General features: G+C 72.5%; 113 protein-coding genes (1 of these 113 running past the window's edge). 86 read left to right on the forward strand and 27 right to left on the reverse strand.

The features are described from left to right. From ACFVHK_RS05185 to ACFVHK_RS05230, 10 genes are all read left to right on the forward strand, one after another. Positions 1-534, forward strand: a 534-nt coding sequence (locus ACFVHK_RS05185) for an outer membrane protein assembly factor BamB family protein (RefSeq protein ID WP_376927904.1), incomplete at its 5' end; no start/stop codon positions are given. Between the two features lie 68 nt (positions 535-602). Next, complete coding sequence (locus tag ACFVHK_RS05190) at positions 603-1,916, forward strand: GAF domain-containing protein (RefSeq protein WP_376927905.1); 1,314 nt, start codon at positions 603-605, stop codon at positions 1,914-1,916. A 137-nt stretch (positions 1,917-2,053) separates the two neighbouring features. Next, complete coding sequence (gene exaC / locus ACFVHK_RS05195; protein ID WP_376927906.1) at positions 2,054-3,577, forward strand: acetaldehyde dehydrogenase ExaC; 1,524 nt, start codon at positions 2,054-2,056, stop codon at positions 3,575-3,577. Between the two features lie 13 nt (positions 3,578-3,590). Continuing rightward, a complete protein-coding gene (locus ACFVHK_RS05200; protein ID WP_376927907.1) occupies positions 3,591-4,010 on the forward strand; it encodes a DUF779 domain-containing protein in 420 nt (139 codons plus the stop codon). Between the two features lie 245 nt (positions 4,011-4,255). Further along, positions 4,256-4,624 (forward strand): FKBP-type peptidyl-prolyl cis-trans isomerase, encoded by a 369-nt coding sequence (locus ACFVHK_RS05205; protein WP_129235310.1) that lies wholly within the window; start codon positions 4,256-4,258, stop codon positions 4,622-4,624. Positions 4,625-4,807: 183 nt separating this feature from the next. Next, positions 4,808-5,641: a DUF4397 domain-containing protein gene (locus ACFVHK_RS05210; protein ID WP_376927908.1), complete on the forward strand. Its 834-nt coding sequence runs from the start codon at positions 4,808-4,810 to the stop codon at positions 5,639-5,641. 5 nt (positions 5,642-5,646) lie between these two features. Next, the gene (locus ACFVHK_RS05215; protein WP_376927909.1) at positions 5,647-6,348 is read left to right on the forward strand and encodes a class F sortase; all 702 of its coding nucleotides are present in this window, start codon (positions 5,647-5,649) and stop codon (positions 6,346-6,348) included. 37 nt (positions 6,349-6,385) lie between these two features. Then, positions 6,386-7,054 carry an RNA polymerase sigma factor gene (locus tag ACFVHK_RS05220; protein WP_376927910.1) on the forward strand — a complete coding sequence of 223 codons (669 nt, stop codon included), beginning with the start codon at positions 6,386-6,388 and terminating at the stop codon, positions 7,052-7,054. Continuing rightward, entirely contained in the window at positions 7,035-7,832 is a 798-nt protein-coding gene (locus tag ACFVHK_RS05225; protein ID WP_376927911.1) for an anti-sigma factor, read from the forward strand. The genes ACFVHK_RS05220 and ACFVHK_RS05225 overlap by 20 nt, the downstream gene beginning before the upstream one ends. 67 nt (positions 7,833-7,899) lie before the next feature. Then, complete coding sequence (locus tag ACFVHK_RS05230) at positions 7,900-8,631, forward strand: lysoplasmalogenase (protein ID WP_376927912.1); 732 nt, start codon at positions 7,900-7,902, stop codon at positions 8,629-8,631. On the opposite strand, the gene ACFVHK_RS05235 is transcribed toward ACFVHK_RS05230, so the two are convergent. Both ACFVHK_RS05235 and ACFVHK_RS05240 read right to left on the reverse strand, forming a co-directional pair. Next, positions 8,600-8,971 carry a protealysin inhibitor emfourin gene (locus tag ACFVHK_RS05235; RefSeq protein WP_376927913.1) on the reverse strand — a complete coding sequence of 124 codons (372 nt, stop codon included), beginning with the start codon at positions 8,969-8,971 and terminating at the stop codon, positions 8,600-8,602. The two genes, ACFVHK_RS05230 and ACFVHK_RS05235, sit on opposite strands and share 32 nt — an antisense overlap. A gap of 10 nt (positions 8,972-8,981) precedes the next feature. Beyond that, a complete protein-coding gene (locus ACFVHK_RS05240) occupies positions 8,982-10,133 on the reverse strand; it encodes a M4 family metallopeptidase (RefSeq protein ID WP_376927914.1) in 1,152 nt (383 codons plus the stop codon). A 109-nt stretch (positions 10,134-10,242) separates the two neighbouring features. On the opposite strand from ACFVHK_RS05240, the gene ACFVHK_RS05245 reads away from it, so the two are divergent. After that, positions 10,243-11,088, forward strand: a complete 846-nt coding sequence (locus ACFVHK_RS05245) for a CPBP family intramembrane glutamic endopeptidase (protein ID WP_376927915.1) — start codon at positions 10,243-10,245, stop codon at positions 11,086-11,088. A gap of 19 nt (positions 11,089-11,107) precedes the next feature. Here ACFVHK_RS05245 and ACFVHK_RS05250 read toward each other — a convergent pair whose 3' ends face one another. Continuing rightward, positions 11,108-11,569 (reverse strand): hypothetical protein, encoded by a 462-nt coding sequence (locus ACFVHK_RS05250; RefSeq protein WP_376927916.1) that lies wholly within the window; start codon positions 11,567-11,569, stop codon positions 11,108-11,110. 94 nt (positions 11,570-11,663) lie between these two features. Between ACFVHK_RS05250 and ACFVHK_RS05255 the strand changes: the two genes are divergently transcribed. After that, positions 11,664-12,644 carry an NAD(P)-dependent alcohol dehydrogenase gene (locus ACFVHK_RS05255; RefSeq protein WP_376927917.1) on the forward strand — a complete coding sequence of 327 codons (981 nt, stop codon included), beginning with the start codon at positions 11,664-11,666 and terminating at the stop codon, positions 12,642-12,644. Positions 12,645-12,663: 19 nt separating this feature from the next. Here the strand turns inward: ACFVHK_RS05255 and ACFVHK_RS05260 are convergent, their stop codons facing one another. The 3 genes from ACFVHK_RS05260 to ACFVHK_RS05270 form a co-directional block, all read right to left on the reverse strand. Further along, entirely contained in the window at positions 12,664-13,032 is a 369-nt protein-coding gene (locus tag ACFVHK_RS05260; RefSeq protein WP_376927918.1) for a DUF488 domain-containing protein, read from the reverse strand. A 60-nt stretch (positions 13,033-13,092) separates the two neighbouring features. After that, positions 13,093-14,190 carry an NAD(P)-binding domain-containing protein gene (locus ACFVHK_RS05265; protein ID WP_376927919.1) on the reverse strand — a complete coding sequence of 366 codons (1,098 nt, stop codon included), beginning with the start codon at positions 14,188-14,190 and terminating at the stop codon, positions 13,093-13,095. 61 nt (positions 14,191-14,251) lie between these two features. Then, positions 14,252-15,097 (reverse strand): hypothetical protein, encoded by an 846-nt coding sequence (locus tag ACFVHK_RS05270; protein WP_376927920.1) that lies wholly within the window; start codon positions 15,095-15,097, stop codon positions 14,252-14,254. Positions 15,098-15,313: 216 nt separating this feature from the next. Here ACFVHK_RS05270 and rpsO point away from each other — a divergent pair, with 216 nt between their 5' ends. Both rpsO and ACFVHK_RS05280 read left to right on the forward strand, forming a co-directional pair. Further along, positions 15,314-15,583 carry a 30S ribosomal protein S15 gene (gene rpsO, locus ACFVHK_RS05275; RefSeq protein WP_129233514.1) on the forward strand — a complete coding sequence of 90 codons (270 nt, stop codon included), beginning with the start codon at positions 15,314-15,316 and terminating at the stop codon, positions 15,581-15,583. 194 nt (positions 15,584-15,777) lie between these two features. Continuing rightward, the gene (locus ACFVHK_RS05280) at positions 15,778-16,902 is read left to right on the forward strand and encodes a M24 family metallopeptidase (RefSeq protein ID WP_376927921.1); all 1,125 of its coding nucleotides are present in this window, start codon (positions 15,778-15,780) and stop codon (positions 16,900-16,902) included. A gap of 29 nt (positions 16,903-16,931) precedes the next feature. Here ACFVHK_RS05280 and ACFVHK_RS05285 read toward each other — a convergent pair whose 3' ends face one another. Beyond that, on the reverse strand, positions 16,932-17,480 hold the full coding sequence (locus ACFVHK_RS05285; RefSeq protein ID WP_376927922.1) for a CGNR zinc finger domain-containing protein: 549 nt from the start codon (positions 17,478-17,480) through the stop codon (positions 16,932-16,934). Between the two features lie 93 nt (positions 17,481-17,573). Here ACFVHK_RS05285 and ACFVHK_RS05290 point away from each other — a divergent pair, with 93 nt between their 5' ends. The 5 genes from ACFVHK_RS05290 (at position 17,574) to ACFVHK_RS05310 (ending at position 22,969) form a co-directional block, all read left to right on the forward strand. Continuing rightward, positions 17,574-18,536, forward strand: a complete 963-nt coding sequence (locus ACFVHK_RS05290) for an EamA family transporter (RefSeq protein WP_376927923.1) — start codon at positions 17,574-17,576, stop codon at positions 18,534-18,536. Positions 18,537-18,545: 9 nt separating this feature from the next. Further along, on the forward strand, positions 18,546-19,433 hold the full coding sequence (locus ACFVHK_RS05295; protein WP_376927924.1) for an LLM class flavin-dependent oxidoreductase: 888 nt from the start codon (positions 18,546-18,548) through the stop codon (positions 19,431-19,433). Between the two features lie 74 nt (positions 19,434-19,507). Then, positions 19,508-20,143, forward strand: coding sequence for a hypothetical protein (locus tag ACFVHK_RS05300; protein ID WP_376927925.1), 636 nt, complete (start codon positions 19,508-19,510; stop codon positions 20,141-20,143). A 121-nt stretch (positions 20,144-20,264) separates the two neighbouring features. Next, positions 20,265-21,917: a M28 family peptidase gene (locus tag ACFVHK_RS05305; RefSeq protein ID WP_376927926.1), complete on the forward strand. Its 1,653-nt coding sequence runs from the start codon at positions 20,265-20,267 to the stop codon at positions 21,915-21,917. 89 nt (positions 21,918-22,006) lie between these two features. Next, positions 22,007-22,969, forward strand: coding sequence for an alpha/beta fold hydrolase (locus ACFVHK_RS05310; RefSeq protein ID WP_376927927.1), 963 nt, complete (start codon positions 22,007-22,009; stop codon positions 22,967-22,969). Here ACFVHK_RS05310 and ACFVHK_RS05315 read toward each other — a convergent pair. Continuing rightward, positions 22,959-23,711: a glycosyltransferase family 2 protein gene (locus tag ACFVHK_RS05315; protein ID WP_376927928.1), complete on the reverse strand. Its 753-nt coding sequence runs from the start codon at positions 23,709-23,711 to the stop codon at positions 22,959-22,961. The genes ACFVHK_RS05310 and ACFVHK_RS05315 overlap by 11 nt on opposite strands. Positions 23,712-23,823: 112 nt before the next feature. On the opposite strand from ACFVHK_RS05315, the gene ACFVHK_RS05320 reads away from it, so the two are divergent. From ACFVHK_RS05320 to ACFVHK_RS05330, 3 genes are all read left to right on the forward strand, one after another. Next, positions 23,824-25,050: an LLM class flavin-dependent oxidoreductase gene (locus ACFVHK_RS05320; RefSeq protein ID WP_376927929.1), complete on the forward strand. Its 1,227-nt coding sequence runs from the start codon at positions 23,824-23,826 to the stop codon at positions 25,048-25,050. Continuing rightward, on the forward strand, positions 25,047-25,676 hold the full coding sequence (locus ACFVHK_RS05325; protein ID WP_376927930.1) for a CE1759 family FMN reductase: 630 nt from the start codon (positions 25,047-25,049) through the stop codon (positions 25,674-25,676). The genes ACFVHK_RS05320 and ACFVHK_RS05325 overlap by 4 nt, the downstream gene beginning before the upstream one ends. 272 nt (positions 25,677-25,948) lie before the next feature. After that, complete coding sequence (locus ACFVHK_RS05330) at positions 25,949-26,437, forward strand: hypothetical protein (protein WP_129233524.1); 489 nt, start codon at positions 25,949-25,951, stop codon at positions 26,435-26,437. Between the two features lie 75 nt (positions 26,438-26,512). Here ACFVHK_RS05330 and ACFVHK_RS05335 read toward each other — a convergent pair whose 3' ends face one another. Then, complete coding sequence (locus tag ACFVHK_RS05335; RefSeq protein ID WP_129233525.1) at positions 26,513-26,719, reverse strand: dodecin family protein; 207 nt, start codon at positions 26,717-26,719, stop codon at positions 26,513-26,515. Positions 26,720-26,915: 196 nt separating this feature from the next. Between ACFVHK_RS05335 and ACFVHK_RS05340 the strand changes: the two genes are divergently transcribed. Continuing rightward, positions 26,916-28,919 (forward strand): glycosyltransferase, encoded by a 2,004-nt coding sequence (locus tag ACFVHK_RS05340; protein WP_376927931.1) that lies wholly within the window; start codon positions 26,916-26,918, stop codon positions 28,917-28,919. A 321-nt stretch (positions 28,920-29,240) separates the two neighbouring features. Next, positions 29,241-31,523: a polyribonucleotide nucleotidyltransferase gene (locus ACFVHK_RS05345; protein WP_376927932.1), complete on the forward strand. Its 2,283-nt coding sequence runs from the start codon at positions 29,241-29,243 to the stop codon at positions 31,521-31,523. A 113-nt stretch (positions 31,524-31,636) separates the two neighbouring features. Here the strand turns inward: ACFVHK_RS05345 and ACFVHK_RS05350 are convergent, their stop codons facing one another. Together ACFVHK_RS05350 and ACFVHK_RS05355 are read right to left on the reverse strand one after the other, a co-directional pair. Beyond that, positions 31,637-32,485 carry an SDR family NAD(P)-dependent oxidoreductase gene (locus tag ACFVHK_RS05350; RefSeq protein WP_376927933.1) on the reverse strand — a complete coding sequence of 283 codons (849 nt, stop codon included), beginning with the start codon at positions 32,483-32,485 and terminating at the stop codon, positions 31,637-31,639. A gap of 111 nt (positions 32,486-32,596) precedes the next feature. Then, positions 32,597-33,055, reverse strand: a complete 459-nt coding sequence (locus ACFVHK_RS05355; RefSeq protein ID WP_129235357.1) for an Lrp/AsnC family transcriptional regulator — start codon at positions 33,053-33,055, stop codon at positions 32,597-32,599. A gap of 166 nt (positions 33,056-33,221) precedes the next feature. On the opposite strand from ACFVHK_RS05355, the gene pdhA reads away from it, so the two are divergent. From pdhA to ACFVHK_RS05380, 5 genes are all read left to right on the forward strand, one after another. Further along, the gene (gene pdhA / locus ACFVHK_RS05360) at positions 33,222-34,343 is read left to right on the forward strand and encodes a pyruvate dehydrogenase (acetyl-transferring) E1 component subunit alpha (protein WP_376927934.1); all 1,122 of its coding nucleotides are present in this window, start codon (positions 33,222-33,224) and stop codon (positions 34,341-34,343) included. Further along, a complete protein-coding gene (locus ACFVHK_RS05365; protein WP_129235355.1) occupies positions 34,340-35,359 on the forward strand; it encodes an alpha-ketoacid dehydrogenase subunit beta in 1,020 nt (339 codons plus the stop codon). The genes pdhA and ACFVHK_RS05365 overlap by 4 nt, the downstream gene beginning before the upstream one ends. After that, positions 35,356-36,795 carry a dihydrolipoamide acetyltransferase family protein gene (locus ACFVHK_RS05370; RefSeq protein ID WP_376927935.1) on the forward strand — a complete coding sequence of 480 codons (1,440 nt, stop codon included), beginning with the start codon at positions 35,356-35,358 and terminating at the stop codon, positions 36,793-36,795. Before ACFVHK_RS05365 ends, ACFVHK_RS05370 begins: the two co-directional genes overlap by 4 nt. 185 nt (positions 36,796-36,980) lie before the next feature. Then, positions 36,981-37,325 carry a 4a-hydroxytetrahydrobiopterin dehydratase gene (locus tag ACFVHK_RS05375; RefSeq protein WP_376927936.1) on the forward strand — a complete coding sequence of 115 codons (345 nt, stop codon included), beginning with the start codon at positions 36,981-36,983 and terminating at the stop codon, positions 37,323-37,325. A gap of 215 nt (positions 37,326-37,540) precedes the next feature. Further along, positions 37,541-37,864, forward strand: a complete 324-nt coding sequence (locus ACFVHK_RS05380; RefSeq protein WP_376927937.1) for a histone-like nucleoid-structuring protein Lsr2 — start codon at positions 37,541-37,543, stop codon at positions 37,862-37,864. A 50-nt stretch (positions 37,865-37,914) separates the two neighbouring features. Here ACFVHK_RS05380 and ACFVHK_RS05385 read toward each other — a convergent pair whose 3' ends face one another. From ACFVHK_RS05385 to ACFVHK_RS05395, 3 genes are all read right to left on the reverse strand, one after another. After that, a complete protein-coding gene (locus ACFVHK_RS05385) occupies positions 37,915-38,400 on the reverse strand; it encodes a GNAT family N-acetyltransferase (RefSeq protein ID WP_376927938.1) in 486 nt (161 codons plus the stop codon). Then, positions 38,379-38,993, reverse strand: coding sequence for an SACE_7040 family transcriptional regulator (locus ACFVHK_RS05390; protein ID WP_207207163.1), 615 nt, complete (start codon positions 38,991-38,993; stop codon positions 38,379-38,381). Before ACFVHK_RS05390 ends, ACFVHK_RS05385 begins: the two co-directional genes overlap by 22 nt. 96 nt (positions 38,994-39,089) lie before the next feature. Beyond that, entirely contained in the window at positions 39,090-39,821 is a 732-nt protein-coding gene (locus ACFVHK_RS05395; protein WP_376927939.1) for an MBL fold metallo-hydrolase, read from the reverse strand. Between the two features lie 57 nt (positions 39,822-39,878). Here ACFVHK_RS05395 and ACFVHK_RS05400 point away from each other — a divergent pair, with 57 nt between their 5' ends. The 9 genes from ACFVHK_RS05400 (at position 39,879) to ACFVHK_RS05440 (ending at position 50,300) form a co-directional block, all read left to right on the forward strand. Then, positions 39,879-40,445 carry a TetR/AcrR family transcriptional regulator gene (locus tag ACFVHK_RS05400; RefSeq protein ID WP_376927940.1) on the forward strand — a complete coding sequence of 189 codons (567 nt, stop codon included), beginning with the start codon at positions 39,879-39,881 and terminating at the stop codon, positions 40,443-40,445. A 109-nt stretch (positions 40,446-40,554) separates the two neighbouring features. Next, the gene (locus ACFVHK_RS05405) at positions 40,555-42,162 is read left to right on the forward strand and encodes a carboxyl transferase domain-containing protein (protein ID WP_376927941.1); all 1,608 of its coding nucleotides are present in this window, start codon (positions 40,555-40,557) and stop codon (positions 42,160-42,162) included. Beyond that, positions 42,162-44,159, forward strand: coding sequence for an acetyl/propionyl/methylcrotonyl-CoA carboxylase subunit alpha (locus ACFVHK_RS05410; protein ID WP_376927942.1), 1,998 nt, complete (start codon positions 42,162-42,164; stop codon positions 44,157-44,159). The genes ACFVHK_RS05405 and ACFVHK_RS05410 overlap by 1 nt, the downstream gene beginning before the upstream one ends. Before the next feature lie 8 nt (positions 44,160-44,167). Next, positions 44,168-45,331 (forward strand): acyl-CoA dehydrogenase family protein, encoded by a 1,164-nt coding sequence (locus ACFVHK_RS05415; protein ID WP_129235406.1) that lies wholly within the window; start codon positions 44,168-44,170, stop codon positions 45,329-45,331. Positions 45,332-45,363: 32 nt separating this feature from the next. Further along, positions 45,364-45,885 carry a MaoC family dehydratase gene (locus ACFVHK_RS05420; RefSeq protein WP_376927943.1) on the forward strand — a complete coding sequence of 174 codons (522 nt, stop codon included), beginning with the start codon at positions 45,364-45,366 and terminating at the stop codon, positions 45,883-45,885. Then, positions 45,882-46,733 carry an HpcH/HpaI aldolase/citrate lyase family protein gene (locus ACFVHK_RS05425; RefSeq protein WP_376927944.1) on the forward strand — a complete coding sequence of 284 codons (852 nt, stop codon included), beginning with the start codon at positions 45,882-45,884 and terminating at the stop codon, positions 46,731-46,733. Before ACFVHK_RS05420 ends, ACFVHK_RS05425 begins: the two co-directional genes overlap by 4 nt. After that, positions 46,733-47,509: an electron transfer flavoprotein subunit beta/FixA family protein gene (locus ACFVHK_RS05430; protein ID WP_129235404.1), complete on the forward strand. Its 777-nt coding sequence runs from the start codon at positions 46,733-46,735 to the stop codon at positions 47,507-47,509. Before ACFVHK_RS05425 ends, ACFVHK_RS05430 begins: the two co-directional genes overlap by 1 nt. Positions 47,510-47,519: 10 nt before the next feature. Further along, positions 47,520-48,506: an electron transfer flavoprotein subunit alpha/FixB family protein gene (locus ACFVHK_RS05435; RefSeq protein WP_376927945.1), complete on the forward strand. Its 987-nt coding sequence runs from the start codon at positions 47,520-47,522 to the stop codon at positions 48,504-48,506. 789 nt (positions 48,507-49,295) lie between these two features. Continuing rightward, positions 49,296-50,300, forward strand: a complete 1,005-nt coding sequence (locus ACFVHK_RS05440; RefSeq protein WP_376927946.1) for a cytochrome b/b6 domain-containing protein — start codon at positions 49,296-49,298, stop codon at positions 50,298-50,300. 60 nt (positions 50,301-50,360) lie between these two features. Here the strand turns inward: ACFVHK_RS05440 and ACFVHK_RS05445 are convergent, their stop codons facing one another. From ACFVHK_RS05445 to ACFVHK_RS05455, 3 genes are read right to left on the reverse strand one after another with little or no spacing between them, the layout of a single operon-like run. Continuing rightward, a complete protein-coding gene (locus tag ACFVHK_RS05445) occupies positions 50,361-51,158 on the reverse strand; it encodes an ABC transporter permease subunit (RefSeq protein ID WP_376927947.1) in 798 nt (265 codons plus the stop codon). Then, positions 51,155-52,129 carry an ABC transporter ATP-binding protein gene (locus ACFVHK_RS05450; RefSeq protein WP_376927948.1) on the reverse strand — a complete coding sequence of 325 codons (975 nt, stop codon included), beginning with the start codon at positions 52,127-52,129 and terminating at the stop codon, positions 51,155-51,157. The genes ACFVHK_RS05445 and ACFVHK_RS05450 overlap by 4 nt, the downstream gene beginning before the upstream one ends. 43 nt (positions 52,130-52,172) lie before the next feature. Further along, positions 52,173-52,925 (reverse strand): TetR family transcriptional regulator, encoded by a 753-nt coding sequence (locus ACFVHK_RS05455; protein ID WP_165307349.1) that lies wholly within the window; start codon positions 52,923-52,925, stop codon positions 52,173-52,175. Between the two features lie 310 nt (positions 52,926-53,235). Between ACFVHK_RS05455 and ACFVHK_RS05460 the strand changes: the two genes are divergently transcribed. Genes ACFVHK_RS05460 through ACFVHK_RS05470 form a run of 3 tightly spaced genes read left to right on the forward strand, consistent with a single transcriptional unit; the run spans position 53,236 to position 56,285 of the window. Then, positions 53,236-54,210, forward strand: a complete 975-nt coding sequence (locus ACFVHK_RS05460) for an aldo/keto reductase (protein WP_376927949.1) — start codon at positions 53,236-53,238, stop codon at positions 54,208-54,210. 59 nt (positions 54,211-54,269) lie between these two features. Then, on the forward strand, positions 54,270-55,655 hold the full coding sequence (locus ACFVHK_RS05465) for a M16 family metallopeptidase (protein WP_376927950.1): 1,386 nt from the start codon (positions 54,270-54,272) through the stop codon (positions 55,653-55,655). Between the two features lie 24 nt (positions 55,656-55,679). After that, entirely contained in the window at positions 55,680-56,285 is a 606-nt protein-coding gene (locus tag ACFVHK_RS05470; protein WP_129233847.1) for a histidine phosphatase family protein, read from the forward strand. A gap of 39 nt (positions 56,286-56,324) precedes the next feature. Here the strand turns inward: ACFVHK_RS05470 and ACFVHK_RS05475 are convergent, their stop codons facing one another. Further along, a complete protein-coding gene (locus tag ACFVHK_RS05475) occupies positions 56,325-56,816 on the reverse strand; it encodes a GNAT family N-acetyltransferase (RefSeq protein WP_376927951.1) in 492 nt (163 codons plus the stop codon). A 62-nt stretch (positions 56,817-56,878) separates the two neighbouring features. Here ACFVHK_RS05475 and dapB point away from each other — a divergent pair, with 62 nt between their 5' ends. Together dapB and ACFVHK_RS05485 are read left to right on the forward strand one after the other, a co-directional pair. Next, entirely contained in the window at positions 56,879-57,628 is a 750-nt protein-coding gene (gene dapB, locus ACFVHK_RS05480; protein WP_376927952.1) for a 4-hydroxy-tetrahydrodipicolinate reductase, read from the forward strand. Further along, on the forward strand, positions 57,625-58,068 hold the full coding sequence (locus ACFVHK_RS05485; RefSeq protein ID WP_129233841.1) for a tetratricopeptide repeat protein: 444 nt from the start codon (positions 57,625-57,627) through the stop codon (positions 58,066-58,068). Before dapB ends, ACFVHK_RS05485 begins: the two co-directional genes overlap by 4 nt. On the opposite strand, the gene ACFVHK_RS05490 is transcribed toward ACFVHK_RS05485, so the two are convergent. From ACFVHK_RS05490 to ACFVHK_RS05505, 4 genes are all read right to left on the reverse strand, one after another. Further along, the gene (locus ACFVHK_RS05490) at positions 58,040-58,945 is read right to left on the reverse strand and encodes a TIGR01777 family oxidoreductase (RefSeq protein WP_129233839.1); all 906 of its coding nucleotides are present in this window, start codon (positions 58,943-58,945) and stop codon (positions 58,040-58,042) included. The two genes, ACFVHK_RS05485 and ACFVHK_RS05490, sit on opposite strands and share 29 nt — an antisense overlap. A 2-nt stretch (positions 58,946-58,947) precedes the next feature. Continuing rightward, the gene (locus tag ACFVHK_RS05495) at positions 58,948-59,373 is read right to left on the reverse strand and encodes an OsmC family peroxiredoxin (protein ID WP_129233836.1); all 426 of its coding nucleotides are present in this window, start codon (positions 59,371-59,373) and stop codon (positions 58,948-58,950) included. 91 nt (positions 59,374-59,464) lie between these two features. Next, positions 59,465-59,950: a DUF4395 domain-containing protein gene (locus ACFVHK_RS05500; RefSeq protein ID WP_376927953.1), complete on the reverse strand. Its 486-nt coding sequence runs from the start codon at positions 59,948-59,950 to the stop codon at positions 59,465-59,467. After that, positions 59,931-60,434, reverse strand: coding sequence for a thioredoxin family protein (locus ACFVHK_RS05505; protein WP_376927954.1), 504 nt, complete (start codon positions 60,432-60,434; stop codon positions 59,931-59,933). Before ACFVHK_RS05505 ends, ACFVHK_RS05500 begins: the two co-directional genes overlap by 20 nt. A 91-nt stretch (positions 60,435-60,525) precedes the next feature. Here ACFVHK_RS05505 and ACFVHK_RS05510 point away from each other — a divergent pair, with 91 nt between their 5' ends. The 9 genes from ACFVHK_RS05510 to ACFVHK_RS05550 all read left to right on the forward strand — a co-directional run bounded on the left by ACFVHK_RS05510 (position 60,526) and on the right by ACFVHK_RS05550 (position 70,666). Continuing rightward, the gene (locus tag ACFVHK_RS05510; RefSeq protein WP_376927955.1) at positions 60,526-61,374 is read left to right on the forward strand and encodes a thymidylate synthase; all 849 of its coding nucleotides are present in this window, start codon (positions 60,526-60,528) and stop codon (positions 61,372-61,374) included. Continuing rightward, a complete protein-coding gene (locus ACFVHK_RS05515; protein ID WP_376927956.1) occupies positions 61,371-61,898 on the forward strand; it encodes a dihydrofolate reductase in 528 nt (175 codons plus the stop codon). The genes ACFVHK_RS05510 and ACFVHK_RS05515 overlap by 4 nt, the downstream gene beginning before the upstream one ends. A gap of 199 nt (positions 61,899-62,097) precedes the next feature. Next, positions 62,098-63,000: a DUF559 domain-containing protein gene (locus ACFVHK_RS05520; protein ID WP_376927957.1), complete on the forward strand. Its 903-nt coding sequence runs from the start codon at positions 62,098-62,100 to the stop codon at positions 62,998-63,000. Between the two features lie 137 nt (positions 63,001-63,137). Then, entirely contained in the window at positions 63,138-64,112 is a 975-nt protein-coding gene (dapA, locus tag ACFVHK_RS05525) for a 4-hydroxy-tetrahydrodipicolinate synthase (RefSeq protein WP_129234711.1), read from the forward strand. A 130-nt stretch (positions 64,113-64,242) separates the two neighbouring features. After that, positions 64,243-65,919: a ribonuclease J gene (locus tag ACFVHK_RS05530; RefSeq protein ID WP_129234712.1), complete on the forward strand. Its 1,677-nt coding sequence runs from the start codon at positions 64,243-64,245 to the stop codon at positions 65,917-65,919. Positions 65,920-65,988: 69 nt separating this feature from the next. Then, entirely contained in the window at positions 65,989-66,480 is a 492-nt protein-coding gene (locus tag ACFVHK_RS05535; RefSeq protein WP_376927958.1) for a GNAT family N-acetyltransferase, read from the forward strand. 89 nt (positions 66,481-66,569) lie between these two features. Further along, positions 66,570-69,458: an FtsK/SpoIIIE family DNA translocase gene (locus ACFVHK_RS05540; protein WP_376927959.1), complete on the forward strand. Its 2,889-nt coding sequence runs from the start codon at positions 66,570-66,572 to the stop codon at positions 69,456-69,458. Between the two features lie 78 nt (positions 69,459-69,536). Further along, positions 69,537-70,139, forward strand: coding sequence for a CDP-diacylglycerol--glycerol-3-phosphate 3-phosphatidyltransferase (pgsA, locus tag ACFVHK_RS05545; protein ID WP_376927960.1), 603 nt, complete (start codon positions 69,537-69,539; stop codon positions 70,137-70,139). After that, the gene (locus ACFVHK_RS05550; protein WP_376927961.1) at positions 70,136-70,666 is read left to right on the forward strand and encodes a CinA family protein; all 531 of its coding nucleotides are present in this window, start codon (positions 70,136-70,138) and stop codon (positions 70,664-70,666) included. The genes pgsA and ACFVHK_RS05550 overlap by 4 nt, the downstream gene beginning before the upstream one ends. On the opposite strand, the gene ACFVHK_RS05555 is transcribed toward ACFVHK_RS05550, so the two are convergent. Both ACFVHK_RS05555 and ACFVHK_RS05560 read right to left on the reverse strand, forming a co-directional pair. Next, the gene (locus tag ACFVHK_RS05555; RefSeq protein ID WP_376927962.1) at positions 70,645-71,325 is read right to left on the reverse strand and encodes a response regulator; all 681 of its coding nucleotides are present in this window, start codon (positions 71,323-71,325) and stop codon (positions 70,645-70,647) included. The genes ACFVHK_RS05550 and ACFVHK_RS05555 overlap by 22 nt on opposite strands. Further along, a complete protein-coding gene (locus tag ACFVHK_RS05560) occupies positions 71,322-72,962 on the reverse strand; it encodes an ATP-binding protein (protein WP_376927963.1) in 1,641 nt (546 codons plus the stop codon). The genes ACFVHK_RS05555 and ACFVHK_RS05560 overlap by 4 nt, the downstream gene beginning before the upstream one ends. A 184-nt stretch (positions 72,963-73,146) precedes the next feature. On the opposite strand from ACFVHK_RS05560, the gene ACFVHK_RS05565 reads away from it, so the two are divergent. The 10 genes from ACFVHK_RS05565 (at position 73,147) to dapF (ending at position 82,565) form a co-directional block, all read left to right on the forward strand. Continuing rightward, on the forward strand, positions 73,147-74,211 hold the full coding sequence (locus tag ACFVHK_RS05565) for a Bug family tripartite tricarboxylate transporter substrate binding protein (protein WP_376927964.1): 1,065 nt from the start codon (positions 73,147-73,149) through the stop codon (positions 74,209-74,211). Further along, complete coding sequence (locus tag ACFVHK_RS05570; RefSeq protein WP_376927965.1) at positions 74,208-74,777, forward strand: tripartite tricarboxylate transporter TctB family protein; 570 nt, start codon at positions 74,208-74,210, stop codon at positions 74,775-74,777. Before ACFVHK_RS05565 ends, ACFVHK_RS05570 begins: the two co-directional genes overlap by 4 nt. Beyond that, positions 74,770-76,371 (forward strand): tripartite tricarboxylate transporter permease, encoded by a 1,602-nt coding sequence (locus ACFVHK_RS05575; protein WP_376927966.1) that lies wholly within the window; start codon positions 74,770-74,772, stop codon positions 76,369-76,371. Before ACFVHK_RS05570 ends, ACFVHK_RS05575 begins: the two co-directional genes overlap by 8 nt. A gap of 146 nt (positions 76,372-76,517) precedes the next feature. Then, a complete protein-coding gene (locus ACFVHK_RS05580; protein WP_129235233.1) occupies positions 76,518-76,832 on the forward strand; it encodes a helix-turn-helix domain-containing protein in 315 nt (104 codons plus the stop codon). 64 nt (positions 76,833-76,896) lie between these two features. Further along, on the forward strand, positions 76,897-77,133 hold the full coding sequence (locus ACFVHK_RS05585; RefSeq protein WP_376927967.1) for a DUF3046 domain-containing protein: 237 nt from the start codon (positions 76,897-76,899) through the stop codon (positions 77,131-77,133). A 268-nt stretch (positions 77,134-77,401) separates the two neighbouring features. Next, positions 77,402-78,469: a recombinase RecA gene (gene recA, locus ACFVHK_RS05590; RefSeq protein WP_129235231.1), complete on the forward strand. Its 1,068-nt coding sequence runs from the start codon at positions 77,402-77,404 to the stop codon at positions 78,467-78,469. Between the two features lie 13 nt (positions 78,470-78,482). Then, positions 78,483-79,103: a regulatory protein RecX gene (locus ACFVHK_RS05595; protein WP_376927968.1), complete on the forward strand. Its 621-nt coding sequence runs from the start codon at positions 78,483-78,485 to the stop codon at positions 79,101-79,103. Positions 79,104-79,146: 43 nt separating this feature from the next. Beyond that, a complete protein-coding gene (gene miaB, locus ACFVHK_RS05600) occupies positions 79,147-80,733 on the forward strand; it encodes a tRNA (N6-isopentenyl adenosine(37)-C2)-methylthiotransferase MiaB (protein ID WP_376927999.1) in 1,587 nt (528 codons plus the stop codon). Between the two features lies 1 nt (position 80,734). Beyond that, positions 80,735-81,655, forward strand: coding sequence for a tRNA (adenosine(37)-N6)-dimethylallyltransferase MiaA (miaA, locus tag ACFVHK_RS05605; RefSeq protein ID WP_376927969.1), 921 nt, complete (start codon positions 80,735-80,737; stop codon positions 81,653-81,655). Positions 81,656-81,683: 28 nt separating this feature from the next. Further along, positions 81,684-82,565 (forward strand): diaminopimelate epimerase, encoded by an 882-nt coding sequence (gene dapF / locus ACFVHK_RS05610; RefSeq protein WP_129234662.1) that lies wholly within the window; start codon positions 81,684-81,686, stop codon positions 82,563-82,565. A 52-nt stretch (positions 82,566-82,617) separates the two neighbouring features. Here the strand turns inward: dapF and ACFVHK_RS05615 are convergent, their stop codons facing one another. Beyond that, positions 82,618-83,229, reverse strand: a complete 612-nt coding sequence (locus ACFVHK_RS05615) for a class I SAM-dependent methyltransferase (RefSeq protein WP_129234663.1) — start codon at positions 83,227-83,229, stop codon at positions 82,618-82,620. Between the two features lie 43 nt (positions 83,230-83,272). On the opposite strand from ACFVHK_RS05615, the gene hflX reads away from it, so the two are divergent. The 3 genes from hflX to metE all read left to right on the forward strand — a co-directional run bounded on the left by hflX (position 83,273) and on the right by metE (position 88,378). After that, positions 83,273-84,799: a GTPase HflX gene (gene hflX / locus ACFVHK_RS05620; protein ID WP_376927970.1), complete on the forward strand. Its 1,527-nt coding sequence runs from the start codon at positions 83,273-83,275 to the stop codon at positions 84,797-84,799. 250 nt (positions 84,800-85,049) lie between these two features. Continuing rightward, positions 85,050-86,042, forward strand: coding sequence for a methylenetetrahydrofolate reductase (locus ACFVHK_RS05625; RefSeq protein ID WP_129234665.1), 993 nt, complete (start codon positions 85,050-85,052; stop codon positions 86,040-86,042). Then, positions 86,039-88,378, forward strand: a complete 2,340-nt coding sequence (gene metE, locus ACFVHK_RS05630) for a 5-methyltetrahydropteroyltriglutamate--homocysteine S-methyltransferase (RefSeq protein WP_376927971.1) — start codon at positions 86,039-86,041, stop codon at positions 88,376-88,378. Before ACFVHK_RS05625 ends, metE begins: the two co-directional genes overlap by 4 nt. Before the next feature lie 102 nt (positions 88,379-88,480). Here the strand turns inward: metE and lexA are convergent, their stop codons facing one another. Further along, positions 88,481-89,158 (reverse strand): transcriptional repressor LexA, encoded by a 678-nt coding sequence (gene lexA, locus ACFVHK_RS05635; RefSeq protein ID WP_376928000.1) that lies wholly within the window; start codon positions 89,156-89,158, stop codon positions 88,481-88,483. A 271-nt stretch (positions 89,159-89,429) separates the two neighbouring features. Between lexA and ACFVHK_RS05640 the strand changes: the two genes are divergently transcribed. From ACFVHK_RS05640 to ACFVHK_RS05680, 9 genes are all read left to right on the forward strand, one after another. Further along, entirely contained in the window at positions 89,430-89,810 is a 381-nt protein-coding gene (locus ACFVHK_RS05640) for a LysM peptidoglycan-binding domain-containing protein (RefSeq protein ID WP_242492275.1), read from the forward strand. Between the two features lie 61 nt (positions 89,811-89,871). Next, complete coding sequence (locus ACFVHK_RS05645) at positions 89,872-90,966, forward strand: histidinol-phosphate transaminase (RefSeq protein ID WP_376927972.1); 1,095 nt, start codon at positions 89,872-89,874, stop codon at positions 90,964-90,966. 44 nt (positions 90,967-91,010) lie between these two features. Next, a complete protein-coding gene (gene hisB / locus ACFVHK_RS05650) occupies positions 91,011-91,625 on the forward strand; it encodes an imidazoleglycerol-phosphate dehydratase HisB (protein ID WP_376927973.1) in 615 nt (204 codons plus the stop codon). Beyond that, on the forward strand, positions 91,622-92,260 hold the full coding sequence (gene hisH / locus ACFVHK_RS05655) for an imidazole glycerol phosphate synthase subunit HisH (protein WP_376927974.1): 639 nt from the start codon (positions 91,622-91,624) through the stop codon (positions 92,258-92,260). Before hisB ends, hisH begins: the two co-directional genes overlap by 4 nt. Before the next feature lie 113 nt (positions 92,261-92,373). Continuing rightward, positions 92,374-93,120: a bifunctional 1-(5-phosphoribosyl)-5-((5-phosphoribosylamino)methylideneamino)imidazole-4-carboxamide isomerase/phosphoribosylanthranilate isomerase PriA gene (priA, locus tag ACFVHK_RS05660; RefSeq protein WP_353816713.1), complete on the forward strand. Its 747-nt coding sequence runs from the start codon at positions 92,374-92,376 to the stop codon at positions 93,118-93,120. Continuing rightward, positions 93,104-93,904, forward strand: coding sequence for an SseB family protein (locus ACFVHK_RS05665; protein ID WP_376927975.1), 801 nt, complete (start codon positions 93,104-93,106; stop codon positions 93,902-93,904). Before priA ends, ACFVHK_RS05665 begins: the two co-directional genes overlap by 17 nt. 115 nt (positions 93,905-94,019) lie before the next feature. After that, positions 94,020-95,444 (forward strand): pyridoxal phosphate-dependent decarboxylase family protein, encoded by a 1,425-nt coding sequence (locus ACFVHK_RS05670; protein WP_376927976.1) that lies wholly within the window; start codon positions 94,020-94,022, stop codon positions 95,442-95,444. Positions 95,445-95,493: 49 nt separating this feature from the next. Next, entirely contained in the window at positions 95,494-100,167 is a 4,674-nt protein-coding gene (locus ACFVHK_RS05675; protein ID WP_376927977.1) for an Lhr family ATP-dependent helicase, read from the forward strand. Beyond that, positions 100,167-100,943: a DNA-formamidopyrimidine glycosylase family protein gene (locus ACFVHK_RS05680; protein WP_376927978.1), complete on the forward strand. Its 777-nt coding sequence runs from the start codon at positions 100,167-100,169 to the stop codon at positions 100,941-100,943. The genes ACFVHK_RS05675 and ACFVHK_RS05680 overlap by 1 nt, the downstream gene beginning before the upstream one ends. A 31-nt stretch (positions 100,944-100,974) precedes the next feature. Here the strand turns inward: ACFVHK_RS05680 and ACFVHK_RS05685 are convergent, their stop codons facing one another. Then, on the reverse strand, positions 100,975-101,403 hold the full coding sequence (locus ACFVHK_RS05685) for a DUF1844 domain-containing protein (protein ID WP_376927979.1): 429 nt from the start codon (positions 101,401-101,403) through the stop codon (positions 100,975-100,977). 267 nt (positions 101,404-101,670) lie between these two features. On the opposite strand from ACFVHK_RS05685, the gene infC reads away from it, so the two are divergent. The 12 genes from infC to argC form a co-directional block, all read left to right on the forward strand. Then, complete coding sequence (infC, locus tag ACFVHK_RS05690; RefSeq protein ID WP_376928001.1) at positions 101,671-102,288, forward strand: translation initiation factor IF-3; 618 nt, start codon at positions 101,671-101,673, stop codon at positions 102,286-102,288. A gap of 56 nt (positions 102,289-102,344) precedes the next feature. Beyond that, positions 102,345-102,539 (forward strand): 50S ribosomal protein L35, encoded by a 195-nt coding sequence (rpmI, locus tag ACFVHK_RS05695; RefSeq protein ID WP_067949205.1) that lies wholly within the window; start codon positions 102,345-102,347, stop codon positions 102,537-102,539. A gap of 32 nt (positions 102,540-102,571) precedes the next feature. Further along, a complete protein-coding gene (gene rplT, locus ACFVHK_RS05700) occupies positions 102,572-102,958 on the forward strand; it encodes a 50S ribosomal protein L20 (protein ID WP_129234085.1) in 387 nt (128 codons plus the stop codon). Positions 102,959-103,125: 167 nt separating this feature from the next. Further along, positions 103,126-103,926: a TrmH family RNA methyltransferase gene (locus tag ACFVHK_RS05705; RefSeq protein WP_376927980.1), complete on the forward strand. Its 801-nt coding sequence runs from the start codon at positions 103,126-103,128 to the stop codon at positions 103,924-103,926. Positions 103,927-103,996: 70 nt separating this feature from the next. Next, complete coding sequence (locus tag ACFVHK_RS05710) at positions 103,997-104,782, forward strand: amino acid ABC transporter ATP-binding protein (RefSeq protein ID WP_129234083.1); 786 nt, start codon at positions 103,997-103,999, stop codon at positions 104,780-104,782. A 59-nt stretch (positions 104,783-104,841) separates the two neighbouring features. Further along, positions 104,842-105,708, forward strand: a complete 867-nt coding sequence (locus ACFVHK_RS05715) for a glutamate ABC transporter substrate-binding protein (protein WP_129234082.1) — start codon at positions 104,842-104,844, stop codon at positions 105,706-105,708. An 81-nt stretch (positions 105,709-105,789) separates the two neighbouring features. Further along, a complete protein-coding gene (locus ACFVHK_RS05720; protein ID WP_129234081.1) occupies positions 105,790-106,437 on the forward strand; it encodes an amino acid ABC transporter permease in 648 nt (215 codons plus the stop codon). Continuing rightward, positions 106,434-107,348 (forward strand): amino acid ABC transporter permease, encoded by a 915-nt coding sequence (locus tag ACFVHK_RS05725; protein ID WP_376927981.1) that lies wholly within the window; start codon positions 106,434-106,436, stop codon positions 107,346-107,348. The genes ACFVHK_RS05720 and ACFVHK_RS05725 overlap by 4 nt, the downstream gene beginning before the upstream one ends. 41 nt (positions 107,349-107,389) lie before the next feature. Next, positions 107,390-108,430: a phenylalanine--tRNA ligase subunit alpha gene (pheS, locus tag ACFVHK_RS05730; protein WP_376927982.1), complete on the forward strand. Its 1,041-nt coding sequence runs from the start codon at positions 107,390-107,392 to the stop codon at positions 108,428-108,430. Between the two features lie 3 nt (positions 108,431-108,433). Continuing rightward, entirely contained in the window at positions 108,434-110,959 is a 2,526-nt protein-coding gene (gene pheT, locus ACFVHK_RS05735; protein WP_376927983.1) for a phenylalanine--tRNA ligase subunit beta, read from the forward strand. A gap of 150 nt (positions 110,960-111,109) precedes the next feature. After that, positions 111,110-111,523, forward strand: a complete 414-nt coding sequence (locus ACFVHK_RS05740; protein ID WP_376927984.1) for a DUF1801 domain-containing protein — start codon at positions 111,110-111,112, stop codon at positions 111,521-111,523. Positions 111,524-111,790: 267 nt separating this feature from the next. Continuing rightward, positions 111,791-112,015, forward strand: the beginning of a protein-coding gene (argC, locus tag ACFVHK_RS05745; protein WP_376927985.1) for an N-acetyl-gamma-glutamyl-phosphate reductase. It continues 819 nt past the right edge of the window; 225 of the gene's 1,044 nt are visible here — the first part of the coding sequence; its start codon is at positions 111,791-111,793; its stop codon lies beyond the right edge, outside the window.

The raw sequence follows: 112,015 nt of genomic DNA on the forward strand, positions 1-112,015 counted from the left end.
GACGCTGCCACGGGCCTGCTGCTCTGGACGACCGATCTCACGGGGGGAGCGGGCTCGCCGGTGGAGGTCTCGGGCGTGGCGTTCGGCAAGGACGTCGTCGTCGCGGGCACCTCGACGGGTGGGGCGACGGCGATGGATGCCGCGACGGGGCTGGTGCGATGGGCGACCGATGTCGCCGGCGTGCTGGGGACCGACCTCGCGGTGACCTCGGTCGCGGCCGACAAGTCGACGGTCGCGGTGGGGACCTCGACGGGCGTGGTCGTCGCGTTCGACGCTGCCACGGGCCTGCTGCTCTGGACGACCGACCTCACGGGGGGAGCGGGCTCGCCGGTGGAGGTCTCGGGCGTGGCGTTCGGCAAGGACGTGGTCGTCGCGGGCACCTCGACGGGTGAGGCGACGGCCATGGACGCCGCGACCGGAGCCCTGTGGTGGGTCACCGACGTCGGGTCGGGATCGGCGGTCCTCGGCGTCGCCGCCGAGAAGTCGCGGGCGTACGCCGCGATCGCCGGCGGCGCGCTCGTGGCGCTCGACTGACCCTCACCGTCCACGGCGCCGCGGTCCGCGTCGCCCGGAGCGGACGACTATGATGGCCCCGTTCCGCATTGACGGCGATCGGAGACGGCATGCCCGTGCCGCAGCACGATCCGCGAGGGAGCGGTGACGGCTCCCTGCGCGATCGACTGGTGCGCGCCCAGGAGGACGCGCTCGCGACCGGAATCGTGCCGCTCAGCCTGAGACCGGTCGTCCGAGCGTCGTGGGAGCGCGCCATCCGCGGTTCGATCGACCCCGACCGCGCGCTGCCCGGCATGGGCCTCGACGAGGACGCCTTCAGGCAGTACCGCGCGTCCCACGCGCTCGCCCCGGTCATGCCCGTGATCCGCCGCCTGCTCGTCGACGGCGCGGACGAGAGCGGGCTCGTCGTCGCGGTCGGCGACGCCGACGGCCGACTGCTCTGGGTCGAGGGCGATCCGTACCTGCGTCGACGGGCCGAGGACATGCTCTTCGTCGCCGGTGCCGACTGGTCGGAGGGCACCATCGGCACCAGCGCGCCGGGCACGGCGCTCACGCTCGACCGCGCGGTGCAGATCCGCGGCGCCGAGCACTTCAACCGCATCGTGCACCCCTGGAGCTGCACGGCGGCGCCGGTGCACGACCCCGAGACGGGAGCGCTCCTCGGCGTCATCGACATCACGGGGACGGACCTCGCCGTCGCGCCGCACGCCCTGTCGCTCGTGTCGGCGACCGTGGCGGCGGTCGAGGCCGAGCTGCGCATCGCCAGCCTCGAGACGACGGTGCGCAGCACCATCCGCCGCTCGCGCATGCGCGCGGTGCCCGTCGAGCGCACGTCGCTCGCGGTGCTCGGCGAGCAGCGTCCCCGCCTCGGCGCCCACGAGCTCAGCCCACGGCACGCCGAGATCCTGACCCTGCTCGCGTGGCACCGGAACGGCATCGGCGCGGAGCGCCTCGCCGCGCTCGTGTACGAGGGCGACCCGTCGCCGGTCACGCTGCGTGCCGAGATGACGCGCCTGCGCCGTGTGCTCGAGGCGGCGGGCGAACCGCCGCCCGAGTCGCGCCCGTACCGCCTCGGGCGCGAGCTCGACGTCGATGCCGCGCGCGTCGCTCGACTCGTCGGGCAGGGGTCACTGCGCCGGGCGCTCGAACAGTACCCCGGGCCGCTCCTCCCCGCCTCGGTCGCCCCGGGCATCGTCGAGCTCCGCGACGAGCTCGCGAGCCGGCTGCGCGAGTCGATGATCGCCGACGCATCGCCCGAGCTGCTCGCGGAGTTCGCCGAGCGCGACGAGCACCGCTACGACGCCGGGATCTGGCGCGCGCTCCTCGAGGTGCTGCCGCCGCGTTCACCGCGGCGAGCTTCGGTGGTCGCGCACCTCGAGCGCATCGACGCGGCGCTCCGCTGACGCGCGAGCGCGAGGCATCCGTCGCCCGCACTGCAACGCTCCTGCAACCCCTGGGCAACTGGGACGCAACGCGCGCACTCGTACCGTGACGATCGCCCCACTCCGAGGGCATGACGACGACGTCACGAGGAGACACGATGACCGTGTACGCCGCGCCCGGCACCGCCGGCGCACTGATCCAGTTCAAGCCGCGCTACGAGCACTTCATCGGCGGCGAGTGGGTGAAGCCCGTCGAGGGCGCCTACTTCGACGACATCTCACCGGTGAACGGCAAGCCCTTCGCCGAGGTCGCCCGCGGCACCGCCGCCGACATCGAGGCCGCGCTCGATGCGGCGCACCGGGCCGCACCGGCGTGGGGCCGCACCAGCACGGCGCACCGCGCCGCCATCCTGAACGCCATCGCCGACCGCATCGATGCGAACCTCGAGCTCCTCGCGGTGGCCGAGACGTGGGACAACGGCAAGTCGATCCGCGAGCCGCTGAACGCCGACCTGCCGCTCGCGAGCGACCACTTCCGCTACTTCGCGAGCCTCATCCGCGCGCAGGAGGGCAGCTTCACGCAGCTCGACGAGGACAACGTCGCCTACCACTTCGACGAGCCGCTCGGCGTGGTCGGACAGATCATCCCGTGGAACTTCCCGCTGCTCATGGCCGTGTGGAAGCTCGCCCCGGCCCTGGCCGCGGGCAACGCGGTCGTGCTGAAGCCCGCCGAGCAGACGCCCGTCTCGATCCTGGTGCTCGTCGAGCTCATCGCCGACCTGCTTCCGGCGGGCGTGCTCAACGTCGTCAACGGCTTCGGCGTCGAGGCGGGCAAGCCGCTCGCGTCGTCGAACCGCATCCGGAAGATCGCGTTCACGGGCGAGACCACGACGGGCCGGCTCATCCTGCAGTACGCCTCGGCGAACATCATCCCCTCGACCGTGGAACTCGGCGGCAAGAGCCCGAACATCGTCTTCGAGTCGGTCGCGGACCGCCGCGACGCGTTCTACGAGAAGGCCCTCGAGGGCTTCAGCCTGTTCGCGTTCAACCAGGGCGAGGTGTGCACGTGCCCGAGCCGGTCGCTCATCCAGAAGTCGATCTACGACACCTTCCTCGACGACGCGATCGAACGGACGAAGCTGGCCCGCCAGGGCAACCCGCTCGACACCGAGACGCAGGTCGGCGCGCAGGCGTCGAACGACCAGCTCGAGAAGATCCTGAGCTACATCGACATCGGCAAGAAGGAGGGCGCGAAGCTGCTCCTCGGCGGTGAGCGCGTCGACCTCGGCGGCGACCTCAGCGAGGGCTACTACGTCGCGCCGACGATCTTCGAGGGCGAGAACCGGATGCGCCTGTTCCAGGAGGAGATCTTCGGACCCGTCGTCGCGGTCACGAGCTTCCAGGACTACGACGACGCGATCCGGATCGCGAACGACACGCTCTACGGCCTCGGCGCCGGCGTCTGGAGCCGCAACGGCAACGAGGCGTACCGCGCCGGTCGCGACATCCAGGCGGGCCGCGTGTGGGTGAACAACTACCACGCGTACCCCGCGGGTGCGGCGTTCGGCGGCTACAAGTCCTCGGGCATCGGCCGCGAGAACAACAAGGAGGCGCTCGCGCACTACCAGCAGACGAAGAACCTCCTCGTCAGCTACAGCGAGAACCCGCTCGGGTACTTCTGATCGGCAGCTGGCCATGACGATCGAGACGACGGATGTCGCGGCGCTCGCCGCACGCGTGGTCGCGTCGGTCACGGTCGAGGGCGACGTCTCGCCGCGGGTGGAGCTCACGCCCGCGGCGGGCGTCCTGCTCGCGACGCTGTGGGCGAAGCACGGGCCGCTGATGTTCCACCAGTCGGGCGGATGCTGCGACGGGAGTTCGCCGATGTGCTACCCGGCCGGGGATCTCGTCACGAGTGCCGCCGACGTGCTGCTCGGGGAGCTCGACCTCGGTTCCGGGCGGGTCGTGCCGTTCTGGATGTCGGCGGAGCAGTTCCGGTACTGGCGGCACACGCACCTCACGGTCGACGTCGTACCGGGCCGGGGGAGCGGGTTCTCGCTCGAGGCGCCCGAGGGCGTGCGATTCCTCATCCGCTCGCGGCTCATGGAGGAGTGAGCCGCAACACAGCTCCACGCCGCGGGGCGGCGATTCCGCAGCCTGCCCCTTCCTCGTCGCGGTGGTCCCGATGGCCTCCGCACACGAAGAAACTCGTCGCCCCGTGGTGTGGCCTCAGCCGACAGCACTCCGGGGCGACGAGCTCTTTAGGGCTACAGACTGCATCGTGTTCGCCATCCGCGCAAGAGTGCGGTGGACGGGTGTCCGCGATTGAACCGGGACGCGGCATCCGTTTGGATGGACCCATGACTGATACGAACAGCAAGCCCGAGGTCGAGGCTCCCGAGGGCCCGGCGCCCGTGGAACTCGTCATCGAGGACCTCGTCGTCGGCGACGGAGCGGAGGCCGCGCCCGGCTCGACGGTCGACGTGCACTACCTCGGCGTCGAGTACGACTCGGGCGAGGAGTTCGACTCGTCGTGGAGCCGCGGCCAGTCGATCAACTTCCCGCTGCAGGCGCTCATCGCCGGCTGGCAGGAGGGCATCCCCGGCATGAAGGTCGGCGGGCGACGCAAGCTCACCGTGCCCCCGGCGAAGGCCTACGGCACCGCCGGCGGCCACCCGCTGTCGGGCAAGACCCTGATCTTCGTGATCGACCTGCTCGGCGTCAGCTGACCCGAGCCCCCTGAACGGCCGGAGGCCGGCGCACCGAACCCGGGCGCCGGCCTTCGTCGTGCCCGGGCGGGCCGATCTCGGGATCTTTCCATGCATGTGCATCCGATCGGGCCGTTCGGCCGGAAGGAAGTGGTGTCAGGCAAGATCCGACCCGCGAACCGCGGGTACGACCGGGAGGACACCATGAAGAAGATCATCGCCGCCGGAATCGGCGCCGGAGCGCTCGTCGCGCTCGGCGGACTCGCTCCGGCCAACGCCGCCGAGGACGCGGCCATGCTCTCCGTGCTGCACGGGGTTCCCGGCCTCACCGTCGACGTGTACGTGAACGACGAACTGACGCTCGACGACTTCGAGCCGGGCGACCTGGCGGGCCCGCTCGAGCTGGCCGCGGGAACGTACTCCGTCGCGATCACCGCCGCCGACGCCGCAGACTCCTCCGAGCCCGTGATCGGGCCCGTCGACCTGCCGCTCGAGGCGGGCGGGAACTACACGGCCGTCGCGAACCTCGACGCCGAGGGCAACCCGACCGCGAACCTGTTCACGAACGACGTCTCGGAGATCGCCGCCGGGGAGGGCCGCCTGACGGTGCGCCACGTCGCCGCGGCACCCGCCGTCGACGTCCTCGCCGGTGGCGAGGCCGTGATCACGGACCTCGCGAACCCCGACGAGGCATCGCTCGACCTGCCCGCGGGCACCGTCGAGGCCTCGGTCGCCGCCGCGGGCACGACCGACCCGGTGCTCGGGCCGGCACCCGTCGACGTCGCCGAGGGCACGCTGACGATCGCCTACGCCTGGGGGAGCCTCGAGGACGACACGCTCGCACTCGCGGTGCAGACGGTGACGGGCATGCACTCGAGCCCCGACGGGGTCCCGGCCGGGGCTGCCGGACTCGTCGCGACGAACGCACCTGAGCGCGTGTTCGGGCTCTGGGCGGCCGCGGGCATCGCGGCGCTCTCGGTGATCGCGATCGCCGCCGGTGCGGTCCGCAAGACCGCGTCGGCGAAGGCCGAGCGCTGATCACCATGCGGGGGAAGACGGTCGCGGCCGGGGTGTTCGGGTCCCCGGTCGCGGCCGTCGCCGTGCTCGCCCTCCTCGTCGGGTGCGCGATGGCGCCCGGCGAGCGTGACGAGCCCGACCCCGCCGCGTCGCCGACGGCGACTCCCGAACCGACCACCTCCGAGGCGATGGGCGCCCGGCCCGCCGCGGCGGCTCCGGCATCCGCCGTTCCGGAGATCCCGCGGCGCTCCGCGGCGCTCGAGGCCAATCGGGCGCCCGCGCCCCCGGCCCCGGTCCGGATCGAGGTCCCCGACCTCGGCATCGACATGTCGATCGAGCCGGTCGGCCTCGGGGCCGACGGGTCGATGGGACTGTTCGACGATCCGGCGCTCGCCGCCTGGTACCGGTGGGGGCCGGCTCCCGGCTCGGACGCCGGATCGACCGTCATAGCGGCCCACGTCGACTCCCTCGAGTACGACGTCCTGCCCTTCGCGAGGCTGAAGGATGCGGCGCCGGGCACCGCGGTGTTCGTGACGGATGCCGCGGGCACGCGTCATGCGTACGCCGTCGATTCGCTCGAGGTCACCGAGAAGACCGCCGTGGACTGGGATGCCGCGTTCGATCGCTCCGGGCCGCCGAGGCTGACGCTCGTCACGTGCGGCGGCGCGTTCGACTACGAGGCGCGGCGGTACCTCAGCAACCTCGTCGTGACCGCAGTTCCGACATGACCGCTGGATGCCGAGGAGATGGGAGGAGGTGCTCGCTATGCTGATGGCCACGCCGCAGTCGACGATCGCGGCGCCGCCGCTCGTCATGGTCGACGTGCGGTCCCGCCAGAGCCCACGAAGGGATGAGCGCCGCACGGTGAGCCCGATCGCCTTCGACACCCTCGACGACCGAGCCCTCGCGGAGCAGTTCTCCGCAGGCGACGAGCGCGCGCTCCGCGAGGCGTACACGCGTTGGTCGCCGCTGGTCTTCCGGCTGGCGCTCCGGTCGCTCGGCGATCGGACCGACGCCGAGGACGTGACCCAGCAGGTCTACCTCGCCGCGTGGCGCGGGCGGGCCACCTTCGACATCTCGCGGTCGACGCTGAGCGCGTGGATCGTGGGCATCACGAAGCACCGCATCGCCGACGCGCACGAGGCGCGCTCCCGCGCCCGACGCCTCGAGGAGACCCTCGTCGCCGAGGCATCCGTCGCCGCGACCGAGGTCGACGACGACTTCGCCGAACGGGCCATGGTCGCCGAGGAGCTGGACCGCCTGGAGCCCGTACCGCGACGGGTCATGCGGTTGGCGTTCTACGACCAGCTCAGCCATTCGCAGATCGCCGAGGCCCTGGACCTGCCGATCGGCACCGTGAAGAGCCATGTACGACGCAGCCTGACCCGGTTGAGATCACGATGGGAGGTGGAGGATGGACCACGTCGAGCCTGACGAGCTGGCCGTGCTGGCCCTCGACGGCCGCGAGCCCGATGCCGCGGTCCGCACCCACCTCGACGCCTGCGACACGTGCGCGGCCGAGTACGCGGCGCTCGCGCGAACCGTCCACCTCGGGCGCGAGGGTTCGCCCGAGGACCTCGAGGCTCCGCCTGCTGCGGTATGGACGCGTATCCACGACGAGCTGGGACTCGCGCCCGAGCTCGCCGGCGACCCGTTCGCGGAGGCGGACGCCGGCGGTCCCGTGCCGCAGGGCACGACTCCGGCGCGCCACGTCCCGCCGAGTCGGCCTCGCACCCCGTCGGTCGCTGCACCGGCTGCGCGCGGTCGCCGGCGCCGGTGGTGGCCGGTCGCTGCAGCGGCCGCGGTCGCCGGCCTGCTGGCGGGGATCGGCATCGGCGTCGCCATCGACGGCGGCCCCGCGGGGCCGGAGGCGACGACGGTGCTCGCGAGCGCCGAGCTCGACGCGTTCCCCGGCTGGGACGCGGTCGGCTCCGCGACGGTCGAGCAGGATGCGGCCGGGGAGCGCACCATCCGCGTCGACCTCGCGGCCGACGTGCCGGAGGGGGAGGTCCGTGAGGTGTGGCTCATCCGCGGCGACGCGTCGGGCCTCGTCAGCCTCGGCCTGATGGACGGGGACACGGCGCGACTCGTCGTCCCGGCCGGCATCGACCTCGACGAGTACCCCCTGGTGGACGTCTCGGCCGAGCCGGTCGACGGTGATCCCGCGCACTCCGGCGACTCGATCGTGCGGGGCGAGCTCCGTGCGGCGTGAACCGCCGTCGGCAGCGAACCGGTAGATCGCCTGCGACCCGACCCCCATTCCCGAGAGGCACGATGACGTGACCCCCAGCATCCCCGTCGCCGCGGCCCGTCGCGGGACGGACGCCCCGCCGCCCCGGCCGCTCGCACGTGCGGACCGCCGACGGCTCATCGTGGCGTTCGCGCCCTATGCTGCGCTGAGCCTCGTGCACCTCGTCGTGCTCGTCGTCGGCGGCGACGGCACGGCGGTGACGGCGACGAAGCTCCTGCTGATGCCCGCACTCGTCGTCGCGGTGGTGCTCGCCCGACCCCGAGCATCCGCGGCCGCCCGGCTGCTCGTCGCGGCGCTCGTCCTGTCCTGGGCCGGCGATGCGCTGCTGACGGGCTCGGGCGACGGATGGTTCGTGGCCGGCCTGCTGTCGTTCCTCGCCGCGCACGTCGTCTACGTCGTGCTGTTCGTCCGGCTGAGCGCGGGCGGTCGCCGGCTTCCGTGGTGGACGCTCGCCTACGCGGCCTGGTTCGCCGGCTTCCTGGCGCTCCTCGCTCCGGGCCTCGACGGGATGCTCGTCCCGGTCGCGGTCTACGGTGCGGTGCTCGGCATGATGGCCGCGCTCGCGGGCGGCCTCGGGGGGCTGGTGGCCCTGGGCGGCGCGCTGTTCGTGGTCTCCGACTCGGTGCTCGCGCTCGGTCGGTTCCTGCCGGGCTACGAGTTCGCCGCGCACGACCTCGTCGTGATGTCGACCTACCTGGCCGCGCAGGGACTCATCGCGCTGGGCGTGCTCACTCGGCGGGCGACGCGTCCGGCTCGATGACGGGCGTCGTCGGTTCCGCGGACCCGGGCCCCGGCCCCGGCGCGACGCGACCGTCGGCGCTCGGGCGTGCTCGCGACGGCTCGGCGACATCCCGGACGCGATCGACGAGATCGCGCCAGGGACCCGTGACCTGGCGTTCGGCGAGCGTCGCCTCGTGCGGCTCGCACCGGATGCGGTAGGTGTACCGATCGGGTTCCGGCGGCGCGGGCGGGGTCTCGCTCCACGGCAGGCGCTCGACGAGGAGCACCCACTCCTCGGGGTCGGGCTGGTCCTCGACCTCGACGGTCCACGTGAGCCGCAGCCCGGCGAGCCCGCCGCTGCGGGAGACCTCGACCTCCATGCTCCGGATGCTACTCCGGTTCGACTCCGACGGCGCTCCAGCCGCGGGCGACCGCCTGGGCCTCGCGCGAGCCGTCGCCGTAGCGCTCGCGTGCGGCGGTGAGCGTCGCCGCCGCGAACACGGAGAACCCGTCGTTCGGCTTCAGTGCGCCGCCGGTCAGCGCGTCATACCAGATGCGACCGGCGTGCTCCCACGCGAAGCCGCCGAGCTCGACCGCCGCGAGCGCGAAGGCGCGGTTCGGGATGCCGGAATTGAGATGAACGCCGCCGTTGTCGGCGTCGGTCACGATGTAGTCGCGGAAGTGCGCCGGCTGCGGGTCACGACCGAGCACGTCGTCGTCGTAGGCGGTGCCGGGTTCGAGCATCGAGCGGAGCGCACGGCCCTGCACGAGCTCGGTGAAGATGCCCTCGCCGATGAGCCAGGTGGCCGCCCCGGCGTCCTGTCCCATCGCGTACTGCTCGGTCAGTGCGCCGAACACGTCGGAGACGTGCTCGTTCAGGGCGCCGGACTGGTCGCGGTAGCGCAGGCGCGCCGTCATCTCGGTGACGCCGTGCGCGAGCTCGTGCCCGATGACCGAGATCGACTGCGTGAACCCGCGGAACACCTCGCCGTCGCCGTCGCCGAAGACCATCCGCTCGCCGTCCCAGAACGCGTTGTCGTAGTGGTCGCCGAAGTGCACCGTCGCCTCGAGCGGCGCCCCCTCCCCGTCGATCGCGTCGCGACCGTACACGCGCTCGAAGAGCGCCCAGACCTCGCCGAGCCCGTCGTAGGCCTGGTCGACCGCGAGGTCGCCCGTCGCCGGCTGCCCCTCGATGCGCACGAGGTGGCCGGGAAGCGACTCGGCGCCCTGGGCGTCGGAGATCCGGCGATCGGGCGCGGGTTCGGGTGCGGCGCCCTCCGCCGGTGCGCGCTCGTCGTCGGCGCCGCCTTCGCGCTCGATCGTCGCCGACCGGGTGTGCTCGTGCGGCAGCAGGCCGGGGTGCGCACCCTCGATGCGCAGCTCGCGCATCGGCTCGTCGCGCAGCAGCGACCGGCGGGCGGCGTCGGCCGCGACGTCGTAGTGCTCCTCGGCGGCCGCGATCCGAAGCAGCAGGTACGGCGGGACGATGCCCGCGCGGGCGCGGGACTCGCGCGGAGCGGGCGGCTGCGGCATCCGGGTCATGCGTCGATGCTGGCACGCGCCGCCGACAGGGCGGCGCGCCCCGCCGGGGGAGCCCCGGACGCGGCATCCGCCTGAGGGCCGGATCAGGCGCGCATGCGAAGCTTGGGGGGTGACCGCCGTCGTCGCCACCCCCTCCGAGGTGCGCACCCACCCCATCGCCCTCATCCCGGCTGCGCTCGTGTGCTCGGCCGCGGTACTGCTGTTCGGGTTCCAGCTGCGCATTCCCGGGTACGCGATGCTCGTCGTCGGCCTGTTCGTGGCGTGGCTCGTCGACCGGTCGGGCCGGACGGAGCGACTGCTGCCCGACCTGGCGCTCATCGCGATCGGGCAGGCGATCATCTCGACCATGTCGCTCGAGGCGCAGCTCTCGGACGAGGCGATGGTGCGCTTCACTGTCGTGTTGGGGCTCGCCGTCCTGGTCCCGTTCCTGATCTCGCGGTTCCTCTACCGCGAGCGGACCATCCGCTTCCCGTGGCGCACCGGTCGGCGGTGGACGCGGACGCAGTGGCTCTACCTGGTCTTCGTGACGCTCGCCGGATGGCTCATCCTGCCCTTCTACTTCATCACCTCGGGCGTGTACCAGAACTGGCCGACCGTGACCGAGCCGAACGAGATCGCGCGCCTCTTCGTCGGCGTGAACGCGGTCGGCACGTGGGACGAGCTGTTCTTCATCTGCACGGTGTTCGCGCTGCTGCGACGGCACTTCCCGACGTGGCAGGCGAACCTGCTGCAGGCGATCGTCTTCGTCTCGTTCCTCTGGGAGCTGGGCTACCAGTCGTGGGGTCCGCTGCTGACGATCCCGTTCGCCCTGATCCAGGGCTACACGTTCAAGCTCACCAAGTCCCTGACGTACGTGCTCGTCGTGCACCTGCTGTTCGACGCGATCGTGTTCTGCGTGATCGTGTACGCGCACAACGGCTGGCCGGCGATCTTCCCGCTGGTTCCGGCCGGGTAGGCGGGAACGTCCCCCCGGTTCAGGACTGCTTCGCCGGCACCATCGAGCGCACCGCGCCCGCTCCGAGCGCGAGCGTGCCGGCGACGGCGGATGCGCACACCGCCCACTCGAGCGGCCCCGGCGCCTGGGGCGGCGTCTCGAACACGTCGCCGGTGCTGCTGCGATAGACCGCGGCATCCGCCCCGACGGCGAGGTCGTCGCTGCGCACGTCGGCGGTGGTCCCGTCGGGCAGTTCGACGATCACGAACCGGAACGGCGCGTACCGGCTGCCGCGTCGGTGGGCGACGAGGCGTTCCTCCGTGCGTTCGCCGACGACGACCACCGCGACCGGCGAGGTCGACGTGATCGCCCGGGACGTGGTCTCGCCGATGGCGGAGACGGCGAATGCACCGAGCGCGATCGCGCCGATCGCGAGCACCACGGCGGTGAGCCGGCGCGGCGGGTAGCCCGCGCGCACGGGGGTTCGTCGGACGTCGGCCATGGGGATCGCGATCCTTCGGGTCACTCGCCTCCATCGTCCCACGCCGGGCGTGGTCGTGGCCCCCTTCCGTGGTGCCGGTGGATAGGCTCGCGCCATGCGTGCGGTGCGGTACGAGCGGTACGGCGGTCCGGATCGGCTGCGGCCGGTCGACGCGGCGGTCCCGGTTCCCGGTCCGGGCCAGGTGCTCGTGAAGGTCTCCGCGTCATCGGTCAACTCATGGGACTGGGACCTGCTCCGCGGCTCGGCGCTCGCGCGCATCGGCGCGGCGCGCCGGCCGGCGCATCCGGTCCTGGGGGCGGATGTCTCGGGCGAGGTCGTCGCGGTCGGCGCCGGGGGCGACGGTGCGGCCGGGTTCGCCGTCGGCGATGCCGTCTGGGGTGATCTCTCCGCGGCCGGATGGGCCGGGTTCGCCGAGTTCGTCGCGACGGATGCCGGCGCGCTCCGCCGACGGCCGGCGGGCGTGGATCCGATCGAGGCGGCGGCGATCCCGCAGGCAGGAGGGTTGGCCTGGCAGTCGCTCGTCGACGTGGCGGCGCTGCGCGCGGGCGAGCGGGTGCTCGTCGTCGGGGCCGCCGGCGGGGCGGGGACGATCGCGGTCCAGCTCGCGAGGCACCTGGGTGCGGGCGAGGTGGTCGCCGTCGATCGCGCCGCGAAGCTCGACCTGCTGCGCGGGATCGGCGCGACCGAGACGGTCGAGGCGGATGCCGCCGCCGAGCTGTTCGCCGAGGGCGTCGGATCCGGCCGGTTCGACGTGATCGTGGACCTCGTCGCGGGTCGTGCGCTCGCCGACTACCGACGAGCGCTCCGGCCGGGCGGGCGATTCGTCGTCGTCGGCGGGCGCCTGCGCACCATCGGGCGTGTGGCGGCCACGGCCGGACGCCCCGACGCCGAGGGCCGGACGTTCCGCCTGCTCGCGGCGGAGCCGAACGGGGGCCTCGGCGAACTCGGCGAGCTCGTGGCATCCGGCGTGCTCGCACCCGTGATCGAGGAGGTGCTCCCGCTCGAGCGGGTGCCCGAGGCGCTCGCGCGGATCGGCGCGGGCACGGTGCTCGGCAAGCTCGTGATCGCGCCGTAGGTCTCGTCGGACGGCGCCCTCAGCGCTCGACGTCCGCGCCGTGCTCGCCGAGCCAGTCGCGCAGCACCGCGGCGTGGTTGTGCACCGCGTCGCGCGCGCCGTAGACCAGCGTGACCCGATCGTGCTCGCGCGCGACCGCGAGCAGGGCCTGCGCCGCCGCGTTCGCGTCGAGCTCCGCGCGGTACCGCGCCGCGAACTCGTCGAACCGATCGGCGTCGGCTCGGTGCCACTCGGTGCGCAACCCGGGGGAGGGCGCGGCATCCTTCGCCCAGTCGTCGAGTTCGGCGCGCTCCTTCGAGACGCCGCGGGGCCAGAGCCGGTCGACGAGGATCCGGACTCCGTCGGATGCCTCGGGCGCCTCGCGGACGCGCTTGATCACGATGGCCATGCGGCCAGTGTGCTCCCGGCGCGACCCGATCGGCAACGGCGGAGCCGGACCGCACGCCGCCTACGCGGCGACGGCCGCGCGCCGTTCCCGCACGATCTGCTGCACGGCGGCCCGGCCGGCGCGGTTCGCGCCGACGGTCGACTGCGACGGGCCGTAGCCGATGAGGAAGATCCGGGGATCGTCGAGCGAGCGGGTGTCGGCGACCCGGAAGCCGCCCTGCCTGGTGCGCAGGCCGAGCGGGGCGAGGTGGTCCAGCGCGGGCCGGAATCCCGTCGCCCAGAGGATCACGTCGGCCGGCCGGAACGAGCCGTCGGGCATGCGCACGCCGTCCTCCTCGATCGACGCGAACATCGGATGCCGCACCAGCACGCCGCGCGCCTGCGCGGCTCGGGCCCACGGCGTCCAGTGCATGCCGGTCACCGCGATCACGCTGCCGGGCGGGAGGCCCTCGCGGACCCGGGCCTCGACGCCCGCGATCGCCGCGGTGCGCGCGGGCAGGTCGAAGTCCTCTTCGATCCACTGCGGCTCGCGCCTGGTCATCCACGTCGTCTCGGCGACGTGCGAGATCTCCTCGAGCAGCTGCACCGCCGAGACGCCCGCGCCCACGATGATCACGCGCTTCCCGGCGAACTCCTCGGCCGAGACGTAGTCGGCGACGTGGAGCTGCCGGCCCCGGAACCGCTCGATGCCGGGGTAGTACGGACGGAACGGGCGGGTCCAGGTGCCCGTGGCGTTGATGACGTGGCGTGCGGCCCAGGTGCCGCGATCCGACTCGACCTGGAGCCGCCCGTGCGGATCCTCGTCCGCGCGCCGGATCGCGCGGACGCGCACGGGGCGCTGCACGTCGAGGTCGAACCGGCGCTCGTACTCGGCGAAGTACGGCGGGAGCGCCTCGCGGCTCGGGGCCGCCGGGTCGGCCGGCGGGACGGGGTGGCCGGGCAGCTCGTGGATGCCGTTGACGGTGCCCATGCGCAGCGACGCCCAGCGGTGCTGCCAGGCGCCGCCGGGGGCGGGGTTGGCGTCGAGCACGACGAACGTGTCGGCCGCCGACGGGTCCTGCCCCACGGGCACGAACCCGCGCCGACGGAGGTGGTGGGCGGCCGAGAGCCCGGCCTGCCCCGCGCCGATCACGGCGACGTCGACTGGCAGTGCGTCCACGGCATCCGGAACGATCGGAGGGGTCGGCGTATTCCGGCGACGCGCGCCCGGGCCGACCCGCTCACTCGGGATCGCGCGCGATGCGGAAGCTGCCGTCGGCCAGCCATTCGGCGTCGAGCACGTCGACGGCCGAGTCGACCGTGAGGATGCCGTCCCCGCGGTCCTCGCCGTCGCCGGTGGCGAGTTCGGCGGGGATCCGGGTGCGCAGCGAGAGTCCGTCGGCGGCGAGCGCCCACAGCCCCGTGCAGTTCACCGCCATGCCGCGCGGGCCGATCCGCGCGACGAGGCAGCCCGAGTGGCCGGTCGTCGCGACGGCGTACACGGCGACGGCGTCGATGGGACCGTCGGGTCCGAGGACCAGCGCGGCACGGGCGCCGGGGAATGCGAGCTCGAGCCAGGACGGGAGCGGGTCGACGCCGAGCGCCGGGTCCAGGAAGGCGCCCATCGGCCCGGGTTTCCGCGCGAGGTCCGACCGTCCGGCGATCGCGCCGGCGGCGGGCGGGGCCACCGGGACCACCGTCACCGTGACCGAGGGTCCGTGCGTCGGGGCCGTGGACGCCGCGTCGCCGGAACCCGCGGCGCCGGCCCCGCTCGCCGCGACGAGCGCCGCGAGGGCGACGGCGACGAACGCGGCGACCCGCGGGGCGATCCGGCGGGGTCGACCGTCCTCGATTCGCGGTCGGGTCGAGCCCGCTCGTTCGGGTGCCGGGATGCGCTCGGCGGCGCGGGTCGGCGTCGGGCCCGGGGCCGCGGCGCGGCGGTCGAGCTCGAGCAGGCGCCACTCGCTGTCCGTGAGCAGGACCGTGCGTCCCGTCTCGGGGTCGAGGCGCTCGAAGCGCGGGTCGTCGGCCCCGGCGCGGGAGTAGACCCGCTCCCGGAGCTGCGCGCGTTCCTCGTCGATCGACATGCCGCCCCGTCCGTGTTCCAGCCTAATCCCGGCGCGAAGGCGACCGCCGCGAGTGCCGCGGCACCCGCGGCACGGCGTCCAGCCGGTCGCCCCGGGCGGCGGGCGTGCGGCATTCGCTCTGCTAGAATCTTGAGGTTGCCGTGAATCGGCCGCGCATCAAGAGAGCCCAGGCATCAGGCCCCGGGCAGCGCGCAACGAGAAGAAGGGATCCCATCTATGGCACTGGATGCAGACATCAAGAAGGCGATCATCGACGAGTACGCGACCCACCCCGGTGACACCGGATCCCCCGAGGTCCAGGTCGCGATCCTCACCAAGCGGATCAAGGACCTCACCGAGCACCTCAAGGAGCACAAGCACGACCACCACTCGCGTCGTGGCCTGCTGCTCCTCGTCGGTCAGCGTCGTCGTCTGCTCGGCTACCTCGCCGACGTCGACATCAACCGCTACCGCTCGCTCATCGAGCGTCTCGGGCTGCGCCGCTAAGCGCGTTCACCCGCGCGGCTCTCGACGACACCGCGAACTTCTTGCGAAGGCCCCCGCCCCGCTCACCACGAGCCGGCCGGGGGCCTTCGTCATGCTCGGCGCAGGGCCGGACGGCCTGACGGTCGGGGCCTGCGCCCGCTATCCTCCGACCGACCGGCGGGCCCGTCGCGGCCATGCCCCAGAGGAGGACGACGATGACCGACACGATGCCCGCACCCTTCACCGTCGACGACTTCGCCGCGCGCATGCGGCGGGCCGCCCGGGCGGCCGACGACGCGGGCCTCGCCGGTCTCGTCGTCACGCCGGGGCCCGACCTCGCCTACCTCACGGGGTACGTGCCCGCCGCGATCACCGAGCGCCTCACCATGCTCGTGGTCCCGGCCGACGGCGACCCGTCGCTCGTCGTGCCGCGGCTCGAGCGGCCCGATGCCGAACGCGCCGCCGGCGCGCCGATCGTCCGGCTCATCGACTGGATGGACGGCGACGACCCCTACGGGGTGGCTGCGCCCCTGCTCGGGTCGGGGCGGTACGCGATGTCGGACTCCGCGTGGGCGATGCACCTGCTCGGTCTCCAGGGCCGGCTCGAGACGACCTCGTACGTGTCGATGACGGCGGCCCTGCCCATGCTCCGCGCCGTGAAGGACGACGACGAGCTCGAACGGCTCGCCGCGGCGGGCGCGGCCGCCGACGCCGCGTACGGCGACATCCTCGGCGTGCGGTTCGCCGGCCGCACGGAGGCCGAGGTCGCCGCCGACCTCGCTGCGTTCCTGATCGCGCACGGCCACTCCCAGGTCGACTTCACCCTGGTCGGCTCCGGGCCGAACGGCGCGAACCCGCACCACGAGCACGGCGACCGCGTCATCGAGGACGGCGACACGGTGGTGCTCGACTTCGGCGGGCTGAAGCTCGGCTACGGCTCCGACACGACCCGCACCGTGCACGTCGGCGAGCCCACCGACGAGGAGCGCACGGTGCACGAGCTCGTCGTCCGCGCGCAGCAGGCGGGGTTCGATGCGGTGCGACCGGGCGTCGCGTGCCAGGAGATCGACCGCGTCGCTCGCGGGGTCATCGCCGACGCCGGGTACGGCGAGTACTTCATCCACCGGGTCGGGCACGGGATCGGCCTCACGACGCACGAGCCTCCGTACATGGTCGAGGGCGAGGAGACGCCGCTCGAGCCAGGCATGTGCTTCTCGATCGAACCCGGGATCTACCTGCCCGGCAGGTTCGGCGTGCGCATCGAGGACATCGTCACGGTCACGGCCGACGGCGGTCGCCGCCTGAACACGACGCCCCGCGAGATGGCGATCGTGCGCTGACCCGGGCGGCGCGCCGAGTCATCGGCTCGTCAGTCGGCGCTGCGCGCCCGGTAGGCCCGGGTGGCCATGCGGTTGCCGCAGCGCGTGCTGCAGTACCGCTTCGAGGCGTTCTTCGAGAGGTCGACGAAGACGCCGGTGCAGTCGTCGGCCTGGCACCGAGCGAGCCGGTCGATCCCGTCGGCGCGGATGACGTCGACGAGCGCCATGGCCGCCTCGACGAGCATCCGCTCGGCCAGCGGACGGTCCTGCGAGACGGCGTGGATGTGCCAGTCGAGCTCGTCGTGCCGCACGAGGCGGGGGATCGCGTGCGCCTCCTCGAGGATGGCGTTGACGGCGCCCGCCATGGGATCGCGCTCGAGCGTCCAGATCTCGCGGAGGCGGCCGCGCACGGCGCGGACCTCGTCGAGTTCGCGCTCGTCGCCGTCGCGGCGACCCGAGAAGCCCCAGACGTCGAGCAGGCCGGCCAGCTGGCCCGTCGTGGCGAGTTCGTCGTCGCCGGACTCCGACGCGCCGGGCACTGTGTCGGCGACCGCGGCCATGAACCCGAGGGCCGCGACAGTGTCATCGGTGAAAATCATTTGACTCCTGACATCCGCATCGCTAGCGTAACGAGCATAACGTCGTTCGGTCCTTACGGTTCCGACGGCGTGCGGACTGTGGAGGAGGCGACCGTGCGTGCATCACGGGGGATCGTCGGCATCGCGCTCGGGCTCGCCGCCGGGCTGGCGTTCGGCGTGGGCGGCGTGTTCGTCAAGCCCCTGCTCGAGGCGGGCTGGTCTCCCGGCGCCGCGGTGCTCGCGCGGATCTCGATCGCGGCCGTGCTGCTCGTCGTGCCGGGCCTCATCGCCCTGCGGTTCGACCTGCGGCCGCTGTGGCGCGCCCGCTGGACCGTGCTGCTCTTCGGCGTCGTGGCCGTCGCGGGCGTGCAGTTCGCGTTCTACGCCTCCCTCGAGCGCATCCCGGTGTCGATGACGCTCCTCATCGAGTACCTCGCGCCGATCGCGCTCGTCCTGTTCGCCTGGGTGAGCACGAGGCGGATGCCGCAGCTCATCGTGCTCGGCGGCTCCGCGCTCGCGCTCGCCGGCCTCTGGCTCGTGATCGGCCCCGGCGGCGGCGACCTCGACCCGCTCGGCCTGGCATTCGCCGCCATCGCCATGATCGGCGTCTGCGTCTACTACGCGATCGGGGAGAAGGCGTCGGAGCGGGTGCCGCCCGTCGCGCTCATCGCGGCCGGGTTCGTCGTCGGCGCGATCTCGCTCGGCGTCGCGGGCCTGGCGGGCCTCATGCCCATGGAGGCGGCACTCGTCGACGTCGCGTTCCTCGGTGGCACGGCCCCGTGGTGGGTCCCGCTCCTCACCGTCGGCGCGTTCTCCACGGCGTTCGCGTACGCGGCGGGCATCGCCGCGATCCGCCTGCTCGGGTCGCGTCTCTCCTCGTTCCTCGGCCTCTCCGAGGTGATCTTCGCGGGCATCGTCGGCTGGGTGCTCCTCGGCGAGGCGCTCGGACCGCTGCAGATCCTCGGCGGTGCCCTGATCCTCGGCGGGATCGTGCTCGTCAAGCTCGAGCGGAGGCCGCGGGACGCGGCATCCGACGAGGCGGTCCCGGAGCCGATGCCCGTCTCCACCGCCGCGTAGGCTCTGGGCATGCGATTCGGCCTCGTCATCCTCCCGCAGTACGAGTGGCCCGAGGCCGGTCGGCTCTGGCGGCAGGCCGAGGAGCTCGGGTTCGACCACGCCTGGACCTACGACCACCTCTCCTGGCGCGGCCTCGCGGGGGAGCGGTGGCACGCGACCGTTCCGACGCTCACGGCGGCGGCGACGGTCACCCAGCGGATCCGCCTCGGGACGTTCGTCGCGAGCCCCAACTACCGTCATCCGGTGCCGTTCGCGAAGGACGTCGCGACGCTCGACCAGGTCTCGGGCGGCCGCCTGATCCTGGGCCTCGGCTCGGGCGGCACCGGCTTCGACGCGTACGTGCTCGGGCAGTCCGAGCTCTCCGCGCGCGAGCGGTACGAGCGATTCCGCGAGTTCACCGAGGCGCTCGACCGGCTGCTGCGCTTCGAGCGCGGCGCGGGCGAGGGCATCTCCTACTGGGGCGACCGCTTCTCGGCCGTCGCGGCGCGCATGGTCGGCGAACCGGCCCAGGAGCCGCGGATGCCGTTCCTCATGGCCGCGAACGGTCCCCGCGCGATGCGGCTCGCCGCGCGCTACGGATCGGGCTGGGTCACCACCGGCGGCGACGTCGACACGGATGGCGCATGGTGGGCGCGCCTGGCCGAGCTCGCGTCACGCCTCGACGACGCCCTCGCAGCGGAGGATCGGACGCCCGACGAGTTCGACCGGGTGCTCTCGCTCGACGGCGACGCCCGGTACTCGATGGCGAGCGCGGACGCATTCGAGGACGCCGTCGGGCGGGCCCGCGAACTCGGATTCACGGACGTCGTCTCGCACCGGCCGCGCGAGCACGGCCTCTACGCGGGCAGCGAGGCGGTCCTCGAGGAGGTCGGCTCGCGCCTGGCCTCGCTCCGCTGATCCGATCGGGAGGTCGCGCGGGTCGCGTGACCGGCCGGCCGCCTCGTCGCCCGCAGGGCCGGTAGCCTGACGTGGTGTCCGCGCCCCGCTTCGTCCCGCCGCTCCGGTGGGAGCCGCTCCCGTACCTCGTCCTGGTGGCGCTCCTCCTCCTCACCGGGCTGATCCGCCCGGAGAGCGGCGGATGGCTCGTCGCGCTGCTCGTCGCGATCACGCTGACCGCGGCGTGGGGCGTCGTCGGCTTCGTCAGGGAGCGGCGCATGCGCAATCCCGACCCCATGGGCGACCTCACGACGCTCGACGGGATCGAGATCGTCGACGCGTCGCCCGTCGCGGCGGCGGTGCGCGCCGTCGTCCCCGTCGTCGACGTGCACCGGCACCAGCCCGCGATCGACCTCGCCCGCCTGCACGGCGGTGCGTCGCAGCACGCGATCCTCGTGCCGAGGGCGCGGCGGTGGCTGTCGCCGAAGTACCGCGTCGGCGTGCAGCTCGTCGGGGGCGACCGGCCCCGGCATGCCGGGTTCCTCGGCGAGGCGCCCGACCGGCGCTGGCGCGACGCCCTCGACGAGCTGCGCGTCTCCCGCGGAGCCTTCGTCAGGGTGCCGGCGGTCATCGAGGGCAGCGGTCGGCCGTATCGGGTGGACCTCGACCTCAGCGGACTCGGTGCGATCCCGGGTGGTGCCGACGTGCCATCCGCCGACGAGCGATCGTGAGGAATCGTCGTCCGCATAGTCGGGCGCTCGCTCGAAGTCAAGACTGTTACCGTCGGCGTCGCGACACGTAGTCTCTCGCAGGAAGGGCATCGATGAGGACGCCCTCCAAGAAGGAGAGACGATGTATCGAACTACGAGGCTTTCCCGCCGCGCCGCCGTGCTCGCGACCAGCACCGCGACGGTCGCGGCGCTGGCGCTGGTGCCGGCCGGAGCGGCCATGGGTGCGCCCGGCGGCAAGTCCTGCGACAACCAGAACAACAACACGATCGCAAAGCTGCTGCAGTGCGTCGACGCCGATGGTGCGATGGAGCACCTCGAAGCGTTCCAGGCGATCGCGGACGCGAACGGCGACAACCGCGCGGCCGGCACCGAGGGCTACGAGCAGAGCGTCGAGTACGTCGTCGAGACGCTCGAGGCCGCCGGATGGGACGTGTCGATCGACGAGTTCGACTACACGTACTTCGGTCCGGCCTCGCTCAGCCAGCTCACGCCGATCCAGGCCGACTACAGCACCGGCGCGTTCTCCGGGACGGGCGCCGGCGACGTCACCGGCAACGTCGTGCCGGTCGACCTCGACCTCGGGCTCGGCAACACCAGCACGAGCGGGTGCCAGCCGGAGGACTTCGCCGGCCTCGACTTCTCCGGACCGAACGACATCGCCCTCGTCCAACGCGGTGCGTGCAACTTCGGCGACAAGGCGCTGAACGCCGAGACCGCCGGCGCCGAGGCCGTCGTCATCTTCAACCAGGGCAACACGGCAGAGCGCACCGCCCTCATCGTCGCCAACGCCGGCACCCTCACGGACGGCACGCCCATCACGCACGGCATCCCCGTCGTGGGTGCGAGCTACGACGACGGCGTCGCGCTGTCGGCGGAGGGGTCGACCGCGCACGTGTTCGTGCCGGCGCCCGAGAACCGCCCGCAGAAGAACGTCATCGCCGAGAAGACCGGCGTGAACGACGACAACGTCGTGATGGCGGGCGCGCACCTCGACTCCGTCGAGGCCGGCCCCGGCATCAACGACAACGGCAGCGGTTCCGCCGCGCTGATCGAGATCGCGCAGAACCTCAGCAAGCTCGAGCCGCAGAACACGATCCGCCTCGCATGGTGGGCCGCCGAGGAGGACGGCCTGCTCGGTTCGGAGGCGTACGTGGCCGGTCTCAGCCAGGAGGAGCAGGACCGCATCGCGCTGTACCTGAACTTCGACATGGTCGCCTCGCCGAACTACATCTTCATGGTGTACGACGGCGACGAGTCCGGCTGGATGGCACCGGCGGGCGTTCCGATCCCCGATGGCTCGATCGAGATCGAGAAGCTCTTCGAGAGCTACTACACCTCGGTCGGCGAGCCGTACGACGACGCGCAGTTCAGCGGTCGCAGCGACTACGACGCGTTCATCCGCGTCGGCATCCCGGCGGGCGGCCTGTTCACCGGCGCCGAGGTCCAGAAGACCGAGGAGCAGGAGTCGATCTGGGGCGGCGTCGCCGGTGAGTCGTACGACCAGTGCTACCACCTCGCCTGCGACACGATCGACAACGTCAACGCGCACGCGCTCGACGTGAACGTGGACGCGATCGCCACTGCGGTGCTGGCCTACTCGTACTCGACCGAGTCGGTCAACGGCGTCATGGGCGTGAACGTGCCCGGCGGCCTCAAGCTGCCGGCACCGGCCGGCCCGGAGGGGACCATCGGCGGCAACGCCGGCGGCCTCGACCCCGACCTCGTCGGCGGTCACGACCACGACCACCACCACGGCTCGACCGAGACCGACTGACCTCGATCGAATCGGCCCAGCGGGGCCCGTCGCGGAAGCGGCGGGCCCCGCTCCCCGTTCGGGCCGCCTCCCCGCGGTACCGTGAGGGCGTGCTCGACTTCCTTGGAAGGCACGACCCGTGGTGGCGGCGCGACGTCGTCGCGGATCGGACGACGGTCGCGGGCGACGACGAAGCCATGCTGCGCGACGCGGCCCTCCCCGACGTCGACTGGCGCGAGTGGCCCTCCGGCACCGAGCGCTTCCGGTCCGCTGCGCCGAGCGGTGGACTCGCGAGCGTCGCGCTCGGCCCCACGGACGGGCCGAGGGTGCTGCTGGTGCCGGGTGCGACGGGGTCGAAGGAGGACTTCCTGCTGCTCGCCCCTCCGCTCGTCCACGCGGGGTTCCGCGTCGAGTCGTTCGACCTCGCCGGGCAGTACGAGTCCGCGGGGGCCGGGCCCTGGAACCTCGATCCGCCACGCGCACGCTACGACGAGCGGTTGTTCGTGGACGACCTGATCGCCGTGCTCGACAGCCGCCTCGCGCCGGCGCACGTCCTCGGCTACAGCTTCGCCGGCACCGTGGCGCAACGGGCCCTGAGCGAACGTCCGGACCGCTTCGCGAGCCTGACGCTCCTCAGCGCGCCCCCGCTCGTCGGCCAGGTGTTCCGGGGCCTGAAGCGGATCGGCCCGATCTCCGGAGCCGCCTCGGCAGCCCAGGGCGCCGGGCTCATGCTCTGGGGCATCCGGAACAACCTGAACCGCGTTCCGCCGGGTCGGCTCGCGTTCGTCCGCGAGCGCTTCGCACTGACGCGCCGTGACAGCGTGACGGACATCATCGGCCTGATGATGCGGACGCCCGACCTGACCGAGCCGACGGCGCGCTCGACGATTCCCAAGCTCGTCGCGGTGGGGGAGCACGACCTCTGGCCGCGATCGCTCCACGAACGGTTCGCGGGCGAGATCGGCGCGCGTCTCGCGGTCTATCGGGCCGGGCACAGCCCGTGCGAGCAGTCGCCGAACCAGCTCGCTCGGGACATGCTGGCGCTCTTCGCGGAGGCGGGACTCACCTCGTGACGGCTCCGGCCGCATCCATGGCGCGACGTCGCTCGGCTCGCCGCCGGCGCGCCGGCCAGGCGCGCCAGTCCACGGCGAGCGTCCGGAAGGCCATGACCAGCCGTCGGCCCAGCTCCTCCGGGCTCTCGAACGGTCGGATCGACACGCCGACGACGAGCGACGGGTCGTACACGACCGTCATGCCCGGCTGCATCCACCAGGAGAGATCGAGGTCGTCGTGCACGTCGGCGCGATCGCGATGCACGAGCGCCCGGAGGACGGACCATGCGTCGCGCCGCAGTGCCGAGTTCGAACCGAAGAGGGGCGGATGACCGAGCACCGCGCCGATGACGGTGAAGTAGCCGCCGAGATAGAGATGACGTGCGATCCATCGCCACGGTCGCGTGCCGCCGTAGAACGTGCCGACGCCGGTGACCGCGGTGGGACGGTCGTCGGATCCCATCCGCTGCTCCACCCGCTCGAGCCAGTCGGGTGCCGGAACGGAGTCCGCATCGAGGCGCGCGAGGATCTCCCCCGTGGCCTCATCGAATCCGGCTGCGGTCGCCGGCCAGATCCCCCGGTGCGGTTGGGCGACCACACGAGCCCCGGCACCCCGAGCGATCGCGGCGGAGTCGTCCGTCGAGCCGTCGTCCACGACGATCACCTCGTCGGGTCTCCGGCTCTGCCCGCGGAGCGCGTCGAGGCAGACCGCCAGGAACGGCGCATCGTTCCGGCACGGGATGACGACCGAGATGGTGCCCATCGAGGCGAAGTCTAGTGTCGCCGTTCCCGGCCGGGAATAGTCCGGCCGGATCATCCGTTCACCTGATTGCATGCAAACGCATGAAACGAGAGAAGGAGCCCAGGAGGGCGACATGCAGTTCGGAATCTTCACCGTCAGCGACATCACGCAGGACCCCACGACCGGCCGGACGCCGAGCGAGGCCGAGCGGATCCAGGCGACGCTGACCATCGCCAAGCACGCGGAGGAGGTCGGCCTCGACGTCTTCGCGCTCGGTGAGCACCACAACCCGCCGTTCTGGTCGTCGTCGCCCACCACGACGCTCGCGTACATCGCCGGGCAGACGAGCACCCTGCAGCTCTCGACCGCCACGACCCTCATCACGACGAACGACCCCGTGAAGCTCGCCGAGGACTACGCGATGCTCCAGCACGTGTCTGGTGGGCGCGCCGACCTCATGCTCGGCCGCGGCAACACCGGCCCGGTCTACCCGTGGTTCGGCAAGGACATCCGCCAGGGCCTGCCCATCGCGATCGAGAGCTACGAGCTCCTGCACCGCCTCTGGCGCGAGGACGTCGTCGACTGGGAGGGCAAGTTCCGCACCCCGCTCCAGGGCTTCACCGCGACCCCGCGCCCGCTCGACGGCGTGCCGCCGTTCGTGTGGCACGGCTCGATCCGCACCCCCGAGGTCGCGGAGCAGGCCGCCTTCTACGGCGACGGCTTCTTCGCCAACCACATCTTCTGGCCGGCATCCCACACCCAGCGCATGATCGCGCTGTACCGCCAGCGCTTCGAGCACCACGGCCACGGCACCGCCGCGCAGGCGATCGTCGGCCTCGGCGGCCAGGCATTCATGCGGAAGAACTCGCAGGACGCGGTGAACGAGTTCCGCCCCTACTTCGACAACGCCCCGGTGTACGGCCACGGCCCGAGCATGGAGGAGTTCACCCAGCAGACGCCGCTCACCGTCGGCAGCCCGCAGCAGGTGATCGACCGCACGCTCGCCTACCGCGACTACGTCGGTGACTACCAGCGCCAGCTCTGGCTCATGGACCACGCCGGCCTTCCGCTCAAGACCGTGCTCGAGCAGCTCGACCTGCTCGGCGAGGAGGTCGTGCCGGTGCTGCGTCGCGAGTTCGCGAAGGACCGACCCGCGGACGTGCCCGACGCGCCGACCCATGCCTCGCTCGTCCGGGCGACGTACGGGGATGCCGCACCGCGCCAGGCGACGCCGAACGCCAACCGCGGCGACAACCTCACCCTGGGCTCGCCCTACCAGGACGGCCCGGGCGCACCGGTGGCCGCCTCGACCGGTTCGGCCTTCGGCCGGGCCGCGACCCGGACGGCGGGTGCACGATGACCGCCAGGAGGATCGTCGTCATCTCGGCCGGGCTCTCGACGCCCAGCTCGAGCCGCCAGCTCGCCGATCGGCTCCTGGCCGACAGCGCCGGACTCCTGCGGGAGCGCGGCGTCGAGGTCGACGCGACGGTGTTCGAGCTGCGCGACCTCGCGCACGACATCACGAACCACCTGCTCATGGGCTTCGCCCCGCCGAAGCTCGAGGAGGCGCTCGACGCGGTCGCCTCGGCCGACGGCCTCATCGTCGTCACGCCGATCTTCACGACGAGCTACGCAGGCCTGTTCAAGTCGTTCATCGACGTGATCGACCCGCAGGCGCTGACCGACCTCCCGGTGCTCATCGGCGCCACGGGCGGCACGCCGCGGCATTCGCTCGCGATCGACTACGCGATCCGGCCGCTGTTCACCTACCTGCACGCCATCCCCGTGACCACCGGCGTCTTCGCCGCGACGGGCGACTGGGGCGGCGGAGGAGACGGCGTCCGGTCGCTGCCGGACCGCATCTTCCGAGGTGCGACCGAGTTCGCCGACCTCGTCGAGCGCACCGACCGCAGCGACATGCTGAGCGACCCGTTCGCGCTCGACCGCCCGATGGGCCACCTGCTCGGGGGCCTCGCGGGGGAGTGACCCCGGAACGTGCATCGGATGCCGCGGCGGGACACGGTCCCGGCCGCGGCATCCGCCCGTCGCGGGGTCGCCCGTCGGCCATCTCGTGCCCACATTTCATGAGAATTGCTCAGTTCACTCTTCACGCGGGACGGCTTCAGGAGTAGCGTCGGCACCGGGAGCGCGGCTTCGTCCGCACACGCCCCTTCTCTCGCCCTACCGGGTCCTCGGACGCGCGCGAGCCGTGGTCGCATCGGCTGCCATCCAGATCGCAACCCGAGAGAAGGACCATCATGTCCATCCGTCGTGCACTCGCCGCGCTCGGCGCGGCCGCCGCGCTCGTCCTGGTCGGCGCGGCCGGACCCGCCATGGCGGGCAACCCGCACTTCATCAAGAACGCCACCTCCGCGCACCTCGACGGCGTGAACCTCGTCGTCGACTTCAAGGAGGCCGGACTGCCCTCCGGCGCGGTCGAGACCGTCGTCGCGAGCGCGGACCTCAGCGCCACCTACTCGTGCGTGAACGGGGGCGGCAACGTGCCGTCCGACCCCAAGAAGACGACCATCGACTCGAGGGTCTCCGAGAGCGGCGAGTTCACCGCCGCCAAGAACGGCAACATCGTCGGCTCGCTGACGCTCATGCCGACGCCCGCAGACGTCGCGCTCGACTGCCCGAACGGGCAGACCGCGACGCTGCTCTCCGTCGTGTGGTCGAACGTGACCGTCGAGGACCTCGACAGCGGCGCGTTCATCGCGGTGAAGGGGACCTTCAGCGCGCCCTGATCGCATCCCACGCCACGGGCCGGGGCGGACGGCGCACGCCGTCCGCCCCGGCCCGTCGTGACCGGCTGCGCCGCGTCAGTCGTCGAGCACGAACGTGACCTCCAGCGTGACCGACCACTCGACGACGCTTCCGCCCTCGACCTTGACCTTCTGCTCCTTCACCCACGCGCCCTTGACGCCGCGAAGCGTCTCGGCAGAGCGGGCGATGCCGACCGCGACCGCGTCCTCGAAGCTCGTCTCGGAGAAGGCGGTGATGGTGGTGACTCGTGCGACCGATGACATGTCGTTCCCCCTCGAACGATTCCGGACGCATCGGAGCATGCGCCCGACTTCCATCATGCGCCGGGCGAGCGGGCGCCGCGAGGGGTTGACCCGTTCGCGACCGGCGCGCGAACGGCATCCGTCGCCTCGGTGAACCCTCGGCGGACGACGGCGACTCGGCTCGTGTCGCGACGCCGCATCGCCCCATGCTGGCGGCGTGAGAGTCGCACTGCTCGCCGAGTCGTTCCTCCCGCACATGAACGGCGTCACGCACTCCCTGCTGCAGGTGCTCGGGCACCTCGAGCGGCAGGGCCACGAGGCGCTCGTCCTCGCTCCGCGGTCCGGCCCCGTCGACCACGGCCTGCACGGCGCGCGCGCGGAGTTCCTCCGCTCGGTGCCGATGCCCGGCTACCCCGAGGTCCGCGTGACCTTCGCGGGCGCTCGCAGGCTCGCGGGCACGCTCGCGGACTTCGACCCCGACGTCGTGCACCTCGCGTCGCCGTTCGTGCTCGGCTGGCAGGGCGTGATCGCCGCCGAGCGCATCGGCGCGCCGAGCGTCGCGGTCTACCAGACGGATGTCCCGGCCTACGCCGAGCGCTACCGCCTGCCCGGCGCGGCCCCGATGCTCGCCAACCACGTGGGCCGGCTGCACCGACGCGCGACCCTCACGCTCGCGCCGTCCTCCGCAGCCGTCGCGCAGCTCGAGGGATACGGCGTCGAGCGACTGCGCCGCTGGGCGCGCGGGGTCGACACCGACCGCTTCCGCCCCGACCGGCGCTCCCTCGAATGGCGCCGTCGCCACGCGGCCGACGACGAGGTCCTCGTCGGGTACGTCGGCCGGCTCGCACCGGAGAAGCAGGTGGAGGACCTCCGCGCGGTGGCCGCGATCGACGGCGTCCGCCTCGTCGTGATCGGCGGCGGTCCGGCGCGCACCGCGCTCGAGACGATGCTCCCGGATGCCGCGTTCACGGGCTTCCTCGGCGGGGACGCGCTCGCCGAGGCGATGGCGAGCCTCGACGTGTTCGTCCACCCCGGCGAGAGCGAGACCTTCTGCCAGACCGTCCAGGAGGCGCTCGCGAGCGGGGTCCCCGTCGTGGCGACCGGGCGCGGCGGACCGCTCGACCTCGTGAGCTCCAGCCGCGACGGCTGGCTGTACCGCCCCGGCGACCTCGACGAGCTGACGGCGCGGGTGCGCGACCTGGCGGGCGACGACGCGAAGCGCCGTGCGTTCGGGCGCGCGGCCCGCGAGGGCGTCGCCGGTCGGAGCTGGTCCGCGCTCGGCGACGAGCTCCTCGGCCACTACGAGCACGCGCGGGACCTCCACCGGGGTGCGCGCACGGGCACGCCCGTCGGCGTGACGGCCCCGGTGGTCGAGCGGATGCCGCGGCGCGAGCCGGACGCGGGCCGGCCGCGCCCGGCGTGGCAGAGGTTCGTCGCCGTGGGCGATTCGGTCACGGAGGGCCTCTGCGACTCGTCGCGGATGGCCGCGGGGGAGTACCGCGGCTGGGCGGACCGGTTGGCGATGCTGCTCGCGCAGTCGGCCGACGGCATCGGCTATGCGAACCTCGCGGTGCGCAGCCGGCGCGTCGCGGACGCCGTCGACGTCCAGCTCCCGCGCGCCCTCGACCTCGGGGCCGACCTCGTCACGGTGCTGATCGGCGGCAACGACCTCGTGCGCGTCGGCGCACGGGCCGAGGCGCTCGCGGATCGCGTCGGCGACGCCGTCGACGGCCTCCGGGGGGTCGGGTGCGACGTGCTCGTCGTGACGCCGTTCCTGCCCGCGCACGCACGGCTCGGTTCGGTCCGGGTCGCGTTCGAGCGGTTCGCCGAGCGCCTCGTCGCCCGCGCCGACGGGGCGGGCGCGATGGTCCTGGACGCCTCCGCCCACGGCGGCCTTACGGCGCGGGGCATGTGGGCCGAGGACCGCGTGCACCTGAACTCCTCAGGCCATCGGGCGCTCGCGTACGCGGCGGCCGACGTCCTGGGCGTGCCGGATGCCGCGGCCCTCGCCGGACTCGACGCGGTGCTCCACGGCGACGCGGACGAGCTCGACGCGCCGCCGCTGCCGGACGCCGAGTGGCTGGTGCGGCATGCGATGCCCTGGGCGGGTCGACGTCTCCTCGGCCGTACGGCCGGGGACGGGCGCGTCGCGAAGCACGACGCGATCGTCCACCTCCGGGGGCGCGACGACGAGCGCGAGCGACGCGGGATCCGCGCGTGATCGGCCGTGCCGCGGCATCCGCTCGCCCGTGCCGCGGGGCGCCCCGCTAGGTCGCGACACGCCGGGCTGGTAGGCTCGGCGAGGATGCCCACGCGGCACCCGCTCAATTCAACACGAGCTCGCACCCTCCCACGGGTGCTTCGGAGCAGGCCGGCAGGAAGCTGGTCCCCTGTGGTGGCTTACCAATCGAGAGCTTGGTGGACTTCTACTGGTGGCCAGCGCTGGTGAGTCATCGACGCGCTGAGATCTGCCTGTTCCCTGCTCCTTGTTCACCTCGCGCGCCACACGGGCGTGCGAGCCGAAACAAAGGAGAGAGACCTCTTGGAAGGTCCTGAAATCACGTTCGCCGAGACGATCATCGACAATGGTCGATTCGGCACCCGCACCGTCCGGTTCGAGACCGGTCGCCTCGCGCAGCAGGCGCAGGGCTCCGCGGCCGCGTACATCGACGACGAGACCATGCTGCTCTCGGCCACGTCGGTGTCGAAGCAGCCGAAGGAGCACTTCGACTTCTTCCCGCTCACGATCGACGTCGAGGAGCGCATGTACGCCGCGGGCCGGATCCCCGGCTCGTTCTTCCGCCGCGAGGGCCGCCCCTCGACCGAGGCGATCCTCACGTGCCGCCTGATCGACCGCCCCCTGCGTCCCTCGTTCGTCGAGGGCCTCCGCAACGAGGTCCAGGTCGTCGTCACGGTGCTCGCGATCGAGCCCGACGAGCTCTACGACGTGCTCGCCATCAACGCCGCGTCGCTCTCGACGCAGCTGTCCGGCCTGCCGTTCTCCGGCCCGGTCGGCGGCGTGCGCGTCGCGCTCATCGACGGCCAGTGGGTCGCGTTCCCGAAGCACTCGCAGCTCGAGGACGCGGTCTTCAGCATGGTCGTCGCCGGCCGTGTCGTGACCGAGGGCGACGGCTCGCAGGACGTCGCGATCATGATGATCGAGGCCGAGGCCACCGACAACGCCTGGAACCTCATCAAGGCCGGCGCCGTGAAGCCCGACGAGGGCGTCATCGCGCAGGGCATCGAGGCGTCGAAGCCGTTCATCAAGCAGCTCGTCGAGGCCCAGCAGTCGGTCGCGAAGACCGCCGCGAAGCCCACCGCCGACTACCCGACGTTCCCGCCCTACCAGAGCGAGACCTACGACGCCGTCGCCGCGCTCGCCCACGACGAGCTCAAGGGCATCTACCAGATCGCCGGCAAGGTCGAGCGCCAGGACGCCGACGACGCGCTGAAGGCGCGCGTCAAGGAGGCCATCGCCGCCAAGGTCGAGGCGGGCGAGCTGCCCGAGTCGGCCAACGGCGAGGTGTCGGCCGCCTACAAGTCGGTCACCAAGCTCGTGGTCCGCTCGCGGGTGCTCGCCGACGGCGTGCGCATCGACGGTCGCGGCCTGGCCGACATCCGCCCGCTCGACGCCGAGGTGCAGGTCATCCCGCGCGTGCACGGTTCGGCGATCTTCCAGCGCGGCGAGACCCAGATCCTGGGCGTCACCACGCTGAACATGCTCAAGCTCGAGCAGCAGATCGACTCGCTGAGCCCGGTCACCAAGAAGCGCTACATGCACAACTACAACTTCCCGCCCTACTCGACGGGTGAGACGGGTCGCGTGGGTTCGCCCAAGCGCCGCGAGATCGGCCACGGCGCGCTCGCCGAGCGTGCGCTCGTGCCCGTGCTGCCGACGCGCGAGGAGTTCCCGTACGCCATCCGCCAGGTCTCCGAGGCGCTCGGCTCGAACGGGTCGACCTCGATGGGCTCGGTCTGCGCCTCGACCCTGTCGCTGCTCAACGCCGGTGTGCCGCTGCGCGCCCCGGTCGCCGGCATCGCGATGGGACTCATCTCCGACACGGTCGACGGCGAGACCCGCTACGCGGCCCTCACCGACATCCTCGGTGCGGAGGACGCGCTCGGCGACATGGACTTCAAGGTCGCGGGCACGTCGGAGTTCGTCACGGCGATCCAGCTCGACACGAAGCTCGACGGCATCCCCGCCTCGGTGCTCGCGGGTGCGCTGACCCAGGCCAAGGAGGCGCGCACCACGATCCTGCAGGTGCTGAACGCCGCCATCGACGGCCCTGACGAGATGGCGCCCACCGCGCCGCGCGTCATCAGCGTGCAGATCCCGGTCGACAAGATCGGCGAGCTGATCGGCCCGAAGGGCAAGACGATCAACGGCATCCAGGACGAGACCGGTGCCGACATCTCGATCGAGGAGGACGGCACCGTCTACATCGGCGCGACCGACGGCCCCTCGGCCGAGGCCGCCCGTGCCGCCGTGAACGCGATCGCCAACCCGACCAACCCCGAGGTCGGCGAGCAGTTCCTGGGTACGGTCGTGAAGATCGCCGCCTTCGGCGCCTTCATCTCGCTGCTGCCCGGCAAGGACGGCCTGCTGCACATCTCCGAGGTGCGCAAGCTCGCCGGCGGCAAGCGCGTCGAGAACGTCGACGACGTGCTCGGCGTCGGGCAGAAGATCCTCGTCGAGATCACCAAGATCGACGACCGCGGCAAGCTCTCGCTCGCGCCGGTCATCGCGGAGGAGGCCGACACCAACGGCCGTGCCGCGACCGGCGAGCACGCCGAGGCTCCCGCCGAGGGCGCCGACGCGTAAGCGCAGGTCCTTCCACCGGATGCCCGTCCCGATTCGTCGGGGCGGGCATCCGTCGTCCGGGGCCGGCGACGGGCACGCCGCGCGTCCGGCCCGCAGGCGGCTGGGATCGCGCGCTAGCTGCGCGTGTCGCCCGCGGCCGCGACGATGCCGCGCATGACGTTCCAGTAGCCGACGGGTGCGACGCGGGTGACGAGGTCGCTGAGACGCGAGTCGCGTCCGATGAACACGCGCGGGCGTCGTCGCACGATGCCGTCGACGATGCGCTCGGCGGCCTGGGCCGGGGTGGTGCGGTAGAGCGCGGACTGCGCATCGGCGGCGCGCGCGGCAGCGCCCGGCGCGACGGCGGCCGCGACGCGGGCATGGTGGATGATCCCGGTCTGCACGCCGCCCGGGTAGATCGCCGACACGGTGACGTCCGTCGTCTCGAGCTCGTGGCGGAGCGCATCGGTGAAGCCGCGCACGGCGAACTTCGAGGTGACGTAGGGGACGCGACCCGACGGTGCGGCGAGCCCGTACAGGCTCGACACGTTGGCGATGTGCGCGTCGCCCGCCGACGCGAGCGCCGGCAGGAAGGCCTTCGTCATCGCGACCGTGCCCCACAGGTTGATGTCGACCACCCAGCGGAACTCGTCGAGCGTCGCCTGGTCGAAGCTGCCGAGCATCGACACGCCCGCGCAGTTGAGCAGGATGCTCGGCGCCTGCTCGTGCGCCGCGGCGACCGCGACGGGCAGGGACGCCACGGCGTCGAGGTCGGCGAGGTCGATCGTGTGGGCGCTGACGGCGACCCCGCGGCCGCGAAGGTCGGTCGCGAGCGATCCGAGCGCATCGGGGTCGCGGTCGACCACCGCGAGCGAGCACCCGCGCGAGGCCAGCAGCTCGGCCGACGCCCGGCCCATTCCGCTTCCGGCTCCGGTGACGACGGCGAGTCGTCCGTCGAGCTGCAGGGGGCGTCGCCGGGACATGGTGCTCCTTCGCGGGGTGTTTCGGGCAGTCCACCCTGACACGACCGGCGCGCCGATCCAAACCCGAGCGGCGTGCGCGATCGGCCGCGTCGCCCCCGCGCCACATCATCGTCAGTGCTCGAGCAGCGGCCGCAATCGGAAGGGGATGAGCTCGCCCATCGCGAGCGAGGTCTCAGTGCGCTCGACGCCCTCGATCGCGAGGATCGCCTCGTCGATGCGGAACAGGTCGTGCGCGTCGCGGCAGACGACCCGCACGAGCAGGTCGATCTGGCCGGAGAGGCCGTGCGCCTGGATCACCTCGGGGATCTCGGAGAGCGCGTCGACGACCTCGGCGAGCACCTTCTGCCGCGCGTGCACCGCCACGAACGCCTCGAGCGGGTAGCCGAGCGGGCTCGGATCGATGCTCCGCTCGAACGAGAGGAACGCGCCGGATGACTCCAGCCGGGCCATCCGCGCCTGGACGGTGTTCCGGCTCATCCGAAGCCGTTCGGCGAGCGCGACGACCGTCGCCCGGGGGTCGGTGGCGAGGGCACTGAGCAGTGCTCGGTCGACAGGGTCGTAGCCGGTCATATCGACACACGTTAGCACCCGCATCCCCCGTGGCACTATGCAACATGCTCAATCCGAGCGTCGTTGCTTGAGCCGAATGCCAGATCGTCGTACCCTGCGAGTACCCGGCATCGGCGCCGGTGCGAGGCTGCCCACAAGGCGGCCGAGCCGACACGGAGGTTCGACGATGACCCCTTCCGACCGAGAGGCGACCGGGCTGCTCACCCGCCCCGACGACCTCGTCCGACTCCTCGACGCGACCGGCGGTCGCCACGCGAACCCCGAGTTCGATCCGTGGGTCGCCGACGTCGACCGCGACGCACTCATCGACCTGCACCGCGACATGGTCGTGGTCCGCCGTCTCGACTCCGAGGCCACCGCGCTGCAGCGCCAGGGCGAGCTCGGCCTGTGGCCGCCGCTCGCCGGCCAGGAGGCCGCCCAGATCGGCTCCGCCCGCGCACTGCACGACGACGACTTCGTGTTCTCCAGCTACCGCGAGCACGCGGTGGCGTGGTTGCGCGGCGTCCGCCCCGACGAACTGCTCAGCGTGTGGCGCGGCTCCGCGGCATCCGGTTGGAACCCCTTCGAGAAGCGCATGGCGATCCCGCAGATCATCATCGGCGCACAGTCGCTGCACGCGGTCGGCTGGGCCATGGGCGCCAGGTGGGAGGACTCCGACGCGGCGTCGATCGCCTACTTCGGCGACGGCGCGACGAGCGAGGGCGACGTGAACGAGGCACTCGTGTTCGCCTCGACCTTCGATGCGCCCGTCGTGTTCTTCTGCCAGAACAACGGCTGGGCGATCTCCGAGCCGGTCGGGCTGCAGTCCAAGCAGCCGCTCGCGCGGCGCGCCGACGGCTTCGGCATGCCCGGCATCCGCGTCGACGGCAACGACGTGCTCGCGGTGCTCGCCGTCACCCGCTGGGCGCTCGACCGTGCGCGCAGGGGCGAAGGCCCCGCGTTCATCGAGGCCGTGACCTACCGCATGGGCCCGCACACCACGGCCGACGACCCCAAGCGCTACCGCACCGACGACGAGCTCGCCGCGTGGCGCGAGCGCGACCCGATCACGCGCCTGCACGCGCTGATCGCGGCATCCGGTGCCGACATCGACGCCGTCGACGCCGACGCGAAGGCCGCGGCCGACCGCGCCGCGGCAGAGCTCCGCGCCGGCCTCACGGCGATCCCCGACCCGGAGCCCATGAGCGTGTTCGACCACGTGTACGCCGAACCCAACAGCCACCTCGAGCGCCAGCGCGAGCGCTACGCGCGGTACCTGGCCATGTTCGACGAGGAGGGGGAGCGATGACGACCATCACCTTCGGCAAGGCGATCAACGAGGGACTGCGCCGAGCCCTCGCCGAGGACGACAAGGTCGTGCTCATGGGCGAGGACATCGGCACCCTCGGCGGCGTGTTCCGCATCACCGACGGCCTCCAGGCCGAGTTCGGCGAGCACCGGGTCGTCGACACCCCGCTCTCCGAGGCCGGCATCATGGGCACGGCCGTCGGCCTGGCCTATCGCGGGTTCCGACCCGTGGTCGAGATCCAGTTCGACGGCTTCGTGTACCCCTCGTTCGACCAGATCGTCACGCAGGTCGCGAAGCTGCACTACCGCTCGCGCGGGACGGTGCGGATGCCGATCGTCGTCCGCATCCCGTTCGGCGGCGGCATCGGCGCGGCCGAGCACCACTCCGAGTCGCCCGAGGCGTACTTCACGCACACGGCCGGACTGCGCGTCGTGGCGTGCTCGAACCCCGCCGACGCGTACGTGATGATCCGCCAGGCGATCGCGAGCGACGACCCGGTGATCTTCCTCGAGCCGAAGCGCCGATACCACGTCAAGGGCGAGGTCGACCTCGACGCGAACCTCGCCGACGCGCGGCCGATGGGCGTCGCGACGACGGTCGCCGCGGGCGACGACGTGACGCTCGTCACGTACGGCGCGCTCGTGCAGACCGCGAAGGACGCCGCGACCGCCGCCGCGGAGGAGGGCGTGTCGATCGAGGTCATCGACCTGCGCTCGCTCGCACCCGTCGACTACGCGACGATCGAGTCCTCGGTGCGCCGCACCGGGCGGCTCGTCGTCGCGCACGAGGCCGGCGAGCAGGGCGGCGTCGGCGCCGAGATCGCCGCCGCGATCACCGAGCGCTGCTTCGAGTACCTCGAGGCCGCTCCCGTGCGCGTGACCGGGCACGACATCCCGTACCCGCCGGCCAAGCTCGAGCAGCACCACCTGCCCGACCTCGATCGGATCCTCGACGGCGTCGACCGAGCCCTCGGCCGGCCGAACTCCCTCTCGGACGTGACGGAGGTGGACGCGTGAGCACCATCCGCGACTTCGCGCTGCCCGACCTCGGCGAGGGACTCACCGAGTCCGAGATCGTGGCCTGGCGCGTCCAGGTCGGCGACCACGTCGAACTCAACCAGATCATCGCCGACGTCGAGACCGCGAAGGCGGTCGTCGAGCTGCCCTCGCCCTTCGAGGGGACCGTGACCGCGTTGCACGCGGCCGAGGGCGAGACCGTGAACGTCGGCGAGAAGCTGTTCTCGTGCGACACGGGCGGCGGCGACGCCGCGGCGCCGGCCGAGTCGACGACGGAGGCCGCGTCGGCCACCGGCACGTCCGCGGGCGCCGCGTCCGCACGCGAGGCCGCCCCCGCGCCGGCCGAACCCGCCGAGACGCGCGAGCCCACGCTGGTCGGCTACGGCGCGGGCGCCGAGCGCGGGCCGAAGCGTCGCGCCCGGCGACTCGGCGGTTCGGCGCTCCGGGACGACCTCGTTCCGGCGCCGCCGGAGCACGATCGCATCGAACCCGACACGGCGACGCACGCGGGCGGTTCCGGCGGAGGGGACGACACGGGCCGCGGCGAACGACCGCGATCGACCCCGCCCGTGCGCAAGCTCGCACGTGACCTCGGCGTCGACCTCGAACGGGTCGTCGGCACCGGCGAACGCGGACTCATCACGCGATCGGACGTCGAGGCCGCGGCATCCGCCGGCACGGACGCCCCGGCGGAAGCCGTATCGGAACCGACGCGCGCCGCACGCGAGGCCGCGCCCGCCGAGACGCGCATCCCGATCAGGGGCGTCCGGAAGCACACGGCGGCCGCGATGGTCCGCAGCGCGTTCACGGCACCGCACGTCACCGAGTTCCTCACGGTCGACGTGACGGCGACGATGGAGCTGCTCGCCGGCATCCGTGCCGACCGTGCCTACTCGGGTCACAAGGTGACGCCGCTCACGGTCGTCGCCAAGGCGCTCTGCATCGCCGCGGGCCGCACGCCCGAGCTCAACTCGCGCTGGGACGAGGACGCGCAGGAGATCGTGCGCTTCGGCGGAGTGAACCTGGGCATCGCCGCGGCGACCGAGCGCGGGCTCGTCGTCCCGAACGTCAAGGATGCCGGGCGGATGACGCTCCTCGAGCTCGCGGATGCCATCGCCCGGCTCGCCGAGACCGCACGCGCGGGTCGGACGGCGCCGGCGGACCTGTCCGGCGGCACCATCTCGATCACGAACATCGGCGTGTTCGGGATCGACGCGGGCACGCCGATCCTCAACCCGGGCGAGGCGGCGATCCTCGCGATGGGCGCGGTGCGCCGCACGCCGTGGGAGCACCGCGGCGAGATCGCGCTCCGCGACGTGATGACGCTCTCGCTCTCGTTCGACCATCGGCTGGTCGACGGCGAGCAGGGGTCGCGGTTCCTGTCCGACATCGGTCGGATCCTGCGCGACCCCGGCCTCTCGCTCACGATGATCTGAGGCACGCCGTCCCTCGACGGATCACCCTGTCCTTCGACCGATCGCCCTGTCCCTCGACGGATCGCCCTGTCCTTCGACGGATCGCCCTGTCCCCGACGGGAGGAACTTCTCCGACCGGCCCGGCGTGTCGCTGCGCGACGCGCCGCGGCGCGCGAGGAAGTTCCTCCCGTTCACAGGAGAGGGGGGTGGCGGGCGGCCCGGCGGGCGAGCAGCATGGCCGGATGGACCGTCATACGCTGCTGTCCCGCGAGGATGTCGCGACCGACCTCGAGGGCTCCGGATTCCGCCACGACGGCGAACGGCTGACCGCCGAATTCCGCACCGCGGATTTCGCCGGCGCCGTGCGCCTGCTCGATACCGTCGCGGTCCAGGCGGATTCGATGAATCACCATCCGGATGTGCATCTCGGATGGGGCCGAATCGAATTCGATCTCCTGTCGCACGATGTCGGCGGGGTGACCGCCCGTGATGTCGCGCTCGCGCGACGGATCGGCGAGATCGCGGCCGAGCAGGGGGCTGTGGCGAGCTGAGCCGCACTCGGGCGTCGCATGCCGGCACCTCGCCGTGATTCCGGGTGTCGCGGGTCGAGGAGCCGTTGCCGTGAATTCGACCAATTGTCAAGTCGACGGAGAATTCTCCACATCCGGCGTGAATTCGAGCAATTCCCATGGATTCGTCCTTATGCTCGGAATAGCCCGTCACCCAGAGAATCCCGCGGAACCCACCGCAGAAACGGAAGTGCACAATGGCAAAGCGCGTGGTCGAGACGCTCATCGACGATCTCGACGGCAGCGACGCCGACCGGACCCTGTCGTTCGCATTCGACGGCGACCAGTACTCCATCGACCTCTCCTCGGCGAACATCGACAAGCTCGAGGCGGCACTCGCGCCCTACATCGGCGCGGCGCGCAAGACCGCGGCGCGCGGCGGCGCGACGCGTCGCCGTGGCGGCTCGGCCGGCGCCGGCGACACCAAGGACGCGCGCGAGTGGCTGCGCTCGAACGGCCACCAGGTGTCCGACCGCGGCCGCATCCCCGCGCCGCTCATGGAGCTCTACCGCAACCGCTGAGCCGAGTCGCGCGACCGCTGCCGGCACCGCACGCCGGCGGCGCCGCCGGCTCATCGCAGTTCGAGCACGACCTCGTCGATCTCGGCGCCGCGGGCGTCGGCGTAGGCGCGGTCACGACCCACCTCGACGAAGCCGAGCTTGTCGAGCACCGCGATGGATGCCGAGTTGTCGGCTGCGGCACGAGCGCGCACCGGTCGCGGCTGCGTGTCGAGGAACAGCCTCACGGCTCGCGTCGCGATCCCGCGACCCCACTCGTCTCGATCGATCCAGTACGTGATCTCGGGGGCGCGCGTCTCGTCGTCGATCCACCGGGCGACGCTGCCGACGATGCGGCCGTCGCAGCGGACGGTCCGCGCATCGACGTCCTCGCGGGCGAACAGCTTCGCCCAGTGCGCGTCGAAGGCCGCGCGATCCGATGGATCCGCGGCCGTGAACGCCGCCATGCGGTTCGCCTCGGGATCGAGTCGGATTCGGAACAACTCGTCGAGATCGCCCGCGCGGGTCGCGCGCAGGGTCACGACGTGAGGCTCGACCATGCCATGTCCTCCAGGATGCTGCGGACCACCCTGTCCGCGGGTCGGCGCCCATGGATGCGGGCGCTGTGGGGGGTCGAGTTGATCAGTCCGAAGGCGGCGTGTGCCCGGATGCGCAACTCGGATTCGGCCCGGTCGGGCCTCAGGCGGGCGAGCACGCCCACCCACAGTTCGACGTAGGAGCGCTGCAGGCGACGGACCTCGTGCGCGTCGGCGTCGCCGAGGCTGTCGAGGTCGCGATCCTGCACGCGGATGACGTCGGCGTTCGCGAGCGCGAAGTCGACGTGGAAGCGGATGAGGGCGCGGAGCGCCTCGTCGGGCGCGGCGACCTCATCGACCGTGCGACGGCCGCCGTCGAGCAGGCCCCGGCTGGCGTCGAGGAGGATCGCGGCGAGCACCGCGGCCTTGCCCGGGAAGTGGCGGTAGACGGCGGGCCCCGACACGCCGGCGGCCTGTCCGAGTTCCTCGAGCGTCACGCCGGGGTAGCCGCGCTCGGCGAACAGCCGTGCGGCCGCGGTGAGCAGCGCCGCGCGACGATCGGCCTTGGCGCGGCCGCGCTCGGTGAGCGTCTCGGACAGGGGGCACCTCCGGGGCATTCGGTGAATGCACACTAACCGACATGGGAGCGGGCGGCAAGCGCGATGCGGGCTCGGCGACTTCGGCACCGAGCCCGATGCCAGACTGCCGGGCGCTCAGCGCGCCGTCGCCGCGGCGGCCTCTCGGACGAGTCGCACGGCCTCCGCCGCCCCGCGGTTCCAGGGGGTCCCGTGGCCGGGCAGCACCCAATCGGCATCCGTCGCCGCGAGCCGGTCGAGCGAGTCGAGCGCTGCGTCGGGCGAGTCGGTGAACGGAGCCGGCTGCGGGCCCCGGCGGCCCGTGAGCACGTGGCGGGTGGTGAGGGCGTCGCCGACGGCGATCGCGCCGAGTGCGGGGGAGTGGACCGCGATGCTGCCCGGCGAGTGACCGGGCATGGCGATGATCTCGGGCGACCCGGGAAGGTCGGCGAGGTGCTCGCCGCCCTCGAGCGTGCGGGCATCGGCGAGGTACTCGGTCCTCGCGCCGCCCTTCGCGAGGGCGTAGGCGAAGAAGCGCACGACCGGCCAGGGGCGGATGCCGCGGCCGAACGAGGCGGCGGGCCTGTCGCCCCCCTTCGCCCGGTCGAGGTCGGCGGCGTGCACGTAGACGGGCACGCCGTGGTCGCGGCGGAGGCGCTCGGCGAAGCCGAGGTGGTCGGTGTCGCCGTGCGTGAGGATGACCGCGCGCACGTCGTCGATCGTGAGGCCCGCGTCGGCGAGTTCGGCGACCAGGTCGCCGTAGTGCCCGGCGAGCCCCGCGTCGACGACGGTCACGCCGCGCCCGTCGATGAAGAGGTAGGACGCGACGATCTCGTTGCCGACGCGCCGGAGTCCCGGTGAGAGTTGCATGATGGCTACGATACATAGCTATGATGGCTAGTGTCAATAGCCATGAAGGAGGCGGACATGCCGGCACCCGCGAAGGTCACGCATGATGCGTTGCGAGCCGAGGCCCGCCTGATCCTCGAGCGCGACGGTCAGCAGGGCCTCACGATGCAGGCCGTCGCCGCCGGACTCGGCGTGCGGGCGCCGTCGCTCTACAAGCACCTGCGCGACCGCGACGCGCTCGTGCGGCTCGTCGCGGAGGACGTCGCGGTCGAGCTCGGGGAGCGGATGGAACGGGTGCTCGCCGCCGAGCCCGACGCGGCCGACGCGGTGCGTGCGATCGCGGCATCCGCCCGCCGGTTCGCGCGCGAGAACCCGCACGGCTACGGCCTCGTCTTCGGGCCGCTGCCCGAATCGTCGCGGGCGCGCGGATCCGCCATGGAGCGGGCGAGCGCGCCGATCCTCGAGGCGGCGCGCAGGCTCTCGGGCGAGGCACGTGCGCTCGATTCCGCGCGCACGATCACCGCGTGGATGCACGGCTTCACGAGCATGGAGCTCGCGGGGGCGTTCCGCCTCGGCGGCTCGGTCGACGATGCCTGGTCGTACGGACTCGACCACCTCGTCCGCGCCCTCGCCGCGCCCGCGTGAGCGTCGGCTTGCGGAACTCGGTGAATGGTCGCTAACATGAATCCCGGTTAGCGAACGTTCACCGAAGCGATCGCACGCACGCCACGACGGAGAGGCGGAACGGGAGCGGATGCACACCATCACGAGCGCGGTCGACGCGGCGTCCGACGCCGCGCGCGCCAACGCCGACGCGCACGCCGTCCTGGTCGAGGAGCTTCGCGAGCGGCTCCGCGTCGCCGCCCTCGGCGGGCCCGACGCATCCCGCGACCGCCACGTCGCGCGCGGCAAGCTGCTCCCGCGCGACCGCGTCGACCGACTGCTCGACGAGGGCAGCCCCTTCCTCGAGCTCGCGCCGCTCGCCGCGGGCGACCTGTACGACGACGACACGCCCGCCGCAGGCGTCATCGCGGGCGTCGGCCTCGTGCACGGGCGCCCGGTCATGGTCGTCTGCAACGACGCGACCGTCAAGGGCGGCACCTACTATCCGATGACCGTCAAGAAGCACCTGCGCGCGCAGGAGGTCGCCCTCGAGAACCGCCTGCCGTGCGTCTACCTCGTCGACTCCGGAGGCGCGTTCCTGCCCAAGCAGGACGAGGTGTTCCCCGACCGCGACCACTTCGGACGCATCTTCTACAACCAGGCCAACCTCTCCGCGAGGCGGATCCCCCAGATCGCGGCGGTCATGGGCTCGTGCACGGCCGGCGGCGCGTACGTCCCGGCGATGAGCGACGAGACCGTGATCGTGCGCGACCAGGGCACGATCTTCCTCGGGGGCCCGCCGCTCGTGAAGGCCGCGATCGGCGAGGTCGTCACCCCCGAGGAGCTCGGCGGCGGCGAGCTGCACGCCCGCACCTCGGGCGTCACCGACCACCTCGCCGAGGACGACGAGCACGCGCTCGAGATCGTCCGCGACATCCTCACGACCCTGCCGCCCGTGCCCCAGCGCGCATGGGCCGTGCGCGAGCCGCGCGAGCCCGCGGTCGACCCGTCGACCCTCACGGCGGCCGTGCCCGTCGACGTGCAGCAGCCCTACGACGTGCGGGAGGTCATCGCCCGACTCGTCGACGGCAGCGAGTTCCACGAGTTCAAGAAGGAGTACGGCGACACGCTCGTCACCGGCTTCGCCTGGATCGACGGGCACCCCGTCGGCATCGTGGCGAACAACGGCGTGCTCTTCAGCGAGTCCGCCATGAAGGGCGCGCACTTCATCGAACTCTGCGACCAGCGGGGGATCCCGCTGGTGTTCCTCCAGAACATCTCGGGCTTCATGGTCGGCCGCGACGCCGAGGCCGGCGGCATCGCCAAGCACGGCGCCAAGATGGTCACCGCGGTGGCCACGACCCGCGTGCCGAAGTTCACGGTCGTGATCGGCGGCTCCTTCGGCGCCGGCAACTACTCGATGTGCGGCCGGGCGTACTCGCCCCGCTTCCTCTGGATGTGGCCCAACGCGCGGATCTCCGTCATGGGCGGCGAGCAGGCGGCATCCGTGCTCTCGACCGTCAAGCGCGACCAGATGGCCGTGCGCGGCGAGGACTGGTCCGCCGACGCCGAGGAGGCATTCAGGGCGCCGGTCCGCGCGCAGTACGACGCACAGGGAAGCCCGTACCACTCCACGTCGCGGTTGTGGGACGACGGCGTCATCGCGCCCGGCGACACCCGCACCGTGCTCGCGCTCGCCCTCGAGCTCGCCAGCCGCACCCCGCTGCCCGAGCCCCGCTTCGGCCTGTTCAGGATGTGATGGGAATGTTCGACCGTGTCCTCGTGGCCAACCGCGGCGAGATCGCCGTCCGGATCATCCGCACGCTGAAGCGCCTCGGAATCCACGCGATCGCCGTGTACTCCGACGCCGACGCCGGGGCGCCGCACGTCGCGCTCGCCGACGAGGCCGTGCGCATCGGTCCGGCCCCGGCGGCCGAGAGCTACCTCGACCCCGCGCGCATCGTGCGCGCCGCGCTCGCCACGGGTGCGCAGGCGATCCACCCGGGCTACGGCTTCCTGTCGGAGAACGCGGCGTTCGGCCGCGCCTGCGCCGAGGCCGGCATCGTCTTCGTCGGGCCGGGAGCGCTCGCACTCGAGGTCATGGGCGACAAGATCCGTGCGAAGCGGCACGTCGAGGCGTCGGGCGTGCCCGTCGTGCCCGGGGTCAGCGAGCCCGAGGCGACCGACGACGAACTCCTCGACGCGGCGCCGCTCGTCGGGTTCCCGATCCTCGTGAAGCCGTCCGCCGGCGGCGGCGGCAAGGGCATGCAGGTCGCGCGCGACCAGGCGGAGCTCGAGCACGCGCTGCCCGCGGCCCGGCGCGTGGCCCGTGCCGCGTTCGGCGACGACACGCTCCTGCTCGAACGCTTCGTCGAACGTCCTCGCCACATCGAGGTGCAGGTCCTCGCCGACGCGCACGGGAACGTGATCCACCTGGGCGAACGCGAGTGCTCCCTCCAGCGCCGCCACCAGAAGGTCGTCGAAGAGGCGCCGTCACCGCTGCTCGACGCCGCGACGCGCGAGCGCATCGGCGCCGCGGCGTGCGACGCCGCCCGCAGCGTGGACTACCTCGGCGCCGGCACCGTCGAGTTCCTGGTCTCGGACGCCGCCCCCGACGAGTTCTTCTTCATCGAGATGAACACCCGCCTCCAGGTCGAGCACCCGGTCACCGAGCTCGTCACGGGCGTCGACCTCGTCGAGCAGCAGTTGCGCATCGCGTCGGGCGAGCCGCTCGCGATCGGGCAGCACGACGTGCGCATGACCGGGCATGCGATCGAGGCCCGCGTCTACGCGGAGAGCCCCGAGCGCGGGTTCCTGCCGTCGACCGGCGACGTGCTCGCATGGCGTGCACCGTCCGGGGAGGGCGTACGCGTCGACGCGGGCATCCGCGAGGGCCAGCGCATCACGGCCGACTACGACCCCATGATCGCCAAGGTCATCGCCCACGGAGACGACCGCGACGAGGCGCTCGAACGGCTCGATGCCGCACTCGCCGACACGGTGCTGTTGGGCGTCGAGACGAACGTGGCGTTCCTGCGGACGCTCCTCGCGCACCCCGACGTGCGCGCCGGGCACCTGGACACCGGGCTGATCGACCGCCTTCCCGAGGCGACCGCAGCGGGTGCGATCGCGGACGCCGGGAGCGATCCGGCGACGGGTTCGACGTCCGATCCGCTCGAGCAGGTCGCCCGCGCCGCGCGCGAGCGGAACGCGCGTGCCGCGGCGGCCGGCGACCACGCGTGGCACCGCGCCCGCGGCTGGCGGATCGCCGCAGGGCCCGAATCGCCGGGATCCGTGCGCGCCGACGGCGGCCGCTCGACCGTCGCGACCTCCGACGACGGCACGGTGTGGGTGCACCTGGACGGCCGCACCGCGTCGTTCGCACGCCTCGACCGACGGGCCGCGCTCGACGCGCGCCTCGCCCTGCTCGAGCGCGGCGGGAGCGCCGATCCCGAGCTGCGCGCGCCCATGCCCGGCAGCGTCACGACGCTGCTCGTCGCGGACGGCGACCGCGTCGCGGCCGGACAGGCCGTGCTCGCGATCGAGGCCATGAAGATGGAGCATCGCGTCACCGCGACCGTCGCCGGAGTCGCGCGCATCCGCGTCGCCGTCGGCGATCAGGTCGCGCGCGACCAGGTCGTCGCGCGCGTCGAACCCGGCACCGACGATGACGGGGCCGACTCCGCGGCATCCGACGAACGACCCCGGGGCGGCGCACACGACGCCGCCGTCCCGAACGCATCCCACCAGGAATGAGGAGCACCATGCACGACCTGACCGACGAGGAACAGCAGCTGTACGACATGGTCTGCGAGTTCGCCGACACCGTCGTGGCCCCGCAGGCGTACGAGGCCGATCGCACGCACGAGCTCTCGATGGACGTCGTCGCGCAGATGGGCGAGCTCGGGCTCTTCGGCCTGCCGTTCCCCGAGGAGGTCGGAGGGCAGGGCGGCGACTACATGGCGCTGTGCCTCGCGATCGAAGCGCTCGCCCGGGTCGACCAGTCGGTCGCGATCACCCTCGAGGCCGGCGTCGGCCTCGGTGCCATGCCGATCTTCCGCCACGGCACCGACGAGCAGAAGGCGGAGTTCCTGCCGGACCTCGTGGCAGGTCGCGCCCTCGCCGGCTTCGGCCTGACCGAGCCCGAGGCCGGTTCCGACGCCGGCGCGACCCGCACGACGGCCGTCCTCGACGGCGACGAGTGGGTCGTGAACGGATCCAAGCAGTTCATCACCAACTCGGGCACGCCGATCACCTCGTTCGTCACCGTCACCGCCGTGACGGGGGAGCGCACGCGTCCCGACGGCTCCACTGCGAAGGAGCTCTCCACCATCATCGTGCCGAACGGCACCCCCGGGTTCACCGTCGGGCCCGGCTACGACAAGTCCGGATGGCGCGCCTCGGACACCCATCCGCTGACCTTCGACGACGTCCGGGTGCCGGCCGCGAACCTGCTCGGCGAGCGCGGGCGCGGCTTCGCGAACTTCCTGCAGGCGCTCGACGAGGGCCGCATCGCGATCGCCGCGCTCGCGACGGGCGCGGCGCAGGGCTGCCTCGACGAGGCCCTGGCCTACGCGAAGACCCGCAACGTCTTCGGCGTGCCGATCGCGAGCCACCAGTACATCGCGTTCACCATCGCCGGCATGCAGGCCCGCGTGCACACCGCCCGCCTCGCCTGGCACGACGCGGCGCGGCGCGCCGACGCAGGGCTGCCGTTCAAGAAGGAGGCGGCGATCGCGAAGCTCGTCTCGAGCGACGCGGCGATGCTCAACGCCCGCGACGCGACCCAGATCTTCGGCGGCATGGGCTTCATGAACGAGACGACCGTGGCCAGGCACTACCGTGACTCGAAGATCCTGGAGATCGGCGAGGGCACGAACGAGGTGCAGCTCATGGTCATCGCGCGCGAGCTCGGGCTGGCCGCGTAGGCGGCGCGACCGCCGAGGGAGGAGGGAGCGTCATGACGGATGCCGAGATGCGCGAGGTCGTCCAGCGCGGACTCTGGTTCGAGGAGTTCGAGGAGGGCGTGCGCTACCTGCACCGTCCCGGTCGCACGGTGACGGAGGCCGACAACGTCCTGTTCACGACGCTCACCATGAACCCGCAGCCGCTGCACCTCGACGCCGCGTGGTCGGCGCGCCAGCCGTTCGGCCGCGTCCTCGTGAACTCGCTCTTCACGCTGTCGACCCTCGTCGGCCAGTCGGTGGGGCAGCTCACGCAGGGCACGCTCGTCGCCAACCTCGGGTTCGGCGCGGTCGCGTTCCCGAACCCGGTCTTCGTGGGCGACACCCTCTACGGCGAGAGCGTCGTCGAGTCCAAGCGCCTGTCGTCGTCTCGTCCCGGCGAGGGCATCGTGGTGCTCGGCCACACCGCCCGGAACCAGGACGGAGCGGTGGTCGCGACGGCGTCGCGCACCATGCTCGTCTGGACCCGCGACGCCGGTGAGCAGCAGGCGGACCGCGATGGCGGGGTGAGCGGATGACGCACCCGCCCTTCCCGTTCGGACCAGCCCTGCTGTTCTGCCCGGCCGACCGGCCCGACCGGTACGCGAAGGCGGCGGAGCGCGCCGACGCGGTGATCCTCGACCTCGAGGACGCCGTGGCCGAGGTCGGGAAGTCGGCGGCGCGCGAGTCGCTGGTGGCGAACCCGGTCGATCCCGCACGGGTCATCGTGAGGGTGAACCCGGCATCCACGCCGCACTTCGCCGACGACATCGCCGCGTTGCGACGGACCTCCTATCGCACGGTCATGCTCGCCAAGTGCGAGGGCACGGTCGACCTCGTGGCGCTCGAGGACTTCGACGTGATCGCGCTGTGCGAGACCGCACGCGGCGTGCTCGCCGCGCCCGAGATCGCGTCGGTGCCGATCGTCTCCGCGCTCATGTGGGGTGCGGAGGACCTCGTCGCCTCGCTCGGCGGCGCCTCGAGCCGCCACCCCGACGGCCGATACCGCGACGTCGCGCGACACGCCAGGTCCCAGGTGCTGCTCGCGGCCGGCGCGCACGGCGTGGCGGCGATCGACGCGGTGCACCTCGACCTCGCCGACGCGGACGGCCTCCGCGCCGAGGCCGAGGACGCGGCCGCGCTCGGCTTCGCCGCCACGGCGTGCGTGCATCCGGGCCAGGTCGAGGTCGTCCGGGCGGCGTACGCTCCCAGTGGCGAGCGCTTGGAGTGGGCGCGCGCGCTGCTCGCCGAGGCTGCCGTGCGCGAGCGCGACGGCGTGTTCGCCTTCCGCGGGCAGATGGTGGATGCGCCGCTCCTGCACCAGGCGGAGGCGGTCGTGCGACGGGACCGAGCCCATGGCGGGTCCGGGGAAGGGACAGGAGCCTGATGAAGATCATCGTCCTCGTGAAGGAGGTCCCCGACACCTGGGGGGAGCGCAAGCTCGACCTCGAGACGGGACTCGCGGATCGCGCCGCCGGCGAGGTGGTGCTCGACGAGATCGGCGAGCGGGCGCTCGAGGTGGCGCTCGCCCACGCCGACGCCCACGACGGCACCGAGGTGGTGGTCATGTCGATGGGGCCCGAGAGCGCTGCGACGACGATCCGGAAGGGCCTGGCGATGGGAGCCGCGTCGGCCGTGCACATCGCCGACCCGGCGCTGGCGGCCGCGGACCTGGGACTGACCGCCCGGACCCTGGCTGCCGCGATCCGGCGATCGGGGTTCGACCTCGTGATCACCGGCAACCTCTCGACCGACGGCAGCGGCGGCGTCATCCCCGCGATGCTCGCGGAGCTGCTCGGCGTGCCGAACGCCACGGCGCTGTCCTCGGTGGAGATCGCCGACGGCTCGGTGTCCGGGGTTCGCGCCGTGGAGGGCGGCACCATGCGGGTGAACGCGCCGCTGCCGGCGGTCGTCTCGATCACCGAGGCGCTGCCCGACGCCCGGTTCCCCAACTTCAAGGGCATCATGGCGGCGAAGAAGAAGCCGTTCGAGACGCTGGGCGCCGCCGACCTGGACGTCGAGCCGGAGGATCTCTCCGTCGGCTGGTCGATCATGACCGCCGTCGCCGAGAAGCCCCCGCGCACGGCAGGGACCAAGATCACGGACGACGGCGACGGCGGCACGAGGATCGCGGAGTTCCTGATCGAGAACCGGCTGGTCTGAGAGGACGAACATGACCGACCACCCTGCAGACTCCATCCTCGTCCTGCTCGAGACCGCACCGGACGGCGCGCTGGCCACGAGCGCCGCGGGCCTGCTCGCGGCCGCTGCGCAGATCGGCACGCCGGTCGCGCTGGCCGTCAGCGCGCCCGGCCGGGCGCAGGCGCTCGCCGAGCAGGCCGCCGCGCTCGGCGCCGAGCGCCTGCTCGCCGTCGAGACGGCCGCGGTGCAGTCCGAGCTCACCGTTCCGCAGGTCGATGCGCTCGCCGCTGCGGCGGCCCTCGTCGAGCCCGATGCGGTGCTCGTGGCGAACTCGATCGACGGCCGCGACATCGCCGGCCGGTTCGCCGCCCGAACCCGCGCCGCGCTCGCCGTGGACGCCATCGGCGTCTCGCGCGACGACGAGGGCATCGTCGCCCACCACTCCGTGTACGGCGGCGCGTACAACGTCGACTCCGCGGCGACCTTCGGGCCGCTCGTCGTCACCGTGAGGCAGGGGGCCGTCGACGCTCGCGCCGACGCACGGCCCGTCGCGCTCGAGACGCTCGAGGTGCCCGCCTCGGGCGCGCCATCCGCCGCCATCGAGTCGATCGAGGTCGCGACCGAGAGCTCGAGCCGACCCGAGCTGCGCGGAGCGAAGCGGGTCGTGTCCGGTGGTCGCGGCCTCGGTTCGGCCGAGAAGTTCGCACTCGTCGAAGAGCTCGCCGACGCCCTCGGGGCTGCGGTCGGCGCGTCCCGCGCGGCCGTCGACGCGGGCTACATCCCGGCCACGCACCAGGTCGGCCAGACCGGCGTCTCGGTCTCCCCGCAGCTCTACGTCGCCCTCGGCATCTCCGGCGCGATCCAGCACAAGGCCGGAATGCAGACGGCCAAGAACATCGTCGCCGTCAACAAGGACCCCGACGCGCCGATCTTCGACGTCGCCGACTTCGGCGTCGTGGGCGACGTCTTCACCGTGGTCCCGCAGCTGATCAGCGTCCTCGCCGAGCGGAAGCGGTGACCCGTGGCCGCTGCAGGCAACCTGCGCAGGGGACTGCCTCGCCGCCCCGGCGGTGATCCCTGGCCCCCTGCCGGCACCGCGGCGGGCGACCTCGTCGCCGGGTCGACGGACGCCGCTGCGGAAGCCGGCGCGCCGGCGGCGGCGGTCACGGAGCCATCGGCGGCATCGGCGTCGCCGGCTCAGGTCGGAACGCCGGCGGTGCCGGCCGCATCGCCCCAGGCGGCCCCACGCGTCGAGACGGGTGCCGGCGGCCCCGGTCGCCGACTTCGCAGCGGGCTTCCGCGCGTGCGCGGCGGCGGGCCGTGGCCCGAGGTCGCCGTCGCGCTGGGCGCTGCGCACGCAGAGGTGACGGATGCCGCGGCCGCGCCGCCGCCCGCCGAGACGCCCGAACCCACTCCCGAGCCGGTGGTTCCGCCATCGCCCGCGCCGGAGCCCGAGGCCGACGCATCTTCGGTGGCGACCGGTGTCGCGCTTCGGCGCGGGCTCCCTCGAGTCGCCGGGGGAGCGCCGTGGCCCTCGTCGCCGGTCGCATCGCGTGCCGATGCCGCGCCCAAGCCCGCCGCGGAGGCCGCCGCTCCGCCCGAATCCGTCGCAGCCGCGGCAGCCCCGGCAGCCGCGGCGGCCCCGGCATCCGCGCCCGCCGACACCGTGCCTGCGGCGCCGACGGCGGCCCCAGGACCGCCCGCCGAGGCGGTCGTTGCACCGCCCGTCGCACCGCCCGCCGCACCGGCCCCCGCGGCTTCCGCGGCCCCCGCGGCTTCCGCGGCCCCCGCGGCGTCCGCGGCGACCGTGCCCGAAGCGCCGACCCGATCCACCGCACCTGCGGAGCCGGCCGAGCCCGCCGCGCCGCCGCCGGCATCGAGCACCCCTGCTCAGCCCGGCCCGAAGCGATACGGCCCGCTGACGCTGAGGCAATGGGTCGGCGCATCCGTCATCGGGATCCTCGCGATCATCGGCGCCGCGACCATCGTCGTCCAGCTCACGAGGTGGTTCCTCGGCCTGGACGTCATGCAGGACTTCCTCGCGACGTACCCCGGCGAGACGCCCCTCCCCGAGGGCGCGCCCGTCGGGCTCCCGGCGTGGCTCGGCTGGCAGCACTTCTTCAACGTCTTCCTCATCGTGCTGATCATCCGTTCGGGCCTGCAGGTGCGCACAGAGCGCCGGCCGCCGGCGTTCTGGACGCCGCGCTGGGCGAAGGGCGGCCAGGGCAGGATCAGCCTCACGCTGTGGTTCCACCAGTCGCTCGACGTCCTGTGGCTCGTGAACGGGCTGGTGTTCGTCGTGCTGCTGTTCGCGACGGGCCAGTGGATGCGCGTCGTGCCGACCAGCTGGGAGGTCGTCCCGAACGCGGTGTCGGCCGGGCTGCAGTACCTCTCGCTCGACTGGCCGCTCGAGAACGGCTGGGTCAACTACAACAGCCTCCAGGTGCTCGCCTACTTCGCGACCATCTTCATCGCGGCACCGCTCGCCGCGATCACCGGGGTGCGGATGTCGGGCCTGTGGCCGAAGAACGCCACGACGCTGAATCGGATCTACCCGGTGGAGTGGGCGCGCGCCGTGCACTTCCCGGTCATGCTGTACTTCGTCGCGTTCATCGTCGTGCACGTCACGCTGGTCCTCCTGACCGGGGCGCTGCGCAACCTCAACCACATGTACGCGGCGCAGGACACCGAGGGCTGGCTGGGCTTCTGGATCTTCGTCGCCTCGATCGTCGTCATCGCAGCGGCGTGGATCGCCGCCCGCCCGACCGTGCTCGCGCCGATCGCCGGCCTGCTCGGCAAGGTCGGCCGATAGGCGAGCGGATGCCGCGGCGCGGCGCCCTTCGAGGTGGCGCCGGCCGCGGCATCCGCTCGGTCAGACCGCGATGTCGCGACGCCGGAACGCGAGCCAGCCGACCAGGAGCAGCACGGCGATGACGGCGTAGTTCAGCCAGATCGTGCCGTTCCAGCCGTTCAGGATCGGCGAGTCGCCGTACGCCCAGCTGTACGGCGACCAGTCGTGGAGCCAGGACAGCTCGTCGCTCTGGTTGCCGAGGGCGTTGAGCGCGTACGCGTACACCGCGATGCCCGAACCGGCACTGACCGCCCAGGTCCGGCGGCCCGTGACCGCGCCGACGCCGATGGCCGCCGTCGCGGCCAGCGACACCAGCCCGAGGAAGGCGACGGCGGTCGCGACGAGGTTGCCGAACTCGATGCCGAGCTCGGAGGGCTCGTTCAGGACCATGACGACCACCACGCTCACGATCGCCAGCCAGGCGAGCTTGACGAGCACCGCGGCGCTGCGCTCGGCGAGGACCTGGCCTCGGAGCACGCCGTGCGCGAGCGTCAGTTCGAGCTGGCCGTTCTCCTCGTCGGCCGCGATCGCGTCGGTGCCCCATCCCACCGCGGCGATCGTGAGGAGCACGAAGCCGATGAGCCCGTAGAACGTCGCCTGCGCGTACCCCGGTCCCGACCCGATCTGGTCGTAGTTCAGCGACCTGACCAGCTCCGGCGGAAGCGTGTCGATGATCTGCTGCATCTGCCCGTTGCCGCCGAAGGACGGGTACAGCGGCAGGTACAGGAAGAGCGCCGCGAGGATGCCGATCGTCCAGCCGAGCAGGCCGCGCCAGCCGTCGACCATCGAGCGGCGGAAGAGGGGCAGCACGCGGTTCATCGCTTCGCCGACTTCCGGTCGGCGTCGACGGGTTCCGCCGTCGACGAGAGGTCGGTGCCGTAGTACGCGAGCACCATCTCCTCGAGGTCCGGTTCCTCCATGGTCAGGTCGACGAGGTCGAGGAGCGCGACCGCCTTGACGAACGCGTCGACGTGCGAGTCGAGCGTCGCGGTGAGCGCGACCGTGCCCGGCCCGTTGGCGACGGACGCCGTGTCGGCGACGCCGGCGAGCGCGTCGAGCGTGGAACGCGCCGCCGCGGCATCCGCCTCGGCGACCACCAGCTTGACGTGGCGCACGGCGTTCTCGCGCAGCGCCGCGACGGTCGACCGCTCGACGATGCGGCCCTGCTTGAGGATCGCGATCTCGTGCGCGGTCTGCTGGACCTCGCTCAGCACGTGCGAGCTGAGGAATACGGTCTGCCCCTTGGCCTTCGCCTCGTGGAGCATCCCGTGGAACTCCTGCTGTACGAGCGGGTCGAGGCCGCTCGTCGGTTCGTCGAGCACGAGCAGCTCCGGTTCGTGCATGAACGCCTGGATGAGCCCGATCTTCTGCTTGTTGCCCTTGGACAGGCTGCGCACGGGCCGGCCGAGGTCGACGCCGAGCCGGTCGGCGAGGTCCTCGACCGCACCCTTCCGGACCGGGCCGGAGATCTCGGCGTAGTGCGCGAGGAACTCGCGGCCCTTCACGCGCGTGCTGAGGTGCAGTTCACCTGGCAGGTAGCCGATCCGTCGTCGCAGCTCCGCCCCGCCGTCGCGCGGCGAGCGGCCGAGCACGGTCAGGTCGCCGCCGGTGGGGCGGATGATGTCGAGCAGCAGCCGCATGGTGGTCGTCTTGCCCGCGCCGTTCGGCCCGATCATGCCGAAAACGCTGCCGCGGGGGATGTCGAGGTCGAGGCCGTGCAGGGCCGTGGTCGCGCCGTAGCGCTTGGTCAGGCCGCGCGTGCTGACGGCGGCCTCGGTGTCGGTGGTCATGTGGATCCTCTCGTCCGTCGATGGTGTGGGATGCCGCGGCGCGTCACTCGCGCGCGGAATCCTCGACCGGCGGGTCGGGGTCCTGGACGGGGTTTCCGGGTCCCTTGTCGGAGCGGACCCGAGGCGCCGGGTCCGCCCGGCGGGACTCGGGCGCGTGGGCGTCGGATGCGGCGGCGATCGCGTCGCGCGCGGCGTCGAGCAGGCGGGTGTCGGCGTAGAGCCCCTCGGTGTAGAACTCGAGGGTCGGCAGGGTCATCCGTCGCACGACCGCCGGGGAGTCGAGCGGGGCGCCGAGCACGCGCGCGAACTGGCCGCGGAGGAGCAGCGGCGCGAGTCCGTAGGCCGTGATGAGCAGGGCGCGCAGGTCGGGGTCGCTGGACGCGTTCATGCTGCCGTCGGCGACGCCGCGCTCGAGCATCGCGCCGGTCTCGGCGAGCAGGAGATCGAAGAGGCGGTCGGCGCCCGGGGATCCGTCGGCGAGCATGACGGCGAGGTAGGCGATCGACGTGCCGAACCGAGCCGGGTCGTCGAGCCATTCGCGGATGGTCGCGGCGACGGATGCCTCGCCGAGTCGGTCCTTCTCGCCCATGAGCTCCTGCACGAGCCAGTCGTCGCAGGCGCGGCGGAGGCCCTCCTTCGAGCCGTAGTGATGGATGACGAGGCCGGCGCTGACGCCGACGTCGGCGGCGACCTCGCGCAGGCTCGTGCCGGCGTACCCGTGCGCGCCGAAGCGGGCGATCGCGGCGTCGCGGATGCGGGCGGCGGTCGTGGCGTCCTCGGGCCGGATTGAACGCATGTTCAGCATACTAAACGATCGTTCAGCGATGTTTCAAGGGGGCGCGCCGTGGTCGACCCGAGGGTGCCGCGACGTCACCGAGTGTTCACCAACGGTTTCGTAACGCTTCGCCGTCATGTCCAACCACCCGTTTCGTTCCTGACGTACGCTCGTCTTCAATCCTGGGGAGGAGGACCGAGTGGCACGACGACACGCAGTGCAGGGAGGCAGGCGCGCCGGGAGTGCGCCGGGGGTCATCGACCGGCCCGACGCGAACGTTCCGGCGCATACGAGCGCGTCCCGTGACCTCGGCGAGGGGGCCGCCCGGAGCGTGGCGCTCGGGACCGAGCAGATCACGACGAACGCGGACTCCGGACCGATCGCGGTGCCCCGACGCGTCACGATCGGCGAGACCGGCTTCGAGGTGCACCCGCTCGCGCTGGGCGCGAGCACCTTCGGCTGGACCCTCGACGCGGAGGCGAGCGGCGACATCCTCGACCGGTTCGTCGCGCTCGGCGGAACGCTGATCGACACGGCGGACAGCTACGCCGCGGGACGCAGCGAGACGATCATCGGCGAGTGGCTGGGATCACGCGGCGCCCGGGACCGCGTCCGCATCGCCACGCGGGTCGGTCGTCACCCCGACCACACGGGTCTCGCCCCGGCTGCGATCAGCCGCGCCGTCGACGCCTCGCTCGACCGGCTCGGCACCGACCGCATCGACCTGCTCTGCTTCCACGGCGACGACCCGGAGGTGCCCCTCGAGGAGAGCCTCGGCGCCGTCGACGCGCTCATCACCTCCGGCAAGGTCCTCGCGGTCGGCGCGTCCGACCTGTCGCCCGAACGCCTCATCGAGGCCCGCGTGCTGGCCGCGAACGGCCTGCCCAGGTTCCAGGCCCTGACGACGCGCTACAACCTCATGGAGCGCCGCGCCTTCGAGGGCGCCACCGAACTCGTCGCGCACGCACAGGGACTGCCGGTGATGCCGGACTTCGCACTCGCCGACGGATTCCTCGGCGGCGCGATCCGACGTCGAGCCGACGTGCGACGCGACGCACGCGGTGAGCGACAGGGCCGCCATCTCGGTCGACGCGGCCTTCGCGTGCTCCGCGCGCTCGACGAGGTCGCGGCCGCCCACGGGACCGTTCCCGCCGCGATCGCGATCGCGTGGCTGCTCGCACGGCCGACCGTCGTCGCCCCGGTCACGGGCGTGAGCCGGCCCGAGCAGGTCGATGCCCTGCTCGGCGCAGCCTCGATCGAGCTGCATCGGTCCGAACTCGTCGAGCTCGACCGGGCGTCGGCGTAGCCGCCGCGCCGCGCGCGGACGCGCGGGCCCGTCGCTCGCGGGTGACATAGGCTGGGGGCGTGAACGGCGCCGTCGAACTCCCGCTTGGTGAGCCCGAACTGGCCTTCCCCGCCGCAGGCGAGACGCTCGTGCGTCGATCGGTCCTCCCGTCCGGCATCCGGGTGCTCAGCGAACAGGTGCCGGGGAGCCGGAGCGCGACCATCGGGTTCTGGGTCGCCGTCGGATCGCGGGACGAACACCCCGCGGAGAGCGGTCACCCCGCCACGTTCGGCTCGACGCACTTCCTCGAGCACCTCCTGTTCAAGGGCACCGAGACGCGGAGCGCCCTCGACATCGCGATCTCCTTCGACGCCGTCGGCGGCGAGCACAACGCCGTCACCGCCAAGGAGTACACCTGCTACTACGCCAAGGTGCAGGACCGCGACCTGCCCATGGCGGTCGACGTCCTCGCCGACATGTTCACATCGTCGGTCCTCGACCCGGAGGACTTCGAGAGCGAGCGCCGCGTCATCCTCGAGGAGCTCGCCATGGCCGGCGACGATCCGGCCGACGTCGCGAACGAGCGATTCTTCGAGGCCGTGCTCGGCACCCATCCGTTGGCCCGCCCGATCGGCGGGGACCCCGAGGCGATCGGCGTCGCCACCCGCGACGCGGTCCTCGAGCACTACCGCGCGAGCTACCGTGCGCGCGATCTCGTCGTCACCGCGGCGGGAGCCGTCGACCACGACGCACTCGTCGAACGCCTCTCCGCGGCCCTCGAGGCGGCGGGGTGGGACCTCGCCGAGACGGCCGCACCCGTCGACCGTCGCCCGGCCGAGCTCGCCCTCGTCGACGGTCGCTCGCCGCTCACCGTGGTCGAGCGGCCCGGCGAGCAGGTCAACCTCGTGCTCGGCGTGCCCGGCCTCGTCGCGACGGACGACCGCCGCGCCGTGCTGAGCGTGCTGAACACCGTCTTCGGCGGCGGCATGTCGTCGCGGCTGTTCCAGCAGATCCGGGAACGTCGCGGGCTCGCCTACGCCGTCTACTCGTTCGCACCGGGGTACTCCGACGCGGGGGTGTTCGGCATGTACGCCGGATGCGCGCCGAGGAACGCCGCCACCGTGGCCGCGCTCATGCGCACCGAGCTCGAGCGGCTCGCCCACCACGGAGTCACCGATGACGAGCTCACCCGCGCGATCGGCTACCTCGGCGGCGCCTCGGCGCTCGCGCTCGAGGACTCCGACACGCGGATGTCGCGACTCGGCCGAGCCGAGCTCGCGTTGGGGGAATTCGCCGACCTCGACGAGGCGCTGCGCCGCGTCGGACGCGTCACCGCCGACGACGTCCGCGCGCTCGCCGGCGAACTGGCCGCCCGGCCGTTCTCGCTCGTCGCCGTCGGCCCCGTCGACGAGCACGCCTTCCGCTCGATCGTCGACCAGCCCGAAACCCGACCCGACGTCGCCTAGCGACGTCCGACCACAGGATCAGACGTGCCCCACCACCTCTACCTCGTCCGACACGGCGAGCAGCTCGACGCCGAGCACGGCCTCCCCGACGGACCGCTCTCCCCGCGCGGACGGCGCCAGGCCGAACTGCTCGCTGAGCGCCTCGGCGGCATCCCCTTCGACGCCGCCTACCACTCGCCCCTGCAGCGCGCCGCCGAGACGGCCGACATCATCGCGTCGAAGCTGCCCTCGCTGAAGCCCGAGGCCTCGCCGCTGCTGTTCGACTGCGTCCCGTCGGGACCGGCGCCCGAGACTCCGGCCGCCTACGCGCCGTTCTTCGGCTCCTTCACCGAGCTCGACTTCGAGGCGGGGCGTGCGCAGATGGCCGACGCGAACGCCGAGTTCCTCCGGTCGCATCGCGAGGACCGCCACGACCTGCTCATCACGCACAACTTCGTCATCGGCTGGTTCGTGCGCGAGGTGCTCGGCGCACCCGAGTGGCGCTGGGCGACGATCAACCAGGCCAACTGCGGGCTCACCGTCCTGACGCAGCGCGCACCCGGCAGGCCGTGGAACCTCGTCGTGCACAACGACCTCGCGCACCTGCCGCCCGAGCTCCGCACCGGACTGCCGGAGCCGTTCGCGCTCTGAGCGCCCCGATCGGCGCGCGCGGCGCGCCGGTCCGGCAGCTCAGCCGGCGGCCGGCTCGACCCGCTTGCCGTACCAGTCGGTCGCGTTCGGGTTGTCGTTGTAGGGCTCGATGGCGACGTACCCGCTCGCGGCGTACAGCCCGCCCGCCGCGGCGAGGCTCGCGTTCGTGTCGAGCACGAGCTCCTCGGCGCCGAACGCGACGGCACGCCGCTCGAGCTCGCCGAGCAGCGCACGGCCGCCACCCCGCCCGCGCGCCGCGGGAGCGAGCCAGAGGTGCTTGACCTCGTACCGCAGGAGTCCGCCGTCGGCGGACGCGATCCGGCGGATCCCACCGCACCCGACGGCACCGCCGGTCTCGTCCTCGACCACGAGGAACACGCCCGCCGGGGGAGTGAACTGCGCGGCCTCGGGCCAGGTCGGGCGGTACTCGCCCTGCTCGGGCGGGAAGCCCTCCGCCCGCTCGGCGAAGTACTCGCCGAGCATCCGGTTCGCGTCGGGGTCGGTCACGGCGGCGTCGCGGAAGCGGAGCATGCGCCAAGCCTACGGCGCGCGCGGTGCCGGTCCGCGGGGCCCCGGTTGCTAGGGTGAACGTCGTGACGATCACGGTGGCGGTCGCTGGCGCGACGGGGAAGATGGGGCGCCTCGCGACCCGACTGATCGACGAGGCCGACGACCTCGAGCTCCACGCCGGGCTCGACTCGTCCTCGAGCCTCGACGAACTCGCCGGGGCCGACGTCGTGCTCGACGTCACGCACCCCGCGGCGAGTGCCGCGATCGTGGAGGCCGCGATCGAGGCGCGCGCCGCGGTCGTCGTCGGCACCTCCGGCTGGTCGCGAGAGCGCATCGCCGAGGTCGAGACGCGCCTGCGCGAGGCCGACGCCACGTCCGGCGTGATCTTCGTGCCGAACTTCTCGATCGGCAGCGTGCTCGGCTCGGCGTTCGCGGCCTTCGCGGCCCGCCACTTCGACTCCATCGAGATCGTGGAGGCGCATCACGCGGGCAAGGTCGACTCGCCGTCCGGCACGGCGGTGCGGACGGCCGAGCTCATCGCCGCCTCGCGAGGCGAGCTCGGCCCGGTGTCGGCGCCGCACGCCGACCAGCGAGCGCGCGGCCAGCTCGTCTCCGGCGTCCCGATCCACAGCCTCCGCATGGACGGCGTCCTCGCCGACCAGCGCGTCGTGCTCGGCGCTCCCGGGGAGAGCCTGCAGATCACCCACTCGACGATCGCGCCGACGGCGTACGAGGCCGGCATCCTGCTCGCCCTGCGTCGTGCGCCCTCGGCCGAGGGGGTCACGGTAGGACTCGATGCGCTCCTCGGCCTCGAGCTTCCTGACGGTCGATGAGCGGCGCGAAGGTCGGCGCCGTCGTCATGGCGGCGCTCCTGGTGCTCTACGTCGCGCTGGTGGGGTGGCGCGCGGTGCAGTTCGTCCTCACGGGCGAGCCGATCGCCGTCGCGATGGGCGTGGCGCTCATGGTGCTGCCGATCCTGGCCGTCTGGGCGATCTGGCGGGAATTCTCGTTCGGGATCCGGTCGCAGCGGCTGGTCGAGCGGCTCGAGTCCGAGGGCGCGCTCGACCTGGGCATCCCGGTCCGCGCGAGCGGGCGTCCCGAGCGCGGTGCGGCGGACGCCGCGTTCCCCGAGTTCCGCGCCGCCGTCGAGTCCGAGCCCGACTCGTGGCGGGCGTGGTTGCGACTCGGGCTCGCGTACGACGCCGCGGGGGATCGGCGTCGAGCGCGTCGTGCGGTGCGCCGGGCTATCGAACTCGAGCGGGCTCGGGACTGAGCATCGCGTCGATCGCCGACTCGATGCTCGGGTGCCGGAACCGGTAGCCGTCGTCGATGAGGCGCTGCGGCCGCACCTTCTGGCTCGACAGCAGCAGGTCGTCGGCGGCCTTGCCGAGGGCCGCCTCGAGGAGCTTCTCGGGGACCGGGATGACGTAGGGACGGTGCATCCGCTCGGCGAGCGCCGCCATCACGCGATCCGCGGTCGCGGGCGTCGGCCCGACGAGGTTCACCGGACCCGAGAGGTGCGAGTCCAGCAGGTGCAGGATCGCGTCGACCTCGTCCTCCAGCGCGATCCAGGGCCAGTGCTGGCCGCCCGTGCCCAGGCGCCCGGAGACGCCGAGCGTCGTGAGGGCGCGGATCCGCTGCATCGCACCGCCGCGGCCCACGACGATGCCGGTCCGGAAGACGACCGTCCGGGTCTCGTGCGGGGCGAGCTGCGCCGCCGCCTCCCAGCGGCCGACGACCTCGGCGAGGAACCCGGTGCCGGCGGCGGAGTGCTCGGTGAGCAGCTCGCCCGGTCGGTCGCCGTAGTACCCGACGGCCGACGCGCTGAGGAAGGTCGCGGGAGGCGTGCGCGCCTTGCGCATCGCGTCCGCGAGCGTCCTGGTGGCCGCGATGCGCGATTCGAGGATCTCGTCGCGATAGCGCCGCGTCCACGGCAGCCGCGCGAGCGAGGCGCCCGAGAGGTTCAGGACGGCGTCGACGCGGTCCATGATCGTGAAGTCGATGATGCCGGACGCCGGCGACCAGCTGACCTCGTCCGTCGACTGGGCGCGCCGGCGCACGAGCCGCACGACCTCGTGGCCGTCGGCCAGGAGTCGGTCACGGACGGCCGTGCCGATGAAGCCGGAGGCGCCGGCGACGAGGACTCGCACCGCTACGCGAGCTCCGCCTCGATCGTGATCGGAATGCCGGTGAGCGCCTGCGAGATCGGGCAGTTCACCTTGGCATCCTCGGCGAACGCCTCGAACTCGGCCTCGCCGAGGCCGGGCACGCGCGCGCTCACGAGCAGGTGGCTGCCCGTCACGCCCTCACCGGGCTGGAAGGTCACCGCGGCGGTGGTCTGGATGCTCTCGGGGGTGTGGCCCGCCTCGGTGAGGATGTTCGACAGCGCCATCGAGAAGCATGCCGAGTGGGCCGCGCCGAGCAGCTCCTCGGGGTTCGTGGTCCCCGCCTCGCCTTCGGCGCGCGCCTTCCAGTTGACCGGGAACTCGGCCACCTTCGACGAGTCGAGGCGCGTGGTGCCCGACCCCTCGAAGAGGCTGCCGGTCCAGACCGTGGTCGATTCGCTCGTCAGTGCCAATTGGTCCTCCTCCTCGAGCCGGAAGTCCCAGCCTATCGAGCGGATGCCGCGTCCGGCAGTCGCCGGGCCCCGCGCGTCCTCCGCGGATCGGTCACGCGGCCCTGATGACGCGGGCGCGGACGAGCAGCAGGTAGAGCTGGCATCCGAGGCAGTACCCGAACGCCGCGTTGAGGAAGGCGGCGAAGAACGCCGCGGCCGCGGCGATCGGCACGGCCGCCGCGACGCCGAGCATCCCGAGCACGACGCCCGTCGCCGTGACCACCAGGCCGACGAGCTGGGCGAACGTCGGCGGGCGCGGGTCCTCGAGCTCGGCGGGCGGCGCGAGCCGCGGGCGGACGAGGGCCCGGTAGAGCAGGCCGAACGGGTGTCGGGCGACCCCGGCGATCGCGCCCCACGCGAAGAGCGCCGCGAGGATGACGAGGAGCACGAGCGCCGCAGCGTCGAGCCCGCCGACGCCGAGCACGACGACCGCGAGCAGCAGGACGGAGGTGATCGCGGCGGAGAAGCGCGGCCCGCGCGGGTCGATGCCGGGGCGGCCGGCGGATGCGGCGCGCGACTCAGGCGTGGTGGCGGACACGGGACCTCCCGGTGGTGGTGTCGAGTTCGTCGCGGAGATCGCCGATGCGCGGCACGCCGGTCACGCGAGCCGTCGCCCGCCCGTCGGCCCCGAGCACGAGCACGGTCGGCGTCTGCGTCACGCGGAACGCGTCGGCGAGGTCGCGCCGGTGGGTGAGGTCGATGTCGACGTGGCGCACGTCGCGGTACTCCGACGCGAGCTCCGCGAGTGCTCGGGCCGTGCCCGGGCAACGACTGCAGAACTCCGTCGAGAACTGGACGAGGGTCGCCTCGGCGCCGAGCGACTCGCCCGCCAGTCCGAGGCGTTCGGCATCCGACGTCGGCGCGGGCGAGCCCGGCCGGATGGCGGATGCGGCGCCGACCGGGACGTCGACGCGCCCAGCGAGGTGCTGGACGCGCCCCTCGCGCGCCCGCCAGGCGAGTCCGACCACGAGCGCGACCGCGGGCAGCGCGAGGCCGACGACGAGGGCGGGCGCGAGGTCCATCTCCGCAGGCTACGTCCGTCGCACCGATGCGGTCACGCCGTGTGACGCCGGGTGACGCCCGAACGGGCCGCGCGACATCCGCCCGCCTGTCATGACGGCGGCGTCGGCCGGGCGGCGTAGCCTTGACGCCGTGGCCAGCGCGATCCCGACCCCGTACGAAGACCTCCTCCGCGACGTGCTCGAGCACGGCACGCCGAAGTCCGACCGGACCGGCACCGGGACACGCAGCGTGTTCGGCCGGCAGATCCGGTTCGACCTGTCCCGGGGGTTCCCGCTCGTCACGACCAAGCGCGTGCACTTCAAGTCGATCGCCTACGAGTTGCTCTGGTTCCTGCGCGGCGAGTCGAACGTGCGGTGGCTGCAGGAGCACGGCGTCAGCATCTGGGACGAGTGGGCGGATGCCTCGGGCGAGCTCGGCCCCGTCTACGGGGTGCAGTGGCGCAGCTGGCCGACGCCCTCGGGCGACCAGGTCGACCAGGTCGCGCAGGTCATCGACCAGATCCGCACGAATCCCGATTCGCGTCGCCACATCGTCTCGGCGTGGAACCCGGCCGACATCCCCGACATGGCGCTCGCGCCGTGCCACGCGCTGTTCCAGTTCCACGTCGCCGACGGGCGCCTCTCGTGCCAGCTCTACCAGCGCAGCGCCGACCTCTTCCTCGGCGTTCCGTTCAACATCGCCTCGTATGCGCTGCTGACGCACATGATCGCCCAGCAGACCGGCCTGGAGGTCGGCGACTTCGTGTGGACGGGCGGCGACTGCCACATCTACGACAACCACGTCGAGCAGGTGCGACTCCAGCTCGAGCGCGAGCCGTTCCCGTACCCGACGCTGCGCATCGCGCGCCGCCCCGACTCGATCGACGACTACCGGTTCGAGGACTTCGAGGTCGTCGGCTACGAGCACCACCCCGCGATCCGCGCGGCCGTCGCCGTATGAGCGACGGGTTCGACGACGACGTCGCGCCGCGGATCGGGCTGATCTGGGCGGAGGCGCGCGGGGGAGTGATCGGGGCCGGTGGCGGCATGCCCTGGCACGTCCCCGAAGACCTGGCGCACTTCAAGCGGACCACGCACGGCGCCCCGGTCGTCATGGGCCGCCGCACCTGGGACTCGCTGCCCGGGCGATTCCGGCCGCTGCCGGGTCGGGCGAACATCGTGGTGACCCGGCAGGCCGACTGGCACGCCGACGGGGCGGTCCGCGCGGCGTCGGTCGACGAGGCGCTCGCGCTCGCGGCATCCGACGCCGACGATCGCATCTGGGTGATCGGCGGCGCCGAGCTCTTCGCGCGCACGATCGACCTCGCCGACCGGCTCGTGGTGACCGAGCTCGACCTCGAGGTCGACGGCGACACGTTCGCGCCCGACCGGGCGGGCTGGCGCGTCGTCGTCGCCGATCCGGCCCACGGATGGCACGACTCGCACTCCGGCATCCGCCACCGCTTCCTCACCCTCGCGCGCTGACCCTCCCCGGGCGCGCGGCCGCAGCTGCTCGTCGTGGAGGAGTTCTCGGGCGACGCGCCGCGCCGACTCGGCGTGTCGGCCCGGATCTCCTTCATCTCGCACGGCCGGCTCCTCCTCCACAGAGCCGGAGTCCGCGACCGTGCGTCACGCCGGTCGCCGTCCGAGCCCGGCGTGCACGAGCGAGGAGCAGGCTCGGCGGGTGATCGATCCCCACCTGCTGCACCGTGCGTGCGCCGACCTCGGTGAGGTCGCCCGCGTGCGCGACGTGCTCCGTCGGGCCGACGCCACTCGCCGCGACCTCGAGCGTGCGGTGCGTGCCGGCGCGCTCGTGAGGCTCAGGCCCGGCTGGGTCGCCGTCCCCGAGGCCGGTGCGTCGACCGCGACCGCGGTGCGACACGGCGGCGCGCTCGGCTGCGTGTCGCGCCTGCAGCTCGAGGGCCTGTGGCTGCTCGGCGATCACTCCCGGGTCCACGTCGCCATGCGCCCGAACGGTCGCGGCCGCTCGCACTCCGCGTGCACCTGCGTCGTGCACTGGAACGACGTTCCGCACGCGTCGGGCCGGGTGCCGGTCATCGCCGCCCTGGTCCAGGTGCTCGGATGCCTCGGGGTGGAGGAGTTCTTCGTCGCCCTCGAGTCCGCGATGCGCACGCGGCTCATCACGCGGGCCGGGCTCGCGTCGGTCCGGGCGCGGCTCCCGCTCGACAAGCGTTGGCTGGCGGACTTCGCGCGGTGGAACGCCGACAGCGGGCTCGAGTCGCTCCTGCGTCTGAGGCTCAGACGCCTCGGCATCGACCTGGCGTCGCAGGTCGCCGTTCCGGGCGTCGGCACGGTCGATTTCGTGCTCGGCGACCGGCTCATCCTGGAGGTGGACGGGAAGCGGAACCACGACGGAGCCTCGATGCGCCACAAGGACCTGGTGCGTGATGCCGTCGCGGCCGCGCATGGATTCGACACGCTCCGGTTCGACTACGCGATGGTCGTGCACGAGTGGGAGCTCGTCGAGGCGGCCATCCTCTCGAAGCTCGATCGCAGCCTGCATCTCACCCGCCATCGACCCCCGGGCACCCCGCTCGTGCTGCAGGGTGAAGGAGATCCGCAGTGACGCGCCGTCCGCGTCCGGCGCGTCGCCGAGATCCTCCTTCGGAATGCACATGCACGGACGAGGCGCCTGAGCGGCGGCGACGGAGCACGCGCGACACGGGACACCCCGGCGAGGCGCGAGCCGATAGCCTGTAGGGCGTGAGTGCAGTCAATCCATTCGGTCAGGTGCTCGTCGCGCTCGTCACGCCGATGACGGCGGACGGCGAGGTCGATTGGCCGGCGGTGGAGAAGCACATCGACGACGTCATCTCCGCGGGCGCCGACGGCATCGTCGTGACCGGCACCACGGGTGAGACCTCGACCCTCACCGACCCGGAGAAGATTCGCCTCGTCGAGGTCGGCAAGGACGTCGCGGCCGGCCGCGCGAAGATCATCACGGGCGGCGGGTCGAACGAGACCGCCCACGCGATCGAGCTCTACAAGCACAGCGAGCAGGCGGGCGCCGACGGCATCATGATCGTCACGCCCTACTACAACAAGCCCACGCAGGCTGGCATCCTCACGCACTTCCGCCTGGTCGCCGACGCCACCGACCTGCCCGTGATCCTCTACGACATCCCCGGCCGCACGGGCGTGCCGATCAAGTACGAGACGATCCTGCGGCTCGCCAAGCACCCGAACATCCTCGCGATCAAGGACGCCAAGGGCGACTTCAGCGAGGTCAGCCGGGTGCTGAACCAGACCGACCTCATGTACTTCTCGGGCGACGACGCCAACGTGCTCCCGCACCTGTCGATCGGCGCGACGGGCCTCATCGGCGTCACGGCGAACATCGCCCCGGCCCCGTACCGCGCCATCGTCGACGCCGTGAACCGCGGCGACCTGAAGGCCGCGACCGCCGAGCACCGGCGGCTCGAGCCGCTCGTGCGGGCCGTCATGACGCACGTGCCCGGCACGGTCGCCGCGAAGTACATCCTCCACGGCCTCGGCCGCATCGGCAGCCCGCGCGTGCGACTGCCGCTCGTCGGCCCCGAGGAGTGGGAGGCCGCGCTCATCGAGGACGAGATCGACCTCGTGCAGGGCATCCCCGGCGTCGACTTCCGCAACTTCCGCCCCGACCGCAACGCCGCCGCCGGCGGCGCGCTGCCCAAGGTGGCCGGCACGACGCGCTGACGGGCCGCGGATGCCGCGTCGAGCCGTCGCGCGCACGAGCCACGAGGCATCCGACCGGGACGATCCCGAACGAGACATCCGCGACCGAGGGGGTCGCACCGAACTGAACACCGGAACGTGAGGAGGGCACATGCCCGACGAGATCATCGACCCCGAGCCGCTCGAACCGGGCACGCTGCGGGTCATCCCCATCGGCGGCCTCGGCGAGGTCGGCCGCAATATGACGTGCTTCGAGATCGACGGCAAGCTGCTGATCGTCGACTGCGGCGTGCTGTTCCCCGAGGAGCACCAGCCCGGCGTCGACCTGATCCTGCCCGACTTCGGCTTCCTCCGGGAGCGCCTCGACGACGTCGTCGCCGTCGTGCTCACGCACGGCCACGAGGATCACATCGGCGCCGTGCCCTACCTCCTGAAGCTGCGCGCCGACATCCCGCTCGTGGGCTCGCAGCTCACGCTCGCGCTCGTCGAGGCGAAGCTCAAGGAGCACCGCATCGCGCCGTACAGCCTCACCGTGAAGGAGGGGCAGACCGAGCGGCTCGGCCCGTTCGACCTCGAGTTCGTCGCGGTGAACCACTCCATCCCCGACGCGCTCGCGGTCGCCATCCGCACGGACGCGGGCACGGTGCTCGCCACGGGCGACTTCAAGATGGACCAGCTCCCGCTCGACGGCCGCCTGACCGACCTGCGCGAGTTCGCGCGGCTCGGCAAGGAGGGCGTCGACCTCTTCATGGTCGACTCGACGAACGCCGACGTGCCGGGCTTCACGCCGCTCGAGCGCTCGATCGGGCCCGTGCTCGACGAGGTCATCGCGCGGTCGCCGCGCCGAGTCATCGTCGCGAGCTTCTCCAGCCACGTGCACCGCGTCCAGCAGGTCCTGCACGCGGCGCACCAGAACGGGCGCCGGGTGGCGCTCCTCGGCCGAAGCATGGTGCGCAACATGACCATCGCGGCCGACCTCGGCTACCTCGACGTCCCCGAGGGCGTGCTCGTCGACTTCAAGAAGGCCGGCGACATCCCCGACGACGAGATCGTCTACATGTCGACCGGGTCGCAGGGCGAGCCCATGGCGGTGCTGAGCCGCATGGCGAACCGCGACCACCAGATCGAGATCGGCGAGGGCGACACCGTGATCCTCGCGTCGAGCCTGATCCCGGGCAACGAGAACGCGGTGTACCGCGTGATCGACGGCCTCACGAAGCTCGGTGCGAACGTCGTGCACAAGGGCAACGCGAAGGTCCACGTCTCGGGCCACGCCGCCGCGGGCGAGCTGCTCTACTGCTACAACATCCTGCAGCCGCGCAACGTGGTGCCGATCCACGGCGAGTACCGCCACCTGGTCGCCAACGCCCGCCTCGCGCGCGACACGGGCATCCCGGCCGAGCGGACGTTCATCGCCGAGAACGGCACCGTGCTCGACCTGCGCGACGGCGAGGTGCGCGTCGCCGGCCAGCTCGACCTCGGCTTCGTGTACGTCGACGGCTCGACGGTGGGCGAGATCACCGACGCCGACCTGAAGGACCGCCGGATCCTCGGCGAGGAGGGGTTCATCTCGGTGATCGTCGTGGTGGATGCCTCCACGGGCCGCGTCATCGTCGGCCCCGAGATCCACGCACGCGGCTTCGCCGAGGACGACGCGGTGTTCGAGGACGTCAAGCCGAAGATCGTGGCGGCCCTCGCGGACGCCGCGCAGCACGGCGTGCGCGACCCGCACGCGCTGCAGCAGACGGTGCGCCGCACGGTGGGCAGCTGGGTGAACCGGCGCCTGCGCCGTCGCCCGATGCTGGTGCCGCTCGTGATCGAGGCCTAGGTCCGAACGGATGCCGCGGCATCCGTATCGCGAAACACCCGCGTAACAGCGCCCGCGTACGCTCCGTGCATGGTGGGCTTCTCCATCCGGCCCGCGGGTCCCGCGGACGGCGGCTTCCTCGCCGACATGCTCGTCGAGGCGGCCAACTGGCGCTCCGGGGCGACGCGACCGCGGCACGTCGTGCTGGGTGATGCGAGCCACGCGGCCTACGTCGCCGGGTGGCAGCGACCCGCCGATCGCGGCGTCGTCGCGGTCGATCCCGAGGGGCGGCCAGTCGGAGCGGCGTGGTACCGGCTCTTCGGTGCGGACCGTCCGTCGCAGGGCTTCGTGGCGACCGGCGTGCCCGAGCTCATCATCGGCGTGCGCCCGCTCTGGCGCGCCCAGGGCGTCGGCCGGGGACTGCTCCGTGCGCTCACCGAGGATGCCCGGTCGGGCGGCTACGCCAGGCTCGCGCTGTCGGTCGAGCACGGCAACTTCGCCCACGAGCTGTACCGCTCAGAGGGATTCGCCGTGATCGCCTCGGCGAACGGCCGGGACACCATGGTCCGACGGCTGCGCTGACGCCGGGCGCGGATGCCGCGCGGCGTCGACTGCCCGACACTCGACCGGCCTGCGCGCCTGCGTCGCCGGCGGGCCGTAACGTGGAACGCATGGCTACGAGCACCAGGTCGAACGGTCGCGCCTCCGGCGCGTCCGGGCGCGGCTCGTCGACGCGGACCGCGCCCACGAAGAAGCTGCCGGCGCAGCGCACGTCGACGCGCGCGGCGCGCAGCGCACCCCCGAAGTCCGATCGGCCGGGGGTCGTCGTCCGCGCCTGGATGGCGCTCGCGCACCTGACCGGAGGTGCGGCCCGAGCGCTCGGCCCGGAGACCCTCGCGAAGGAGGAGCGCCGCGACGGCCTGCCCTTCTTCCTGGTGCTGCTCGCCGTGACGGGCGCCATCGTCGAGTGGTTCTTCATCAACGACCCCGTGGCCCAGACGCTCGACGCATACACGTTCGGCGGTCTCTTCGGACGCGTGGCGTTCGCGCTGCCGGTCGTGATGCTGATGTTCGCCGTGTGGCTGTTCCGGCACCCGAGTTCGGTGCACGACAACACGCGCATCGGCATCGGCCTCGGGATGCTGCTCATCACCGTCTCCGGGCTGTGCCACCTGTTCGGCGGCCAGCCGTCGCCGAGCGAGGGCATGCCCGTGCTGGCCGGCGCCGGGGGCATCCTCGGCTGGATGCTCGCCGAGCCGCTGATCCTCCTCCTCACCGATGTCGGCGCCGCCATCGTGATCGCGATCCTCGCGGTGCTCTCGCTCCTCATCCTCACCAAGACGCCGCCGAACCGGATCCCGCAGCGCTTCCAAGAGCTGTACGTGTGGCTGTTCGGTGCGATCGACGGCGAGGCCGACGGCGGGGCGGCCGAGGACGCCGTGACGGAGGCGAAGCCGAAGCGCCGGTCGAGGGCGGGCCGCTCCGAGCAGGTCGAGCTCGACGGCATCGACGACGAGGCGCCCTCAGGCGGGCTGCTGCCCTGGTGGCGCCGCAACGCGTCCAACCGCGAGGAGGACCCCGAGTTCACCGACGCGGGCGCCGACGGCATCACCGAGGTGTTCGGCGAGGGCTCTGCCGCGGGCAGCTTCGAGACGCCCCTCGAGGGGGTTCGGCCCGCCGATCCGTACGGCGCGGGCGTCATCGACGACCTCGAACGGGCCGAGTCCGCGCTGCAGCGCTTCACCGGTGAGGTCGCAGGTGACGGCACGGGACTCCATGGCGACGACGCCGGGGCGACCGAGGTCCTCGCGCCCGCCGGCGCCGCGGCCGGGCTCGGCGCGGGTGCGGCCGTGGGCGACGCGACCGCGACCGCCGACCCCGCGGCATCCCCCGACCGGCCCGCCGACCTGCCGGACCGGCCGTACCACCTGCCGTCGTCCTCGACGCTCGCAGCGGGCGCACCCGCCAAGACCCGCTCCGCGGTGAACGACGAGGTCGTGCGGCAGATCACGGGCGTGCTCGAGCAGTTCGGCGTCGACGCGAAGGTCACGGGCTTCTCCCGCGGCCCGACGGTGACGCAGTACGAGATCGAGCTCGGGCCGGGGGTGAAGGTCGAGCGCGTGACGGCGCTGTCGAAGAACCTCTCGTACGCGGTCGCGTCCAACGAGGTCCGCATCCTCTCGCCGATCCCCGGCAAGTCCGCGATCGGCGTCGAGATCCCGAACGCCGATCGCGAGACCGTCACGCTCGGCGACGTGCTCCGCTCGGGCGCCGCGGTGAACGCGAAGCACCCGATGACGATCGGCGTCGGCAAGGACGTCGGCGGCGGCTACGTCGTCGCGAACCTCGCCAAGATGCCGCACCTGCTCGTGGCCGGTTCCACGGGGTCCGGCAAGTCGAGCTTCGTGAACTCCATGATCACGAGCCTGCTCATGCGGGCGAAGCCGTCCGAGGTGCGGATGGTGCTGATCGACCCGAAGCGCGTCGAGCTGGCGCCCTACGCGGGCGTGCCGCACCTCATCACCCCGATCATCACGAATCCCAAGAAGGCCGCAGAGGCGCTGCAGTGGGTCGTGAAGGAGATGGACATGCGGTACGACGACCTCGCGTCGTTCGGGTTCCGCCACATCGACGACTTCAACGCGGCCGTGGTGGGCGACGAGATCAAGCTGCCCGCCGGCAGCGAGCGCACGCTCAAGCCCTACCCGTACCTGCTCGTCGTCGTCGACGAGCTCGCGGACCTCATGATGGTCGCCCCACGCGACGTCGAGGACTCCATCGTGCGCATCACGCAGCTCGCGCGCGCATCGGGCATCCACCTCGTGCTCGCCACCCAGCGCCCCTCGGTCGACGTCGTCACGGGCCTCATCAAGGCCAACGTGCCGTCGCGGCTCGCGTTCGCGGTGACGAGCGTCACCGACTCGCGCGTCATCCTCGACCAGCCCGGCGCCGACAAGCTCATCGGACAGGGCGACGCGCTCTTCCTGCCGATGGGCGCGTCGAAGCCGATCCGCGTGCAGGGCGCGTGGGTCACCGAGACCGAGATCGATCGCGTCGTGAAGCACGTCACGCGCCAGGCCCGCCCCGAGTACCGGAAGGACGTCGAGGCGGCGGTCGAGAAGAAGGAGATCGACTCCGACATCGGCGACGACCTCGAGCTGCTGCTCGCGGCCGCCGAGCTGGTCGTCTCCACGCAGTTCGGCTCCACGTCGATGCTGCAGCGCAAGCTCCGCGTCGGCTTCGCCAAGGCCGGACGCCTCATGGACCTCCTCGAGTCGCGCGAGATCGTCGGACCGTCCGAGGGGTCCAAGGCGCGCGACGTCCTCGTGACGCCCGAGCAGCTGCCCGGCGTGCTCGCGAAGCTGCGCGGCGAGGAGCCCGCCGCCCCGGCCGCGCCTGCGGCGCCCGCACCGGCGGCGCCGGCCGCGCCTGCCGCTGCCGCGTCGTCCGACGACGTCGACGACCGCTACGACGACCCCGTCGGACGCATCCCGGAGGGCCTCGAAGAGGTCGAGGGCGACACCGACGAGGATGCCTGGGGGCTCACGGGCCGCGACTGAATCGAGGCGCCGCGACGGCGGTCACGAGCGGGACCATCGGCATCCGGGCGGCCGGCCCGCCGAGGCTAGGCTTGGTCCATGACCGCTCCCGATGGCCGTGATCGCATCTCGAACTGGAACCTCCCGAACGCGATCACGATCCTCCGGATCGTCATGGCGCCGATCTTCTTCTGGCTGCTGCTCGCCGACGGCGGAGCCGACGGCCCCATGCGGTGGTGGGCCGCGGTCATCTTCATCGTCGCGATCTCGACGGACTGGGTCGACGGCCAGATCGCCCGGTCGCGCGGGCTGGTCACCGACCTCGGCAAGCTCCTCGACCCGATCGCCGACAAGCTGCTCACGAGCGGCGCGCTCGTGTGCCTGTCGATCCTCGGCGAGTTGTGGTGGTGGATCACGATCCTCATCGTCGTCCGTGAGGTCGGCATCACGGTCTGGCGGTTCGTCGAGCTGGGTCGTGGCACGGTGGTGCCGGCATCCTCGGGGGGCAAGGCGAAGACCTTCGCGCAGGCGATCGCGATCTCGCTCTTCCTCACCCCGCTCTGGACGCTCGTGGGCGACTGGATCCTCTGGGTGAACTGGGCGGCGATGGCCGTGGCGCTCGTGCTCACCGTCTGGTCGGGCCTGCTCTACGTGCGCGACGCGATCCGCCTGGGGCGCGAGCACCGGGCCGAGCCGAGGTGAGCGAGGCGGCCGACCTCGTCCGACGGCTGCGCGCGGCCGGGCTGACCGTCGCCTGCGCCGAGTCGCTCACGGGCGGCCTCCTCTCGGCGACGATCGTCGATGTGCCGGGGGCGTCGGACGTGCTGCTCGGAGGCGTCGTCGCCTACGCGACCGAGCTCAAGCACGCGCTCGTCGGGGTCGACGCGCACCTGCTGGAGGCGCGAGGGCCGGTGGACCCCGAGGTGGCGGGGCAGCTCGCCGATCGCATCCGGTCCGCCTGCGCGGTCCGCGGGCGCCCCGCCGATCTCGGGCTCGCCACCACGGGCGTCGCCGGCCCCGACCCGCAGGCCGGACACCCGCCGGGCCTCGTCTACGTCGGCGTCGCGTCGCCCCGAGGCATCCGTTCCGTCGCGCTGCGCGTCCCGGGCGACCGCTCGGCGGTTCGGCGCGCGGCCGTCTCGCGGGCCCTCGCCGAGGCGATCGTCGAGCTCGATGCGCTCGGGGCGTCGTCCGACGCGACGCCGCGTCAGCGCGGCGACATCCGGTAGCGGTGCTCAGGTCGGCCGGCGCTCCCGTACCGTGGCGCGACCTGCGCCGCACCGATGGAGACGAGGTGCTCCAGATACCGCCGAGCGCTCACGCGCGCCAATCCGACCGCCTCCGCGATCTCAGCGGCCGAGGCGTCGCCCGGACGCGATGAGAGGTCGGCCTCGACCCGCTCCAGCGTGATGGCCGAGAGGCCCTTCGGAAGCGACTGGGCGTCCAGCGAGGCGCCGAGCAGGCGATCGACCGCGCCCTGGTCGAGGTAGCCGGTCGAATCGGCGCGATCGGCGATGAGCCCGCGACGGACCTCCTCCAGTCGCTTCACCAGGCTGGTCCGGGAGAACGGCTTCACGAGGTAGTGCCGCACGCCGAGCAGCCGGGCCCGGCGGACGGTCTCGAGGTCGCGCGCCGCGGTCACCGCCACGACCTCGACGTCGTCGCCCGCCGCGCGGATCCGCCGGAGCACGTCGAGTCCGCCGAGGTCGGGCAGGTAGACGTCGAGCAGGACGAGGTCCGGACGCAGCCGACCCACGGCCCGGATCGCCTCGGCCCCGGTGTGGGCCTCGCCGACGACAGAGAACCCGGGCACGGCGTCGACGAACGCGCGGTTGATCCGGGCGACGGCGAGGTCGTCGTCGACGATGAGCGCGCTGACGACGTTCACGACGTCCCCGCCGCGTGCCCCGCCGCGCTCGCCGGGACCGTCGCGACGTCGACGCCGGGCAGCGGAAGTCGCACGACGAACCGCGCGCCGCCGGACGGGGACCGGGCGACCGACGCCTGCCCGCCGAGGCGGTCCGCCACCCGACGCACGATGGTGAGACCGATCCCGCGCCGCGCCTTCCCGTCGGCGGGCGACTTGCCGGTCACGTCCGGCTCGAAGATCTCGGCGCGCCGGCCCTCCGGCACCCCGGGCCCGTCGTCGTCGACCGTGACGACCACGACGGACGCCTCGTCGTCGTCCCGGATCGAGACCAGGACGCGGCCGCCCAGCACGCACGCCTCCACGGCGTTGTCGAGCAGGTTGCCCACCACGGTCACGAGGTCGGTGCGGAACGCCGCATCCTCGATCGGCGACAGGTGGGAGTCGGCGGTGAGTTCCAGCTCCACAGCCAGCTCGTGGGCACGCGACCGCTTCGCGAGGACGAGGGCGGCCGTCTCGACATCCGCGATGCCGCCGCGGTCGGCGAGCGAGGACAGCGCCCCGCCGCCGCCGACGCGCTCGATGTACGCCACCGCCGCGTCGACGTCGCCGAGCTCGAGCAGGCCGCTCACGACGTGGAGCGTGTTCGAGAACTCGTGCGATTGCGCGCGCAGTCCCTCCGCGAGGCCCTGCGCCCCCTGCAGCTCGCGAAGGACGGCCTCGAGCTCCGTCCGGTCGCGCAGGATCGCGATGGAGCCGACCTCGCGACCGTCGACGCGCACGCGGTCGCCGTGCACGAGCAGCACCCGCTCGCCCGAGAGCACCAGCGTCTCCTGCTCCTCCGCAGCCGCGACGACGGCGGCGAGCTCCGGCTCGACGACCTCGGCCATCGGACGTCCCAGCACCGAGTCGGGGTCGGCGACGCCGAGCAGACGGGCGGCCGCGTCGTTCAGGAGGACCACGCGATCCCGGTGGTCGACGGCGACGAGGCCCTCGCGGATTCCGTGGAGCATCGCCTGCCTGGTCTCGAGCATCGCCCGGATCTCGTCGGGCTCGAGGCCGTAGATGCGACGACGGATGACCCGTCCGATCCATGCGGAACCGACGACGCCGACCAGCGCCGCGATCGCGAGCGCCGCCAGCAGGCCGCCGAGTCCGCCGAGGAAGTCGGCGCGCAGCTCCGACTCGAGGATGCCGACCGAGACCTGCCCGATCACCTCGCCGGCCTCGTCGAAGATGGGTACCTTGACACGCCACGACTCGCCCAGGGTGCCCGTCTGCGTGCCGACGTACACCTGACCGGACAGCGGGATCGCGGGATCCGTCGACACGCGTTCGCCGATGCGGTCGGGGTTCGGGTGGGAGTAGCGGATGCCCGCGGCATCCGTCACGACGACGTAGGTGACGTGCGAGGCGCTGCGCACGACCTCTGCGACCGGCTGGATCGCAGCGGACGGATCGGCGTCGTCGAACGCGCCGAGCACGACGGGGAGGCGGGCGACCGACTGCGCGACCGCGATCATGCGGTCCTGGTAGGCCTCGCGGAGTTGGTTCTCCTGGATCAGCATCGCCGTCACGCCGGTCCCGACGACCGTCACGAGCACGATGGCGACCTGCAGCAGGAGCAACTGCATCCCCAGCGTCATCGACCGGCCCACCGGACAAGTCTGCCGCACGCCGGCAGCGGCGCGACCCGGCGGCCGTGACCGATACGACCGAAACGGCCGCAACGACCGAAACCACCGTTACGACCGCAACCTGCCGCGGCGCGTCGGGCGGTCCTAGCGTCGGAACCCACCGATCGTCGGCCCGGCGAGGACGCCGGGAACTCAAGGAGGAGCATTGCGATCACCCAATCGGCCGTCCCCCGCGGCCTTCCCCGCCCGTCAGCGCACTCGTGTCACCAGGACCGCCGTCGTCGGGCTCAGCCTCTCGGTCGCGCTCGGCCTCGCCGCATGCGCCGCCCCGGCCGCATCGTCCGATGCCGACGCCGAGGGAGCCGTGGTCATCGACGCGGTCAACGTGATCGCTCCCGCCGACCCCGGCGGCGGGTGGGACCAGACGGCCCGCTCGATGGCACAGGTCCTCACGGACGAGGGCCTCGTCTCGTCCGCACCCGTGCAGAACATCGGCGGTGCCGGAGGGACCGTCGGACTCGCCTCGCTCGCCAACGAGACCGACCCGGCGACGCTCATGATCACGGGCCTCGTCATGGTCGGCGCGGTCGAGACGAACGCATCCGAGGTGCGCATCGAGGACATGACGCCGATCGCGCGACTGACCGAAGAGGCCCTCGTCCTCGTCGTGCCCGTCGAGTCGTCGTACCGGACCACCGAGGACCTGGTCGACGCGATCGTCGACCAGGGCGCCGCGATCTCGGTCACGGGCGGGTCCGCGGGCGGCGCCGACCACATCCTCGCCGGCATGCTGCTCACCGAGGCCGGAGTGGATCCTGCCGAGATCCCGTCGACGCTCAACTACATCCCGAACTCCGGCGGCGGCGAGGCCGTGACGATGCTGCTCGGCAACACCGTGCAGGCCGGGATCTCCGGCGTGGGCGAGTTCGTCGAGCAGATCGAGGCGGGGGAGCTGCGTGCGCTCGCGGTCTCGTCACCCGAGCGCGTGGGGCTCCTCCCCGACACGCCCACGCTCGCCGAGGAGGGCTACGACGTCGAGCTGACCAACTGGCGAGGCCTGCTCGCGCCCGGCGGCATCTCGGACGGGGACGCGGACGCGCTCCGGACGCTCGTGGCCGACCTGCACGACTCGGACGCGTGGACCGAGACGCTCGAGCAGAAGGGCTGGGCGGACGCCTTCCTCGCCGGCGACGAGTTCTCGAGCTTCCTCGACGGCAACATCGACGAGGTGTCGGCGACGCTCGAGACCATCGGCCTGGTGTCGCGGTGACGGACCGCGCCATCGTCCCCTCCGGCGCGCAGGCGTCGGAGGGGGCCCCATCCGGGCCGACGCGGCGGGTCCGAGCCGTCGGCGAGTACGCATTCGCCGGCGCCGCGCTCCTCGTCGGCATCGGCACGATCGCCGGGGCGGGCGGGATCCGCGTCCCTCCGGGGTCGGCGAGCGTGCTCGGGCCGCGCGCCTTCCCCTACGCGGTCGGCGCGCTCCTCGTCCTCGCCGCGCTCGCCGTCCTCGTCGGCCTCCTGCTGGGCCGTCGCGGCCTCCCCGACGACGGCGAGGACGTCGACCCGGATGCGCCGACCGACTGGACGACGGTCGCGAAGCTGGTGGCCGTCTTCCTCTCCCAACTCGTCCTGATCGACCTGGCGGGCTGGCCCGTGGCCGTCGCCGTCGTCTTCGGCGGAGCGGCGGTCGTGCTCGGCGCGAAGCGCTGGTGGGCGGCGATCGGCATCGGCCTCGCCCTTGGCATCGTCACCCAGCTGGTCTTCGGCGCCTGGCTCGGCCTCTCCCTGCCCGCCGGTCCCGCCCTGAACTGGATCCCGATCTTCAATGGATAGCCTCTCCGCCCTCCTCGAGGGCTTCGCGACCGCGATGCAGCCCCAGTACCTGCTCACCGCGCTGTTCGGCGTGTTCATCGGCACGGCCGTCGGCGTGCTCCCGGGCATCGGCCCCGCGATGACCGTCGCGCTGCTGCTCCCGCTCACCTACACGCTCGATCCGACGGGCGCACTGATCCTGTTCGCCGGCATCTACTACGGCGGGATGTACGGCGGTTCGACCACGTCGATCCTGTTGAACACGCCGGGCGAATCCGCGTCGATCGTCACGGCCCTCGAGGGCAACCGCATGGCGAAGGCCGGCCGAGGCGCCGCCGCGCTCGCGACGGCGGCCATCGGGTCGTTCGTCGCGGGAACGGTTGCGACCGTCCTGCTGACCTTCCTGGCGCCGGGCATCGCCCGACTCGCCGTCCAGCTCGGTCCTGCGGACTACTTCGCACTCATCGTCGTGGCGTTCCTCACGGTCGGGGCGCTCCTCGGCTCGAGCGTCCCGCGCGGGCTGGTCTCGCTCGGACTCGGCCTCGTCCTCGGACTCGTCGGCACCGAGGTGCTCTCGGGCCAGCAGCGGTACACGTTCGGCGTGCCGAGCCTCGCGGACGGCATCGACATCGTGCTGATCGCGGTCGGCCTCTTCGCGGTGGGGGAGACCCTGTACGTGGCCTCCCGGCTCCGGCACGGTTCCGTCCGGGTCATCCCGGTCGATCGCGGCTGGCGCACCTGGCTGACGCGCGACGACCTCCGACGCTCCTGGAAGCCGTGGCTCCGCGGGACCGCCATCGGGTTCCCCATCGGCACCATCCCGGCGGGCGGGGCCGACGTCGCGACGTTCCTCTCCTACGCGGCCGAGCGACGGCTGGCGAAGGGAACGGCTCGTGCCGAGTTCGGCCGTGGCGCCATCGAGGGCGTGGCGGGCCCCGAGTCGGCGAACAACGCCGCCGCGGCGGGCGTGCTCGTGCCCCTGCTCACCCTCGGGCTGCCGACGACCGCGACGGCGGCGATCATCATCTCCGCCTTCCAGTCCTACGGCATCCGACCCGGACCGCTGCTCTTCGAGAACGAGTCGGGCCTGGTCTGGGCGCTCATCGCGAGCCTCTACATCGGGAACGTGCTGCTCATCGTGCTGAACCTCCCGCTCGTGGGCATGTGGGTCAAGGTGCTCCGCATCCCGCGCCCCTACCTCTACGGAGGCATCCTCGCGTTCGCGGGTCTCGGGGCCTACGCCCTGCACTTCAACGTCATCGACACCGTGACGCTCCTGGCCGTCGGGCTCGTCGGGTTCCTCATGCGCCGATACGGCTATCCGGTCGCGCCGATGGTCGTCGGCGGGATCCTCGGACCGATGGCCGAGGAGCAGCTGCGCAAGTCGATGGCGATCAGCCAGGGGGACCTCCTGTACCTCGTCCACAGCCCGTTCGCGATCGTGGCGTACGCCACGCTCGCAGTCATCGTCGTGATCGGCGTCTGGTTGAAGCGTCGCCGTGCGCGGCTGGAGTCGGCACCGGTGCTCGTCCCGACCGGTGCCCTGCCGGCGGTCGAGGCGCCCGCGGCATCCGGGCCCGATCGTGGGTCCCACGGTCCGGAGACGAGGGAATAGGTCGCGTGAACTCCCTGTTACAGCTGTCGGGTTCAGAGCAAAACACCAGTGACCACGGGTAGGCTCGGTGAACGGGAAGAGGCGCTAGACTGACCTCCCCGTACCGGCCCCGGTCGAGGGTCGCAGGTGAGACGAGGGAGGTTCCGATGGTTCTGGTTCGACAGGAGATCGGCGACGTGCTGAGGGACTTCCGCCTGCAGAAGGGCCGGACCCTCCGCCAGGTCGCCAGCAAGGCGAGCGTCGCGCTCGGCTACCTCAGCGAGGTGGAGCGCGGCCAGAAGGAGGCCTCGAGCGAGATCCTCGCGTCCGTCGCGGACGCGCTCGACACTCCCATCTCCGTGATCATGCACGAGGTCGGCGACCGCATCGCGGTGCTCGAGGGGCTCAACGCCCCGTCGGTGCCCGACAGCCTCCCCGACGAGCTGGTGGCGGAGTTCGACGCGGACATGATGGTCCGCTGATCCACAGATCCACTCGAACGGCCGGTCCTCGTGACCGGCCGTTCGCACGTCCGGAGGTCCATCGGTGAAACGCAGCGAGTTCGCGCTGGCGGTCGAGCAGGAGTTCGGCCCGGGGTACGGGGAGGTCGTCGTGAACGACGTCGTGCTCGTCGGGCTCGGCAACCGCACCGCGCGCGAGGCGCTGGCCGCGGGCGCGGCTCCGCGCGACGTCTGGTTCGCGCTCTGCGAGGCGACGGATGTCCCGGAGGCGCGTCGCCACGGCGTCGGTCGTCCGGACCCGGGCGAGCGGGCCTCGCGATAGGCGGCTGAAGCGCCCGAAGACGCGTTCGACACGCCGGGGCGCGCATCGAACATGCGTTCGGATGCTGCGTTAGGCTCCTCAACAGCAGGAGGGATGACGCAGCCATCCACAGCCGAGCGCTCTCGGGCGACGGATGTCGGTGGCCGACCATACGGTCGGAGGCGTCGGAACACACCGCAACCGCCTTGTCGCGAGACGTGCCGGGTCACGGCCTGGCACGCGGAACGACAGCCTAGAGGCAGCCGTCATTCACCCCGAAGGAGCACCGATGCCATCACCCGCAGACCGCGAGAAGGCCCTCGAGACCGCACTCGCCCAGATCGACCGCCAGTTCGGCAAGGGATCGGTGATGCGCCTCGGCAGTGAGGAGCGCGCACCGGTCGAGGTCATCCCCACCGGTTCCATCGCACTCGATGTCGCGCTCGGCGTCGGCGGCCTGCCGCGCGGCCGCATCATCGAGATCTACGGGCCGGAGTCCTCCGGCAAGACGACCCTGACGCTCCACGCGATCGCGAACGTGCAGCGCGCTGGCGGCATCGCGGCGTTCATCGACGCGGAGCACGCACTCGACCCCGACTACGCGAAGAAGCTCGGCGTCGACATCGACTCGCTGCTCGTCTCGCAGCCCGACACGGGTGAGCAGGCGCTCGAGATCGCCGACATGCTGATCCGCTCGGGTTCGATCGACCTCGTCGTCATCGACTCGGTGGCGGCGCTCGTGCCTCGGGCCGAGATCGAGGGCGAGATGGGCGACTCGCACGTCGGTCTCCAGGCACGACTCATGTCGCAGGCCCTGCGCAAGCTCACCGGTGGGCTCAACCAGACCAAGACGACGGCGATCTTCATCAACCAGCTCCGCGAGAAGATCGGCGTGTTCTTCGGCAGCCCCGAGACCACTGCGGGTGGCAAGGCGCTGAAGTTCTACGCATCGGTGCGGCTCGACATCCGTCGCATCGAGACGCTGAAGGACGGGTCCGACGCAGTCGGCAACCGCACGCGCGTGAAGGTCGTGAAGAACAAGATGGCCCCGCCGTTCAAGCAGGCCGAGTTCGACATCCTCTACGGCGTTGGCATCTCGCGCGAGGGCAGCCTCATCGATTACGGCGTCGATCAGGGCATCGTGAAGAAGTCCGGCGCCTGGTACACGTACGACGGCGACCAGCTCGGCCAGGGCAAGGAGAACGCCCGAAACTTCCTCCTGCAGAACCCCGACATCGCCGCCGACATCGAGAAGAAGATCCTCGCGAAGCTCGGCATCGGCCAGGCCGCCGGTGCTCCGGCAGCTGCGGCGCCGGCGAACGTCGAGTCGATCGCGTCGAAGCGCAAGGGCGCCTGAGCGGGCGGATCCGATGACGGAGCAGGGGAACGAGCGACTCGCGCCGGTCACCTACCTGCCGTGGGCGGCGCCGTCGGAGGGATCCGAGGGTGCCGCCCACGGCGTGGCCGAGCGACAGCGTCCCCCGGCGGATGCGGGCGACGGAGTCGACGAGACGGGCCTCGAGCGGGACGACCGCATCGACCGGCTGATCGTCTCGCGCCTTCGGCGTTCCTCGCTGTCGGTGTCGGAGGTGCGGGCGATCCTCATCGAGCACGGGCTCGACGAGGGCGAGGTCGAGGAGTGGATCGAGCGGTACGCGCGGCTCGGCTACCTCGACGACCGCCGGCTCGCCGAGCAGTTGGTGCACAGCCACGGCGTCCGGCGAGGGCGCGGGAGCGGCGCGGTGCTGCACGAGCTCGGCCGCCGGGGCATCGAGGACGAGCTCGCCCGCGAGGCGATCGACACGCTCGATCCCGACGTGGAGTTCGAGCATGCGCTCCTCATCGCCGAGCGCCGGGCGCGACAGCTGGGCGGGCTCGAGCGTCGGGTCGCCGAGCGTCGGCTGTCCGCATTCCTCATGCGGCGCGGCTACGGCAGCGACCTCGTCCGGCGCGCGGTCGCCGCCGCACTCGACGGCGACGACGCCGAATGACGGATCGTAGACTGGTGCGATCATGAGCACCATTCACGAGGCGATGCCCGCGACCGGGGACCCCGTCGCCGCCGATTCGGACGCGCCCCGCACCTACGAGGTCCGCACCTTCGGGTGCCAGATGAACGTCCACGATTCGGAGCGACTCAGCGGTTCGCTCGAGGCCGCCGGGTACGTGCCCGCCGACGGCGCGGAGCCCGATGTCGTCGTGATCAACACGTGCGCGGTGCGCGAGAACGCCGACAACAAGCTCTACGGCAACCTCGGCCACCTCGCCGGCGTGAAGCGTCGCCACGCGGGCATGCAGATCGCGGTCGGCGGCTGCCTCGCCCAGAAGGACAAGAACGTCATCCTCGAGAAGGCCCCATGGGTCGACGTCGTCTTCGGCACGCACAACATGGGGTCGCTGCCGAGCCTGCTCGAACGCGCTCGTCACAACGACGAGGCCCAGCTCGAGATCCTCGATGCGCTCGAGGTCTTCCCCTCGACCCTGCCGACGAAGCGAGACTCGACCTACTCCGGCTGGGTGTCCATCTCGGTCGGGTGCAACAACACCTGCACGTTCTGCATCGTGCCCGCGCTCCGCGGCAAGGAGAAGGACCGGCGGCCGGGCGACATCCTCGCCGAGGTGCAGGCGCTGGTCGACGACGGGGCCATCGAGGTGACCCTCCTCGGCCAGAACGTGAACTCCTACGGAGTCGAGTTCGGCGACCGCCAGGCGTTCGGCAAGCTGCTGCGCGCGGCAGGCGAGGTCGACGGGCTCGAGCGTATCCGCTTCACGAGCCCGCACCCCGCCGCGTTCACCGACGACGTCATCGACGCGATGGCCGAGACGCCGAACGTGATGCCCCAGCTGCACATGCCGCTCCAGTCCGGCTCCGACCGCATCCTCAAGGCCATGCGCCGCTCCTACCGCTCGGAGAAGTTCCTCGGCATCCTCGATCGCGTGCGCGCGAAGATCCCGAACGCCGCGATCACGACCGACATCATCGTCGGGTTCCCCGGCGAGACCGAGGAGGACTTCCAGGAGACCCTCCGCGTCGTCGAGGCCGCACGCTTCGCCTCGGCGTTCACGTTCCAGTATTCCATCCGGCCCGGTACGCCCGCGGCGACCATGGAGGACCAGGTGCCGAAGGAGGTCGTGCAGGAGCGCTACGAGCGCCTCATCGCCCTGCAGGAGCGCGTCTCATGGGAGGAGAACCGGAAGCTCGTCGGTACCGCCGTCGAGGTGCTGGTCTCGACCGGCGAGGGCAAGAAGGACTCCGAGACCCACCGCATGAGCGGCCGCGCGGAAGACAGCCGCCTCGTGCACTTCGAGGTGCCCGCGGGGTCCGACCTCCCGCGACCCGGCGACGTCGTCTCGGTCGAGATCACCCAGGCCGCGCCGTTCCACCTGCTCGCCGACTCGATCGACGGAGCGCCGCTGCGCATCCGGCGGACGCGCGCGGGCGACGCGTGGGACCGGGCGCAGGCCGAGAGCTGCGGCGTGCCCGCGGCGCCCGGAGCCGCGGCCTCGACCCCCGGGCGCGTCTCGCTCGGGCTGCCCTCGCTGCGCATCGGCGGCGAGCCGCTCACCAGCCCGGGCGTCGGCACCATGCCGATCTACGACCCCGCCGACGGCCAGCGCTGACGTGACGCTGATCGCGGTCGTCGGCGCCACGGGCACCGGCAAGTCGCGCTTCGCGCTCGATGTCGCGCACGCGATCGCCGCCGCGGGCGGCGTCGCCGAGGTCGTCAACGCCGACGCCATGCAGCTCTACCGGGGCATGGACATCGGCACCGCCAAGCTCTCGGAGGACGAGCGCGAGGGCGTCCCGCATCACCTGCTCGATGTGCTCGACGTCACCGACGAGGCATCCGTCGCCGCGTACCAGGCCGATGCCCGCCGCGTCATCGACGAGATCGCGTCGCGCGGTGGCGTCGCACTCCTCACCGGAGGGTCCGGGCTGTACGTCTCGAGCGTCATCCACGACCTCCGCTTCCCCGGGACGGACGCCGCGATCCGCTCGCGCCTCGAGGCCGAGCTCGAGGAGATCGGTCCGGGCCTCATGCATCGCCGGCTGCGCGAGCTCGACGCCGAGACGGCCGCGGGCGTCGACCCGCAGAACGGCCGACGGATCGTCCGCGCGTTGGAGGTCATCGAGCTCACCGGCGAGCCGAAGGCCGCGCGCCTGCCGGACGAACCCGTGCCCTGGCGGCCGCACCGCATCGTGCACCTGCGTGCCGACCGGGCCGAGCTCGTCGCGCGACTCGACGCCCGCGCCGCGGGCATGTGGGCGGGCGGGCTCCTCGACGAGGTGCGCAGCCTCGTTCCGGCGGGCCTCGAACGCGGCGTGACCGCGCGCAAGGCGATCGGCTACGCGCAGGCGCTCGCGCAGCTGCAGGGCCGGATGACGGAGGCCGACGCGATCGCGGAGACGCAGGCGCTCACGCGGACCTACGCCCGACGGCAGGTCGGCTGGTTCAAGCGGTACGCCGCGGCATCGGTCGTCGATGCCGGCGACCCGGCGGCCTTCGCCGCAGGGGTGGCGAGGCTGGCGCGCGGCGTCTGAGGCGCCGCGCGCTCCCTAGACTGGTGCGATGGCGTTCGATCTGCGCTTCACCAAGGGCCAGGGCACGGGCAACGACTTCGTGCTGTTCAGCGACCCCGAGGGCGAACACGAACTCTCGCCCACGCAGATCGCGGCGGTGTGCGACCGGCGCTTCGGCGTCGGCGCCGACGGCGTGATCCGGGCCGTCCGCTCGGACCGGCTGGCCGACGGCGCCGGCGCGCTCGCGGAGGACCCGCAGGCGACGTGGTTCATGGACTACTGGAACGCGGACGGCAGCGTCTCGGAGATGTGCGGCAACGGCATCAGGGTGTTCGTGCGCTACCTCGTCGACCAGGGGCACGTCGCGCCCTCGGGCGACGAGTGGATCGCGATCGGCACCCGAGCGGGAGTCCGTCGGGTCCGCGTGACCGGCGCCGGATTCGAGGCCGACCTCGGCGTGTGGCGCCTCGACGGCGGAGAGCCGCTGGTGCGCGCCAAGAACCTGCCCGTCGCGCGCCCCGGCCTGGGCATCGACGTCGGCAATCCGCACGTCGTGGTGGCCCTCGCCGACGACGACGAACTGGACGGGCTCGACCTGGCCTACCTGCCGATCCTCGAACCGCAGCCGCAGGCCGGCGCGAACGTCGAGTTCGTCGTCCCCGCGGAGCCGCTCGTCGAGAACGGTCGCGGGAGGATCCGCATGCGCGTGCACGAGCGCGGGTCGGGCGAGACGCTCTCGTGCGGCACGGGTGCGGTCGCCGCGGCGCTCGCCGTCCGCCACTGGGCCGGCGAGCACGCCCCCGACACGTGGGTCGTCCAGGTGCCGGGGGGCGTGCTCGGCGTGCGCATGGAGTCGCGTCCCGACGGTGAGCACGTGCTGCTCTCCGGGCCGGGCGAACTCGTCTTCGACGGGGTGCTCGCGCTGGCCTGAGCCGGATGGCGCGGCGGCTCGGATCGCGCGCGGCGGAGTCGCGGGGTCGCCGTCAGGCGTCGCGCGTCACCGTGAGCACGCGGAAGCCCTTCGAGGTCGCGGCCCGCCCGACGGTCCATCCGTCGCCGAACTCCTCGCCGAGCCAGCGCTGCAGCGAGTCGGCGCCGAGGTTCTTCTGCACGACGAGCCACGCCGTGGCGCCGGCGTCGAGGCGGGGCAGCCATCGGCGCAGCAGCGCGTGCAGCTCGGCCTTGCCGATCCGGATGGGCGGATTCGACCAGATCACGGAGAATCGCAGGTCGTCGGGAACATCCGCGGGACTCACGGCGTTGACGTTGTGGAGTCCGAGGCGCCGGACGTTCCGGCGGACGAGGTCGAGTGCACGCTCGTTCACGTCGACGGCCCACACCGTGGCATCCGGCGACTGCAGTCCGAGCGTGAGTGCGATCGGGCCCCAGCCGGCGCCGAGGTCGAGCAGGTGTCCGGCGGCGGGAGCCTTCGGGACCTCGTCGAGGAGGACGCGGGTGCCGAGGTCGACGTGGTCGGGGCTGAAGACGCCCCCGGCGGTCTGCACCTCGACGTCGCGGCCGGCGAGTCGCACCGGGACGGTCCGGAGCGCCGCCCGGTCGGCGGGCTTGGACGAGAAGTAGTGCTCCTGCGGCATACGGGGAAACCTATCGCAGGCGAACGGAAGTAGGCTTGACACGATGAATGACGCGGCACCCGAGACCCACGACGACGCGGTCGAGCGCGTGCTGCGCAGCGCCGACGCCCGGGCGGGTGTGTCCCGGTTCGGCGGGTCCGACGCCTCGTCCATCCAGCGCGCCGGGCTCGCCGGGCACGACGACGACGGCTTCGACGGCGAGCAGTACGATCGCGAGGCGCGCGCGGCGCTCCGCCGCGTCGGCGGCCTCTCGACCGAGCTCGAGGACGTCACCGAGGTCGAGTACCGGCAGCTGCGACTCGAGAACGTCGTGCTCATCGGCGTCTACCCGCAGGGGTCGCTCGAGGACGCCGAGAACTCGCTCCGCGAGCTCGCCGCCCTCGCCGAGACGGCCGGTGCGCGCGTGCTCGACGGAGTCCTGCAGCGCCGTCCGCACCCCGACCCCAGCACCTACCTCGGCCGCGGCAAGACCGAGGAGCTCCGGCACGTGGTCGCCGCGCTCGGTGCGGACACCGTGGTCGCCGACACCGAGCTCGCCCCGAGCCAGCGTCGTGCGCTGGAGGACGCGGTCAAGGTGAAGGTGATCGACCGCACCGCCGTGATCCTGGACATCTTCAGCCAGCACGCCAAGAGCCGTGAGGGCAAGGCGCAGGTCGAGCTCGCGCAGCTCGAGTACCTCCTTCCGCGCCTGCGCGGCTGGGGCGAGTCGATGTCCCGCCAGGCCGGTGGCCAGGTCGGCGGCGCAGGTGCGGGCATGGGCTCGCGCGGTCCCGGTGAGACGAAGATCGAGCTGGACCGCCGCCGCATCCACACCCGGATGGCGAGGCTCCGTCGGCAGATCGTCGGCATGAAGCCCGCGCGCGACGCCAAGCGCGCGAACCGCAAGCGCAACGCCGTTCCGTCGGTCGCGATCGCGGGCTACACCAACGCGGGCAAGTCGAGCCTGCTCAACCGCATCACGGGCGCGGGCGTGCTGGTCGAGAACGCGCTCTTCGCCACGCTCGATGCGACCGTGCGCCGCAACACGACAGCCGACGGTCGTGTCTACACGATCGCCGACACGGTCGGCTTCGTGCGCAACCTCCCGCACCAGCTCGTCGAGGCGTTCCGGTCGACGCTCGAGGAGGTCGGCGACGCCGACCTGATCGTGCACGTCGTCGACGCCGCGCACCCCGACCCCGCCCAGCAGATCGCGACCGTGCGCGACGTCATCGGCGAGGTCGGCGCCCGCGACATCCCCGAGCTCGTCGTCTTCAACAAGGCCGACCTCGTGACGCCCGAGGACCGGCTGGTCCTGCAGGGGCTCGAGCCGAACGCCGTGTTCGCCTCGGCGCGCACCGGCGAGGGCGTCGCCGAGGTGCTCGCCGCGATCGGGCGCATGCTGCCCGACCCTGCTGTCGAGGTCGACCTCCTCGTGCCCTACGAGCGGGGCGACATCGTCTCCGCGCTGCACGAGACCGGCCGCGTGCTCTCCACCGAGTACCTCGAGGACGGGACGCGCATCCGCGCGTTGGCGTCGCCCGAGCAGGCCGCACAGCTGGAGGAGTTCCGCGTCGCGGCGCTCGCGTAGCATCCGCTCGGCCCTGCCGGGTGCCGCGACTCGCGGCACGGCCGTCGAGTCACTCGTCGTAACACCGGGAGCGGATGCCCCCGACCCGGCGTATCGTCGCACCTGATCGTGGCGAGCGGCCGGATGCCGCCCGCCTGGAGCGACCGCCGAGCCCGGCACCCGCCCGCGAGACCCACCTGCCGTTCCGGCAGGTCGGGCGCGGCGTGCCGTGCACTCGACCTCCTCGGAACTGCTCGCCACCTGGAGCGACATGACCGGAACCGAGCCCGACGGCGTCGCCGCCCGGCCGCGCGTGCCGATCTCGTTCGAGCTGTTCCCGCCGCGCACGGACGCCGCGGCGATCGCGCTCGGCCGCACCATCGACCGGCTCGCCGAGGTCGACCCCGCGTTCATCTCGGTGACGTTCGGAGCGGGCGGCTCGAGCCGCGACCGCTCGCTCACGGTGCTGCGGTACATGCTCGAGCACACGAGCGTCGAGCCGATGGCGCACCTGACCTGCGTCGGATCGAGCCACGCCGAGGCGAACCGCCTCGTCCGAGAGTTCCTCGACGCGGGCATCACGAGCTTCCTCGCGCTCCGCGGCGACCCGCCGGCCGGAGCCGCTGATGCGGAGGACGCGATCGGCGACCTGCACAGCGCCGCCGAGCTCGTGCAGCTGATCCACCGCGTCCAGGAGGAACGCGAGCCGTTCGGTCAGTCGCGGATCCCGGGCATGCCCGGGGTCACCGCGATCCGCGAGCGTCCCCGTCCGGAGCGCGTCGCCGTGGCGGCCTTCCCGACCGGCCATCCGCGTTCGCGCGGGTCGAACCAGGACGTCGACGTGCTGCTCGCGAAGGAGGTCGCAGGAGCGAACCTCGCGATCACGCAGCTCTTCTGGCACGCCGACGACTACCTGGCCTTCGTGCAACGGGCCCGGGCCGGCGGCGTGACGATCCCGATCCTCCCGGGCATCATGCCCGTGACCACGCCCGCGCGGCTCGCCCGGCTCGAGCAGCTCACCGGCGTGCCCGCGCCCGCCGCGCTCGCGATCGACCTCGAGATCGAGCCCGACGCCGACGCCCAGTTCGAGCTCGGCGTCGGATACGCCGCGGACCTGGCGGCCGGCGTGCTCGACGGCGGCGCCCCCGGACTCCATCTGTACACCTTCAACCGCCACGAGGCCGTGCTCGCCGTGCTCGACCGGCTCGGCCTCGCCACCGCCCACGCCCATGCGGGCACCGAGAGGAACACGAGAGAACGATGACCGCACCCGCCTTCCCCACCGGAACGATCCTCGGCTACCCGCGCATCGGGCGCCGACGTGAGCTCAAGCACGCCGTCGAGGCGTTCTGGGCCGGCCGGATCGACTCCGCCGAGCTCGAGCGCACCGCGGCGGCCCTTCGGGCCGCGACGCGCGAGCGACTCGCCGGGCTCGGGCTCGGCCGCACCGACTCGGCGATCCCCGAGTCCTTCTCGTACTACGACCAGGTGCTCGACGCCGCGGTCGCGGTCGGCGCGATCCCCGCGCGGTTCGAGCGCCTGCTCGGCGAGGACGGCCGGCTCGACCTGGCCGGGTACTTCACCGTCGCCCGCGGCGAGGGTGCCGACGCGCCGCTCGAGATGACGAAGTGGTTCGACTCGAACTACCACTACCTCGTGCCCGAGATCGGTCCCGACACCGCGTTCACCGCGCACGCCGACGCACTCGTCGCGCAGGTCCGCGAGGCGCGCGCGGCCGGGTTCGTCACGCGTCCGGTCCTCGTCGGACCCGTCACGTTCCTCCTGCTGGCGAAGGCGGCGGATGGCGCGCCCGAGGGCTTCCGGCCGCTCGACCGCCTCGCCGACCTCGTGCCGGTCTACCGCACGCTCCTCGCCCAGCTCGCGGCGGCCGGCGCAGAGTGGGTGCAGCTCGACGAGCCGGGGCTCGTGAGCGAGAGCCTCGACGAGCCGCGCGAGCGCGTGCTCGAGGCGGTCGCGGAGGCCTACGACGCGCTCGGCGCGGTCGACGCTCGCCCGGCGATCTTCGTCGCCGCGCCGTACGGCGACCTCGCAGAGGCGCTGCCCGTGCTCGCGGCCACCCCCGTCGAGGCGATCGGGTTCGACCTCGTCCGCGGCGACGTGCCCGCGCAGCTCGACCCGGTGACCGAGGAGGCGCTCGCCGCCAAGACCCTCGTCGCCGGCGTCGTCGACGGCCACAACATCTGGAGGGGCGACCTCGCCCACGCGTTCGCGCGTGCCGAGGCGCTTCGCTCCGTCTCGGGCTCGGTCGCCGTCTCCACGTCGACCTCGCTCCTGCACGTGCCGCACGACGTCGACGAGGAGCGCGCGCTCGATGCGCGCCTCGTGAGCTGGCTCGCCTTCGCCGACCAGAAGGTCGCCCAGGTCGCTGCGCTCGCGCGCGGCCTGGCCGAGGGGCGCGACGCGATCGCGGCCGACCTCGACGCGGCATCCGCAGCCCTCGCCGACCGCGCCGCGGCGCCGGGCGTGCGCGTGCCCGCGGTGCGGGCCCGTCTGGACGCACTCGACGCCACCGCGTTCGCGCGCGCCCCCTACGACGCCCGCGTGGCCGCGCAGGAGGACCTCGCGCTGCCCGCCCTCCCGACGACCACGATCGGCTCGTTCCCGCAGACCGCCGACATCCGCCGAGCCCGCGCGCGACTCGTGAAGGGCGAGCTGACGGATGCCGCCTACCGCGAGCTGATGCGCGAGGAGATCGCGCGCGTCATCAGGCTGCAGGAGGAGCTGGGCCTGGACGTGCTCGTGCACGGCGAGCCCGAGCGCAACGACATGGTGCAGTACTTCGCCGAGCTGCTCGACGGCTTCGCGGTCACGCAGCACGGTTGGGTGCAGTCGTACGGCTCGCGGTGCACGCGTCCGTCGATCCTCTGGGGCGACGTGTCGCGCCCTGCGCCGATGACCGTCGAGTGGTCGACGTACGCCCAGTCGCTCTCGGAGAAGCCCGTCAAGGGCATGCTCACGGGGCCGGTCACGATCCTCGCGTGGTCGTTCGTGCGCGACGACCAGCCGCTCGGCGACACGGCCCGCCAGGTCGCGCTCGCCCTGCGCGACGAGATCGGCGACCTCGAGGCGGCCGGGATCCGCGTCATCCAGGTCGACGAGCCCGCGCTCCGCGAACTGCTGCCGCTGAAGCGCGCCGACCAGCCCGCGTACCTCGACTGGTCGGTGGGGTCCTTCCGACTCGCCACGGGCGGCGCGGCGCCGGCGACGCAGGTGCACACGCACCTCTGCTACTCGGAGTTCGGCGTCGTGATCGACGCGATCCGCGAGCTCGACGCCGACGTGACCTCGATCGAGGCGGCGCGCAGCCGTATGGAGGTCGTCGGCGACCTCGCGGCGAGCGGGTTCGACCACGGCGTCGGGCCGGGCGTCTACGACATCCACTCGCCGCGCGTGCCGAGCGTCGAGGAGGTGCGCTCGCTCCTCGAGCGCGCGGTCGACGGCGTGCCCGCCGGCCGGCTCTGGGTGAACCCCGACTGCGGGCTGAAGACGCGCGGCTACGACGAGACGGTCGCCTCGCTCGCGAACATCGTCGAGGCGACGCGCTCGGTCCGCGAGGGGGTCGCGGTCCCGACGGCCTGACGAGCGTGCGCGACGGCGGATGCCGCGGGGGAGCCCGCGGCATCCGCCGTCCGTCGCCGGTGGCGGGACGACCGGTCTTCGCGAGTGCTCGCGCGGGGGCGGCTAGACCGTGCGGAGCACCGCGACGACCTTGCCGAGCACCTCGGACTCGTCGCCGAGGATGGGCTCGAAGGCCGAGTTGCGGGGGAGCAGCCAGGTGTGGCCGTCGCGCTGGCGGAAGACCTTGACGGTGGCCTCGCCGTCGAGCATCGCCGCGACGATCTCGCCGTTCTCGGCCGTCTTCTGCGAGCGGACGACGACCCAGTCGCCGTCGCAGATCGCGGCGTCGATCATCGAGTCGCCGACGACCTTCAGGATGAACAGCTCGCCCTTGCCCACGAGCTGGCGGGGAAGCGGGAAGACCTCCTCGATCTGCTGCTCGGCCGTGATGGGCACGCCTGCGGCGATGCGGCCCACCATGGGGACCATGGCCGCATCGCCGACCGGCGCGGGTTCGACCGATGCCGCGCGCTGCTCCGCCCCGGGGACGTCGATGAGGATCTCGAGCGCACGGGGACGGTTCGGGTCGCGCCGCAGGTAGCCGGCGAGCTCGAGCTGGTTCAGCTGGTGCGTGACGCTCGAGAGCGAGGAGAGTCCGACGGCGTCGCCGATCTCGCGCATGCTCGGCGGGTACCCGCGGTCGGAGACCGAGCCGCGGATGACCTCGAGGATCGCGAGCTGCTTCGGACTCAGCGTCTTGCGCCGACGCGACCGGCCGCCCGCGCCGCGTGCCTGGTCGATGTCGATGCTCACGTGCCTCGCCTCTCGTCGGGACCGCGTCGGCCCGGATGTCGGTGGTCGGTGTTCGACTGTCGTCGGACATTCGAAACTGTATCCGCCTCGCACGCGCGCGACAAACATCCGTTCGAGTGTGTCGCGGAATCCGGGCCGGAAATCCCACCCTCCGGTGCTTGCAGCTTCGATTGTTCGAAGATATATTCGGAACACAGCTTCGCATCCGGCCCTCCCGGCCGAGGGTCGGATGCGCAGCTGGAAGCCCGGGAGGTGCGGAATGAGTGCAGTGGTGATGGGGGCCGCGAGTGCGGCGCCGACGATGCCCGCGTTCGGGTCGACGACCCCGCGCGCCCGGCTGAGGCTCACCAGGCGCGGTCGCGTCGTCGTCACGGGTCTGGCTGCGCTCCCGTTGGTGCTCGGCGTCCTGGTCGGCGTGCTCTCGAGCGGTGGCGCGGTCGCCGGGATCGACGGCGGTGCCTCCGCGATGACGTTCGAGACCGTCGAGGTCGGTGCGGGCGACACACTGTGGGGCATCGCCGAGACGATCGCTCCGTCGTCCGATCCGCGCGACGTGATCTACGAGATCATGCGACTGAACGGCCTCGACGACGCCGTCGTGCAGCCCGGCCAGCAACTCGTCCTCCCCGCCGTCGGGTAGCCGTCACCCGCCGTGCTCCGGCGCCGCGAAACACGACGAGGCGCGCGGATAGCATTGATCGGTGACGAGTCTCGACGACCTGCCCATCCGCGACGATCTGCGCGGCAAGTCCCCGTACGGCGCCCCGCAGAAGCACGTGCCGGTCGCGCTCAACGTGAACGAGAACACGCATCCGATCCCCGAGGACGTCGCGCACGACATCGTCGCGCGCGTGGCGGCCGCGATCATCGGCCTGAACCGGTACCCCGACCGCGAGTTCACCGAACTGCGCACCGCGCTCGCGCGGTACCTCGGCCACGACCTCGTGCCGGAGCAGCTCTGGGCGGCGAACGGCTCGAACGAGGTCCTGCAGCACGTGCTGCAGGCCTTCGGCGGACCGGGCCGCACCGCGCTCGGCTTCGGGCCCACCTACTCCATGTACGGCCTCCTCTCGTCGGGTACCGGCACCGGGTGGATCGCCGCCGACCGCGACGGCGACTTCGAGCTCTCGCCCGAGACCGCGGTCGCGGCGATCGAGCGACACGATCCCGACGTCGTGCTGCTGTGCTCCCCGAACAACCCCACGGGCACGCCGCTCTCGCTCGAGACGATCGCCGCGGTCGCCGACGCCGCACGCGGCGTGGTCGTCGTCGACGAGGCCTACCAGGAGTTCGCCGACCCGGGCACGCCGAGTGCGTTGACCCTCCTCCAGGGGCGGCCGAGGCTCCTCGTCTCGCGGACGATGAGCAAGGCGTTCGCGTTCGCGGGGGCTCGCGTCGGCTACCTCGCCGCCGCCCCGGCGGTCATCGACGCCCTGCGCCTCGTGCGGCTCCCGTACCACCTCTCCGCACTGACCCAGGCGGCGGCGCTCGGCGCCCTCGCGCACGCCGACGAGATGCTCGCGATGGTCGATGAGATCCGCGCCCAGCGCGAGCGGATCACGCGCGAGCTCCGCGGGCTCGGCTTCCACCCGTACCGCAGCGGCGCCAACTTCGTGCTCTTCGGCGGCGTCGCCGACCCGCACGCGGTGTTCGAGGCGCTCCTCGATCGCGGCATCCTGATCCGCGAGATCGGCCTGCCGGGCTGCCTGCGCGTCACCGCGGGCACCGAGGCCGAGACCACGGCGTTCCTGGAGGCGATGGCCTCGTTCGCGCCGTCGACCCCCGCGAACGCCTGATCCAGCCCGGAATCCTCCCCGACCTCCCCGAATAGGATGACCCCATGAGCACCGACCGCCCCGCGCGCACCGCGCGCGTGCAGCGCGAGACCAGCGAGTCGAGCATCGACCTCTCCATCGACCTCGACGGGACCGGCACGAGCGACATCGAGACGAGCGTGCCGTTCTACGACCACCTGCTCACCGCGTTCGCGAAGCACTCGCTCACCGACCTCACCGTGCGCGCGAAGGGCGACATCGAGATCGACGTGCACCACACCGTCGAAGACGTCGGGATCGTGCTCGGCACGGCGATCCGGCAGGCGCTCGGCGACAAGCGCGGCATCTCCCGGTACGGCGACGCGCTCGTGCCGCTCGACGAGGCGCTCGCGCAGGCCGTCGTCGACATCTCCGGCCGGCCGTACCTCGTGCACGCGGGCGAGCCCGCCGGCTTCGAGTTCCACCTCATCGGCGGGCACTTCACGGGTTCGATGGTCCGTCACTTGTTCGAGGCGATCACCTTCAACGCGGGGCTCACGGTGCACGTCAACGTGCTCGGCGGCCGCGACCCCCACCACATCGCGGAGGCGGAGTTCAAGGCGTTCGCGCGCGCGTTCCGCCAGGCGAAGGCGTGGGACCCGCTCGTCACCGGCATCCCGTCCACGAAGGGTGCCCTGTGAGCGCCGCTCGGCGCGTCGCCGTCCTCGACTACGGATCGGGCAACGTCCACTCGGCGGTCAAGGCGCTCGAGCGCGCCGGCGCCGAGGTCGAGCTCACCGCCGATCGCCGCTCCGTCATGGAGGCGGACGGGCTCGTCGTCCCCGGCGTCGGCGCCTTCGCGGCCGTCATGGAGGGCCTGCGCTCGGTGCGGGGAGACGAGCTCATCGACCGCCGCCTCGCGGGCGGGCGCCCCGTGCTCGGCATCTGCGTCGGCATGCAGGTCATGTTCGAGCACGGCGTCGAGCGCGGCGTCGACACCGAGGGCCTCGGCGAGTGGCCGGGCGCCGTCACCGAACTGCCGAGCGAGGTGCTGCCGCACATGGGCTGGAACACCGTGCAGCCCGATGCGGGGTCCGTGCTGTTCGAGGGACTCGAGGACGAGCGCTTCTACTTCGTGCACTCGTACGGAGCGCAGACGTGGAGCCTCGACGTCATCCCGCCGTTCCCGCAGCCGAAGCTGACCTGGTCCGAGCACGGCGGGCGCTTCCTCGCCGCGGTCGAGAACGGCCCGCTGTCGGCGACCCAGTTCCACCCCGAGAAGTCGTCGGATGCCGGCATCCGCCTGCTCTCGAACTGGATCCGGTCGCTCGGCTGAGGCCCGACGCGACCTCCCGAGACCTTCGATGCGTCACGGCGTTCCGGTGCGGACTAGGATGCTGTGACTGTGCCGAGGCCGCATCTTCGGCGGCATCCGATCCGAGGACAGTGATGAGTGAGTTCAGCAAGACCCCCCGCCTGGTGCTGCTTCCGGCAGTCGACGTGGCGGGGGGCAAGGCGGTCCGCCTGACCCAGGGCGAGGCAGGGACCGAGACGAACTACGGCGACCCCGTCGACGCGGCCGCCGACTGGGCCGACCAGGGGGCCGAGTGGATCCACCTGGTCGACCTCGACGCCGCATTCGGCCGTGGGTCGAACGCCGGGATCCTGAAGAAGGTCATCCGCCAGGTGCGCGGCGTGAACGTCGAGCTCTCCGGCGGGATCCGCGACGACCGGTCGCTCGAGAACGCCCTCGAGATCGGCGCGAAGCGCATCAACCTCGGCACGGCGGCCCTCGAGAACCCGGAGTGGGCGGCATCCGTCATCGCGCAGTACGGCGAGGCGATCGCGATCGGCCTCGACGTCCGCGGCACGACCCTCGCCGCGCGCGGTTGGACGAAGGACGGCGGCGACCTCTGGCAGGTCATGGACCGCCTCGAGGACGCCGGCGCAGCCCGGTACGTCGTGACGGACGTGACGAAGGACGGCACGCTGCAGGGTCCGAACGTCGACCTGCTGCGGCAGATCATGGAGCGCACCCGCCGCCCCGTCATCGCGTCGGGCGGGGTCTCGAGCCTCGACGACATCGCGGCGCTGCGCCAGCTCGTCCCGCAGGGACTCGAGGGCACCATCATCGGCAAGGCCCTCTACGCGGGCGCGTTCACGCTGCCCGAGGCGCTGGATGTCGCTTCCCACTGATCCCTCGGCCGACTCCGCCGGGCGCCCGTGGGCGGGCCGGTCGTTCGAGTCCAACCCGCACGCGGCCGACGACGGCCGGATGCCCGAGGCGCTCGGCGCTGCCCTCGCGCGCTTCCGGACAGGTGACGGCGGGCAGGCCGAGGTCGTCGCGGCGTTCGGTGCGTCGCGCCTGCTCATCCCGCTGCTCGCCGAGCTCGGCGACGGCGGGACCGAGGTCGGCGCGCACGGCCACGCCGTGGACAAGAGCCAGGAGCTCTCGATCGTCACGGTCGAGGGGCCGGACGGGCGACGCGTGCTCCCCGTGTTCGGTTCCGTCGAGGCGATGACCGCGTGGAACCCGGTCGCGCGGCCGGTGCCCGCCGACGGCGTGCGCGTCGCGCTCGCTGCGGCCGACGACGGCACCGAGCTCGTCGTCCTCGACCCCGGCTCGCAGACCGAGTTCGTGCTGCGCCGCCCCGCGGTCTGGGCGGTCGCGCAGCAGCAGCCGTGGCATCCGCCCGTCGAGTCGGCGGCGGTCCGGGAGGCCTTCGAGCGCTCGATCGGGGGCGAGCTCGCCGTGCTCGGCGTCGACCTCGTCGCGGGCGACCCCGATGCGCGGCTGCGAGGCCCCGAGCTCGTCGTGCGGCTGCGTCTCGTCTCGGGCCTCACGCGGACCGAACTCGACGCCACGACCGCGCGACTCGCACGACGCTGGGCCGCCGACGACGCGATCGCGACCGGGGTGGACTCGCTCGCGGTGAAGCTCGTCGCGGGCGATCCGGAAGCGTCAGCGCCCGAGGCCTGACCGCCGGCCGACCGGGTCGAGGACCTCGCCCCTGCGGTGCCGGACGTTGACCGCGCCCGCGCGAGGGGGGCAGGATCGGGACTGCGCGACGACGCGTGGAAGTCCAGGTGAAACGATGTCCGACGCTCCGTCACGAACGACCCCGGCTCCCGATCTGCGACCACTCGACGCCGACCTGCTGGATCTCGCCCACCGGCACGCGGGGGAGTGGCTCGGCACGCTTCCCGAGCGTCCGATTCCGCCGCGTGCGGGCATCGAGGAGGTGATGGACGCGCTCGGCCGGGACCTGCCGGAGCACGGCGAACCGGCCGATGCCGTCATCGACCGGCTGGCCGAGGGCGCGGGGCCCGGCCTGATCGCCACCGGGTCGCCGCGGTTCTTCGGGTGGGTGATCGGCGGGACGCAGCCGGTCGCGCTCGCGGCGGACTGGCTGGTGTCGGCGTGGGACCAGAACGCCGCCCTCAGGATCATCTCACCGGGGACGATCGCTGCCGAGGGGATCGCCGCCGCGTGGGTCCTCGACCTGCTCGGCCTCCCGACCGGCAGCGACGTGGGCTTCGCGACGGGTGCGACCGCCGCGCAGTTCGCGTGCCTCGCGGCGGCGCGCGACGAGGTCCTCCGCCGGGTGGGCTGGGACGTCGAGGAGCAGGGGCTCGGCGGTGCCCCGCGCATCCGTTGGATCGCGGGGGCCGAACGACACGGAACGATGGACCTCGCGGCGCGATACCTCGGGCTCGGCTCGCCCGCGGCGGTCGCGTGCGACGACCAGGGTCGTATCAGGGCCGACGCGCTCGCCGACGAGCTGGCGCGCGGCGAGGGCCCGGCGATCGTGGCGCTGCAGGCCGGCAACATCCATTCGGGTGCCTTCGACCCGTTCGCCGAGGCGTGCCGGGTCGCGCACGAGGAGGGCGCGTGGGTGCACGTCGACGGCGCGTTCGGGCTGTGGGCAGCGGCGTCCCCGCGTTACCGGCACCTCACGGTCGGGCTCGCCGATGCGGACTCGTGGTCGACCGACGCGCACAAGACGCTGAGCGTGCCGTACGACTGCGGCATCGCGATGGTGCGCGACCCGGCGGCCATGCGGCACGCGCTCAGCATGCACGCGAGCTACCTCCAGGCCGCCGACATCGGCGCCGATCCGCACGAGAAGGTGGCCGAGCTGTCGCGTCGGGCGCGGGGCATCCCGACCTGGGCGGTGCTGCGGCACCTCGGCCGCGACGGGGTTGCGGAGCTCATCGACCGGCTCGCCGGGTCGGCAGGGATCATCGCGGACGGGTTGGCCGAACTGCCCGGCGTGCAGGTGCTGAACGAGGTGGTGTTCACCCAGGTCTGCATCGCGCTCGAGGACGACGCGACCACCGAGGCGCTGAGCGCCGCGCTCTGGGACGACGGCGAGGTGCTCGCGATGACCTCGCGCTGGCGCGACCGTGCGGTCGTGCGCTTCTCGGTGAGCAACTGGGGCACGGATGCCACGCAGGCGCGACGCACGGTCGCGGCGGTCGGGCGCGTGCTGGGCGAACTGCGGGCGGCGGATCGCTGACCGCGACCGGATCGGCGACGGTGTCGGTGGCATCCGCTTGAATGGAGGGATGACCGGGGCGCTCGACTCCTTCGCGCCCGCGACGCGGGCCTGGTTCACCGAGTCCTTCCACGAGCCGACGCCCGTGCAGGAGGCGGCGTGGCGCGCGATCTCCGGGGGCGAGCACGCGCTCGTCGTCGCGCCCACCGGTTCCGGCAAGACGCTCGCGGCGTTCCTGTCCGCGATCGACCGGCTGCACCACGAGGGTCTCACCTTCGACGCGGCGACGGGCGAGGTGCCCGAGGTTGCGCCGCGCACGACGCGCGTGCTCTACCTCTCGCCGCTCAAGGCGCTCGGCGTCGACGTCGAGCGGAACCTCCGGGCCCCGCTCGTCGGCATCGCCCGCACGGCCGCGACCCTCGGCGTCGACGTGCCCGAGGTCACGGTCGGCGTCCGCTCGGGCGACACGTCGCCGACCGACCGGCGTGCGCTCGTGAAGCGGCCGCCCGACATCCTCATCACCACGCCTGAGTCGCTCTTCCTGATGCTCACCTCGCAGGCGCGCGAGACGCTCGCGGGCGTCGAGACGGTCATCGTCGACGAGATCCACGCGCTCGCGGGCACCAAGCGGGGCGCGCACCTCGCGCTCTCGCTCGAGCGGCTCGACGAACTGGTCCCGCGTCCCGTCCAGCGCGTCGGCCTGTCCGCGACCGTGCGCCCCCACGAGGAGGTCGCCCGGTTCCTCGCCGGCACCCGGCCGGTCTCGATCGTCGCGCCGCCGTCGGGCAAGCGGTTCGACCTCCGCGTGACGGTGCCGGTCGACGACCTCGGCGACCTCTCCGGCGAGGCCGGCGGATCGGTGTGGCCGCACGTCGAGGAGGCCATCCTCGACGAGGTGCTGGCGCATCGCTCGACCATCGTGTTCGCGAACTCCCGGCGGCTCGCCGAGCGGCTGACCGCCCGGCTCAACGAACTGTGGGTCGAGCGGACGGCGCCCGACGAGGGCGCCGATGCCGATGCCGTCACCGGGGACGGCGCCGAGGGTCGCACCGACGTGCGCGCCGGGGAGGTCGCGGTCGTGGGCGCCGCCGTGGAGGCCCCGCTCGAGGCATCCGTCGCCGCGCGCATCGCCCCGCCGGCGGGCGCGGGTCGCCGCCCGCCCGCCGAACTGCCCGGCGCGTCGGGCATCACCGGCGGCGCCGCGCCGATCATCGCCCGCTCGCACCACGGTTCGGTGAGCAAGGAGGAGCGCGCGCTCGTCGAGGCCGACCTCAAGGCCGGACGACTGAAGTGCGTCGTCGCGACCTCGAGCCTGGAGCTCGGGATCGACATGGGTGCGGTCGACCTCGTCATGCAGGTCGAGTCGCCGCCGTCGGTCGCGAGCGGCCTGCAGCGCATCGGCCGCGCCGGCCACCAGGTGGGCGAGGTGTCGAAGGGCGTGCTGTTCCCGAAGCACCGCGCCGACCTGCTCCACTCCGCCGTGGTCGCCGAGCGCATGGTCGACGGTGCGATCGAGCCCATGCGGATCCCGGCGAACCCGCTCGACGTGCTCGCACAGCAGACCGTCGCGGCGTCCGCGATCGACGAGTGGGAGGTCGAGCACTGGTTCGACGTCGTCCGGCGCGCGGCGCCGTTCGGCTCGCTCCCGCGCTCGGCGTTCGACGCGACGCTCGACCTGCTCGCGGGCCGGTACCCGTCGGACCGGTTCGGCGAGCTGCGCCCGCGGATCGTGTGGGATCGCGACGCCGGCACGATCACGGGCAGGCGCGGCGCGCAGCGGCTGGCGGTCACGAGCGGCGGGACCATCCCCGACCGCGGACTGTTCGGCGTGTTCATGATCGGCGACGCCGGCCCCGGTCGGCGCGTCGGCGAGCTCGACGAGGAGATGGTCTACGAGTCGCGCGTCGGCGACGTGTTCGCGCTGGGCGCGACGAGCTGGCGCATCCAGGAGATCACGCACGACCGCGTGCTCGTCTCGCCGGCATTCGGGGAACCGGGTCGCCTGCCGTTCTGGAAGGGCGACGGCATCGGACGCCCCGCCGAGCTCGGGGCCGCGATCGGCGCGTTCATCGGCGAGCTTGCCGCCGCCGACGAGCCCGCCGCGCTCGCCCGCACCGCGGCCGCGGGCCTCGACGCCCGCGCTGGTGCGAACCTCGTGCGCTTCATCGCCGACCAGCGCGAGGCGACGCGCATCGTGCCCGACGCCGAGCACCTCGTCGTCGAGCGCTTCCGCGACGAGCTCGGCGACTGGCGGATCGTGCTGCACTCGCCGTACGGCATGCGCGTGCACGCCCCGTGGGCGCTTGCGGTCGACGCACGCGTCCAGGAGCGCCTCGGCGTCGAGGCGCACGCCGTCGCGAGCGATGACGGGATCGTGCTGCGCATCCCGGACGCGGCCGACGAACCGCCAGGGAGCGAGCTGTTCGAGTTCGACCCGGACGAGCTCGCGCAGCTCGCGACCGAGCGCGTCGGCGACTCGGCGCTCTTCGCCTCCCGCTTCCGCGAATGCGCCGCGCGCGCCCTGCTCCTGCCGCGGCAGAACCCGGGGCGCCGCTCGCCGCTCTGGCAGCAGCGGCAGAAGGCCTCCCAGCTGCTCGAGGTCGCACGCGACTACCCCGACTTCCCGATCGTGCTCGAGGCCGTCCGCGAGTGCCTCCAGGACGTCTACGACCTGCCCGCCCTCACGGCGCTCGCCGAGCGCATCAGGGGGCGACGGGTCCGGTTCGTGGATGTCGCGACCGAGACCGCCAGCCCGTTCGCGGCGAGCCTGCTCTTCGGCTACGTGGGCGCGTTCATGTACGAGGGCGACGCCCCGCTGGCCGAGCGCCGCGCCGCCGCGCTGTCCCTCGACCCGGGCCTGCTGGCGGAGCTGCTCGGCACGGTCGAGCTGCGCGAGCTGCTCGACCCCGCCGTCGTCGACGAGACCGAGCGGATGCTGCAGCGGCGCCATCCGGACCGCCTGGCCCGCGGCGAGGAGGGCGTCGCCGACCTGCTGCGCGAACTCGGGCCGCTCACGCCGGCCGAGGTCGGCGAGCGGGTCGACGAGGCGACGGATGCCGCGGCATCCGTCATCGCGCTCGTCGCCGCACGGCGCGCCGCCCGCGTGCGGTTCGCCGGCACCGAGTGGGTCGCGGCCGTGGAGGACCTCAGCCGCCTCCGGGATGCGCTCGGCGTGCCGATCCCGCCCGGCCTGCCCGACGCGTTCGGCGAGGCCGTCCGCGACCCGCTGGGCGACCTGGTCAGCCGATTCGCCCGCACGCACGGTCCGTTCACGACGGCCGCCGTGGCCGAGCGCTTCGGCATCGGCAGCGCCGTTGCGCACACCGCGCTCGCCCGGCTCGCGGGGGAGCGCCGGCTCGTCGAGGGCGCGTTCCTGCCGCACGGGAGCGGTGCCGAGTGGTGTGACGCCGAGGTGCTCCGGCGGCTCCGCCGCCGTTCGCTCGCCGCGCTCCGCGAGGAGGTCGAGCCGGTGGCGCCGCGCGAGTTCGGCCGGTTCCTGCCGGACTGGCAGCACGTCGGCGGCCGCCTGCGCGGCGTCGACGGCGTCGCCGCCGTGGTCGAGCAGCTCGAGGGCGTCAGGATCCCGGCATCGGCGTGGGAGTCCCTGGTCCTGCCGGCGCGCGTCGGCGACTACCGCCCGGAGTTCCTCGACGAGCTCACGGCGAGCGGCGAGGTGCTGTGGGTCGGCCAGGGTGCCCTCGCGGGAGACGACGGCTGGGTGAGCCTCCACCTCGCCGACACGGCCAAGCTCACCATGCCCGCGCCCGTCGATCAGCCGCTCGACGCGATCGAGACCGAGCTCCTGGAGGCGCTCGGCGGCGGCGGCGCGTACTTCTACCGTCAGCTCGCCGAGGCCGTCGGCGCCACCGAGGACGCCCCCGTCCTCGACGCGCTGTGGCGGCTCGCGTGGGCCGGCCTCGTCACGAACGACACGCTCGCGCCCGTTCGCGGCCTCCTCGCGGGCGGCGGTGCCCACAAGACCCGCGCGACGACCCCTCGCGCGCGGATCCGGGGGCGCGCCGTCTCGCGTCGGGTGCTCGCACAGGCGGCCGCCGCGGCCGAGGGCGCCCGTTCGTCGCGATCCTCGCCGCCGCGCGCGGCGGGCCGCTGGTCGGTCCTCCCGGTCCCGAGCGACGCGGCGACGCCCCGCGCGCACGCGCTCGGCGAGACGCTGCTCGAACGCTACGGGGTCGTGACGCGCGGCTCGGTCGTCGCCGAGGACCACCTCGGCGGCTTTGCGCTCGCGTACCGCACGCTCGCCGGATTCGAGGAGACGGGGCGGGTGCGTCGCGGCTACTTCGTCGACGGCCAGGGCGGAGCGCAGTTCGCCACGAGCGCGGCCGTCGACCGCCTCAGGCAGGCGCCGCAGGGCGGGGCCTTCGCGCTCGCCGCGACCGACCCGGCGAACCCGTTCGGCGCGGCGCTCGACTGGCCCGACCCGGTCGTCGAGCTCACGCATCGCCCCGCCCGCAAGGCAGGCGCCGTCGTCGCGATCGTCGACGGCGAACCGGCGTTCTACCTGGAGCGCGGCGGCCGCACCGCGCTCGTGTTCACCGATCACGAGGCCGTGCTCGCGCAGGGTGCCGACGCGCTCGCCGCCGCGCTCGCCCGAGCCCGCGGGGCCCGGTTCCGCGTCGAGACGGTGAACGGCGCGGGCGTGTTCGGATCGACGCTCGACGCGCCCCTCCGGGGTGCGGGCTTCCGCGAGACGCCGCAGGGCCTTCGATTCGAGGCGAGGAGCTGATGCCCGAGGGCGACACCGTCTTCCGTGCGGCCCGCCGGCTCGACGATGCGCTCGCCGGGCGCACCGTGCTCCGGAGCGACATCCGGGTGCCGGCGTTCGCGACGGTCGACCTCGCGGGCGAGACGATCCACTCGGTCGCCAGCCGCGGCAAGCACCTGCTCATGCGCATCGGCGGCGTGGTGCTGCACACCCACCTCAAGATGGAGGGGGAGTGGCGCGTGCTCCGGACCGGTCAGCGCTGGCCGAGCCCGGCGCATCGCGCCCGGGCGATCGTCGAGACGGCGGATGCCACGGCGATCGGCTTCGACCTCGGGCTGGTGGAGGTCTTCCCCGCCGCCGAGGAGGCCGATCGGCTCGGCCACCTCGGACCCGACCTGCTCGGTCCCGACTGGGACGCTGCGGAGGCGACGCGACGCCTGGCCGCCGAGCCCGGGGTGCCGGCGGTCGTCGCGCTCGCCGACCAGCGGAACCTCGCGGGGCTCGGCAACGTGCTCGTCAACGAGGTGTGCTTCCTCCGCGGCATCCGACCGGAGCGGCCGATCGGCGAGGTCGACCTCGTGCCGGCGATCGACCTCGCGCGTCGCGTCATCCATGCCAACCGCGACCGCTCGGAGCGGACGACGACGGGCGATACCCGACCCGGTCGGCGGCTCTGGGTCTACGGCCGCGCGGGCGAGCCGTGCCGCCGCTGCGGCACGCGCATCGCGTACGGGCGATTCGGGCGCAACGACGTCGAACTGCGCGAGACGTACTGGTGCCCGCACTGCCAGCCGTGAGCGGCTGCCGGCGCGGCCGGGCGAGCCACGACTAGGAGACCGGCCCGGTCCACTTCTCGCCGGGGCCCTTGCCGAGCTCGTCGGGGATCGTCGACGCCTCGCGGAACGCGAGCTGCAGGGAGCGGAGGCCGTCGCGCAGCGACCGCGCGTGCATGTCGCTGATCTCCGGTGCTCCGGCGGTGATCAGGCCCGCCAGGGCGTTGATGAGCTTGCGCGCCTCGTCGAGGTCGGTCTGCGACGCGGGGTCGTCGGCGAGGCCGACCTTGACGGCCGCGGCGCTCATGAGGTGCACGGCCGCGGTCGTGATCACTTCGACCGCCGGGACCTCGGCGATGTCGCGCGTCGCGTCGGCGACGGCCTGCTCGGTGTCGGGAGCGCCCTGAGCGGCATCGGCCTGGGCACCGTTCTCGGGCTGGTCGTGCTCGGGCGCACGTGTGGACTCGGGCGAAGTGTCGCTCACCGGGGATTCCTCTGCTAGACTACTGCGGGCTCCGGGGCCAGTCCCCGGTACGAAAGTGGAGAGACTCCCACCCGCGCATACCGCTTCATCAAGGTTACCGGGTCGTTCGCACTCCCCTTCCCCGTTCCGGCGGGGGAGGAGCAAGGGTGCCGCATGAGCCCGCGGTGAGAATCCGCGGGGCGTCATCGCGTGGATTTCCGCTCTCGTCTTCGGGCGGCATCCGTCTCCCGAAGGGCTGGAACACACGTTCGAGTAGAGGAGACTCGCATCAGCGATCCGCGTACCAATGACCGTATCCGCGTTCCCGAGGTCCGCCTTGTGGGCCCCGGCGGAGAGCAGGTCGGCGTCGTGAAGATCGAGGTGGCACTGCGGCTCGCGCAGGAGGCCGACCTCGATCTCGTCGAGGTCGCGCCGAACTCCCGTCCGCCGGTCGTCAAGATCATGGACTACGGCAAGTACAAGTACGAGGCTGCGCAGAAGGCGAAGGAAGCCCGGCGCAACCAGGCGAACACGATCCTCAAGGAGGTTCGGTTCCGCCTCAAGATCGACAAGCACGACTACGAGACCAAGATGAAGCGCGCCGTCGGCTTCCTGAAGTCCGGCGACAAGGTCAAGGCCATGATCCTCTTCCGCGGTCGCGAGCAGTCGCGTCCCGAGATGGGCGTCCGCCTGCTGCAGCGCTTCGCGGAAGACGTCGCCGAGTACGGCACCGTCGAGCACAACCCGACGATCGACGGTCGCAACATGGTCATGGTCATCGCGCCCCTCAAGAACAAGTCCGAGGCCAAGGCCGAGGCGAATGCACAGCGTGCTGCGGCGAAGCAGCGCCCGGCGGCGGATCCCGCGGGCGACGGGCCGCAGACGGCCGCGGCCGACGAGGCCTAGGCCAGCACACACGTCCGCCACCTCGGTGGCGGCAGAACCAAGGAGAGAGACGAGAGATGCCGAAGCAGAAGACCCACTCCGGGTCCAAGAAGCGCTTCAAGGTCACCGGCAGCGGCAAGATCAAGAAGCAGCAGGCCGGTATGCGCCACAACCTCGAGGGCAAGTCCTCGGTGCGCACCCGCCGCCTGAACCAGGACAAGGTCGCCTCGGCGCCCGACACCAAGGTCATCAAGAAGCTGCTCGGTCGCTGAGCGACCAGACCCGGTAAGGAAGAGACACAGTCATGGCAAGAGTCAAGCGCGCAGTCAACGCGCACAAGAAGCGTCGGGTCATCCTCGAGCGCGCCGAGGGCTACCGCGGGCAGCGGTCGCGCCTCTACCGCAAGGCGAAGGAGCAGGTCACCCACTCGCTCGTCTACTCGTACAACGACCGCCGCAAGAAGAAGGGCGACTTCCGTCGCCTCTGGATCCAGCGGATCAACGCCGCTGCGCGCCAGAACGGCATCACGTACAACCGCCTCATCCAGGGGCTCGGCCTCGCCGGCATCGAGGTCGACCGTCGCATCCTCGCCGACCTCGCGGTCAACGAGCCGGCGACCTTCGCGGGCCTCGTCGAGGCCGCCAAGAAGGCGCTCCCGAGCGACGTGAACGCTCCGAAGAACGCGGCCTGATCGCTGCTTCGGCCCGAACGGCCCGGCACCCTCGCGGTGCCGGGCCGTTCGTCGTCTCCGGGCGGTGCACGCGCAGGGGCGGGGCGGGCGACGGCACGGGACGGGGCGGATGCCGCTGCACGGCGGGGGAGCGGCGGCGCCGCGGCATCCGTCGCTAGGCTTGACCCGTGCTGGAGAACCCGAGGTCGCCCAGGGTGCGGGCCGTCGCGAAGCTCGCGAAGAAGCCCGCGCGCGTCGAGACGGGCATGTTCCTCCTGGAGGGGCCGCAGGCCGTCGCCGAGGCCCTGACGTTCCGGCCGCAGCTCGTCGTCGAGCTCTACGCGACGCCGACCGCGCTCGAACGCTACGCCGACATCGGCGACACGGCCATCGACGCGGGCGTCGACGTCGAGTACGTCACGGAGGAGGTCCTGGACGCGATGGCCGACACGGTCACGCCGCAGGGCTTCGTGGCGGTCTGCCACCAGTTCCCGACCGCCGTGAAGGACGTGTTCGCGGCGAAGCCGAAGCTCGTCGCGATCCTCGAGGAGGTGCGCGACCCCGGCAATGCGGGCACGATCGTCCGCGCCGCCGACGCGGCCGGCGCCGACGCGGTCGTCTTCACCGGGCGCGCGGTCGACCTCTACAACCCGAAGGTCGTGCGCTCGTCGACGGGATCGATCTTCCACCTGCCCGTCGCGGTCGGGGCCGAGCTCGAGGACGTGGTCGCCCGCGCCCGCGAGGCGGGCCTCACGATCCTGGCTGCCGACGTCAAGGGCGAGGACCTGCTCGAGGCCCGTCGCGACGGCCTCCTCGCTCAGCCGACGGCCTGGCTCTTCGGCAACGAGGCCCGAGGCCTGCCCGACGAGGTGCTGCCCCTCGCGGACCGGGTGGTCACGGTGCCGATCTACGGGCACGCCGAATCGATGAACCTCGCGACCGCGGCATCCGTCTGCCTGTACGAGAGCGCGTTCGCGCAGCGCAGCTGAGGTAACGGAACGGTAAACCCCCCGCTCTGGCGGTGGCCGCCGGGCACCCCCGGGCCCTAGTTTGAGGGGTATGGCCGCCGACACCGCTCCTCGAACGTCGAACATCTCGGTCCGTCGCGGCGAGCCGCTCGTCGTGATCGACAAGGTCGAGAAGCACTTCGGCGAGCTGCACGTCCTGAACGACATCAACACCGTCGTGAATCGCGGCGAGGTCGTCGTCGTCATCGGCCCGTCGGGCTCGGGCAAGTCGACCCTGTGCCGCGCCATCAACCGACTCGAGACCATCGACTCGGGCACCATCACGATCGACGGCCAGAAGCTCCCGGAGGAGGGCGCGGGGCTCGCGAAGCTGCGCGCCGACGTGGGCATGGTCTTCCAGTCGTTCAACCTGTTCGCCCACAAGACGGTGCTCGAGAACGTCACGCTCGCTCCCATCAAGGTGCGCCGCATCCCGCGCAAGGAGGCCGACGCCAAGGCGATGGAGCTGCTCGAGCGCGTCGGCGTCGCGAACCAGGCGAAGAAGATGCCGGCGCAGCTCTCGGGCGGCCAGCAGCAGCGCGTGGCGATCGCCCGCTCGCTCGCGATGAACCCGAAGCTCATCCTCCTCGACGAGCCGACGAGCGCGCTCGACCCCGAGATGATCAACGAGGTGCTCGACGTGATGGTGAGCCTCGCCGAGCAGGGCATGACCATGATCGTCGTCACCCACGAGATGGGCTTCGCGCGCAAGGCGGCCGATCGCGTGCTCTTCATGTCCGACGGGAAGATCGTCGAGGAGGCGACGCCCGCGGAGTTCTTCGACCACCCCAAGACCGATCGCGCGAAGGACTTCCTCTCGAAGATCCTCGAGCACTAGACCTCTGCTGCCACGAGCGGCGGAGAAACCCGAACGAACCACGAGAGATGAGGCACGACATGAGACGCAGCAGAATCGCACTCGTCGCGGCGGCTGCCGCGACCGCACTCCTGCTCGCCGGCTGCGCCGGCGGCGGAGACGATGCCGCCGATGAGCCCACGGTGGAGGAGGCCCCGGAGTTCGCGGAGGGGACGACCATGGCGGCGCTCGCCGAGGCGGGCACGGTCACGGTCGGCACCAAGTTCGACCAGCCGCTCTTCGGCCTCGTCGGACCGGACGGCGTGCCCGTCGGGTTCGACGTCGAGATCGCGAAGATCATCGCCGCGGAGCTCGGCATCGCACCGGAGGACATCGAGTGGGTCGAGACCGTCTCGGCCAACCGCGAGCCGTTCATCGAGAACGGCGAGGTCGACTTCGTCGTCGCGACGTACACGATCAACGACGATCGCAAGCAGGTCGTCGACTTCGCCGGACCCTACTTCGAGGCCGGCCAGTCCATCCTCGTCCTCGCCGACAACGAGGACATCACGAGCGAGGACGACCTCGTCGGCCAGCCGGTCTGCTCGGTGAGCGGTTCCACGCCGGCCGCCAACCTGCGCGACCTCGGCGCCGAGGTGTTCGAGACCGACACGTACAGCAACTGCCTCGAGCCGCTGCGCAGCGGCCAGGTCGTCGCCGTGTCGACCGACAACGTGATCCTCGCGGGCCTGGTCGACCAGAACCCCGGCGAGTTCAAGGTCGTCGGCGAGCCGTTCACCGAGGAGCCCTACGGCATCGGCGTCATGCTCGGCGATGACGACTTCCGGTCGTTCATCAACGACGTGCTCGAGCAGTCCTACGAGGACGGCTCGTACGAGGCCGCCTGGGACGCGACCGCGGGCACGGTGCTCGAGTTCCGCGAGCCGCCGGCCGTCGACCGGTACTGATCCCCGAGGAGGTCCGGGCGCCGCACGGCGTCCGGACCTCCCGGTTCGGCACGTCGACCTCAGACCACAGGAAGGAAGCGCGTGGACGCGGTCATCGAAAACCTCCCGCTCTACCTCGAGGGCTTCGGCACCACGGTGCTGCTCCTCGTGGTGTCGGGACTCGCCGCGCTCGTCATCGGCACGCTCGTGGCGGCCATGCGCATCTCGCCGGTGGCGTCGCTGCGGTGGTTCTCGACGGGCTACACCGAGCTGGTGCGCAACACCCCGCTCACGCTCGTCCTGTTCTTCACCGCGATCGTCCTGCCGATCCTCGGATCGAGGTTGGACTTCGTCACGGCCGCGTTCATCGGCCTGTCGGTGTACACGTCGCCGTTCATCGCCGAGGCCCTTCGATCGGGCATCAACGGCGTGCCGGTCGGGCAGGCCGAGGCGGCCCGCAGCGTGGGCTTCGGGTTCGCCCAGACCGTCGGGCTCATCGTCCTGCCGCAGGCCTTCCGGATGACGGTGCCGCCGCTCATCAACGTGTTCATCGCACTCACGAAGAACACCTCGGTCGCGGGTGCGTTCTTCGTCGTCGACCTCTTCGCGACCGGCCGGATCCTCGCGAACGACCGCGGTGACGCGGTCATCCCGATCCTCCTCGGCGTCGCCACCTTCTACCTGCTCATCACCGTGCCGCTGGGGCTCCTCGCAGCACGCCTCGAACGCCGTTGGGTGGTGCAGCGATGACCGGATCCAGTGTCCTCTTCGACGCCCCGGGCCCCGTCGCCCGTCGTCGCTCCCGGATCAGCTCCATCATCGGCGCGGTCCTGATCCTCGCCGGACTCGGGTGGATCGTGGTGACGCTCGCGGCGCCGAAGGGGAACCTTCCCGGCTACTTCGATCCGTCGCGCTGGGAGCCCTTCACCAACCCGGTCGTCTGGGAGCGCATCTTCACCGTCGGCGTGTGGGGTACGCTCAGCGCCGCCCTGACGGCGTCGGCATTCGCGCTCATCCTCGGGACCATCTTCTCGTTGCTGCGCAGCGCGCAGACGGCGTGGATCCGGATCCCCACGGCCGTGGTCCTCGAGTTCATCCGCGGCATGCCGGTGCTGCTCATGATGCTGTTCATCCTGCTGGTCCTGAGCACGGGCACGTTCTGGGCGGTCGTCGCAGCACTCTCGCTCTACAACGGCGTGCTGATCGGCGAGGCGCTGCGCGCCGGCCTGGCATCGTTGCCGCGCGGCCAACGCGAAGCCGGACTCAGCCTCGGCATGCGCCCGATGCAGTCGAAGATCCTCGTCGAGTTCCCGCAGGCGTTCCGTCAGATGCTGCCGATCATCATCGCCCAGCTCGTCGTGCTGCTGAAGGACACGTCGCTCGGATACATCGTCGGCTACGTCGAGCTGCTGCGCGTGACCATGAACCAGCTCGCGACGTTCTACGGCAATTACTACCTGTTCTCGTTCTACATCGTCGCGCTCGTGCTGTACCTGATCATGAACCTGTCCCTGTCGTGGGTCGCGCGCTGGGTGTCCCGTCGCACGGCGAGCAAGACCGGGAGCCCCACGCCGAACCCCGACGAGGAGAACGAGGAGCTCCTGAAGGGGATCGCCAAGGCCAACGCGGAGAGGCGCCAGACGGGCCGGGGCTCGATCTAGTCGACGCAGGGGGCCACGCGCCCCGACTAGACTCGACTCTCGTGTCCGAGCCCCTCCAGATCACCGAACCGGCCGTCACGGCCGCGGTCGACGCGGCCCTCGCCGCGATCGACGCAGCCGGCGACTCCGCCGCGCTGAAGGCCGTCCGCAGCGAGCACACCGGCGAGAAGTCGACGCTCGCGCGGTTGAACGCCTCGCTGCGCTCCGTCCCGAACGACCAGAAGGCCGCCCTCGGCAAGCTCGTCGGCTCCGCCCGCGGCCGGGTGAACCAGGCGTTCGCCGCCCGCGAGGCGGAGATCGTCGCCGCCGAGGCCGAGGCGCAGCTCGCCGCCGAGGCGGTGGACGTCACGGCGCTGCCGTCCCGGTTCACGGCCGGCGCCCGGCATCCGCTCGCACTGCTGCAGGACCGCGTGTGCGACGTCTTCACGGGCATGGGCTGGGAGATCGCGGAGGGCCCCGAGGTCGAGAGCGAGTGGTTCAACTTCGACGCCCTCAACTTCGACGCCGACCACCCGGCGCGCGCGATGCAGGACACCTTCTTCGTCGACCCGCCGGAGGCGCACCTCGTGCTCCGCACGCACACGAGCCCCGTGCAGGTGCGCTCGATGCTCGAACGCGAGGTGCCGATCTACGTGCTCGCACCCGGCCGCGTGTACCGCACCGACGAGTTCGACGCGACGCACCTCCCCGTCTTCATGCAGTTCGAGGGCCTCGCGGTCGACAAGGGCCTGACCATGGCCCACCTCCGCGGCACGCTCGACCACTTCGTGAAGTCGATCTTCGGCGACGAGGCGAAGGTGCGCCTGCGCCCGAGCTTCTTCCCGTTCACGGAGCCGTCGGCCGAGCTGGACTTCTGGCACCCGACCTTCAAGGACGGGCCGCGCTGGATCGAGTGGGGCGGCTGCGGCATGGTGCACCCCAACGTGCTCCGCGCCGCGGGCATCGACCCCGAGGTCCACACGGGCTTCGCCTTCGGCATGGGCATCGAGCGCGGGCTCATGCTCCGCAACGACGTGCAGGACATGCGCGACATGGCCGAGGGCGACATCCGCTTCTCCCAGCAGTTCGGAATGGTGGTCTAGGACATGCGAGTGCCTCTCAGCTGGCTCGCCGAGTACGTCGATCTCCCGCCCGGCACGTCCCTCGACGACGTGCACGCCGCCCTCGTGCGCGTCGGGCTCGAGGAGGAGGACGTGCACACGTTCGACCTCCAGGGCCCGATCGTCGTCGGCGAGGTCCTCGAGTTCGTCGAGGAGCCGCAGACCAACGGCAAGACCATCCGCTGGTGCCAGGTGCGCGTCGCGCCCGAGGGCGAGCAGGCCGCCGACGGCGGCGACGCGGTGCACGGCATCGTGTGCGGCGCACGGAACTTCTTCGTCGGCGACAAGGTCGTGGTGACCCTTCCCGGGTCGGTGCTGCCCGGCCCGTTCCCGATCGCGGCGCGCAAGACCTACGGCCACGTGTCCGACGGCATGATTGCCTCGGCCAAGGAGCTGGGGCTCGGCGAGGACCACGACGGCATCCTGCGCCTCTCGACGCTCGGCGTCGACGCACCGGCCGGCACCGACGCGATCGCCCTCCTCGGCCTCGACGACGCCGCCGTCGAGATCAACGTCACGCCCGACCGCGGGTACGCGTTCTCGATCCGCGGCGTGGCGCGCGAGTACGCCCACGCGACGGGTGCGGTGTACCGCGACCCGGCCGCGCAGGTGCCGGCCGCGACGGCATCGGCCGACGCCTTCCCCGTCGAGGTCCGGGACGAGGCGCCGATCCGCGGCCGCGTCGGCGCGAGCGTGTTCGCGACGCGGATCGTGCGCGGCGTCGACCCGACCCGGCCCACGCCGGCCTGGATGGTCGCCCGACTGAAGCTCGCCGGCATCCGCTCGCTCTCGCTTCCGGTCGACATCACCAACTACGTGATGCTCGAACTCGGCCAGCCGATCCACGGCTACGACCTCGACGCGCTGCAGGGCGGCATCGTCGTGCGCCGCGCCGCGCCCGGTGAGACGCTCGAGACGCTCGACGGCAAGGTGCGCACCCTCCATGCCGAGGACCTGCTGATCACCGACGACCGGGGCGCGATCGGACTCGCGGGCGTCATGGGCGGCGCGTCCACCGAGATCGGGGATGCGACGACGAACGTGCTGATCGAGGCCGCGAACTTCGACCCCGTCTCGATCGCCCGCACCGCGCGCCGGCACAAGCTCCCGAGCGAGGCGTCCAAGCGCTTCGAGCGCGGCGTCGACCCCGCCGTGGCGGGAGCGGCGGCCGCTCGCGTCGCGCAGCTGCTCGTCGACCTCGCGGGCGGCGTCGCCGACGAGCGAGGCTCGCTCATCCACGAGGCGCCCGCGCGCGAGGCGATCCACCTGCCCGACGGGTTCGTCACGGGACTCATCGGCGTCGAGTACACCGCCGACGAGGTGCACGACGCACTCGCCGAGATCGGCGGCGCGGTCGCCCGCGTCGAGGGCGGCTTCGACGTGGTCCCGCCGTCGTGGCGTCCCGACCTCACCGCGAACGTCGACCTCGCGGAGGAGGTGGCGCGACTGCTCGGCTACGACCGCATCCCGTCGGTGCTGCCCGTCGCCCCGCCCGGTCGCGGGCTCACCCGGGCGCAGCGCGTGCGCCGCGGCGTCGCCGACGCGCTGGCCGCCGCCGGTGGGACCGAGGTGCTCGCGTTCCCCTTCGTGACCGAGGCCGAGAACGCCCTCTACGGCTCGACCGACGGCTCGCCGGTCGCGAGCGTCCGGCTCGCGAACGCGCTCGACGCCACCGTGCCCTTCCTCCGCCGCTCGCTCATCCCGGGACTCGTCGGAGTGGCGCGTCGCAACCTGTCGCGCGGATCCACCGACCTCGACGTGTACGAGCTCGGCCTCGTGTTCCTGCCCGAGGCGGGCCGCGCGTACGGCGCGGCAGAGCTTCCCGTCGGCTGGGAGCGCCCGTCCGACGCGGTGCTCGAGGAGCTGAACGACGGCATCCCGGCGCAGCCCCGCCACGTTGGGGTCCTGCTCACGGGCGACCTCCTGCCGAAGCAGCCGGGCCGGGCCGCCGAGCCCGCCGGCATCGCCGACGCGCTCGACGCGGTCCGCCGCATCGCGCACGCCGCGGGCGCGGAGGTCGAGTTCGCGCAGGGCGCGCACCAGGCGATGCACCCCGGTCGGACCGCCGAGGTCCGCGTCGGCGGGCAGCTCGTCGGCTACGCGGGCGAACTGCACCCGACGCTCACCGCCGAGGCCGACCTGCCTCGCGTGGTCGCCGTCGCCGAGGTCGACCTCGACGCGATCATCGCGCTGGCGAGCGACTCGGTCGAGGCGCGGCCCATCGGCACGCTTCCCGCGGCCACGCAGGACCTGTCGCTGGTCGTCCGAGCCGACGTGCCCGCCGCCCGCGTCGCAGCAGCCGTGCGCGAGGGTGCTGGGGAGCTCCTCGAGCAGCTCCAGCTCGTCGACGACTACCGCGGGCAGGGGCTGCCCGAGGGGTCGAAGAGCCTGACGTTCGCGCTGCGCTTCCGCGCCGGGGACCGCACGCTCACCGCGGCCGAGGCGAGCGACGCCAAGCTCGCGGGAGCCGCGCTCGCGGCGGAGCGGACCGGGGCGGCGATCCGCGAGTAGCGGCATCCGTCGAATCGGACGTCGCGAGGGCGCCCCGCCGGTCACCGGCGCGGGCGCCCTCGCGCGTCGGGCGGTGCTGCGCATCGCATCCGGGCATCGACCCGCGCATCCGGTCCTCGCCGCGCCGCCCGCGCGGCGGTACGGTGGAGCATGGCCGAAGCGAAGACGGTGCCGACCGGCGAATCCGTGTCGGAGTTCCTCGATGCGGTCGAACCCGCCGGGCGCCGCGATGACGGGCTGGTGCTCCGCGAGCTCTTCGATCGCGTGACCGACACCGACGCCGTCATGTGGGGCCCGTCGATCGTCGGCTACGGGCTGCACCACTACCGGTACGACTCGGGCCGCGAGGGCGACATGCCCGTCGTCGGGTTCTCGCCGCGGAAGGCGTCGGTCTCGCTCTACGGCCTGCAGACCCCCGGCGCCGACGAGCTCATCGATCGGCTGGGCAAGGTCAGGGTCGGCGCCGGATGCCTGTGGGTCGGCCGCCTCTCGACGATCGACCTCGGCGTCCTCGAGTCGCTCGTCGACCGGGCCTGGGTGCGCACGCGCGGCGACGACCTCTGACCGGCGGCCGGCGCCCGCCGTGCCGGACGCGGCCGGGCCACCCGCACGGGGTCACCGGTTTGCACCTCGCCTGTGCGTCCGGCTAGGGTCGCTGCATGTCCACCCCCCGGCCCGCCGAGACCGCACGCGTCGCGCGTGCCGTCGTGCTGCGCGGCCGACGCCGGGGCGAGCGCCGAATCCAGGCGACTCCCGCGGCGGCCTGAGCCTGCCGCCCTGGGCGTCGCCGGAGCCGTCATCCCCGATCGTTCAGCCCATAAGGTGGATTCCATGACGTTTACCGTCGCCGTCTCCGGCGCGTCCGGCTATGCGGGCGGGGAGCTGCTGCGCCTCCTCGCCGACCATCCCGAGTTCGACGTGCGGACCGTGACCGCGCACTCGAACGCCGGCCAGCCGCTCACCGCGGTCCAGCCGCACCTGCGAAGCTACACGCACCTCACCCTGAAGGAGACCTCGGCCGAGACCCTCTCCGGCCACGACGTCGTCTTCCTCGCC

The sequence above is a fragment of the Agromyces binzhouensis genome, from assembly GCF_042672355.1.
Taxonomy (GTDB): domain Bacteria; phylum Actinomycetota; class Actinomycetes; order Actinomycetales; family Microbacteriaceae; genus Agromyces; species Agromyces binzhouensis.

Excerpts from the sequence above, each read along its gene's own strand:
- ACFVHK_RS05430 (WP_129235404.1), top strand. The coding sequence starts at position 46,733 with ATGAAGATCATCGTCCTCGTGAAGGAGGTCCCCGACACCTGGGGGGAG.
- ACFVHK_RS05740 (WP_376927984.1), top strand. The coding sequence starts at position 111,110 with ATGGCCGAAGCGAAGACGGTGCCGACCGGCGAATCCGTGTCGGAGTTC.
- ACFVHK_RS05535 (WP_376927958.1), top strand. The coding sequence starts at position 65,989 with ATGGTGGGCTTCTCCATCCGGCCCGCGGGTCCCGCGGACGGCGGCTTC.
- miaB (WP_376927999.1), top strand. The coding sequence starts at position 79,147 with ATGCCCGCGACCGGGGACCCCGTCGCCGCCGATTCGGACGCGCCCCGC.
- ACFVHK_RS05420 (WP_376927943.1), top strand. The coding sequence starts at position 45,364 with ATGACGGATGCCGAGATGCGCGAGGTCGTCCAGCGCGGACTCTGGTTC.
- ACFVHK_RS05625 (WP_129234665.1), top strand. The coding sequence starts at position 85,050 with ATGACCGGAACCGAGCCCGACGGCGTCGCCGCCCGGCCGCGCGTGCCG.
- ACFVHK_RS05390 (WP_207207163.1), bottom strand. The coding sequence starts at position 38,993 with ATGCCCCGGAGGTGCCCCCTGTCCGAGACGCTCACCGAGCGCGGCCGC.
- ACFVHK_RS05215 (WP_376927909.1), top strand. The coding sequence starts at position 5,647 with ATGCGGGGGAAGACGGTCGCGGCCGGGGTGTTCGGGTCCCCGGTCGCG.
- exaC (WP_376927906.1), top strand. The coding sequence starts at position 2,054 with ATGACCGTGTACGCCGCGCCCGGCACCGCCGGCGCACTGATCCAGTTC.
- ACFVHK_RS05515 (WP_376927956.1), top strand. The coding sequence starts at position 61,371 with ATGAGCGACGGGTTCGACGACGACGTCGCGCCGCGGATCGGGCTGATC.
- ACFVHK_RS05615 (WP_129234663.1), bottom strand. The coding sequence starts at position 83,229 with ATGCCGCAGGAGCACTACTTCTCGTCCAAGCCCGCCGACCGGGCGGCG.
- ACFVHK_RS05595 (WP_376927968.1), top strand. The coding sequence starts at position 78,483 with ATGACGGAGCAGGGGAACGAGCGACTCGCGCCGGTCACCTACCTGCCG.
- ACFVHK_RS05270 (WP_376927920.1), bottom strand. The coding sequence starts at position 15,097 with ATGTCGATCGACGAGGAACGCGCGCAGCTCCGGGAGCGGGTCTACTCC.
- ACFVHK_RS05210 (WP_376927908.1), top strand. The coding sequence starts at position 4,808 with ATGAAGAAGATCATCGCCGCCGGAATCGGCGCCGGAGCGCTCGTCGCG.
- ACFVHK_RS05505 (WP_376927954.1), bottom strand. The coding sequence starts at position 60,434 with ATGGACCTCGCGCCCGCCCTCGTCGTCGGCCTCGCGCTGCCCGCGGTC.
- ACFVHK_RS05220 (WP_376927910.1), top strand. The coding sequence starts at position 6,386 with ATGCTGATGGCCACGCCGCAGTCGACGATCGCGGCGCCGCCGCTCGTC.
- ACFVHK_RS05530 (WP_129234712.1), top strand. The coding sequence starts at position 64,243 with ATGCCCGACGAGATCATCGACCCCGAGCCGCTCGAACCGGGCACGCTG.
- ACFVHK_RS05575 (WP_376927966.1), top strand. The coding sequence starts at position 74,770 with ATGGATAGCCTCTCCGCCCTCCTCGAGGGCTTCGCGACCGCGATGCAG.
- ACFVHK_RS05205 (WP_129235310.1), top strand. The coding sequence starts at position 4,256 with ATGACTGATACGAACAGCAAGCCCGAGGTCGAGGCTCCCGAGGGCCCG.
- ACFVHK_RS05725 (WP_376927981.1), top strand. The coding sequence starts at position 106,434 with ATGACCGGATCCAGTGTCCTCTTCGACGCCCCGGGCCCCGTCGCCCGT.
- ACFVHK_RS05260 (WP_376927918.1), bottom strand. The coding sequence starts at position 13,032 with ATGGCCATCGTGATCAAGCGCGTCCGCGAGGCGCCCGAGGCATCCGAC.
- ACFVHK_RS05280 (WP_376927921.1), top strand. The coding sequence starts at position 15,778 with ATGACCGACACGATGCCCGCACCCTTCACCGTCGACGACTTCGCCGCG.
- ACFVHK_RS05445 (WP_376927947.1), bottom strand. The coding sequence starts at position 51,158 with ATGAACCGCGTGCTGCCCCTCTTCCGCCGCTCGATGGTCGACGGCTGG.
- ACFVHK_RS05475 (WP_376927951.1), bottom strand. The coding sequence starts at position 56,816 with ATGCTCCGCTTCCGCGACGCCGCCGTGACCGACCCCGACGCGAACCGG.
- ACFVHK_RS05415 (WP_129235406.1), top strand. The coding sequence starts at position 44,168 with ATGCACGACCTGACCGACGAGGAACAGCAGCTGTACGACATGGTCTGC.
- ACFVHK_RS05285 (WP_376927922.1), bottom strand. The coding sequence starts at position 17,480 with ATGATTTTCACCGATGACACTGTCGCGGCCCTCGGGTTCATGGCCGCG.
- ACFVHK_RS05255 (WP_376927917.1), top strand. The coding sequence starts at position 11,664 with ATGCGTGCGGTGCGGTACGAGCGGTACGGCGGTCCGGATCGGCTGCGG.
- ACFVHK_RS05665 (WP_376927975.1), top strand. The coding sequence starts at position 93,104 with ATGTCGCTTCCCACTGATCCCTCGGCCGACTCCGCCGGGCGCCCGTGG.
- priA (WP_353816713.1), top strand. The coding sequence starts at position 92,374 with ATGAGTGAGTTCAGCAAGACCCCCCGCCTGGTGCTGCTTCCGGCAGTC.
- ACFVHK_RS05200 (WP_376927907.1), top strand. The coding sequence starts at position 3,591 with ATGACGATCGAGACGACGGATGTCGCGGCGCTCGCCGCACGCGTGGTC.
- ACFVHK_RS05715 (WP_129234082.1), top strand. The coding sequence starts at position 104,842 with ATGAGACGCAGCAGAATCGCACTCGTCGCGGCGGCTGCCGCGACCGCA.
- rpsO (WP_129233514.1), top strand. The coding sequence starts at position 15,314 with ATGGCACTGGATGCAGACATCAAGAAGGCGATCATCGACGAGTACGCG.
- ACFVHK_RS05330 (WP_129233524.1), top strand. The coding sequence starts at position 25,949 with ATGTCCATCCGTCGTGCACTCGCCGCGCTCGGCGCGGCCGCCGCGCTC.
- hisB (WP_376927973.1), top strand. The coding sequence starts at position 91,011 with ATGAGCACCGACCGCCCCGCGCGCACCGCGCGCGTGCAGCGCGAGACC.
- ACFVHK_RS05405 (WP_376927941.1), top strand. The coding sequence starts at position 40,555 with ATGCACACCATCACGAGCGCGGTCGACGCGGCGTCCGACGCCGCGCGC.
- ACFVHK_RS05580 (WP_129235233.1), top strand. The coding sequence starts at position 76,518 with ATGGTTCTGGTTCGACAGGAGATCGGCGACGTGCTGAGGGACTTCCGC.
- ACFVHK_RS05225 (WP_376927911.1), top strand. The coding sequence starts at position 7,035 with ATGGACCACGTCGAGCCTGACGAGCTGGCCGTGCTGGCCCTCGACGGC.
- metE (WP_376927971.1), top strand. The coding sequence starts at position 86,039 with ATGACCGCACCCGCCTTCCCCACCGGAACGATCCTCGGCTACCCGCGC.
- ACFVHK_RS05325 (WP_376927930.1), top strand. The coding sequence starts at position 25,047 with ATGACCGCCAGGAGGATCGTCGTCATCTCGGCCGGGCTCTCGACGCCC.
- ACFVHK_RS05640 (WP_242492275.1), top strand. The coding sequence starts at position 89,430 with ATGAGTGCAGTGGTGATGGGGGCCGCGAGTGCGGCGCCGACGATGCCC.
- rpmI (WP_067949205.1), top strand. The coding sequence starts at position 102,345 with ATGCCGAAGCAGAAGACCCACTCCGGGTCCAAGAAGCGCTTCAAGGTC.
- rplT (WP_129234085.1), top strand. The coding sequence starts at position 102,572 with ATGGCAAGAGTCAAGCGCGCAGTCAACGCGCACAAGAAGCGTCGGGTC.
- ACFVHK_RS05680 (WP_376927978.1), top strand. The coding sequence starts at position 100,167 with ATGCCCGAGGGCGACACCGTCTTCCGTGCGGCCCGCCGGCTCGACGAT.
- pheT (WP_376927983.1), top strand. The coding sequence starts at position 108,434 with ATGCGAGTGCCTCTCAGCTGGCTCGCCGAGTACGTCGATCTCCCGCCC.
- ACFVHK_RS05250 (WP_376927916.1), bottom strand. The coding sequence starts at position 11,569 with ATGGCCGACGTCCGACGAACCCCCGTGCGCGCGGGCTACCCGCCGCGC.
- ACFVHK_RS05400 (WP_376927940.1), top strand. The coding sequence starts at position 39,879 with ATGCCGGCACCCGCGAAGGTCACGCATGATGCGTTGCGAGCCGAGGCC.
- pgsA (WP_376927960.1), top strand. The coding sequence starts at position 69,537 with ATGACCGCTCCCGATGGCCGTGATCGCATCTCGAACTGGAACCTCCCG.
- ACFVHK_RS05305 (WP_376927926.1), top strand. The coding sequence starts at position 20,265 with ATGTATCGAACTACGAGGCTTTCCCGCCGCGCCGCCGTGCTCGCGACC.
- ACFVHK_RS05315 (WP_376927928.1), bottom strand. The coding sequence starts at position 23,711 with ATGGGCACCATCTCGGTCGTCATCCCGTGCCGGAACGATGCGCCGTTC.
- ACFVHK_RS05455 (WP_165307349.1), bottom strand. The coding sequence starts at position 52,925 with ATGCGTTCAATCCGGCCCGAGGACGCCACGACCGCCGCCCGCATCCGC.
- ACFVHK_RS05395 (WP_376927939.1), bottom strand. The coding sequence starts at position 39,821 with ATGCAACTCTCACCGGGACTCCGGCGCGTCGGCAACGAGATCGTCGCG.
- ACFVHK_RS05350 (WP_376927933.1), bottom strand. The coding sequence starts at position 32,485 with ATGTCCCGGCGACGCCCCCTGCAGCTCGACGGACGACTCGCCGTCGTC.
- ACFVHK_RS05675 (WP_376927977.1), top strand. The coding sequence starts at position 95,494 with ATGACCGGGGCGCTCGACTCCTTCGCGCCCGCGACGCGGGCCTGGTTC.
- ACFVHK_RS05355 (WP_129235357.1), bottom strand. The coding sequence starts at position 33,055 with ATGACCGGCTACGACCCTGTCGACCGAGCACTGCTCAGTGCCCTCGCC.
- ACFVHK_RS05295 (WP_376927924.1), top strand. The coding sequence starts at position 18,546 with ATGCGATTCGGCCTCGTCATCCTCCCGCAGTACGAGTGGCCCGAGGCC.
- ACFVHK_RS05380 (WP_376927937.1), top strand. The coding sequence starts at position 37,541 with ATGGCAAAGCGCGTGGTCGAGACGCTCATCGACGATCTCGACGGCAGC.
- ACFVHK_RS05410 (WP_376927942.1), top strand. The coding sequence starts at position 42,162 with ATGGGAATGTTCGACCGTGTCCTCGTGGCCAACCGCGGCGAGATCGCC.
- ACFVHK_RS05510 (WP_376927955.1), top strand. The coding sequence starts at position 60,526 with ATGACGGCGGCGTCGGCCGGGCGGCGTAGCCTTGACGCCGTGGCCAGC.
- ACFVHK_RS05710 (WP_129234083.1), top strand. The coding sequence starts at position 103,997 with ATGGCCGCCGACACCGCTCCTCGAACGTCGAACATCTCGGTCCGTCGC.
- recA (WP_129235231.1), top strand. The coding sequence starts at position 77,402 with ATGCCATCACCCGCAGACCGCGAGAAGGCCCTCGAGACCGCACTCGCC.
- ACFVHK_RS05670 (WP_376927976.1), top strand. The coding sequence starts at position 94,020 with ATGTCCGACGCTCCGTCACGAACGACCCCGGCTCCCGATCTGCGACCA.
- ACFVHK_RS05485 (WP_129233841.1), top strand. The coding sequence starts at position 57,625 with ATGAGCGGCGCGAAGGTCGGCGCCGTCGTCATGGCGGCGCTCCTGGTG.
- ACFVHK_RS05385 (WP_376927938.1), bottom strand. The coding sequence starts at position 38,400 with ATGGTCGAGCCTCACGTCGTGACCCTGCGCGCGACCCGCGCGGGCGAT.
- ACFVHK_RS05335 (WP_129233525.1), bottom strand. The coding sequence starts at position 26,719 with ATGTCATCGGTCGCACGAGTCACCACCATCACCGCCTTCTCCGAGACG.
- ACFVHK_RS05540 (WP_376927959.1), top strand. The coding sequence starts at position 66,570 with ATGGCTACGAGCACCAGGTCGAACGGTCGCGCCTCCGGCGCGTCCGGG.
- ACFVHK_RS05450 (WP_376927948.1), bottom strand. The coding sequence starts at position 52,129 with ATGACCACCGACACCGAGGCCGCCGTCAGCACGCGCGGCCTGACCAAG.
- dapF (WP_129234662.1), top strand. The coding sequence starts at position 81,684 with ATGGCGTTCGATCTGCGCTTCACCAAGGGCCAGGGCACGGGCAACGAC.
- ACFVHK_RS05240 (WP_376927914.1), bottom strand. The coding sequence starts at position 10,133 with ATGACCCGGATGCCGCAGCCGCCCGCTCCGCGCGAGTCCCGCGCCCGC.
- ACFVHK_RS05365 (WP_129235355.1), top strand. The coding sequence starts at position 34,340 with ATGACGACCATCACCTTCGGCAAGGCGATCAACGAGGGACTGCGCCGA.
- ACFVHK_RS05235 (WP_376927913.1), bottom strand. The coding sequence starts at position 8,971 with ATGGAGGTCGAGGTCTCCCGCAGCGGCGGGCTCGCCGGGCTGCGGCTC.
- ACFVHK_RS05435 (WP_376927945.1), top strand. The coding sequence starts at position 47,520 with ATGACCGACCACCCTGCAGACTCCATCCTCGTCCTGCTCGAGACCGCA.
- hflX (WP_376927970.1), top strand. The coding sequence starts at position 83,273 with ATGAATGACGCGGCACCCGAGACCCACGACGACGCGGTCGAGCGCGTG.
- ACFVHK_RS05320 (WP_376927929.1), top strand. The coding sequence starts at position 23,824 with ATGCAGTTCGGAATCTTCACCGTCAGCGACATCACGCAGGACCCCACG.
- pdhA (WP_376927934.1), top strand. The coding sequence starts at position 33,222 with ATGACCCCTTCCGACCGAGAGGCGACCGGGCTGCTCACCCGCCCCGAC.
- ACFVHK_RS05425 (WP_376927944.1), top strand. The coding sequence starts at position 45,882 with ATGACGCACCCGCCCTTCCCGTTCGGACCAGCCCTGCTGTTCTGCCCG.